The following is a 112,296-nucleotide window of genomic DNA, read 5'->3' on the forward strand; positions in this document are numbered from 1 at the left end:
ACTTTCAAGTTCAGTGCGTTCTTCCTGTGTGAGGGTCACCCTATATAAAATTTTTGGCATATCTTCTCCCATTTGAGGAAAAAGATAAGTCCTTTTTTATGCCTTTTCAAGTTTGACGCAACACTAGAGCTTTTTGCCTTTAGAGCATTTTTTGATTGAAAATGGATATTTTCAATTTGCGCCGGAGAGATCCACCTTGATGAAATCCGCTTCGCTGTTGCGCAGCGAGATCGTGACGCCGGAAAGGCGCAATGCCACCGGATCCTTGAGCGGGGCGCGACCCACAACGGAAACTGCCGTGCCCGGTATCAGGCCCATGTCGCGGATGCGGCGGCCCATTTCTCCCAGGGCTTCCACGGCGGCGATTTTCCCCTGCTGACCGATCTGCATCTGGCGAAGATTGACGATCTGGCTCATGGCGCTTCCTTTTTGCGGCGCGTATGCCGGCTGGAATGTGGAACGCAAGACACTAGAGCGGTTTAGCTCATTTCATGAGCAAAACGCTCTATCGATCCGGCACGACGTCCTGCGGCGCGGAACTTTCCGTGATCCGCAGGGGGCGACATCTGACGGACGTCGTGCCGGAAATATACCTGACGTGCTGCGAACTATGCCCTGCTTTACAAAATGCGTCAAGAGAAAAGAAAGTCAATTTCAAATTGTTGTTTTTTGCGGATGTCAGCGCGTTGCCTCGCACATGCTCTGATGCCGCGCGCAATGCGGCGCGCCGCAGCGTTGCCGGTGTCCGGGGCTGAAAGGCGCGGGCCGCCGATGAATGCCGCGGCCCGCGCCTTTTCTGGCCTGCAAGAGAGTGTCAGGCTTTCGTGGCGGCCGCGCCTGCTTCCTCGCCAGGCAGGGGGGCGGTTTCGTGCCGGCCCTGTAAAAGATTCCGGTGGCCGGCAATGATCGCGTCCAGCACGTCGGGATCGGCCAGAGCCGTGGTGTCGCCGAGATCCTCAGAGACGTCGCTTGCGATTTTGCGCAGCATGCGGCGGATGATTTTGCCCGAAGTGGTTTTGGGCATGGCCTCCACAAACTGAATGTATTCCGGGCTGGCCAGGGCCCCGATGTCGCGGCGCACCGTGTCGCGCAGTTTTTTGCGCAAATCCGCGCTCCAGGGCACTTCGTCGCGGGTCACCACATAGGCGTAAATGGCTTCGCCCTTAAGGCTGTGCGGCATGGGCACCACCGCGGCTTCGCCCACTTCTGGGCAGGCGGCCAGCACGGCCTCGATTTCCGCTGTTGAGAGCCGGTGGCCGGAAACATTGATGGAATCGTCAATGCGCCCCAGAATCCAGAAGTAGCCGTCCTGATCAATTTCCGCGCCGTCGCCGGATTCGTAACAGCCGAAGCGTTTGAAATAGGACTGATATTTTTCCTCGTCATTGAAGACACCGAGCATCATGCCCGGCCAGGGGCGGCGGATCACCAGATGCCCGGCTTTGCAGCCTTCTTCGGCCGCCTCGCCGTCGCGTCCGGCCGCTCCCACGACCGCGGCGTCAATGCCGGGCAGAGGCCTGGCGGCCGAGCCGGGCTTAAGCTTGGTGGCGTAGGGCATGGGGCTGATCATGGCCCCGCCGGTTTCGGTCTGCCACCAGGTGTCCACAATGGGCAGCTCGCTGTCGCCGATGTTCTTGTGGTACCACTGCCAGGCCTCGGGATTGATCGGCTCGCCCACAGAACCCAGAATACGCAGGCTGCGCAGATCATAACGCTCGGCCCAGGCCTCGCCCAGCCGCATCAGGGAACGGATCACCGTGGGCGCGGTATAGAAAATATTGACCAGGAATTTTTCCACAATGCGCCAGTAGCGGTCGGGTTTGGGCCAGGTGGGCACGCCCTCGAACATCACGGTTGTCGCGCCCAGGGACAGCGGCCCGTAAATGCCGTAGGTGTGGCCGGTGATCCAGCCTGTGTCGGCCGTGCACCAGTACACATCGTCGTCGCGCATGTCGAAGCACCATTGGGTCGTGTGGGCCGCATAGGTCAGGTAGCCGCCCGTGGAATGCATGATGCCCGTAGGCTTGCCCGTGCTGCCGCTGGTGTGCAGCAGAAAGAGCGTGTCGTTGGCGTCCATGGGCTCGCAGGGAAAATCCGGGTTGAGCGTGAAATCATCAAGCAGATCATGCCACCAGACATCCCGGTTGGTCTGCATGTTCACATTGTCCAGCCCGGCATGGCTGACCACGACAACGTGGGCCACAGAAGGGCATTTTTCCAGAATGGGATCCAGATTGGCCTTCAGGGGTTTGAATTTTCCCGCGCGCACCGCCGCGTCGGCAGTGATCACCACCCTGGCCTTGGAACCCTGGATGCGGCTGCGCACGCCGCCCTCGGCGTAGCCCGAAAAAATGGTGGTGTGAATGGCCCCGATGCGCGCGCAGGCCAGCATGGCAATGGCCAGCTCCGGGATCATGGGCATGTACAGCGCCACATGATCCCCCTTGCGGATGCGCAGGGAGCTCAGAGCGTGGGCCACGCGGCAGACTTCGGTATACAGCATCTGATATGTGTAGCAACGGACATCCATCTCTTTTTCGCCCTGCCAGATCAGGGCCGCTTTGTTGCGGCGGCCGGAGATCAGATGGCGATCAATGCAATTGAAGGCCGCGTTGAGCTTTGCGCCGGTAAACCATCTGTACTTGTGATGTTCCTCATCGGCATCAAGAACCTTGTCCCAGCGTTTGAACCAATGTATCAACTGCGAAGCGCGCGCCCCCCAAAAGTCATTGGGATCGTCCAGAGCCCGGCGGCACAGCGCGTCGTACTCCTCCTGGCCGCAGATCCAGGCCGAGGATTTGCCGTGCTCCGGCGGCAGATAGCTGCGTTTCTCAGTCAACAATGTGGTGATCCGTTCCTGGGACATGATCTGGCCCTCCCACCTGTGCAAAACGTTAACGAAAGAGAGTCGGCACGGTAGCCATGATACCGGAGTAAAGAGATTCTCAATCGTCGTCAAGCGTTCTGAAGCTGTTTGGGCTTTCAGTCATTGCTGTGCGGAAAAGCGCAATCTGCCGTCGGCATGCTGCCGCATGGGGGCTGCGGGCTTTTTTGCAGGGGATTTGTAAAGAGAAATAAATCACAAGAGCTGCAAAAATTTTTTTTCTCTTTTTTTTGCGCGCAAAGCGCGTGGGCAGGCATCTCAGAGCGTTTTGCAGGCGTGAACGGGCAGCATCAGGCCCTGATCCAGTAAAATCCGCGCCAGAGCCGTGACCGGCAGGCCCACCACTGTGCTCCAGGAGCCTTCCACCCGTTCCACCAAAAAGGCGCCCTGACCTTGAATGGCGTAGGCCCCGGCCTTGTCGTCAGGCTCATGGGTGCGCACATAGGCACGCAGCACTGTACCTGGCCAGGGGTGAAAAAAGACCCGGCTCGTATCGCTGAAGCTCAGGCGGCAACGGCCGCCGCTTGCCGTCCGCATGTGCGGGGCAAGGTCTGCCGCGAGACGGCCCGGCGGCGCGGCTTCGGCTTTGGGTCTTTCCGCGTCCGCCGCGGGGGCTGGCGTTCTGCCCTGCGGCAAGACCAGGCAAACCGCGCTGATCACCTCATGGCTGCGGCCGGAAAGCCGCTCAAGCATGCGCAGCGCGTGGGCCTGATCCCGCGGCTTGCCCAGGATGTCGCCCTCAAGGGCCACCACAGTGTCCGCGGCCAGCACCAGGGCGTCGGCACAGGCCGGTTGGCGGGCCACGGCCAGAGCCTTGGCCTCTGCCGCGCGCACGGCGTACTGCCGCGGTTCCTCGCCGGGTTCGGGATGCGGTTCCGCCTTATCCGGTCGGGCCGGGACAAAGGGCAGACCCCATTCTTCCAGAAACTGCCTGCGGCGCGGTGAGCTTGAGGCGAGAAGCAGGCGGATTCCGGGGGCAAGCGCAAACAAGGCTTTCATATTTCTGTCCATTGGTCCGGCTTCGGCCTTCACCAGGAGCCGGGTCGGGACGTGGAGGCAAAACGCAGGCCGCGGCAAGACGGCTTCCCCCGCCAGGAAAATAACTCACAGCGCGAAAAGGGAAGGGCAGGAAGAAAAAAAGCGCGGCGCGGATCGGTTCAGTCTTGCGGAGCGTGGCGCAACACTTCCCGCCCCTGCATGTCCAGCACCCGGAATACGCCGCCCTCGCAAAGCCCGTAGCTGCGGGGCGAGCCTCCCTTGGGCAGGGAGAGCGAGCCGGGATTCCAGAAGTGCAGGCCGTCCAGGGTTTCCCCACGGGGAACATGGGTGTGCCCGCGCAGGATCACGCTGCCCGGCTGTATGCGGGGCAGGGGCGGCTGTTCCGGCAGGTGATGGCCGTGACTGGCGAAGATCCGCAGGCCGTCCGCGTTGATCCAGGCATGTTCCGCCAGGGGAAAGGGCAGCAGGGCCAGATCCACCTCGGCGTCGCAGTTACCGCGCACGGCAGTAAGCGGAAAAGCCGTGAGCGCGGTCGTTTCTTCCAGCACCGCGCGCGTGTCGTACGCGGAGGGCAGGGGATTGCGCGGGCCGTGGTAGACCAGATCCCCCAGCAGCACCAGCAGGTCGGGCTTGAGAGCCTCGGCGCGGCGACGCAGAAAGCGCAGGCTTTCCAGAGAACCGTGCAGATCCGAAGCGATGAGCAGGCGCATCAGCGTTGCTCTCCGCCGTCTGGCGCGTCTTCCGGGTGCTCGCTGTTCCATTTGGCGCGGGGCACGGCTTCTTCCACCAGCATGATCGGGATTTCCTCCCGCACCGGATAAACCACCTCACAGGCTGTGCAGGCAAAACCCGTGGTCTGGCCATCGCGGCCCAGGGCCGCCAAGGAGCCCAGACAGCGCGGGCAGGCCAGGATCTGCAATAATTCTTCAGTGTTGATGCTCATATTTTTCCCTTGCCGTACATCAGGCAGGAGGCAACATAGCCCGATGCGGGCCCGGATTCAAGGGGCGCTTGTGCCGGGAGGGATTCACCCTTAGAGTATTTTTTGATTGAAAATGAATATGTTCAATCAAAAAATACTCTAGAGATGGAAAAAGCGCATGAAATTGATCGACCTGCATACCCACACCCATGCCTCTGACGGCACGGACAGCCCTTCGGCCCTGGTGAAGAAGGCGCATGCCGCCGCTCTGGCCGCGCTGGCCGTGACGGATCACGACACGCTCTCAGGTCTGGAAGAAGCCGAGGAGACCGGCCGGGCTCTGGGGATCAGGGTGATACGGGGCTGCGAGCTTTCCACGGGCACAGAGCACGGCGAAGTGCATATTCTGGGGCTGTGGCTGCCCCGCGAGGCGCAATCCCTGCAGGATCAGCTCGTGCAACTTCGCCGCAAGCGGGCCGAGCGCAACGCCCGGATTGTGGACAGGCTGCGCGGCCTCGGGCTTGCGATCAGTCTGGAAGACGTGCGCGAGGTCGCCCAGGGCGAAAGCGTGGGGCGGCCGCATATCGCGGAAGTTCTGCTGCGCAAGGGCTATGTGAAGGACTTGCGGCAGGCGTTCGTGGACTATCTCGGCTCGCACGGCAAGGCCTTTGTGCCCAAAGAGGTGCTGGAGCCTGAAACGGCCGTGCGCCTGCTGGCCCGACTGGGGGCCACGGTCTGTCTGGCGCATCCCATGCTGCAAAAATACCCCCGGGGCTGGCTGGAAGACTTTACCGGCCGGCTGGCCGGATATGGGCTCACGGCTGTTGAGGCATGGCACAGCGAGCATTCCGAAGCAGACGTGCGCGCCTGCCTCGCTCTGGCCAAACGCTTCGGCCTGGGCCTCAGCGGCGGGTCGGACTATCATGGCGGCAACAAGCCGGGCATCTGCCTGGGCGTGGGGCGCGGCGGCCTGCGGATACGCCTGGAGGTGCTCGAAGCTCTGGAGGCGCGGCGGCGGGCGCAGGGCCTGCCGTGCTGAGTTCTTGCCACATGGCCCATGCCGGAAGGCTTTTTTCCTTCTTTGCCGAGCGGCTCCTTTCAGCAGGTCCGGGCCGGGATCAGCGCGTCACGAGAGGTCATGCCTTCCGGCCGCAGCATTTTTTGTATTTCTTGCCGCTGCCGCAGGGGCAGGGATCATTGCGGCCCACGCGCGGCGCGGCCTTGGCCGGTCTGCCTTTGGCCGGAGCGCTTTCGGACTCGCCGCCGCCTGAGTAGGAAAGCTGGCGGGCTTCTTCCCTGTGCCGGAATTCCCTGGCCAGAGCTTCCTGTTCGGCCGCGGCGCGGGCCGCTTCCTCTTCCGGGCTGACCTGCTGCACGCGCACGCGGGTCAGAGCGCGGAACACGCTCTCCCGGATCTGGAAGAGCATTGCCTGGAACATCTCAAAGCCTTCGCGCTTGTACTCCAGCTTCGGATCTTTCTGGCCGTAGCCGCGCAGGCCGATGCCGTCGCGCAGGGCGTCCATGTTGCGCAAGTGTTCCTTCCAGCAGCGGTCCAGCTCTTCGAGCAAAAAGTAGCGTTGAATTTCCCTGGCGCTATCCCCGGCCTCACGCTGCAAATCGCTCAGAATACCGCGCACCAGCTTTTCGCACTCTTCGCGCTCAGGCAGGGGCGCGTTTTCGGGAAGCACGCGATCCAGGTTGAAGACCTCGCGCAGCCGGGCCAGAGCGGTCTGGCGCGCGTCTTCCACGGCGTCGGGCGAGGCGTTGGCCAGCGGGCCGTAGGCGTCGTCCAGCACGTCGCTCATGAATTCTTCCAGCACCGGCTCAAGATCCTGCTCCACCATAAGCTCGCGCCGCAAGGCATAAATCACCTCGCGTTGCTGGTTCATGACATTGTCGTAATCCAGCAGGGTTTTGCGGATTTCAAAATGGTGAGCTTCCACGCGCTTTTGCGCGCCTTCCACGGCGCGGGTGACCATGGCGTTTTCTATGGCTTCCCCATCGCGCAGACCGAGCTTTTCCATGAGCCCCTTGATCCGATCCGAGCCGAACAAACGCATCAGATCGTCTTCCAGGGAAAGGTAGAAACGCGAGGAGCCGGGATCGCCCTGGCGGCCGGCGCGGCCGCGCAACTGGTTGTCGATGCGGCGGCTCTCATGGCGCTCGGTGCCCAGGATATGCAGGCCGCCCAGATCCACCACGCCCTCGCCGAGCACAATGTCCGTGCCGCGCCCGGCCATATTGGTGGCAATGGTCACTTTGCCCGGCTGCCCGGCCTGGGCCACGATTTCCGCTTCCTTTTCATGCTGCTTGGCGTTGAGCACATTGTGCGGAATGCCCAGCTTGCTCAGGCGTTGGGAGAGCATCTCCGAGGTTTCGATGGAAATGGTACCCACCAGCACGGGCTGCCGCTCCTTGTGCAGATCCGCGATGGCCTGCACAATGGCGTCGAACTTCTCCTGGCGGCTGCGGTAGATGAGATCCGGGTAATCCTTGCGGATCATGGGCTTGTTCGGCGGGATGGAAATGACTTCCAGGTTGTAGATCTGCTGGAATTCCACGGCTTCGGTATCGGCCGTGCCGGTCATGCCCGAAAGTTTGTCGTACAGGCGGAAGTAGTTCTGAAACGTGATGGAAGCCAGGGTTTGATTTTCCGCGGCGACGGTCACATGTTCCTTGGCCTCCAGAGCCTGATGCAGCCCGTCGGAATAACGGCGCCCGGCCATCAGGCGGCCGGTGAATTCGTCCACGATGACCACCTGGTCGTCCTGCACGATGTAATCCACGTCGCGCTTGAAGACCTGATGGGCCTTGAGGGCCTGCAAAACATGATGCTGGGCCGTGATGTTGGCCGGGTCAAAGAGATTGTCCACGCGCAGCAATTCTTCGCAGCGGGCCACGCCCGCATCCGTGAGCATGGCGGTACGGGCTTTTTCGTCAATGGTGTAATGCTCCGGCGTGAGTTGGCGCACAATGTCGTCCACCATGCGGTACATGCCCACGGACTCCTCGGACGCGCCGGAGATGATCAGCGGCGTGCGTGCTTCGTCGATCAGGATGGAGTCCACTTCGTCCACAATGGCGAAGTTGTGGCCGCGCTGCACGAGCTGCTGCGCGTAAAACTTCATATTGTCGCGCAGATAGTCAAAGCCGAATTCGTTGTTGGTGCCGTAGGTGATGTCCGCATTGTAGGCGGCCTTGCGCTCCTCGTCGTCCATGTCGTGCACGATGACGCCCGTGCTCAGGCCCAGGAAGGAGTAAAGCCTGCCCATCCAGGCCGCGTCGCGCGACGCCAGATAATCGTTGACCGTGACCACATGCACGCCCTTGCCGGCCAGGGCGTTCAGGGCCACAGCCAGGGTGGCCACCAGGGTTTTGCCTTCGCCGGTCTTCATTTCCGCGATTTTACCCTTGTGCAGGACTATGCCGCCGACCAGCTGCACGTCATAATGGCGCATGCCCAGCACCCGGCGCGAAGCCTCCCGCACCAGGGCAAAGACCTCAGGCAGCAGACTGTCCAGGCTTTTGCCTCCCTCCTGCACGTCTTTTTTATACCGGGCGATGCGGGCCGCGAAATCCGCATCAGCCAATTCCTGCATCTCCGGCTCCAGGGCATTGATGCGCTGCACCTGCGGACGAAGGCGGCGCAGATAGCGCTCATTCTTGCTGCCGAAGATTTTTTTAAAAAGAAAAGCGAACATCTGTGCTCCTCTGATGCACACGGGGCGCGTTTGCAGTGCGGCAGAATACTCTTTTGAAATAACGGAACATGCCCGGAACACTAACGCCGTCGCCAAAGAAGAGGCGTCAGGCGGATCGCAGGCAGGGAGAACGACAATTTCATACGGGCGAATCAGGCGCGGCGTTCCAGGCACTATTCCGCCCGGACGGCAGTCTGTCGCAGCCGGGCCGCGGACACGGCGCGAGCTTGAAACCCGCCCTTTATATCTTACTAGAGCATTTTGCTTTTGAAATTATTCAATTTCAAAAGCGGCGCTGCCATCATGTCGCCTGAAAAGCGTGGTTTTCAGGCTCATTCGGCGCGGGCGTCCGCTCCCGCGGCCGCCAGAGCGGTTGCCGTTTTCAACAGCAAACCGCTCTAAAATAAGCCATAATGCCATGCTTTGCAATGCGCGGTCGCGCCGTTCAGGGAAAAAGGAAGCCGGGCGTTGCCGCCCGGCTCTTCAAAAGAGGCGCGTGCTGTCCAGGTTCGCAAATGGTATGGCGGCCAGCACCCCGTAACGTTCCGCGTTACAGAGTACCGGTCGCCGGGCGAAAGTCCGGCGCGCCGCCGCAGGCGGCGCGAGCGAGCCGAAAACCGCGCTTTTCGGCGAAGCGATCTGGTACTAGTCTGCCTTCAAATCCTGAATGAGCGCGGTCAGGCCCTGGGCCTGGGCGGCCAGCTCCGACACGGCCTTGGATGCTTCGGCCATGGCTTCGGCGGTCTGGCGGGACATGTCGTTGACCTGCACGATGGACTGGTTGATCTCCTCGCTGGCCGCGGACTGCTCCTCGCTGGCCGCGGCAATGGCATTGACCTGATCCGCCGTGGCTTCCACGGTGGCCACGATTGCCTGCAGGGCCGCGCCCGACTGTCCGGCCAGTGCCGTGGCCTCGCCAATGCGCTGCACCGCGTTGTCCATCCCGGTCATGCTCTTGGCCGTGCTTTCCTGGATGGCCTTGATGGCGTTGCCCACATCGTTGGTGGAGGCCATGGTTTTTTCAGCCAGCTTGCGCACTTCGTCGGCCACCACGGCAAAGCCGCGCCCGGCTTCGCCCGCGCGGGCGGCCTCAATGGCCGCGTTCAGGGCCAGCAGGTTGGTCTGATCCGCAATATCCGAGATAACGCCCATGATACGGGTGATGTCCTGGGCATGTTCATTGAGCTGGGCCATGTCTTCCTTGAGTTCCAGGGAGAGCTGATGCACCTGCTCGATGCTGTGTACGGCCTGTTCCACCACCTGGGCCCCGGCTTCGGCCTTCTGCTTGGTTTCGGCCGAAGCCTGGGAGGCCGAACCCGCGTTTTTGGCCACTTCCTGCACGGTGGCGTTCATTTCGTTCATGGCCGTGGCCGCTTCGGCAAGGCGGGTGGCGGATTCGGCCGCGCCGCGATCCGACTGCTCAATCTGGGCCGAAAGCTGGGTGGAGGCCGAGGAGACGACACTGCCCACCTGTTCCAGCTTGTCGGCTGCTATGAGCATGGCTTCGGTTTTGGCCTGGGCCTGCCTGCTGGCGGCTTCGGCCTCCAGCATGGCTTCCTGAGCCTTGGCGGACTGCTCCTTGGCGTTTTCCGACTCGCGCCGGGCTGCGTCGATCATTTCCTTGAGATGATCCACCATGCTGCGCAAGGCGTCGCAAAGCGTGCCCAGTTCATCAGTGCGGGTCACGGTGAGTTTGCTGTCCAGATTGCCGTCGGCCACGGCCTTGGCATAATTGACGCTCTGCAGCAGGTCGCGGATAATGGGCCGCATGACCAGAAAGATAATCAGACCCACGAGAGCCGCCCCGGCCAGCATGATGCCCAGAGCTATATTGCGGATAAAGGCCGTGGCCTCCTCAATTTCCGAAATATCCATGCAGGTGACGGTGATCCAGCCGGATTCAGGATCCAGCCGGAAATTGAGCATCCGCTCCACGCCGGCACTGGTGGTATAGCGCAAGGCGCCCTCGGGCGAAGCCAGCACCTGCCGTCCCCAGTCCACCTTTCGGGCGTCGAATTCCTGGATCAGTTTGGCGTTGGGATGGGCCAGCATCAGGCCCTCGTTGTCTATAATATAGGCAAAGCCGGTTTTGCCGATGCGCGCGCCTTCAATGGTGTTCTTCACCACTGTGGCGCAGGGCAGAATAGCGTAGAGGACGCCGGCCGGTTTGCCGGCGAGGTCGAGCAGGGGCGTGGAGATCACCAGGGCCTTGTCGCGGGTGCCCATGCTCACGAGTGGCGAGGAGATAACCGTTTCACCCTGCATGGATGCCTGAAAATAGGCGCGCTTGCCGATATTGACTTTGCCGATGGCTTCCTTGTTGCTGCCCGCGACGACCAGGCCGTCGGGCCCGGCAATGTTGACCACCGGGAAGGTGGCATACAGGCTGGCGAAACCCTCAAGAGCATCCTGAGCCATTTGCGTGGCCGCGGCCACCTCGGCGGGGTCGACCGTGGCGGCCACCTCGGAGGGGTCGATCCCGGCCCGGCCCCCGCTCAGAATGTTGCTCAGAGGGCGCAGCTGGCTCGTGGTCGCCATGGCCCGCACGCTGTCCTTATAGGTGACGGCGGCGTTGCTCACGCCCTTGAACAGAATGTTGTTGCTCACCTCCAGTTCCTGCGTGAAGTTCTCCTCCAGCTGGTCGGCGATCATGCCGGCAACCAGCAGGGTGCTGCACAGGATCAGAACAACAAGGGCCGTAAGGCTGGGAACCAGGAGTTTGTTCCGGATTGAGAGCCTCATGCTTTCCCCTTTATGAAATAGTTGTGTGTTGCGAAAAGATGTCAAACCTCCTCTGTCTGAAAGGATACACTGCTAGAGTGAAATTTCTTTCTCAACCATGTGACAGTAAACTGAATTTTTAAGAAAAATCATCTCAAAGGTGAATCCCTCTTGTCTCTGCACGCAAAGTCCTGCCTCCATCCCAGGCGTTGCGGCCTTCAAAGCGCCGTGCGCAAATTATATAAAATCTATATATTTCATATAAATAGATGCACATGAAAAAATTGTGCGGCCCGTGCAGGCGGCAAAAGCAGCCAAAAAGCCGCATGTCCGGTTGGATGTCTCTCCTGTCGGCAATCCGTTGCGTCGCTTAAGAGCGGAAGCGATTTTCGTATCGTTTCTTTGTTTTGAAGCGTAACTACCGGCAAGCGCAGGGGAATTGCCTGCCCTGACAGCCGCCGTCCCCGGCTCCTGCCGCAGCAGCCGGGAGCCTTTGCCTTAATTTTTACCGGAATTGTCCGATACAGGGAGAAGGAAGACGGCCGCTGCCTTGCTCAGGCCTCGTGGTATTCCTGCTTGATCACGGCTTCGGATTTGATCCGATCCAAAAGCTCGGCAAAGACGGCTTTGACATTTTCGCGGATATCCCCGGCCACCACCAGAAAGAGCAGGTCGTCGCCGGGTTTGAGCAGGCCTTCGCGGGCCTCGGCCAGAATGGCGAAAATGCCCGGGCGCTGCTCCATTTCGCGGCAGATGGCGCGCATTCTGGCCTCGTCATGGCGCACGCGCACCGCGCTCACCGGCGCATGATCCTTGCGGGACCAGGCGCGCACCACCCCGTTGTGCACAAGCGTCATGCCCACATGCTCCGCAAAGCCGGGGCGGGCTTTAAGTTCCTGAAGAGTTTTGGTAATATCCATGAGACCCGCCTTGGTTGCTGCGTTTTTGAACAGGGCCGCAGTGACAGTATACATGTGTTTTGCGCCCTCATAAAGGATTTTGTGCATGGCTCAGCTATCCCAGCTCCTCTCTCGCCTGCCCGAGAGCAAAGATGTGCGCATGAGCACGATGGGCCATGTGCTCTGGGTCTGCTGGCATGCCAGGCTCACGCCGGCCGTCAACCAGACCCTGCTCAACTACGGCGGCATGCTGGTGGGCGAGGAGCATGAGCAGGCGCTCTGGTTCTTTTTTACCGACGACGTGTTCCTGGCGCTGGCCCGGCTGATGGTCTGGGGCAATTTCAATGAGCTCGCCGTGAGCATTGAGCTTTTTCCCGGCCGTCTGCAACTGGGCGGCAAGCGGGAGGCCAGCCTTTTGCTGGACGGCGCGCTGTGCGCCCAGGAAATGCTTGTGCGCGACACCTTCGAGGTCTGGGTGCACCCCAAAAGCCGGGAGGGCAAAAACGCCCTGCCGGGCATTGCCTTTGAGCCTCAGCCCGGCCGCCAGGGCATGTGCTCGGTGGACTGGGCCACCATTGTGGTGGATGTGCGTATGCCGTACTCCTCCACCCAGGCCTGGTTCGCGCTGCTGCATCCCCTGGGCAGCCCTCTGGACAAAGCTTTTCAGAGCGGCTGGAGCTCCATGTTCAAGCGCATTGAGGCCTTGTTGCAGAAGCACAAAATCAAGTCCATCGTGCACGAAACCTTTGTCATCGTGGCCGTGGACAACCTGCTGATGCTGCGCACCTTTCTGCGCGACTATCTGCACAGTTTCGACAAGCAGAACAACGACCCCGGCGATTACTGGCCCTGCGTCTGCGTGGTGGCCGATCGCAACAACCTCAATTTCAACACCGACCTGCCCAAGAAGATTGGCCTGCAATGGGACAATCTGATGCCGGATTTCCCGTACATGAGCTACCGCAACGCCTATTTGCTGGGCGAGGGCTTCACGGTGCGGGATCTGCGCTTCACCGGCGAGCAAACCAGCATGGACAGTTGGTGCAACGTCCTGCTGGATGAAAACAGCATCAGCGGCCGCTCCATTCCCCTGTTGATGGCCGCCCAGCTCAGCGGCGGCACTGCCGGGGGCGCGGGTTGCTTTTACTGCGGCATCCACACCCACACGGCCGCCGAATGCCCCACGCGCACCTATTTCCCCAGCCGTGCCGAGCTTTGGGATGAAATGGCGGGCATGGATCTGGAAAAGATCAACGAGGGTTTTCGCCAGATCGAGATGGTGCTCGACCGCAAGGGCGTGGACGGTTATGAGGAGTTGCTGGAAGGCGAGGACGATGCCGCCGTGCTGCTGCAGGCCGTGCTGGATCTCAACAGTCCGAGCCAGTTGCGCAATGTGCCCAGGCATTGGCTCTACCGTATGCGCGAGCCGGACCCGGATGAGGAAAAGCCCACGCGCGACGACAGCCCGGCCTGGGATCTGCTGGATCGGCTTGCCCAGACCGCGCCGGACGATCTGCCGGATCTGGAAACAAAGCTGAAGCAGGCCATTGCCCGGCATCAGCGCGATCCGCGTCTGCGCATGGTGCGGGCTTTTCTGCTGATCGAAAAAAACGACTTCAGCCATGCCGCGGCCTGTTTCCGCGAAGCGGCAAGCCTGACCCCCGCGCCCACGTTGCAGGCCTGGAACGAATACCTGCTTGCCCGACTGGCCGAGGAACAGGGGCAGTTCGGCCCGGCCATTGAGCAGTATGCCCAGGTCTTGCGGGTCATGCCCCAATGGCGGGACGTGCAGTACAGGGGCATTGTCTGCCGGGTCAAAATGGGCTTTGCCGAGCAGGTTCTGGAGCAGATCGTCAAACTGGTGCGCGAGGAACCCGCCTATTTCAACCGCATTCTCATTGATCCGGCCCTGGAGCGCGGCCGCCTGCTGATCCTTTCCTCCCTGTACGATCTCTGGGAGGAGGCCAAAAAAAACGCCGAAGAGGAACGCGTCAAAATCAATGCCCTGGAGGCCCGCCTGAGCGCCTGGTTTTCCGAGGATCATCCGGTGCAGATGCAGATCGGGCATAAAATCCGCAAACTGGAAGCCCTGAGCAACGTCAACAACTACATTGCCTTTTTGCAGGTGGTGGAAGAGCGTCCGATTCTGGAAAAAGAGCTGGATGAGAGCATTGAGCGCGAAGTCGAAGACCTGCGCAACCGCTACAAGTATTATCTGGACGTGCTGCAGGAAATACGCGATGAGGCTTCCTGGTTTCCCTTCCCTTCGGTGCTGCGCGAGTTCAGCAGCGATTTCAATGAAAGCGCGGGGATCATCAACTGGGCCTTTGCCTGCAACTTCAACGAGGCCGAGATCTTCCAGCGCGCGCAGGCCTCCATGCCCAGGCTGGCCGCCCTGTTGCGCAACCTGAAAAAGCGCCTTCAGTTCCTGCGCATGGTGCGGGACGGCACGCTTTTTGCTATGACTATGGGCAAGACCTTCTTCTGGGTGGAGACAGTGGGCCTCTTGTTCTGCTTTATCGGCATACCCATTGTGGTCTTCTGGGGCGAAAGCCTCTACCTGGGCTGGCTCAAGGAACTGCTCGGCGAGAACCAATGGTCCATCCAGAAGGTTCTGAGCCTGATTGTCACCATGATTGCTCTGGGCCTGGCCGCCCTGCGCACCACCCTGGTCTTTGACCGCAAGCGCGAAAAACTTCTGGAGCAGGCCCGCAGCCAGCGCGAAAAAGCGCAGCAGATGCGCCTGGAGCGCATTCGCAAGCAGCGCATGGCCGAAGCGGAAAACGCCCGCCGCGCCCAGCAGGCCGAGGCCGAGCGCGAGATGCAGCGGCAGTTGAAGGAACGCATGCGCAAGGACTAGAACAGATTCCCTTTGACTTTTTATGAAAGTCAAAGGTAATCTGTTCTAGAGCATTTTGCTTTTGAAATTATTCAATTTCAAAAGCGGCGCTGCCATCATTTCGCGTCCAGAACGCGGTCTGGACGCTCATTCGGCGCGGGCGTCCGCTCCCGCGGCCGCCAGAGCAATTTCAAAGTGAAATTGCTCTAACTAATTTCATTAGCAAAACGCTCTGATTCAGTGGGAAGCGCCGCGAAAAACATCTTGCCTCCAGGGCCCGCATGGCCTGCGGCGTGCTGTTTTTTCACAGCATAGCCGTTGCCTTGTCGGATACATGCCGGATAAGCCCCGGCTTTTGAAAAGGAGTCAGCCGTGCCGAGCCTCAAAGACTTTGCCTTGTACGATATAGACTGGAATCTCACGCCCGAACATGCGGTAACCATGTATCTGGAATGGGGCAACAACGACTGGCATTCGGAATACCCGCCGGTGCGCTCCAAAGACGACGTGGCGCAGTATTTTGTGGTGGACAGTTGGAACGATCCGCCGGTCATCCGGCTGGTGCGCCGCAATTCCGAGCGCGCCGAGGATCTGATTGTCGTGCCCCTGCCCCAGGATCTGCTGGAAGATTTCCGCCGGGCGCACGGCCAGTGGCGCGGCATCAGCGAGCCCACGCCCGGGATCAAGGCCTGGCTCAAGGCCGAGCTGGGGCAGCAGGGCTTGTGATGCCTCTGGCGCTGCTGTGCAGCGCAGAGCGCCGCTTTTGAAATTGAATAATTTCAAAAGCAAAATGCTCCAGGTCAGCGCGCGCCGAATCCCGGCACATGGAAGCGCTGTTCCAGCCAGCGCAAAAGCCAGGAAGCCAGGGTCACCATGATCAGATAATAGGCTCCCACAGTCAGGAAAACCTCGGTAAAGCGAAAGGTGTCCGAAGCCACCACCTTGCCTTCGCCCATCAGTTCCATGCAGGTCACCAGATAGGCCAGGGAACTGTATTTGATCAGATAAATGATTTCGTTGCCGCAACCGGGCAGGGCCCGCCGGGCCGCCTGGGGAATGACGATCCAGACCACTGTTTGCAGAGTGCTGAAGCCAAGGGCCTGGGCCGCGCGGATCTGGCCCTGGCGGATGGAAAGCAGGGCCCCCCGGATATATTCCGACTGGTATGCCGCGGTGCAGAGAATGAAGGAAGTCAGGGCCGCGCCGTAGGGCGCGAAATAAATGCCCAGCTTGGGCAGGGCGTAATAGATCATCATCAGTTGCACGGCCAGGGGCACGCCGCGCAGCAGGGCCGTGTACCAGTCGCCCAGGCGGCGCAGCCAGCGCGGCCCGAAAACGCGCGCGCAGCCGAGCAGCACCCCGCCCACAAAGCCCAGGCTCCCGGCCGGGATGATCAGCGCCAGGGAAACCAGAAGGCCCTTGTTGAGCGCGGGCAGCAGCGCATGGCTGAAAAAGGCCGTATCCAGCATGCCCCCTCCTAGAGCAGATTACCTTTGACTTTTTATGAAAGTCAAAGGTGGCATTCAGGCGAAAAACGCGGTTTTCGCCTGAATGTACGCCGCGTTGCGGCGGCTGCCGCTTTCGCGTCAGCAGAGCATTTTCAAAGAGAAAATGCTCTAAGCTCCCATCTCCAGAAGACGGGCGCAAAAATCGCGGGTGCGGGTGGCAGAGCCCTCGGCCAGCAGAACTTCCGGCGCGCCCTGCTCAATGAGCCTGCCGTGCTCCATGAACAGAATCTCCGTGGCCAGGGCACGCGCAAAATCCATCTGGTGCGTGGCCATGAGCATGGTCATGCCGCCGCTCGCCAGATCGCGGATCACGGCAAGCACCTCGCCCACCAGTTCGGGGTCAAGAGCCGAGGTGGGTTCATCCAGCAAAATCACCTTGGGGTCCATGGCCAGGGCCCTGGCAATGGCCACGCGCTGTTTCTGCCCGCCCGAGAGCTGCGCCGGGTAGAGCGGGGCGCGCCGCGCCAGGCCCACGCGGCCCAGTTCCTCCAGGGCGCGGGCTTTGGCTTCCCTGCGGGACATGCCGCGCACCTTGCGCAAGGCAATGGCCACATTCTCTTCGGCGGTCAGATGATCGAAGAGGTTGAAATCCTGGAAGATCATGCCTACATGGGCGCGAAATTCGCAGAGTTTTTTCCTGTCGCCGCTCTCCAGGAGTTCGCCGTCCAGCCAGATTTGCCCGCTGTCCGGGGGGATCAGGCAGTCGATGCACTGTAAGAGCGTGCTCTTGCCCGCGCCTGATGGGCCGATCAGCACCTTGAGCTCGCCGCGCCGCACGCTGAGCGAGCAATTATCCAGGATGGGCTTGCCGCCCAGGGTCTTGGAAATGCCTTGGACCTGCAATACCACTTTGTCTTCCGCTCTCATGGCTTATCCCGCGCCCATGCCTTCCATGCCCATTCCCGTGGAATAGCCCGGCACATGCAGCTTTTTTTCCAGACGGCGCAGCAAATGGAGCACCGCCAGGGTCAGCACGAAATAGATCAGGCCCGCCGCGGCAAAGAACGCCAGATGCTCGTGCGTGCGCGCGGCCGCAAAATTGGCGCGGGCCATGATGTCCTGGGTGCCCAGCACATAGCAGATGGCCGAGTCCTTGAGCAAAATGGAAAATTCGTTGGCCCAGCCCGGAATCGAAAGACGCAGGGCCTGCGGCAGAATAATGCAGCGGATGGCCGTAACGTCCCGCATGCCCAGGGCGCGCGCCGCCTTAAGCTGGCCCTGGGGCAGACTTTCAATGGCCCCCCGGAAAATCTGGGACTGGTACGCCGTGCTGGTTGCGCCCAGCACAAGACAACAGATCGCAAAGGGGTTCACGCTCAGGCCCAGGCTGATGCACAGGCCGTAACAGAGAAAGAGCAGCACCAGGATGGGCACGCCGCGGAAAAACCAGACGTAGGTCGCGGCCAGCCGCCGCAGCCAGGGGCCGCCATAGACCTGGCCCACGGCCAGGGGCACGCCCAGAACAAGCCCCATAGCCAGTGAGATGCCCACATTCCCGATGGTCACAAAGCTCCCGGCCAGGATGGAGGGCAGAGCAAGAAGAACATCGTTCAGTGCGTGCATAGGCAGATACTTTGCAAGGGCTTATGCCGCGCGGCCGGAAAGCGGGGCAGCGCCCGCCGGGCGCGCGGCACAAGGGACGCGCGGCTGCTCCCACGCCAGGGCCTGGGCCGGCAGTGCCGCCGGGATGTGAAAAAGCGCATACGGCATTTGCCGCTCCCGATCACAAGCGGCCTGTCGCCAGGCCGGTGAACCCGGCCCGGCCGCTACGCGCCTGATGCCGTCAGCTTCCTGGGCCGGGTTCATCAACGCGGCGGAACAAACTTAGAGCAGATTACCTTTGACTTTTTATGAAAGTCAAAGGTGGCATTCAGGCGAAAAACGCGGTTTTCGCCTGAATGTACGCCGCGTTGCGGCGGCTGCCGCTTTCGCGTCAGCAGAGCATTTTCAAAGTGAAAATGCTCTAGCTGCGCCTGTGACGCCGGGCTACTTGTGCAGATACTTCTTTTGCAGCTCCTGCCAGTACGGATCGGCCATGAGCTTGCGATAGCCTTCATCCAGAATGGCGCGCAATTCCTTGTCGCCCTTGCGGATGGCCACGCCGAACTGATCCGGCGCGCCGTGCACGCCGGCCTTTTTCACAGCCGCGCCCTTGGAAATGGCGTCGTCAGCGGGCAGTTCATCCATCAGCGCGGCCTGGATGCGGCCATTGAGCAGATCTTCCACGGCCAGCGGAGCCGACTCGTAGAAGCGCAGCTCGAATCCGTAGCCTTTCTTCGCCTGTTCCTGCTTGATGGCATTGGCCTCCGAGGTGCCGCGTTGCACGCCCAGTTTGATTTTCTGGCTCAGAATGTCCCTGGGCGTCAGTTTGGAGTCGGCCGACACCAGGAAAACGCGCGAAACAGTCCAGTAAGGATTGGAAAAATCCACCATTTTGGCGCGCTCCGGCGTGATGCTCATGCCCGAGCATACCATGTCGATCTGTTTGCCCATCAGGGCCGGGATGATGCCGTCCCAGGCCATGGGTTTGTGGCTGATCTGCACGTTCATGGTTTTGGCGATCCAGTTCAGGGCGTCCACATCGAAGCCTGCGGGCTGGCCGGTTTTTTCGTCAACATAGGCAAAGGGCGGATAGTTGGGATCAATGCCGTTGACATAGCTCTTTTTGGCAAAGGCGGGCACGGCGGCCAGCAAACTGACCAGCAGAGCGCAGACAAAGACTTTTTTCATGTGAATTTCTCCCTCAAAAAAAAGACGGAACTGACAGAACCGGATGCCGGGGCAGGGCGCAGGTCTACAGGTCGCCAAATGCTGAACGGCTTTGGCCGGCTCGCCTGCGGGCCACTATTCCCGGCAAAACAGGGTTATCTCTACCAGAAGCGCCGCGGCGACGCAAGAGCGCGTTGCCCAAGGCATGGCCCTTGCGCTTGGCGGCGTGAAAGCGTATCGTATTTTGCATAGATCTGAGTGTATCGGAAGCCCATCCCGCAGCAACAACAGTCGCTGCAGTTATGCGTGCAGGCAGAGCGCGATCGTGCTCTGTTGCATCTGTAAACTTGTTTACAGATGCATGTTGTCTGCTGTAAGGCAAAAATTTTACAACATGTTGACGCCCTGCGCGTCCAGGTCCAGCATGTCTCAGATGCCCCTGCTCATCAGTCTGCTCCGCCGGGTCGGGCTTTCGCCGCAAAAGACACTGCTTTGTTTTTTTGATTTGGTGGCGCTCCTGGGAACCGCGCTGCTGGTTTTTTTGCTGCGCGCGGCGTACGGCGGCCTTGATCCCGCCCTGTATAAATGGGTGTTGCCCCTGCTCCTGCTGGGGCCGGTGCTGGGGAGCAGCTTCGGCATTTATCAAAGCATCAGCCTCCCGCCGCAAAGAGAGCTGAAAGCTCTGTTTCTGCTCACAAGCCTGACCTACAGTTTGATTCTGGTCGTGCTTTTTCTGGCCCAGGCCGGCGGCGTCTATTCCCGCCTGGTGATTGCGGGCAGTTGGGCCGCCACAGTCCTTACTCTGCCGATTATGCGCGGGCTTTGCCGCCGTCGTTTCGCCAAAAGCCGCTGGTGGGGCAGGCCGCTGATCATCCTGGATCGCAACGATACCGGGCGCGAACTCTGGCGTCATCTCAAACGTCACCCGGAGCACGGGCTCATGCCGGTGGATATTTTCGCTCTGCCCCAGGATCTGCCCGGTCTGCGCCGCCTGCTGGCCACTGCCGCCAAACTGCATCCCGGGGCCATGATCCTGATTCATCATCACATGGGGCCGCAGCCTCTGGATTATATCACGGAAGCCAGTGCATACTTTAGCGACATTCTGGTTGTGCCTGCCTTTGACGACGACTTCAGGGCCCGTTGGCTGACGCCGCGCGATCTCGGCAATGTCGTGGGTCTGCTGGTGCGTCAGAACCTGCACGACAAGCGACGCCTGCGCTTGAAGCGCTGCATTGATCTTGTGATCTGCGCTCTGGCCGCCACAATCCTGCTGCCCGTGGGGCTGGTTCTGGCGCTGTGCATCCGGCTGGACAGTCCGGGCCCCGTTTTTTACAAGCAAAAGCGCATCGGCCAGGGGGGCTCCCACCTCAATATTTATAAATTCAGGACCATGGTGGCTGATGCCGACGCTGCCCTGCGGGCCTGCCTTGCGGCTGACCCGGCCCTGCGCGAGGAATGGGAGCGGGATCATAAATTGAGAAATGACCCGCGGATCACCCGGATGGGAGCCTTTTTGCGCAAGAGCAGCCTGGATGAGCTGCCGCAATTGCTCAATGTGCTTGCAGGCGAGATGAGCCTGGTGGGGCCGCGGCCCATCGTGGCCGCGGAAGTGGCCAAGTACGGGCAGGTCTATGACGAGTATTGCCGCGTCAAGCCCGGCATCACCGGCCTGTGGCAGATTTCGGGCCGCAACGACACGAGCTATGCCGAGCGGGTGGCCTATGACCATTATTACATCAATAACTGGTCGGTCTGGATGGATTTGTGGATTCTGGGCAAGACCGTGCCCGTGGTTATCAGCGGCTACGGCGCATATTGAAGGGGAGGCCGCGCTACGGGGGAGGCCGCCACAGCGGCGTCGCCCGGCATTGCGTTTTGAAAGACAGGCTGGAGGAGAACCCAAGCCGGGACGATGCCCGGCGTCCCCCGGATCGCACACTGTTGGCGCGGGCGGGAATCGGCTCAGCTCTGCAACAACGCCGTTTTTGCCGCCTCCACTTCTGCCGCGAATTCCTGCATAAAGCGGGCTTCATTGAAAGCCTCGGCATGGCGGCGCATCTCTGCCGGATCAAAATCGGCTTCCCGGCGTTCAAACGCTAGGATAGCCTCTTCAAGAGCTTCCACGCTCTGCTCGGCAAAAAAGAGTCCGGTGCTGTTTTCGCGCACCGTTTCCGTGGCGCCGCCGCGGCCGTAGGCAAGCACCGGCACGCCCGAGGCCGCCGCTTCCAGCGGCACAATGCCGAAGTCTTCCTCGCCCGGGAAAAGCAGGGCGCGGCTGCGGGTAAGCAAGGCCGCCACGGCGGCGTCGTCCTGCCGCCCCAGAAAGCGGACGCAGGGCCCGGCGCAGGCTTGCAGCGCTTTGCGCGCCTTGCCTTCGCCTGCCACCAGCAGCGGCCGGTTCAGGCGGGAACAGGCTTTCACCGCCAGATCTACCCTTTTATAGTCTGCCAGACGTCCGAGGCAGAGGTAAAACTCGCCTTTGCCGGAAGCACGCATGGTAAAAGAGTCAATATTTACAGGCGGATAAACGACCTTGGCAGCCCGTCGCCAGTGCTTGCGGATGCGCCGGGCCACTGTGCGGGAATTGGCCACAAAGTGATCCACGCGGGAGGCGCTCAAGAGATCCCAGCGCCGCAAACCCGGAAGCAGAAAGCGCATGCCCAGGCGGGTCAGCGGACCGGCCGAGTTCAGATACTCTGGCCAGTTGTCCCACAGGTAACGCATGGGCGTGTGGCAGTAGCAGACATGCAGGCTGTCCGCGCGGGTGATCACACCCTTGGCCGGGCCGGACTCGCTGGAAATGATCAGATCATAGCCCGTGAGGTCGAGCTGCTCCAGCGCCAGAGGCATGAGGGGCAGATAGCTCTGGTACAGCGTGCGGCTGCCGGGCAGGCGGTTGATGAAGGTTGTGCGGATGCTATGCCGCGCAATGACCGGCGTAAGGGCTTTGCGATCCAGCACATGGGTGAAAATGTCGGCTTGCGGATACATGCGGCAAAGCATTTCCAGCACCCGCTCGCCGCCGCCCATATTCACAAGCCAGTAGTGGACCAGCGCCACCCGCATGCTCACGCTCCGGACTTGGGGGCGATGGCGGCTGTGATCTGCGCTTCCGCGGCCAATTTCCCGTCGACAAAAGCGCGCGCGTCCATTTTGCAGAGCCTGAGCTTCATGCGCGGATTGGAGCATTCCAGATCCAGGCGATCGCCGGGCACAACCTGGCGGCGGAACTTGACGCCGTCCAGGCCGGTGAACAGAAAGAGCTTGTCGTCAAGGCTGTCGAGGTTCGCAGAGGCCAGCAAGCCCCCGGTCTGAGCCAGGGCTTCCAGAATCAGCACGCCGGGCATGATCGGCACGCCGGGAAAATGCCCCTGAAAAAAGGGCTCGTTGACGCTCACATTCTTGTATGCCTTGATGTGTGAGCCCGGCACGCATTCCGTCACCCTGTCCACCAGCAGGAAGGGATAGCGGTGGGGGAGGATCTGTAAAATGCGCTGTATATCCATGCTCAGGCATTGTTCAACGGTCGCGTCCTGCATTGTGCTCCCTTCGTGGCCTGTGTGCCTGCCCATGCAATTCACGGGTAATGCGTTGCAGTCCAGGCCTCTCGCCCCGCAGGGGCGAGAGGCCTGGACTGCAACGCAGGCTGCGCCTACTTCTTTTCGGTTTTTTTGGCTTTATAGAGCTTGTTTACTTCAGCCAATACGTCCTTGGTCAGATCCATGGATTGATCGGCATAGAGCACGCCGCCGGCAGTAACGTCCACCACAAAATTGAAGCCCTTGGCACGGGCCACTTCATAGGTGGCGCTGAAGACGAGGGTAACCATGTCCTGGCGCAGCTTCACTTCGTCCTGTTCCACCTTGCGCAGGAAATTGCGGGTCTTTTGATCCAGTTCCTGCTTGGCGCGGATGAATGCAAGCTTTTTTTCTTCGCTGGCCTTGGGATTTTTCAGGGCTTCAGCTTTTTTCTTCAGAGCTTCGCCCTGCTTTTCAAGGTCCTGGCGTTCCTTGCCGTATTTGGATTCCATCTGCTTTTTGGCGGCCTGGGCAGGCTCGCTCTGGGTGGCCACGGTCTGCATGTCCACCACGCCGATCTTGGCCGCAGGCACAGCATTGTCATCGGCGGCAAAAGCCGCTCCTGCCAGCAGCAGGCACGCCGCAAGGGTCATCACCATTACAGTACGCATGAATAATCTCCTTCCCCGATTGCTGAAATTTATGTTTTTCTTGCGGAAGAAAGGCGACCCGCACGCCGTTACAACTCCATTGTGCACCTGCATTCAGGGGAGGGATCGCAAAACCGCGAACCGTTTGCCTGCAAAAGCCAAGCTTCCGGCCCGCTGGTCCGTTGCAACGCCGAAGCCGCCTGCCGCAGCGTTTTCCGGCTGATCCTGTCACCGAACTGAAATACGGACTTCACATAGCATCAGGGCTTTCGTGCGTCAAGGAATTCTGCGCTGTACGGCGTTTGAGAAGGCGATCTTTATATGCCAGGATACCCTCGGCAAGTCCTTCGGCCAGCGCGTGCCGGTATTTGGGGGCGGCCAGATTCCGGGCTTCTGCCGGATTGGTGCAATAGCCGAGTTCCACGAGCACCGCGGGCATGCCCGCGCCGATCAGCACATGAAAAGGCGCGGACTTGACGCCGTTATTCCTGACCGTGAAGTTGCGCCGCTTCAGGCGGAACATGGAGAGCCGCTGGATGTCCGCGGCCAGTCGGCGGGATTCCTCCACCCGGGCATTGAGCATCACGTCGGCCAGCACTTTCTGCATGCTCCCGAGCCGGCGATCGCTGCGCGCGTTTTCCAGGGCGGCCACGCGCGCGGCCTGCGGATCGCCAGCCAGATCCAGATAATAGGCCTCAAAGCCGTGGACCGAGGCGTCCTTATTGGCGTTGACATGAACGGAAACAAAGAGATCCGCGCCCGCAGCGTTGGCCTTGCGCGTGCGCTCGCTCAAGGAAAGGCTTACGTCCCTGGTGCGGCTGTAGACCACTTCCAGGCCGTTGGCCTCCAGAAGGCGACCCAGCATCATGGCCACGTCCAGGGTGATGGCGCGTTCCAGCACATTGTGATGGCTGGTTCCGGGATCATGGCCGCCGTGCCCCGCGTCGATGAATACCGTGCGCACGGTGAGGCCGAGCTGGTCGGCCAGATTGCCGACCTGCCGCGTGCGGGAAGCGCGCGCCCTGGCTTTGGGGCTTGCGGGCCGCTCCTCGTCAAGCGCAAAGCCGGTTTTGGCTCCGGGCTTTGCGGGCAGGGGCGTTTTGCCCGCGGCCACGCTGAGCACGATGCGGCAGGGGTCGCTTTCCATGCGGGTGTCAAAGCGCCGGACATCGCGAAAGTCAAATTGCAGACTGGCGCCGCCCTGCTTGCGATCCCGCACGCGCACCGCCTGCAGAAGACTGCCGCGCACCGTGACGCCCTTGCGCACATCGCTGACCACGGCTGTATTTTCCAAATCCAGATAGAGCCGGGCCGGACTGCCTTTGCGCGCATTGACCAGACGGGTGGAGTAACGGGCGGGGCCGCTCAGCTCCAGCACGATTTCCACGCTGTTCTTGTTCGGGGAATCCCAGGAGAGTACCTGCAACTCAGGCGACGTTTCGCGCGGCGCGGTCCTGGAGGGCGAATCCGCCCGGCGGGCGGCCGCGGCAGCCGGCTTCTTGCCCGCATCCGCCTCCCTGGCGCTCCATTGCGCCCGCAGCGCGCGGGCTTCGGCAGCCATGTCGCCACGGGGATATTGGGCGCTGATTTCATCCAGCAAGGCCAGGCCCTGGCGCGTGCTGTCCAGTTTGGCGCTCTGAATCCGGGCCGCGCGCAGCAGCGCGTCATCGGCCAGCGCGCTTTGGGGAAATTCGCGGGGCAGCGTCAGGTAGAGGGCAACAGCCTGGCGGTAATCGCCAGCCAGGTGGGAGCAGTCGGCCAGGGCCTCCTGACTTGCGGCCGCGCGAAACAGCGCGCCCGGAGCCACGGCCCAGTTTTTGCGGCTGGCATAAATGCGCAGAAATTCCGCCCGCAATTCCTCCCAGGGCTGCCGCCAGCAGGATTTGACCTTATCCGCCCTGAGCGCGTCCATGCGGCTTTTTGCCGCCTGGTACCGGGGCAGCAAGTGGGCTTCAGGCAGGAGCTCGGAAGACATGCCCGGCGCGGCGGGCGTTTTTGCGACGGCCGCGGGCTGATCCTCCACGACATCCTTGCGGCGCGCCGCGGCCAACTGACGGGCTTCCGGCGCGGTGCGTCCCGCGGCGGAAGCCTGTAGCGTCTTTTCCAGGGCCAGGGCCTGCGGCAGCATGTCGCCCCTGGGGTATTGGCTTTTGAGCCGTTTGAGCAGAGCCAGAGCGTTCTTTTCGTCTTTCAGCCAGGCGGCGCGCAGGGTTGCCGCGCGCAAAAGCGCGTCGTCGGCCAGGCGGCTGTCGGCATGGCGCAGAGCCAGGGACTCGTAGCAGGCAACGGCTTTGCGGGCATCGGCTTTGGCAAAGGATCGCCGGGCCAGTTCTTCCAGGCTTTCAGCCGCGCGAAACAGCGCCGCCGGGCGATTGGGCCAGCCCGGATCCGCGTCGTAAATGGCGCGGAACTCGGCGGCCAGCTTTTCCCAAGGCTCGCGCTGGCCTGCGCGCTTGTCGTCCAGGCGCAGGCTTTCAATGGCCGCCTTGGCCACGGAGTACCGTTTCCCGGTGGGCGGCAGCGAGGTGTAGCCGGAATCATAAAAGCAGACGACCAGCAGGCAGAGCGCCAGCATGAACACCAGCGGCGGCATGAGACGCTTGGTTATCGCCCTGTCGCGAGCCGTGGTGTTCCTGGTTTTTGCGGCCACTGTCCGTCCCCTTGCCGTCTGGAAGCGCATAGAATTGGAGACAGGCGCTGCCTGAATCCTGCACACTTTATCGGTTGCGCTGCGATCCGCTTAAGGGGCGTTCCCCGTGCCGCGTCATATTTCCGATGGCCGGGAGAAAGTATGCAGGTTTTGTGCCGCGTGCCGTAAAAAAGGCCACGGCGCCTTTGGCGGTCTTGGGGAGGACAGTCGATTTTTGGGGGGCGCTGCACTCCTTTGACGTTTTAGAGCGTTTAGCTACTGGAATTAGCTAAACGCTCTGGTTTCATGAGCAAAATGCTCTAAAAGAACTGGCCCATGCTGAATTCCAGCCTGCCCGGCTCCATTTCCTTGTCGTAATCCTGCACCAGCGGCACGCCGTAGGCGATGCGCAGATCCCCCATGGGCGAGCGCCAGCGCAGTTCAAGACCCGCGGAATAGACGATGTAGTCGGAAAGATCCGCGCCCATGGTCTTTTGATCGATGTTGAAACCGGCATCAAAGAAGGGAACCAGGGCCAGGCCCATATCTTTCTGGAAGGTCCAGACATATTCCACGTTCAGCACGCCCATGCGGTCGCCGCCGACCTGTTCGCCGCCGTATTTGTAGTCGCGGGGCGAAATGTCGGAATAGGCGTAGCCGCGGATGGTGTCCATGCCGCCGAGCCAGAAGCGCTCGAAGACCGGCACCGGGTCGTCGGAATTCTGGAACACGCCGCCCACGCGCCCGCGCACATGGAAGGTATTTTCCGGATTGAACGACCAGAAGCCCTGCCAGTCGGCCACGGCCTTGATGAAATTGTCCGTGCCGCCCAGGCCGCCGCCGCCGTATTCGGCCCAGAGGCGGGTGATGGTGCCCTTGGTGGGCCGATCCCTGGCGTCGGTGGTGTCGCGCAGGATGCGCCCGGAAATGGCGCTGGTCCAGTTGATGCCCTTGTAATCGGTGATATAGGGCGAGGACCAGGGCTCCACGTCATAGAGCTCATAGCGTTCCAGGCGGTAGGCCGCGCCCACGGTGGTGTATTCTCCGATGGGATAGGAAGCGCGGATGGTGTCGCCGACGGTGTCCTTGGTAAAGTCGTCCCAGTAATCGTGCGTGTAATAGAGATCGTTGCCCAGGGAAAGATCCGTGTCGTAGACGCGCGGATTGGTAAAGGAGAGAATGCCCGAGGTCCGCCGCCAGGAGAAGAAGCCCTGCAACTGCAGCCAGTAGCCCCGGCCGAAGAGATTGCGCTCCATGATCGAGGCGGTGACGCCCACGTCGTAATAGGTGGAGTAGCCGATGCCGCCCATGAGCGCGCCGGTATTGGTCTCCTTGACCTTGACCTTGAGATCCACCTCGTCGTCCTTGCCCGTGGGGATCAGTTCCGTATCCACGGCCGAGAAGTAGCGCAGGCGGTTCAGGCGTTCGGAGGAGCGGCGCAGTTTGGCGCCTTCGTACATGTCGCCGTCGCCCAGACGCATTTCGCGCAAAATCACGTTGTCGCGGGTTTTGGTGTTGCCCTCCATCGTGAGGCGGCGGATGAAGACCTTTTGTTTCTTATTGATCAGATAGCCCACGTCCACTTGCGGGCTGCCGTCGTCGGCCTTCATCACCTTGGTGTCCACTTCCGCGAAAGCGTAGCCGTAATCGGAGTAAAAGTCGGTGAGGCGCTTGCTGTCTTCCTGCATGACGGTCAGGGAGAAGTATTTGTTGGACTTTTCCCAGTCGTCCATCTGCACCACATTGAGCATGTTCTCTTCGCTGTCGATCACGTCCCCGGCGAATTTCACGTTGCGCACGCTGTAGCGCGGGCCTTCGTGCACGGTAAAGGTGATGTAGATGCCGTCGGATTTGTACTCCACCTCGGGCGCGGAAACCTGCATGTCCACAAAGCCTTCGTTCAGGCCGAAGGCGGCAATGGCGTTGGTGTCGCGCTCCAGGTACTCGTCCTTGAGCACGCCGGTGCCCGTGAACCAGGAGAAAATGTTGCGCGGCTTGAGCGCCATGTATTTTTCCATGTCGTCCTGGTCAAGCTCCTTGAGGCCCGCGACTTTCACCTCTTTGATGTAAAGTTTGTTGCCCTCGTTCACGGTAATGATCAGCACGGCGCCGCGGCCGCCCTGGCGGTCTTCCAGGCGGTAGTCGGCCTTTGCCAGATAATAGCCTTCCTTGCGGTAGAGCTCGGTGATCTTCTGCAAATCGTCGGAGAGCATCTGCTCGTTGAGCACATTGCCGGCTTTGGTGCCCATGGCGGCCAGCACGTCTTCCTGATCGATATCCCTGGAGCCTTCAACCTGAATGCTGTCGATGCGGGGTTTTTCCACCACCGTGAAGACCAGCACATTGCCTTCCAGAGAGGCCTGCACGTCGCTGAAATAGCCCATGTCCCAGATGCGCTTGACTTCTTCGTTGATGGCATTGGCGTCGGGCTTGTCGCCTTTGCGGATGGTCAGACGCATAAGCACGGTATCCGGATCCATGACCTTCATGCCGCGCACCCGCACGTCGGCAATGCCGTCTCCGGCGGCGGCAGGGGCGTGCATGGGCACAAAGCCGGGCCCGCTGTCCGCCTGCTGCGGCGCGGCCTGGGCCACCGGGCCGATGATGCCCGCCGCGCGATTGGCAATGGCCGCCGCGCATTCGGTCAGGGCCAGCAAAGAACTGCGCTCAAAGCCCGCGGGCACGGCCTGGCCCTCGCCCACCGGCACCAGGCGGCTGTCCAGGGTGAAGCCGTCGCCCAACTGGTTGAAGCTGCCGTAAATGACCAGACTGGCCCCTGCCTGGCGGCCCAGACGGCGCGCCGCGGACAGATTAATGGTGTCGCTGCCCCTGAGCAGATCCCGGGCCCGGCTCATGGGCACGGCCTTGAGCCCGTTTTGTTCAAGCTGGCTGACGATAAGCTGCGGCACGTCCCGGGAGGCATCGGGCATTTCCGGCCCGGCGTTGACCTCAAAAGGCAAAACCAGCACCAGAGGCGGCTGCGGCGCCCTGGCGGCCGCAACGGGCTGCGCCTGCGCGGCGCAGAGCAGGGCTGCGAGACAAAGAGCCTTGACCAGCACGCTACACAGATATTTTCTCATACCGAGTCCCCACTCGAGCATTTTTTGATTGAAAATATTCATTTTCAAACCGCTCTAACCGGCGTTTTGGGCCGCCGCGTGAGCCAGCAGCCGACCGGCCTTTAATTCCAATGTGCGATGCATCCGGGCGGCCAGTTCAGGATTGTGCGTCACAACCACCAGGGTCATGCCCAGTTCACGGTTGAGCTCCATCATGAGATCGCTCACCTGCCGGCCTGTGACTTCATCCAGGTTGCCGGTGGGCTCATCGGCCAGAAGGACGCGCGGCCGCAAGAGCACCGCGCGGGCAATGGCCACCCGTTGCCGTTCGCCGCCGGAAAGCGTGGCGATTTTGCTTGTGGCGCGCTGCGCAAGGCCTACCCGCTCCAGCATGGCGCGGGCCTCGGGCATAACCCGGGCTCGGCGCGCGCCGCTGATCAGCGCGGGCATGGCCACATTTTCCAGTGCGGAAAACTCCGGCAGCAGATGATGGAACTGAAAAACAAAACCCAACGTCCGGTTGCGGAAGGCAGCCTGCTGATCCGGGCGCATCAGCGCCAGATCGCGGCCGTCAAAAGATACAGTGCCCGTGCTTGGAGTATCAAGAGCCCCCATAAGATGCAAGAGGGTGGACTTGCCGGAACCGGAAGCCCCTACAATGGCCAGGGACTCTCCCTCTTCCACAATCAGATTGATATGCTTGAAAATTTCAAGATTTTCTCCAGGGCCGGAAAATTTTTTGCCCACGTCGGAAAATTTATAGAGCTCGGGCATGGCTTACTCGTAGCGCAGGGCTTCGGCGGGTTCCAGACGGGCGGCCTGGCGTGCCGGGTAAAGAGTGGCCAGAAAGCAGAGCAGCATGGCGCTCGCGCCCACGATCAGCACGTCGGAAAGCGTGATGATGATCGGCAGATGATCCAGGGTGTAGACATGTTCGGGCAGCTTGATGAACTGATAGCGTTTGAGCAGCCAGCCCAGGGAAAGGCCGAAACCATAGCCGAGCAAGGTGCCGATCACGCCGATGATGGTGCCCTGGAGCATGAAAATGCGCCGTATCATGCCGCGCGTGGCGCCCATGGACATCATGATCGCAATGTCGCGGGTTTTTTCCATGACCAGCATGACCAGGGTGGTGACAATGGAGAAGGAGCCGATCAGCACCACCATGGCCAGCAGGATGAACATGCCCACCTTTTCCAGCTTGAGGGCCGCAAAAAGGTTGGCGTTCATTTCCATCCAGGTGCGCACATAAAAGGGCGAGCCGAGTTCCCGGGCCAGCCGCTCGGCGGTCTGATCAGCCTTGAACACGTCGGCCACCGTGATTTCCACGCCCGAGAGATAACCGGGCGGCAGGCCCAGCACGTCCCGCGCCGCGGCCAGGCTCACAAAGGCCAGGGAGGAATCGTATTCAAACATGCCGGTCTTGAAGATGCCCGCCACCTCAAAGGGCCGGATGCGCGGGGAATAGCCGGAGGCGCTTTTCTGCCCGGAGGGCGAAAGCACATTGACCCTGCTGCCCGGCACAAGGCCCAGGCGGCGGGCCAGCTCGTCGCCGATGATGATGCCCGGCGTGCCGCTTTTTTGCAGATCCGCCGCCGAGCCGGAGCGCATTTGCCGCAGCAGGGAGAGCACCTGGGGCGCGGATTCGGGATCAATGCCCCGCAGCACCACGCCTTTGACGCCGTTGCCTGCGGAAAGCATGACTTCCGTATAGATGAAGGGCGTTGCGCCGGTGACGCCTTGCACGGAGCGGATGCGATCGAGAAGATCGCTGTTCTGCTCAAAGGCCGAGGGCAGGTAGGACATGACGATGCCGTGCGCATTGGCCCCCAGAATTTTGTCGCGCATATCCGTGGTCAGGCCGTTGTACACGCCGAGCACCACCACCAGCGCGCCCACGCCAATGGCCACCCCCAGAATGGACATCAGGGAGATGATATAGATAAAAGTCTGCTTGCGCCGCGAAAAGAGATAGCGCAAGGCCACAAAGAGTTCAAAAGACATTTGCGGCATTCTGGCCCAGCTTGGCCGGATATTCAAGACTTTTTTTAGAGCCGGGCGCATTTGAAAAAACAGCGGTGTATAGCTCCTGCATATGTTACCTGAGAATAGTTATCCTGCCCGCGCTAAAATTCCGGCCGCAGCAAGGGGAAGAGAATAACCTCGCGGATGGAGGCCGAATCCGTGAGCAGCATGACCAGCCGGTCAATGCCCACGCCCTGCCCGGCTGCCGGGGGCATGCCGTATTCCAGGGCGCGCAGGTAATCCTCGTCCATGCTGTGCGCCTCATCGTCGCCGGCTTCCTTTTCGCGCACCTGTTCCTCGAAGCGCAGGCGCTGATCAACCGGATCGTTGAGCTCTGAAAAGGCGTTGGCCATTTCGCGGCCGGTCATGAACAGCTCAAAGCGATCCGTCAGTTCCGGATGCCGGTCGTTGCGGCGCGAGAGCGGCGAAATTTCCGTGGGGTAGTGATAAATGAAGTGCGGCTGGACCAGCTTGGCTTCCACATCCAGGTCAAAGAGCTTGGCGTGGAGCTTTTGCAGGCTTTCGTTGTCAGCCGTTTTTTCGCCGCGTTCGCGGATGTAGGCGCGCACTTTGTTGTAATCATTGTAAAAATCAGGCGAGTGACCGCCAATTTGGGTGAGCGCGTCATAAAAGCTGAGCCGCTTCCAGCGGCCGGGCGTGAGATCTATTTCCTGCCCCTGGTACGGCACCACGGTCGAGCCGCACACAGCGGCGGCCAGGTGCGCGAAAAGCTTTTCCGTGAAGTCCATGAGGTCTTCAAACGTGGCGTAGGCCCAGTAAAACTCACACATGGTGAATTCCGGATTGTGGCGAGTGTCGATGCCCTCGTTGCGGAAGTTGCGGTTCAGCTCAAAAACCTTTTCAAAACCGCCCACCAGCAGGCGCTTGAGATAGAGCTCCGGCGCGATGCGCATATAGAGTTGGAGATCCAAAGCGTTATGGTGGGTGGTGAACGGCCGGGCCGTGGCCCCGCCGGGCAGGGGCTGCATCATGGGGGTTTCCACTTCCATGAAGCCGTGATCTTCCATAAAGCGGCGGAACTCGCGCACAATCAGGCTGCGCTTGACGAAAATCTCCCGCGCGCGCGGCGTGACGATCAGATCCACATAGCGTTGGCGGTAACGGGTCTCCATGTCTTTGAGCCCGTGGTATTTTTCGGGCAGGGGGCGCATGGAGCGGGTGATCAGCTTGAGGCTGCGACAGGCAATGGTCAGCTCGCCGGTCCTGGTGCGGAAAAGATGCCCCGATATGCCCACAATGTCGCCCACATCCAGCTTTTTGACCACCATGTACGCGGCCTCGTCCAGATGTTCCCTGGAGGCATAGCACTGGATGCGGCCGCTCTGATCCATAAGGTGAAAAAAGGCGACTTTGCCGAAGGAGCGCAGGGAAACAATGCGCCCGGCCACGGCAAAAACATCCCCCTGGCTGTCCAGGGCCGCGTCGTCCAGGCCGCCGAATGTTTCGAGCACCCAGGAAATATCGTGTTTTTTACTGAAATCGTTGGGGAAAAGCGGCACGCCCGCGTCCAGCAGGTCACAGGCTTTGCTGACCCGGTTTTTGATCACTTCGTTGAGGCCGTCGCGCGCGGCGAAGCTCTCGAGCATGGGCATGAAATACGCCGCATGCGGCGATTTTGTGCTCAGCTTGACACTGCTTTTTTTGCTTTTTTCCCGCTTTTCCACTGAATTCTCCTGCCGGACGAATAACAGGCCCCGTAAATCCGCACGCCGCGCCGCGGCCTGGGGCCGTTCGGCGTGCGGGTATGCGCAGCAAGGCTTTTCCGGCAGAGCCCCGCTGCCGGAAAGGTGGATCACGGTATGCCATTCATATGGCTCCGTCAAGATTGGCTGCTTTGTTCGTCAGGGCTGACGCATAAGATGCGTCTGCCCTGGGGCCGGGCGTATCCGTGCTTGAACTGCATGGGCCTTTGCGTTTATGCTGCCTTTTTCCATCAACCGCGCGATCCGGCGGGTCGCCGACGTTTTCCGCAAGGACTGCGCCATGCAAAAATACACTGCTTCTTTTCTGGGGCGCGACTGCCCCGGCGTTGTGGCCACTGTGAGCCGACTTCTGGGCGAAACCGGCTGCAATATCGTGGAGGTGACCCAGACCATCCTTTCGGGTGAGTTTGCGGCCATTTTCGTGGTGCAGACCCCGGAGGGCCGCACAGGCGACGCGCTGCGCGAGCAGTTGATCGCCGGGCTGGCCGCCGCGGAAGTGGATCTGTCCGTGCTGGTGCGCCCGGCCATTGAGGGGCAGTGGGGCCAGGGCCTCAACTGCGATCCCTTTGTGATCACTGCGGACGGGCCGGACAAGCCGGGCCTGATCGCGGCCATGAGCCGGGTATTTGCCCGGCACGGGGTGAATATCGAAAGCCTCAAGGCCATATTGGGCGAGGGCGGCGAGGATCACGCTCTGTTCGTGTTTGAAGTCATGGTTCCGGAGAGCGTGGATCTCGGCCGCCTGCGTCGCGAGCTGGCCTGCGAGGGCCAGACGCGACATTTGCGCGTGAGCGTGCAGCACCGTGATATTTTTGAAGCCGTGCATCGGGTGAGTTCCTTTTAGAGCGTTTAGCTAATTTCATTAGCAAAAATGCTCTAATGATCCGCGCTCGCAGCGCCTTTTGTCCCCTGGGCTGCTCCAAAAGCCGGGAACGGCCCAGGTCTGAACAGCACGATCCTTTTCTCCGGCCGGATACGGCTTTTGCCTGCCGGGGAACAAAAGGCAGTGTTGCAGCGGCCGCCCGCCCCGCCTGGGCCACGGCGGCCTGCGCAGACCGCACAGGATACGCCATGCTTTCGGAACGCGAAGTCATCAGCACCCTGAACATGCTCCGCAACGAGCACCTGGACGTGCGCACCGTCACCCTGGGCGTGAGCCTTTTTGACTGCGTGAGCCACGATCTTGAGCTCTTCACCGCCAACGTGCAGGCCAAACTGCGCCGCTATGCCTCCCAGCTTGTGGCCGTCTGCGACGAGGTGGGCGACAAGTACGGCATCCCGGTGGTCAACAAACGGATCAGCGTCAGCCCCATTGCCGTGGTGGGCGCGCCCTTCGGTCCGGAAGGCATGGTGCGCGTCTGCCGGGCTCTTGACGAGGCGGCCAAAGACGCCAGGGTGGATTTTCTGGGCGGATTTTCGGCGCTGGTGGAAAAAGGCTTCGCCAAAGGCGACCGCGCGCTCATTGAAGCCCTGCCCGATGCCCTGGCCCAGACGGATCGGATCTGTTCCTCCATCAATGTGGCTTCCTCGCGCAGCGGCATCAATATGGACGCCGTGGCCCTGATGGGCGAGCAGGTTCGCAATGTGGCCAAGGCCACGGCCGAGCGCGGCGGCATCGGCTGCGCCAAGCTGGTGGTCTTTGCCAACATTCCGCAGGACGTGCCCTTCATGGCCGGGGCGTATTTGGGCGTGGGCGAGCCGGACGTGGTGATCAACGTGGGCGTTTCCGGCCCCGGCGTGGTCAAAAAAGCCATTGATCGCGCCCTGGCCGCGGGGCGCAACGAGCAGGGTGGCCGCCTGACCTTGCTGGACATGGCGGAAGTGATCAAGCGCACGGCCTATAAAGTGACCAGAGTGGGCGAGATGATCGGCACGGAAGTGGCCCGCCGCCTGGGCATTCCTTTCGGGGTGGCCGACCTTTCCCTGGCGCCCACTCCGGCCGTGGGCGACTCGGTGGGCGAGATTTTTCAGAGCCTGGGCCTTTCCAGCATCGGCGCGCCCGGCAGCACGGCCGTGCTGGCCATGCTCAACGATGCGGTCAAAAAAGGCGGGGCTTTTGCTTCCTCCTCGGTGGGCGGTCTGTCCGGGGCCTTCATCCCGGTGTCCGAGGATTCCAGCATTGAAGCCGCGGCCATGTCCGGCCGTCTGAGCATTGAAAAGCTGGAAGCCATGACCAGCGTCTGCTCCGTGGGCCTGGACATGATCGCCATCCCCGGCGATACGCCCGCGTCAACCATTTCGGGCCTCATGGCCGATGAAATGGCCATCGGGGTCATCAACCACAAGACAACCGCGGTGCGCGTGATCCCCGTGCCCGGCAAAGGCGTGGGCGACGAGGTTTCTTTCGGCGGGTTGCTGGGCAAGGCCGCGATCATTCCGGTGCCCCAGGGCGACGCTTCCGGCTTTATCGGCCTCGGCGGCCGGATACCCGCGCCTATCCACAGCTTGAAGAATTAGGGCCAGCCCTCATTAGCAATATGCTCTAAAGAACGGTCTTTTTCAGTGTGCGTCTGAGGCCTGGCTTCGGCGCGCGGGGGCAGATCCGCAATGGCCTGCTATTTTCAGTACGGCGAAAAAGAAATCGCCCATCTCACGGCGCGGGACAAACGTCTGGCAGCCGTCATCAAGGATTTGGGCCCGGTGCGGCGCGAAGTGATGCCGGATCTTTTTGAAGCCCTGATCCACGCCATTGTGGGCCAGCAGATCGCCACCAGGGCCCAGCAGACCATCTGGGCGAGGATGCGCGCCGGGCTCGGCGCAATAACGCCGCAGGCGATCCATGCGGCACGGGAGGCGGATTTGCAGGCTTTCGGCCTCTCCTTCCGCAAAGTGGCGTATATGAAGGCGGCGGCCGCCAGGGCGCTGAGCGGCGAGCTGGATATGGAAGCTTTGCGGGCCCTGCCCGACGACGCGCTTTGCGCTGAGCTCTCCCGGCTGCCCGGCGTGGGCGTCTGGACCGCGGAGATGCTGATGACCTTTTCCCTGCAACGGCCCAATGTCATAAGTTATGGGGATCTGGCCATCCGGCGCGGCCTGCGCATGCTCTACCGCCACCGCGTCATAGATCGCGCGCGCTTTGAGAAGTACCGGCGGCGCTATGCCCCCTATGCCACGGTGGCCAGCCTGTACCTCTGGGCCGTGGCCGGCGGGGCCGTGGCCGGGCTGAGCGATCCGGCGTCAGGCAAATAACCCCGGCCGCCGACGCAAAACGCGCTAACGGGCCGGGGCCAGAAAGTATTCCCAGAACAGGGTGAGCAGCAGGAGAGTCAGGGAGACGCTCAGGAAACGGCGCACGGCTTTGGCGCCTACCCGGATGGCCGTGCGGCTGCCGAGCCAGTTGCCGGTCACCGAGCCCACGCTCATGGCCAGGGCCAGGGGCCAGATCACCTTGCCGTGCCAGATGAAGGCCGCCGCCGCGCCGAGGTTGGAAGCCAGGTTCAGCACTTTGGCGGTGGCCGAGGCCTCAATCAGCCCCACGCGCAGAATCCAGTGAAAGGCCAGAATCAGAAAGCTGCCCGTGCCCGGCCCGAAAAAACCGTCATACGCGCCGATCAGCAGGCAGACCAGGGGCACAAGGCTCCAAAAGAGCGGCCCTTGCAGGGGGCGGGGCGACTGCCCGCGCTGTTTTTTGGGCAGCAGGGTGGCGCACATGCCCACGGGCAAGAGGCCCACCAGAATTTTGCCCAGAATTTCGCTGCTCACATAGAGCGTCAGGATTGAGCCCGCGTAGGCCCCCAGCAGGGCAAAGGGCAGACCGGCCAGAGCCGGCCGCCAGAGCACCAGATGGCTGCGGGCGAAGTTGCCCAGCGCCGCGCCGGTGCCCAGGCTGGAGCTGAGCTTATTGGTGCCCAGGGCCAGATGCGGCGGCACGCCTGCAAGCAGCAGGGCGGGCATGGTGATCAGCCCGCCGCCGCCGGCCACGGCGTCGATAAAGCCGCCTGTGAGGGCCGCTCCGGCACAGAGCAGCAGCGTGCCCAGACTGAGCTCAAAAAGCATGGCGCGCGCCTTACCACTCTTTGAAGATCACCCAGGCTGCCAGCACGATCAGCGCAAAGCCCAGGATATAATTCCAGCGCAGCGGCTCGTGCAGCCAGAGCACGGAAAACAGCATGAAAACGCTGAGGGAAATGACCTCCTGAATGGTTTTCAACTGCGCCACGGAAAAATAGCCGTAGCCCATGCGGTTGGCCGGCACCTGGAGCAGATACTCAAAAAAGGCGATGCCCCAGCTTGTGACGATGACCAGCGGCAGGGCCAGGCCCTTGTAGCGCAGGTGCCCGTACCAGGCAAACGTCATGAAGATATTGGCCAGCGTGAGCATGCCCACGGCAAGCACGGGAACGGGGATATGCATCTCTTTCTCGCTTTGCCCGCGTGCGCGAAAAAAAACGCCTATGCGGGCATAGGCGTGGAATTTTTCTGGAGCCCTTGTCCGGGATTGAACCGGAGACCTCATCCTTACCAAGGATGCACTCTACCGACTGAGCTACAAGGGCGCGCAGGTAACGCAGACGCGCTTTTATCCTATCGGCCCGTGGACGTCAAGCGGCGTTGCCGGTTTTTTTTGCGAGCGGGACCGGAGCCGGAAAAAGACGCGGGGCAGAATCCGGTTTTTTGTCGGCGCGGCGAGCGCAAGCAGGCGTGAGGCTGTTGACCGGCCTGACCGGGCCGGGCATGCTGACGGTCGGGCCTAGAAGAGGATCAACGCACGGCAAACAAACGGGACAAGGCCCGGAACAAAGCGCGGGAAGCGTGCGGGGCAAGATGCCCGGCCTGCTCGCGGCGCGCTTCCAGCGCCAGGCGGCGCAGTTCTTCGGGCGTGGGGATTGCGTCCGCCTTGGCCGTTGCGCGCTCTCCGCCGCGCGCCTCTTCCTGCGCCTGCCCGCGCGTTTCAACGCGCGTCAGGGCTGCCAGCAACTGGTCCAGCTCCGTATCCGGGGCGGTCAGCAGCCGGTCGCGCCATTGCTCGATTTGGTGAAAACGGGCCGTGGCGGCAGCCGGGATTTGCGCGCGGGCTGCCAGGGCAGCGCGCAGGGCTTCGGCGTCCGTCTCGCGCATCAAGCGGCCGATGTACTGCATTTGGCGGCGGCGTCCTTCGCGATCGCCAATGCCCGCATAGAGCGCCAAAGCCTCGCTGAGCTCCGCCGGCAGCTCAAGTTGCCTGCGCGCGGCCGGGGAGAGGCGGGTCAGCTCTTCGCCCAGCTCCTGCAAGGCCAGGCTGCGGCGTTTGTTGGCCGAGCGGCTGGGCGGCCGGTTCTCCTGCCGCTCAGTGCCGTTTTCGTCCCCGGCGCGCCACTGATAGCTTTTTTTACGCGGCATCTCTGGTGTCCGATTGCAAACAGTTCATGTCGTGCTTTTCTTGAAATTTTTGCAGGATCATTCGCGAAAGAACATGGTCTTTCGTTCACACACGGCGACTGCGCCGCCGCAAAACCCTGCGGGTTTTGTAGCGTCAGCTTTTGCACGTTGACGCTAACCCCTTGCTTACAGATAAATGCCCAGAAGCACGCCCACCAGCACCACCGGAGAGATGATCCCGTTGAGCGTGAAAAAGGCCGTGTTCACATAGCGCAGATCCTGCGGCCGCATCAGCCGGTGCTCCAGGAGCAGAAGCAGGGAAATGCCCAGCCACAGCGCGTACCACGGCCAGGAAAGCCCGGCCGCAAAGCCTGTGAGCAGAAGAAAGATGGAGGTCATCGCATGTGAAAAGGCGGCCAGGGCCAGGGAGGTTTCCGGGCCGTACACCGAAGGCGCGGAATACAGGCCGAAGGCCAGGTCAAAGTCCAGATCCTGAAAGGCGTAGTAAATGTCGAAGGCCGCCACCCAGAAGGTTACGGCCAGGAACAGCAGAACGGGCGTCAGGGGCATGCTCGCCGGGTTCACGCTGATCCAGCCCGCCAGGGGCGCCAGGCCCAGCGTGGCCCCAAGCCAGAAATGGCAGAGCGCCGTAAAGCGTTTGAGCAGGCTGTAGGCGGCCGCGAAGACCAGGGCCGGAATGGAAAGCCAGAGGCAAAGGCTGTTCAGACAGGCGCAGGCCGCAGCGAAAATCAGGGCCATGAGCCCGCAGAAGGCCCAGGTCTGCCCCTTGCTGATGGCGCCGGTGACCAGAGGGCGGTTTTGCGTGCGTGGATTGTCGCGGTCAAAGGGCAGATCCGCCAGACGATTGAAGGCCATGGCAAAAGAGCGCGCCGCGATCATGCCGATGGTCAGAAAGATCAGGCTGCGCGCCGACGGCAGCCCGCCCGCGGCCAGAAAGGCCCCTGCCCAGGCGTAGGGCAGGGCGAAAACGGAATGCTCGATCTTGATCATCCGGCAAATATCGGCAAATTGGCCCAAAGGCGTGCTGAACGACATAACCTTCTCCACAACGTAAAGGTTCAGGAGGAAAATCCCGGCGCCCGGGATCTTTTTCGCCTAGCCGCCGCAGTCCGCGGGATCATTGTGCAGCTTGTCCAGAGCGTGCGGCAGCGCGGGCAGCACGGCGGCCAGATTCTCCAGCACGGCCTTGCGGCTGCCCGGCAGATTGATCACCAGGCTTTGGCCGAGCACTCCGGCCACGGCGCGGGAGATGGCTGCCCGCGGCGTCCTGGCCAGGCTCGCGGCCAGCATGGCCTGGCTGAAGCCGGGAAGGGGCAGATCCAGCAGCGCGGCAGTGACTTGCGGCGCAATGTCGCGCGGGGAAAGGCCCGTGCCGCCGGTGGTGCAAATCAGATCGTATTCCTGACCCAGGGCCAGATCCGTCAGCAGGGCGCGTAACGGACCGGGCTCGTCGGGCAGCAGAAAGCCCTGACTGTGGCAAAGCGGCAGGCTTGCGCCCACCAGTTCCGCAATGGCCGGACCGCTCAAATCCTCGCGCAACCCTTGCGAACCCTTGTCTGACAGGGTGATCCAGGCCAGACTGCGGCCCTGTTTGCGCACTTCCAGGCTGATCAGGCTGCCGGGCGTATCCGGCGTTGCGGCAGCACCCGGAAAATCCGCGAGATCCGTCAGGGCCGTGAGCAGGGCGCAGCACAGGGCGTGCGGATCGGCTTGCCCGGCCGAGGTGGGCAGCCACATCCGGCCCGTGACCTTGAGCAGCGCGACGCCGTCCGCAGTGTGCAGGCTCGCGCCCACAGGCAGCGGGGGCAGGGCCTGCGACGGCCGGTCCATACTCCGATGGGCGGGCCAAAGCGGCGGATACGGCGCAGTGCCGGGGATCAGAGGCAGCAATTGCCCGGCGGCGCAGGCATGCAGGCGCAGGCTGAGACGCATGGTGAACTCCGAAGAAGATCCATCGCCGGGCCAGAGCCTGACGCAACGGCGAAACTGCCGCAAGGGAACCAAAGCGAGGGCTGCGCCCCATGTGCGTGAGGCGGCATGGGGGGAGCCTAATGAGATATTGTAGCCGCAAGCGCAATGGGTTACAAGTCCGTAGCGCCTATGCCCCAGGGCTGACGCATCTAAATTTGTCATGATTTGCCAACGCCGAAGCAAACCGGCCTTCCAGGGCTGAATGCGCTTGCGCGCCCTGCGCCCGGCCCCCGAATATTTCAAGGAGTATGAGCATGCCCAGCCGCAGCCAGGATCAGACCCAAAACCTGCGCGTCCTTGGCACAGGCCGCATGGACGCCCCCAAAGACGGCCCCAGCGTGGCCCTGCTGGAAGCTTTTCCCAACTGCTACCCGCAGCGCCCTTATGTGATCAGCATAACCTTTCCTGAGTTCACTTCCCTTTGCCCTGTGACCGGCCAGCCGGACAGCGGGGTGATCAGCGTGGAATACATCCCGGACGAACTCTGCGTGGAATCCAAAAGCTTCAAGTTGTATATGTTTGCTTTTCGCAACCATCAATCTTTTATGGAAACCATTACCAATACAGTCCTGGAGGATTGCACCGCGCTGCTTGCGCCCTGCTGGTGCCGGGTCAAGGGGTTGTTCGCGCCGCGCGGGGGCACGCGCATCCATGTTTTTGCCGAAACGTTCAAGGAGTTGCCCGCGGAACGGAGCGCGCGCGTGCAAGAGGCTGTGCGGGCCTGGAAGACGGAATGTGATCCGCACCGGCCTTAGGGTATTTTGCTAATGAAATGAGCTAAACGCTCTGACATGCCGCCTGCGGCCCTTGTTTGGAAAGGCGCATGGCTCTATCCTGTAAACTGCCTCTGAGCTTCGGCTGACCTGAGGGCCTGCCGGGCGCGGGAAAATCGGCAACAAGGACGTGGCGCACGGACATGCCGGACCATGAGGACAAGCACGGCGCGCTCTCTCCCGGCCGGGAGCGGGTGCTGCGCGCAGCCGCGTTGATCGGGGGCTTTACTCTCTTGTCGCGCCTGCTGGGCCTGGCCCGTGACATGAGCATGGCCTGGCTTCTGGGCGGCGGCGCGGCGGCGGACGCCCTGGTGGCGGCCATGCGCCTGCCGCATGTGTTGCGTCGCCTTTTGGGCGAGGGCTCTTTGTCCATGACCCTCACCGCCGGGCTGGTGCGGCACTCCCGGCACAAGAACTGCTCCGCGGGACGGGATCTTGAGGCCAGCCCCGTGGCGGCCGGGGATCAGGAGCGGCGGCAACGCCAGGCTCTGGCCGGGCTGGCCGCGGCCCTGGCTCCGCGCCTGGCGGGCGCGCTGGCGCTGCTGACAGTGATCGGGCTTGTGGCCGCGCCCTGGCTGATGGCCGTTCTGGCCCCGGGCTTTTCCGTGCCGGAAGCGGCGCGAGCGGTGGATTTGCTGCGTATCTGCCTGCCGTATCTGCTGGCCGCGGGCATGGCCGCTCTGGGCATGGCTTTGCTGCACAGCATGGAGGTTTTCTGGCTGCCCGCGCTTTCACCGGCGCTCTTCAACCTGACCATGCTGCTTTTCGCCGCAGCGGCCGCCCTGGGGATCTGGCCGCCCGCAACGACCCTGGCCCTGGGCATGCTTTGCGGCGGCATGGCGCAATGGCTGGCGCAATGGCTGGCCTTGCAGCGCCTCTTGCCCGGGTCCGCGGGTCCAGGCCCGGATGATCGCGCAGGCGCGCCCGACGCGGAGCCGCAATCTTTGCCCGCCGCCCCGCATCCGGCTACAAAAGCTGCCGCGCCGGATTGCGGGCGCATGGCCTGGCGCTGTCTGGCGCGCCTGCCCGCGGGCCTGCTGGGGGCCGCCGCGCCCCAACTGGCCATGCTGGCGGCCATGAGCCTGGCTTCGGGCCTTGGGCGGGGGCAGGTGGCGGCCCTGTATTACGCCGAGCGTCTGCTGGAACTGCCGCTCGGTCTGGTGGGCGTCTGCCTCGGCATGGCCAGCCTGCCTGCCCTGAGCCGCTCTGCGGAGGAAAAAAATTTCGCGGATTTTGCCGGGCATCTCGGTCTGGCCCTGCGCTATACGTTGCTCTTCAGCCTGCCCGCGGCCGCGGGTCTCTGGGCCGTGGGCCCGGCGCTGGTGGACGCCCTTTTGCGGCACGGGGCTTTTAACGCCCAGGCCGCGCGCGAGACCGGCCTGGCTCTCTGGGCCTATTTGCCGGGCCTGCCCGCCTTCGCGCTCAACCGGAGCTTGCTGTCGGCCTGCAATGCTCTGGGCAGGATACATCGCACGGCCGCCAGCGCGGCCTGGGCCGTGGCGGCCACACTTGCGGCCGGAGCCGCGCTGATCCATAGTCTCCCTGCGGCATGGCTCACGCTTGCTCCTGCCCTGGCAGTGAGCATCGGGCTCTGGCTGCAAAGCGGCCTGCTGTGGCGGGATGTGCGGCAAAGCCTGAGGCGGTCGGGCCAAAATTCGCCGCTTTTGCCCGCGCGCATAGTGACGCAGCAGGCGGCGGCAGCCGCAGCGGCCGGTCTGGCGGCCTGGGCGGTTTTACAGGCAATGGAAGGTCTGGGCGTCTGGCCGGGGCTGGCAACGGCCATTGCGGCCGGTCTGGCGGCCTGGGCGTCTTGCCTTGCCCTGCTGGGCAATGCGGATCTGGCGATTCTGGCAGGCCGCCTGCGCGCCGCCCGCTTCGCCGGAAGATCCGATAGAATCGCCGCTGCCGCGTCGCTCTGCGGGCGTCGGCGGCAGAGGTCCCACAGGCCGTCCGTTTGCGGGAAGGGAGAGCATTCCCATGACTGAGAAGTGCTGCAAGGTTTTTGCGCGTAAGCAGGATATGCCCCGTATCGCGCATTGTACACGCCGTTGGCTGGCGCTGGCCGTATGGGCCGGCGGCATGCTGCTTTTTCTGCTCCTCGGTCTCTGGAGTCTGCACAGCAGCCGCCAGGATGTTGAAAACCGGCTGAGCAGCGAAGCGGGGCGCATGGCCGCGCAACTGGCCGCTCTCCTTTCGCTGCCCGCCTGGGAACTGGACGAGCTCACGGCCCGGACCATTGTCATGGCCGCCCTGGAAGACGACAGCATCTACGCGGTCAAGGTGCAGACTCAACAGGGCATGCTGGAAGGCCAGCGCCGCAATTACCAGTGGGAACCCGTGCCCTGGGACGACGAGATCCCGGAAAACACAGTGCAGGGGATGAATCCGCTCAAAATGGAGGGCAGGAGCGTCGGCTCGGTGGAAGTCTATCTTTCGCCCCGTTTGAGCGAGGAGGAGCTGGCGCTCGCCGCGCGCCGGGAAGTCTGGCGTTTCGGCCTGGCAGCTCTTTTCCTTACCGGGAGCTTGTGGCTGCTGCTCTGGCAGTGGGGCGATCTGGCGCGCGTGCGGCGACTGCTCGCCCGCCGCCTTGAGGGTCGGGATACGGACCCCGCGTGCGGCAACGCCGGGAAGCTGACGCTCGGGCTGGGTACCCCGACCGGAGACGATCCCCCGGCAGCGAGGGCTGCCGAGGCTGCGATCCGCGCTCCCGTGGCGGTCAACCCTTCCCTGGGCAGGAGTTTTCAATGCAAACACCGCGAAGCCTGGCAGGTGACCGCGGGTTTGTTTCGCCAGACCTTCGCGTCCGCGCCGGCAGTGCTCAGCCGTCTGTACGACGAGGGCGAGACGGCGGCCCTTTGCCGTCTGGGGCAGATGCTGGAAAAGGCCGCGCCTTGTCTGGGCGCGGTGCGGCTGACCGAGGCTGCCCGCCACATGCAGGCGGCGCTCAATGATCCGCAGTGCGAAACCACGGCTCTGGCTGTGGAGGAATGTCTGACCGCCCTGGAAGAGGTGCTGGCGGCCCTGGGTTGAGCCGCGGCCTGCGGCCACAAGAACAAGGAGCAGCTATGGGATTTTTTTCAGCCGTTAAAAGGATATTCGGGGGCACGCATTCGGCAGGCGTGAAATCCGAAAAAGCGCCGCGAGCCGAAGACGCGCGGCAGACGCCTGCCGCCGCGGCCGCGCCTGACAGGGCTGTAGCCGCTGCTTCCCCTGCGGCCGCAAACGACGAAGCGTTGACGCTGCGCCTGCGCGAGGCCGAACCCCGGCTTTCGGTCTGGCTCGGGATCATTCTTGAGGGCGTGGATCAGGCTGGCGATCTGCTCTGGCAGCGGCTGGAGTTTTTGCTGCGCGCTCTGGACGCGCCCGCGGGCGAGGCAGCCGCCTTTGTGGCGGATTTTCAGGGCTGGCTCGCGCGCATGGAATACAGGCAGGTGGAGGAGTTCCGCTCGGAATTGCAGTACCGTCTGGCTTTGGCCCTGGATCTGGAAGACGAGGAGGATGAGCGCAACCGTTTGTTCCTGAAGATCAGCGAAGGGCTTTCGCGCACGCGAGAGCAGTTTGCGCGCGGTCTGGACAAATTGTTTGCCGGTCACGGCGAGCTGGACGAGGCCTTTTGGGAGGAGCTTGAAGAACTCTTCATCATGGCCGACCTGGGCTACGAGGCATCTCTGGAACTGGTACAGCGCCTCAGGGAGCGGGCCCGCAGGGAAAAAGTCAGCCAGGCCGCGCAGGCGCGCGAGCTGCTCATGGCCGAGCTGGAAGAGATTTTCCGCGCGCCGCGCCGCATCATGGCCGTAAACCCGCCGGAAGTGGTGCTGCTGATCGGGGTCAACGGCGTGGGCAAGACCACAACCATCGCCAAGCTGGCCCATCGGGCCAGGATGCAGGGCAAAACGGTGATGATTGCCGCTGCGGACACGTTCCGGGCCGCGGCCATTGAGCAGCTTCAGGTCTGGGCGGAACGGGTGGGCGCGCTTTTTCATGCCCGCCCCGCGGGCTCGGATCCGGCCGCCGTGGCCTATGAGGCCGTGGACCGCGCGGTGAAAGAAGGCGTGGACGTGCTCTTTGTGGATACGGCCGGCCGTTTGCAGACCAAGGTCAACCTCATGGAGGAACTGACCAAGATCCGCCAGGTGCTTGGAAAGAAGCATCCCGGCGCGCCGCACCGCAGCATTTTGGTCATTGACGCCACCACGGGGCAAAATGCCCTTTCACAGACCAAACTCTTCAAGGAAGCCGCGGGCGTGGACGAGCTGATCCTGACCAAGCTGGACGGCACGGCCAAGGGCGGGGTGGCCATTGCCGTGGCCATGCAGTATCATCTGCCGATCAGCTTCGTGGGCCTGGGCGAAAAGCTGGAGGATCTGCGCCCCTTCAACGGCGCGGATTACGCCCGCGCCTTGCTGGGGCAGCCGGGCGGCGGGGGTCGCGCCTGACGCGCCTGCGCGTCGTGAAACAGCCTCGCGGTGGACCTCCGACGATGCGTTCAGCCAGGCAGGCGTGACGGGGAGCGGCAGACAGAGCGCGACTCCGCTCAGCCCCTGGCTCGTTTGAGCCCGTCCCGGGCGGCCTGGAAATCGGGGCGCAGCTCCAGAGCCAGCTGAAAATACTGCGCCGCGCGCGCGCGCTCCTTGGATTGCAGGAAGACCGCGCCGAAATTATAGGCAATGGTCGGGCTTGCGCGCGGCACATCCGGGTTGAGCTCAAGGGCCTTGAGCAGATTGGCCTTGGCCTGCAAAAAGTCCGCGCCCTCGGCAAAGGCCATGCCCACATTGTAATACAGATTCTCGTCATCGGGTGCAATTTTGATGGCCCGCTTGTATTCGCTGATCGCGTCTTTCCAGCGGCCCTGCTTGCGCAGGCTGATGCCCAACTGGTTGAAAAGCGCGATGTCGCTTTTGGAAAGAAACTTGCCCTTGACCTGCAGGCTGTTGCGCAGAAATTTTTCGGCCTTGGCCGGATCGTGATCCGCATAGATGGCGGCAATGCGTCCGGACAGCGAGCTGATGCCGGCCATGGCATCCTTGGTCACCTGGGCCACGGCCTTGTCGAACAGCTCTTCGGCTTTTTCCGACTCGCCCATGGACAGATGGATTTCACCGAGGCTCACTTTGCGGTTGACGTTGAGCGGCGAGATGCTGTCCAGTTTTTGCAGGTAGCGCAACTGCATGGCTTTGTCGCCCAGCTCGCCGTACATCTCCGCCAGGCGTTGCAAAGGCGCAAGGTAGAGCTCCGCGGAACTGGCGGCCGTTTCATAGGCGACGCGCGCTTTGTCATACTCCCGCAAAGCGCGCTGCGTGTCGCCGATGACCAGGTAGGCCGCCGAGCTGTCGGGCTTGAACTCAAGGATTTTCTGGCAGGCGGCCAGCGCTTCGGGATAGCGCTTTTGCGCCAGCAGTTCCTTGGCCTTGTCAATGGCCTGGCCAAGCTTGCTTTGGGGCTTGAGCGTAAAAGCCATTTTTTCGATCAGCGTATTGGCTGAAACGGGCTTGGCGATAAAGTTGTCCGCGCCCACCTCGTGCAGGAGCATGAGCCTGTCCCGCTGCACGTCTGTGGTCAGAACAATGATACGCAGCTTAGTGTAGGCCTGCTTGATCTGATTGACCAGAAAACTGAGATCCTGGCCGCCCATTTTTCGTTCCAGAAAAAGGATCGGGGTCGGATGCCTGGGCGTCACCTCCCTGAGAACGCGCAGCAATTGGTGAGGATCCAAAAGAGCGGTGAGCATGTTCGGGGAGGAGAGGCCCAGTTCCTTGGCCAGAGTCAGGCGCAACTGGGTGGAAAAAGCCTGATCGTCGCTCAGAACAATGACATGTCCGTTTTCTTTGGACATATAGTTGATGACCGTATCCTCATACGAATTCTGCTTCGCCTTTTGGGCGTGATCGAGAGGCATGACGACTCCTGCTGTCGCGGACAGAACAATCGCCGGCTGATAGACGTTACGAAAATTTCGGCGGGCAGGCCCGCGGCCGCCAGGGACGCTGCGCCTGCCTCCAGAACGATTGAAACGCGGCGCTGCGGCCAGCACGCGCCACAATGCCCGGCGGCAGGCTGCGCGGATTACCGGACTGCCTGGCAAAATGCGCGCTGGAAGCGTCCGGAGTCTGTTGACGACAAACTGCTGCGCCAGGGAGAAAAAAGTGCGGACAATTTGGCTGAAATAATCAAATTTTTATAGGCGCGGGCGTTGGGCATGTCAAGAAATCCCGCGCCGTGTTCCAGGGCTGACGCAGCGTATGCTTCCGCCCTGCGCCTTGTTCAGACGCGTCCTCATGTGCCGGGCGGGCACGGCAGGGCAGAACAAGACTGTCTGCAAGTCTTGTCCGGCAAGCTGGTGATGGAAAGCAAATTTTTTTGGCAAAAGCTTGACGGCCGCGCTGCTTTTGGCTACAAAAATCCTCGCCCCAATGTATTTCTCTTTAAAAAGGGCATTCCCTGGACGGCAGGGAAGGACAGGTCGAGCCTGTCCTGCTGCGCCCCGAAGCGGTTTGGATGCCTCTGGCTCCATACGCCGCTCACGGGCTTTGACATTCGCAGGCGTTGCCAAATGCCGGAAAATGTCGAGCCGTTCCAGCCCGAAGACGGACCCCACCGCAAGGCCGCAAGGCCGGCGAGTGACCCAGGGCTGTAAGGTAGGGGGGTAAACCCCATTTGGTGACCCTGCGGGACCGCCTCGCCGCCGTATTCTTGCGGCGGCATGGCCTGGGCTGCGCCGGGGAGCGTCACACGGATGATGCGGGAGCGCTCAGGCCTCCACTATCTTCCGAATTTCCCGCCAGCCGGGTGTGATGCGCGCGTTTTCGCGCAGCCCCTTATGCAGTCCTTGATACGTCGTTCCGTCAGGGTGAGGTCGGCCTTCGGGCATGTCTTATGGCCCGCGTATGCTGTGAAGGAACCCGCGCCAATCCGGCCATGTGGCCCCGCGGGATGTTTTTGCAAACGGAGTAGGCACAATGACGACAGTTAGCAGCGATCGCATTCGGATCAAGCTCAAAGCCTACGATTACCGCATCCTGGACAAAGCCGTTGCGGAAATCGTGGATACGGCGCGCAATACCGGTGCCGGCGTGGCGGGGCCCATTCCCCTGCCCACCAACATTCACAAGTACACCGTGCAGCGTTCCGTGCATGTGGACAAAAAGTCTCGTGAGCAGTTTGAAATGCGCATCCACAAGCGGCTCATGGATATCCTGGAACCCACGCAGCAGACCGTCGACGCGCTGGGCAAGCTCTCCTTGCCCGCCGGTGTGGACGTGGAAATCAAGCTCTAGCGAGAGGCAGTCATGGCTGAGAAAATGGGAATTTTGGGTCGCAAGCTTGGTATGACCCGCGTCTTTGCCGGCGACGGCGCCGCAGTGGCCGTCACGGTGATTGAGGCCGGGCCCTGCCCCGTCACCCAGGTGAAAACCGTGCAAACGGACGGCTACAACGCTTTGCAGATCGCGCTGACCGCGGCCAGGGAAAAGCATGTCACCAAGCCTCTGCAGGGGCATTTTGCCAAGGCCGGCAAAGGGCTTTTTCGTCATCTGCATGAAATCCGCCTTAACGGCGAGCCTGAGCAGCAGCTTGGCCAGGAGCTCACGGTGGCCATGTTTGCCGCGGGCGAAGTGGTCAAGGTGACCGGCAAAAGCGTGGGCAAAGGCTACCAGGGGCGCATGCGCCGCTGGAATTTTGCCGGCTCCAAGGATACGCACGGCTGCGAAAAGGTGCACCGCAACAACGGCTCGGTGGGCAACAACACCTTCCCCGGCCACGTCTTCAAGGGACGCAAGATGGCGGGCCATTGGGGCAATGAAACCGTGACGGAAACGGGCCTTCTGATTGTTGACGTGCGTCCCGAGGACAACGTCATTCTGGTCAAAGGTTCCGTGCCCGGCCCCAAGAACGGGCTGGTGCTGATCCGCAAGCAGTAGGGGAAGCGACATGGCTACCGTGAAAGTATATGACCAGAACAAACAGGAAAGCGGCGAGTTGACGCTGGCTCCCGACGTGTTCGAGATCGAGGTGAGGCCGGAAATCCTCAACCTCGTGGTGCGGGCTCAGATGGCGGCCAGGCGCGCCGGCACGCACAACGCCAAAACCCGGGCCTTTGTCTCCGGCGGCGGCGTGAAGCCCTGGAAGCAGAAGGGCACCGGCCGCGCGCGTTCGGGCTCCAACCGTTCGCCCGTCTGGCGCGGCGGCGCGATCATCTTCGGACCCAGCCCCCGTGACTACGCCTTCAAGGTGAACAGCAAAGTGCGTTCCCTGGCCCTCAAGATGGCTCTCTCAAGCCGTCTGGCCGGCGATAGCCTGCTGGTGGTCAAGGCCATTGAGTTGCCTGAAGCCAAGACCAGGCATTTTGCCAGGGTGGCCGGCGCTCTGGGGCTGGACAAGGCGCTGATCGTGGCCCCCGAGGAAAACAGCGTGCTGATCCGTTCGGCCCGCAATATTCCGGGGTTGACACTGACCACGCCCGATCGCCTGAGCGTGCTGGAAATCCTCAAGCACAAGCAGCTTGTGCTTCTGGAAGAGGCTGTGGCGCCGGTGCAGGCGCGTTTCGCCAAGAAGGGGGCTTAAGATGGAAATCACCTCTGTTTTGCTCAAGCCTCTGCTGACGGAAAAAACGACCCTGCTCAAGGACACGGTGCAGCAGGTGGCTTTTTATGTCCACCCCGGGGCCAACAAGCTTGAGATCAAGCAGGCCGTGGAACAGGCTTTTGACGTGAAAGTGGAAGCGGTCAACGTAGTGCGCCGGGCTCCCTCGGATCGGGAGCGCCAGGGCCGCGTCGTCGGCCGCAAGCCCGGCTGGAAAAAAGCGTATGTGACGCTGCGCCAGGGCGATAAAATCGAGTTCTTCGAGGGAGTGTAATCATGGCTGTCCGCAAGCTGAAACCGACCTCCGCCGGGCGTCGCTTCCAGACGGTTTCCGACTTTGAGGAAATCACCCGGACGCGCCCTGAGAAGTCGCTCACCGAAGGCCTGTCCAAAAAGGCCGGGCGCAACAATCTGGGCCGCGTCACCAGCCGCCGTCGCGGCGGCGGCGTGAAGCGTCTGTACCGCATCATTGATTTCAAGCGCGACAAGACCGGCGTTGAAGCCAGGGTGGCGGAAATCGAGTATGATCCCAACCGCACGGCCCGTATCGCGCTTCTGCACTATGCCGACGGCGAAAAACGCTATATCCTCGCGCCTGTGGGCCTGAAACAGGGCGATGTGGTGATGAGCGGCGTCAACGCGCGCAACGGCGCCACGGCCGACATCAAACCCGGCAATGCCCTGGAAATGTCGCGTATTCCCGTAGGCACGGTGATTCACAACGTGGAGCTCTCTCCCGGCAAGGGGGGGCAACTCTGCCGCGCCGCCGGAGCCTACGCGCAACTGGTGGCCAAGGAAGGCAAATACGCGCTCTTGCGCCTGCCATCGGGCGAGGTGCGCAAGGTGCTGGCCGCCTGCACGGCCACCGTGGGGCAGGTGGGCAATATCCACCACGAAAACATCTCGCTGGGCAAGGCCGGGCGCAACCGCTGGCTGGGCCGCCGGCCCCAGGTGCGCGGCGTGGCCATGAACCCCATCGATCACCCCCTGGGCGGCGGCGAGGGCAGAAGTTCCGGCGGCCGTCATCCTGTGTCGCCGTGGGGCATGCCTGCCAAGGGGTACAAGACCCGCGACAGGAAGAAGGCCTCTTCCCGGCTGATTATCAAACGCCGCGGCCAGAAGTAGGAGTAGCTCATGCCGAGATCATTGAAAAAAGGGCCGTTCGTGGACGGTCATTTGATGAAAAAGGTCGATAACGCGGTGGCCAACAACGATCGCCGTGTGCTCAAGACCTGGTCGCGCCGCTCGACCATCCTGCCGGAAATGGTGGGTCTGACCTTTGCGGTGCACAATGGCAAAAAATTCGTGCCGGTGTTCGTCACCGAAAACATGGTTGGCCACAAGATGGGCGAATTTTCGCCCACCCGGACCTTCCACGGGCATGCCGCCGACAAAAAGGCCAAGGCCGGCAAGAAGTAGGGTAGAACTATGGAATCGAAAGCTATTGCGAAGTTCCAGCGCGTCTCGCCGCGCAAGACCCGGCTTGTGGCCAGGAACGTGCAGGGCCTTGGGGTGGAGGATGCCATGAACATTCTGCGCTTCACCCCCAACAAGCCCGCGGGCGTGATTTACGGCGTGCTCAAGAGCGCGCTGGCCAACGCCTCGCAACTGGGCGGCGTGGATGTGGACGCCATGGTGGTGAAGGAAGTTGTGGTCAACGAAGGCCCTTCCTGGAAGCGCTTCATGCCCCGCGCACAGGGGCGGGCCAGCAAGATTCACAAGCGCACCAGCCACGTCACCGTCATACTCGCAGAAGGGCAGGAATAGGCTATGGGTCAGAAAGTACATCCGTTCGGCTTCCGGCTTGGGTACAACAAGAACTGGCAGTCCCGCTGGTTCAGCAAGAAAGACTACCCTGCCTTTGTCTACGAAGACAGCAAAATCCGCGCGTTCGTCAAAAAGCTCCTCTATCATGCGGGGCTGGCCAAAATCGAGATCGAGCGCGCAGGCGGCAAGGTGCGTCTGATCCTTTCCACGGCTCGTCCCGGCATCGTGATCGGGCGCAAGGGCGCGGAAATCGAAAAATTGCGCGGGGATCTGCGTCAGAAGTTCGGGCGCGAGTTCTCCCTGGAAGTGAATGAAATCCGCCGTCCCGAAGTGGACGCCCAGCTTGTGGCCGAGAATATCGCCCAGCAGCTGGAGCGCCGCGTGGCCTTCCGGCGCGCCATGAAGCGCACCGTGTCCATGGCCCGCAAGTTCGGCGGCGAAGGCATCAAGGTGACCTGCGCCGGCCGCCTGGCCGGGGCCGAAATTGCCCGCACCGAATGGTATCGCGACGGCCGCGTGCCCTTGCAGACCCTGCGCGCCGACATTGACTTCGGTTTTGCCGAAGCGCGCACCACCTATGGCATTATCGGCGTCAAGGTGTGGATCTACAAGGGTGAAATCCTTGACAAAGAGGTTGAACAATAATGCTTGCGCCCAAAAAAGTTAAATTCCGCAAGTGGCAGAAAGGCCGCTTGCGCGGGCTGGCTTCGCGCGGGTCCACCATCGCCTTCGGCGATATCGGCCTGAAGGCTGTGCAGCATGGGCATTTGTCCAGCCAGCAGATTGAGGCTGCGCGTATCGCCATGATGCGCCACATCAAGCGCGGCGGCAAAGTCTGGATCCGCGTCTTTCCGGATCGCCCGGTCACGGCCAAGCCTTTGGAAACCCGGCAGGGTTCGGGCAAGGGCGCGCCCGTGGGCTGGTGCGCCCCGGTCAAACCCGGCCGCGTGCTCTATGAAATCAAGGGCGTCAGCCTGGATCTGGCCCGCGAGGCGCTGACCCGCGCTGCGCACAAGCTGCCCGTGAAGACCATTATTGTGGTGAGGGAGGGCCTCTGAGATGGCTGCCAAGAAAAAGAATGAAAAGGCCACCCGGGCCACGACTGCGGAGCTGCGTTCCTTGAGCGTGGATGATTTGCGCGGCAAACTCGCCGAGCAGCGCCGGGATCTGATGAACGCCCGCTTCAAGCATGCCGCGGCGCAGCTTGAAAAGACTTCCGAGCTCAAAGCCATGCGGAAGCAGGTGGCGCGCATTGAGACCGTATTGAACGAAAAGGAACAGAGGGCCTGAAGATGCAAGCTCTGGAAGATCGCAAGGGCAGAATGTTGACCGGCGTTGTCGTGAGCGACAAGAACGACAAAACCATTGTCGTGCGCGTTGAAACCCTGGTCAAGCACCCTCTGCTGAAAAAGTATGTGAGGCGCCGCAAGAAGTTCACGGCACATGATCCCATGAACGAATGCGGTATGGGCGACAAGGTCAAAATCGTGGAGTTCCGCCCCATGTCGCGCAACAAGCGCTGGCATCTGGTCTCCATCATTGAAAAAGCCGTGTAGGGTAGTGCCATGATCCAGGTAGAATCAACGCTTCAGGTGGCCGATAATTCCGGCGCCAAAAAGGTGGCCTGCATCAAGGTGCTGGGCGGTTCGCACCGTCGTTACGCCTCGGTAGGCGACATCATTGTGGTTTCCGTCAAGGAAGCCATGCCCCACAGCAAGGTGAAGAAGGGCGACGTGATGAAGGCCGTGATCGTGCGCACCGCCAAGGAAGTGCGGCGCATGGACGGCAGTTACATCAAGTTCGACGGCAATGCCGCCGTGCTGCTCTCCAACCAGGGCGAGCCCGTGGGCACGCGCATCTTCGGCCCTGTGGCCCGTGAGCTGCGCGCTCAGAACTTCATGAAGATCATTTCCCTTGCCCCGGAAGTGCTGTAGGAGACCGTCATGAAAATGTATCGCATCCGCAAGGACGACAAGGTGATGGTGATCACCGGCAAGGACGCGGGCAAAATCGGCAAGGTGCTCAAGATCCTGCGCAAAAAGGATCGCGTGCTGGTGGAAAAGACCAACATGGCCAAGCGTCATATGCGGCCCAACCCCTATGCCCAGCAACCCGGCGGCATCGTGGAGAAGGAAATGCCCCTCCACATTTCCAATGTCATGGTGGTTTGCTCTGCCTGCGGCAAGGCTACGCGCGTCGGCTACAAGACCATCGAGTCCGAGGGCAAGCAAAAGAAAGTGCGCTTCTGTAAAAAGTGCAACGAAGTCATGGAATAAGGTGATACGATGACACGCCTTGAAAAGATATATAGGGAGAAAGTGGTTCCGGTACTGCAGAAGGAGTTCAGCTATACCTCTCCCATGCAATTGCCCGGAATTGAAAAAATCTCTCTGAACATCGGCCTTGGCGCCGCCAGCCAGAACAACAAGCTGATGGAAGAAGCCGTGGCGGAATTGACTGCCATTGCCGGCCAGAAGGCTGTAGTGACTCGCGCCAAAAAGTCCATTGCGGCCTTTAAGCTGCGTGAGGGCATGCCCATCGGCGCCCGCGTCACGCTGCGCAAGGACCGCATGTGGGATTTTCTGGATAAGCTCATGAATTTTGCACTGCCCCGGGTGCGCGACTTTCGCGGCATCCCGGATCGCGGCTTTGACGGGCGCGGCAACTTCACTCTGGGCATCAAGGAGCATACGATCTTTCCCGAATTGGAAATTGATCGTGTGGAAAATCCCAAGGGCATGAACATCACTATTGTCACCTCGGCGGCCACGGACAAAGAAGGCAAGTTCCTTCTGGATCAGTTGGGCATGCCGTTTCGCAAATAGGGCGTTTTTCATTGCCCGGCGGCCGTTTTCGCGGCCGGCAGACGGCCCGCAGGCGCGGGCATTGACAGCAGAGAGTGAACGCCCACCCGTCAACGGCGCAGAATCCGTGCGGCTGAGTGAAGCGTTTTAAACTTAGTCAGGAGTAATCGTATGTCGCGTACTTCGCTGGAAGTGAAGGCCAAACGCAAGCCCAAATTCAGTTCGCGCGCCTATAACCGCTGCCCGGTGTGCGGGCGGTCCAGGGCATATCTTCGCCATTTCGGCCTCTGCCGTATTTGCTTCCGCAATATGGCCCTGCGCGGCGAATTGCCCGGCGTTCGCAAGTCGAGCTGGTAATTTTTCGGGCGCACTCGCGTCCGATGCGGCGCGGGCCACCGCGCCTGCGGGAAGTGGCGGCATGGGGCCGTCAACCCCGCTCCCCAAACGTTCAGGAGCTTTCGATGTTGACAGATCCTATTGCGGATATGTTGACCCGTATCCGCAACGCACATTTGGCCCTGCACAAGGAAGTGAATGTGCCGCGCTCGAAGATGAAGGAAGCGTTAGCCGCCATCCTCAAGCAGGAAGGTTACGTCGAAGACGTGGCCGTGGCCGACAAAGACATTACCATCACCCTCAAATACCAGAAGGGCAAGCCCGTCATTTCGGGCCTGAAGCGCATCAGTACGCCCGGTCGCCGGGTCTATGTGAATTCGCGCCAGATCCCCAAGGTGCAGAACGGCCTCGGCATTTGCATTCTGTCCACGTCCAGCGGCGTGCTGGACGGCATGTCCGCCCATGAGAAGAAGGTGGGCGGCGAACTTCTGTGTGAAATCTGGTAGGCGGTGCGTTATGTCTCGCATAGGTAAACTGCCCATTCCCGTTCCCAATGGCGTTGAAGTCAGGATCGGAGCGGACGTTGTGGAAGTGAAAGGCCCCAAGGGTTCATTGAGCACGCCTGTCTGCTCCCTGCTCAAATATGAACTGGCCGACGGCCATGTGACTGTGAGCCGTTTGGAAGAAAGCCGCGAGAGCCGTTCGCAGCACGGGCTGCGCCGCACATTGCTGGCCAATTGCATAGAAGGCGTGACCAAGGGCTTTTCCAAGGCCCTGGAAGTCATCGGCGTGGGCTACCGCGTCGCCGTCAAGGGCAATATCATTGAGCTGGCCGTTGGCTATTCCCACCCCGTGCTGGTGGAGTTGCCCGACGGGATCAAGGCCGGCGTTGAAGGCCAGGTGCTGACCATCAGCGGCACGGACAAGGAACTGGTCGGCGAACTGGCTGCCAGGATCCGCCGGATCCGCAAGCCTGAACCCTACAAGGGCAAGGGCATCAAGTATGCGACCGAGACCATCCGCCGCAAGGTGGGCAAGTCCGGCGGCAAGAAGTAGGGGTTGCGTCATGAAATATACCAAAAATGAATCCCGGCAGCGCCGCAAGGTCCGCATCCGCAAAAAGGTCAACGGTTCCGCGGCGCGCCCGCGTCTTGTGGTGTACAGGTCGAACATGCATATTTACGCCCAGATCGTCGATGATCTGGAAGGCGCGACCCTGGTTGCCGCCTCCACCCTTACGCTTTCCAAAACCGAACCCGACATGCGCTGCAACAAGAGCGGCGCGGAACGGGTCGGCAAGGAAATTGCCCGTCTGGCCAAGGAAAAGAATATCGATCAGGTGGTATTTGATCGCAACGGCTATCTTTATCACGGTCGCGTCAAAGCCGTAGCTGACGGCGCGCGCGAAGGCGGCCTGGAGTTCTAATATGCGTCAGGAAAATACAGAGACTCAGCAGAACGAATTGGGCGAAATCGAAAAAATCGTCTCCCTGAACCGTGTGGCCAAAGTGGTCAAAGGCGGACGCCGTTTCAGCTTCAGCGCCCTGGTGGTGGTGGGTGACGGCAAGGGCGGCGTGGGCTTTGGCCTGGGCAAAGCCCAGGAAGTGCCCGAGGCTCTGCGCAAGGCCACCGAGCGCGCGCGCAAGAACCGCGTGCGGATTCCCCTGCTGGAAGGCACCCTGCCCTATGAAGTGCTGGGCCGTTTCGGCGCGGGCCGGGTCATGCTCAAGCCCGCCTCCAAAGGCACGGGCATTATTGCCGGGGGCGCAGTGCGCGCCGTGATGGAAGCAGTGGGCGTGCACGACGTGCTGGCCAAGGCCATCGGCACCAACAATCCGCATAACGTGCTTCGCGCCACCATACAGGGCCTTGTTTCCCTGCGCAGCGCCGATGACGTGTCGGCTTTGCGCGGCAAGAAACTGGAAGCTCCGAGGAAGTAGCCATGACGGAAATCAAGGTCAAACTCGTGCGCTCGCGCATCGGCGCCACGCCCGCGCAGCGCAGACTGCTGGACGCCCTTGGCCTCAAGCGCCGCGAAAGGGTCAAGACGTTCAAGGACACCCCGGCCATCCGGGGGATCATCGCCAAAGTTCCGCATCTGGTGGCCGTTGTCGAGTAGAGCGGCTCACACAGGAAATGCGTCAACCGCTTTGCAATGATTTGCCTGCAAGTCATTGCCGCGAAATGCAGGCAGGCGGGCTTTGCCCGCCGTCAGTGACATTTCAGGCGTGAAATGCCGCAGGCCCTGTGCGCACAGTGACGGTTTTGATTCTCACCGGGAAAGAGTATTCTTACGCCGGAGGGCCGGCCCAGGGCCGCGCGTTCTCCAGAACTGCTTCTTTTTCCGGGTGTAGACAAAAATTGCTCAGAGTGAGCCGGGCCTGACGGCCGCAAGAGGAGTATACCATGCAACTGCACGATCTCTTTCCCTTTCCGGAAGAGCGCAAAACCCGCCGCCGCGTCGGGCGCGGGTCGGGTTCCGGCCTGGGCTGCACGGCGGGCAAAGGCCACAAAGGCCAGAATGCCCGCGCGGGCGGCGGCGTACGCCCCGGTTTCGAGGGCGGCCAGATGCCCCTGCAACGCCGCCTGCCCAAGCACGGTTTCAAGAATGCCCTTTTTAAGGTGACCTATGCTGTCATCAACCTGGATATGCTGACTCAGGCCTTTGACGGCAAGAGCAACATCACGCTGGATGATATCTACGCCCGCGGCCTGGCCCGCATGGGCTCGCCGGTGAAGATACTTTCCCGCGGCGAGGTGAAGTCCGCCCTCACGGTGGAGGCTCACAAGTTCAGCCGCGCCGCTGCGGAAAAGATTCGCCAGGCCGGCGGTCAGGTCAGCGAGCTGGAAGCGGCAGTCGCAGCCCAATAGCCTGGGCCGGGCCGCAGAGCAGTTTTGCTTGCAAAGTGCTCTGCGGCTGCGGGAGCATCTCCAGCCTGCGCGTGAAGCAAGCACAGGCTGTGACGTAACGCCGAAAAGAGCGCCTGCGGGCGCATAAACGCAACGAGTCATTCATGGCATCAGGATCGGCAAATACGATGGCGGGCCAACCCGCTCTGGCCAGGCGCCTGGGCTGGACCCTCCTCATTTTGTGCTGCTACCGGATCGGCGTGCATGTGCCGGTGCCCGGCGTGGACGCCGCGGCGCTTGCCTCTTTTTTCGAGAGCATGTCCGGCACGCTCTTCGGTCTTTTCGACATGTTTTCCGGGGGCGGCCTGAGCAATGTTTCCGTCTTCGCCCTGGGCGTCATGCCATATATCTCCGCCTCGATCATTATGCAGCTTTTGCAGGTGGTCAGCCCGGACATCAAGCGCATGGCCAAGGAAGAAGGGCAGGCAGGCCGCCGCAAAATCACTCAGTACACGCGCTACCTCACAGTGCTGATCACGCTGGTGCAGGGCCTGGGCATTGCGGTTGGCCTGGAGAATATGACCAGCCCGGCAGGCACGCCGGTGGTGCTCAGCCCCGGCTGGCATTTCCGTCTGGTGACCATGATCACCTTTACTGCGGGTTCGGTGCTGGTCATGTGGCTTGGCGAGCAGATCACCGAGCGCGGCATTGGCAACGGCATTTCACTGATTATCTTTTGCGGCATTGCCGTGGGCATCCCGCGGGCGATCATCCAGTCCGTGGCCCTGATTGAAGCGGGAGACATGAGCATCTTCATGGCTGCCGTCATTCTGGTCTTCATGGCCGCGGTGACGGTCTGCATCGTCTTTGTGGAGCGATCCCAACGGCGCATCCCCATCAGCTACGCCAAGCGACAGGTGGGGCGAAAGATGTTCGGGGGCCAGAATTCCCATCTGCCCTTGCGTCTGAACACCGCCGGAGTTATCCCGCCCATTTTCGCATCCTCGCTCCTGCTTTTCCCGGCCACCATCGGCCAGTTTTCCGCCAACGAGTATGTAAAGCGGGCGGCCGAGTTCTTCTCGCCCCAGGGTCTTGCCTATAATGTGCTGTATGTGGGCCTGATCTTCTTTTTCTGTTATTTCTACACGGCCATTATTTTTGACCCCAAGGACATGGCCGAAAACCTGAAGAAGAACGGCGGCTTCATCCCCGGCATCCGGCCCGGTGAAAAGACGCAGAACTACATCGACACCGTGCTCAACCGGCTGACTCTTTCGGGGGCGGTGTATATTTCCATCGTCTGCCTGCTGCCCATGCTTCTGATCAGCAACTTCAATGTGCCGTTTTACTTCGGGGGCACCAGTCTGCTGATTCTGGTGGGCGTGGCCATGGACTTCATGAATCAGGTTGAATCACATATGATTTCAAGCCAATACCAGGGGCTGATACATAAAGCGCGCAAAAGCGGCAAAGCTTGAGCAGAAGGCGTGAAGCATGAAAAAATATCACGGCGCATTCATTAAGAATGAGCGGGAAATAGCCTGCCTGCGCGAAGCCAATCGCATGGTGGCCAATATCCTTGATGCCGTGGGCGATATGGTGGTGCCGGGCCTGCCCACCATGCGCCTTGAAGAACTGGCGCAGGACATGTGCGCCGATTACAGGGTCAAACCGGCGTTTCAGGGCTATTGCGGCTATCCCTATGCCGTCTGCTGCTCGGTGAACGAGCAGGTTGTGCATGGTTTTCCCTCCGCGCGGCTGCTTCAGGAGGGGGATATCGTGAGCATCGACATGGGCGTGGTGTATGAAGGCTTTGTGGGCGACGCGGCCCGCACCTATCCGGTAGGAAGGGTGAGCGAAGAGGCCCGCAGGCTGATGCAGGTCACTGAGGAAAGCCTCTATGTGGGCATTGACAAGGCCCGGGCCGGCAATGACGTCTATGACATCGGCGCGGCCGTGCAAGCCTATGTGGAAGCTGCGGGATTCGGCGTGGTGCGGCGTTTTGTGGGTCACGGCGTGGGCGCAAAGATGCACGAAAAGCCGGAAGTTCCCAACTTCAAACCCGGCATGCGTGGCTTGATTCTCCAAAGCGGCATGGTTATCGCCATCGAGCCTATGGTCACGGCCGGAACCTACGAAGTGGACATTCTGGACGACAAGTGGACAGCCGTGACGCGTGACGGTCAATGGGCAGCGCATTTTGAGCACAGCGTGGCGATCACGCCGGCAGGGCCGCAAATCCTGAGCATTTCGGATCGTGGTCTGAACCGGCATACGATTTATAGTTGACAGAACCGGCAAAGACGGATAAGAATCCCTGTTCCTGCCCCGGATTCAATTTCGGACAGAAGCGTCCGCAGCCTGGGTTTTGACAGGTACGGTTTCAAGCGGCGGCCCTTTGGTCCTTGACGGGCCGGATGCGGTGCCGGAGATTTTGGCATGGAGCTCTTGCGCGGCAAGCGGGCTCTAGAGCAATTTCACTTTGAAATTGCTCTGGCGGCCGCGGGAGCGGACGCCCGCGCCGAATGAGCGTCCAGACCGCGTTCTGGACGCGAAATGATGGCAGCGCCGCTTTTGAAATTGAATAATTTCAAAAGCAAAATGCTCTAATTGGAGTGTGGTATGAAAGTAAGACCTTCCGTCAAGAGAATATGCCCCAAGTGTAAGCTGATCCGGCGCAAGGGAGTGCTTCGAGTTATCTGCGAAAACCCCCGGCACAAGCAGCGCCAGGGCTAGGGCAGGAGACATACTGTGGCGAGAATTGCAGGTGTTGATTTGCCTCGCGGCAAACGGGTGGATGTTGCTCTCACCTATATTTACGGCATCGGCCGCACAACGGCCCTGAAAATCCTGGACACCACCGGCGTCAACTGGGAGCGGAACATCGACGACCTCTCGGCTGACGAAGTGAACGAGATCCGCAAGGAACTTGAGCAGCATTATAAGGTGGAAGGCGATCTGCGTCGCGATGTGTCGAGCAATATCAAGCGCCTTATGGACATCGGCTGCTATCGTGGCCTGCGTCACCGGCGCGGTCTGCCTGTGCACGGTCAGCGTACCCATACCAACGCGCGCACCCGCAAGGGCCCTCGCCGCGGAGCCGTGGGCAAGAAGAAGTAGTATACCTTTTGCGAGATGTCTGGGCGTTTTTCCGCTGCAAGCGGGAACAAGGCGTCCTGTTTCGCGCAGGCGCCTTCCGTGAGCTTGCCGGCAGATTCCCCGGCACGGCTGATCGGAGCGTTCACTTGCTGTTTTGGAGCGATTTCACAGTGAAGTTGCCTTGGCGTCTGCGGGAGCATCTACAGTCTGTCGGCGAAGCAAGCACAGGCTGTGACGCATGAAGTGGACGCCCGCCGCAAAGGCTGCGCGCAATGCAGTTGCGCTGTTGCATGCCGAAGTGAGCGCCTTCAAAGCGTTGAGGTTGTCACATTCAAACGTTACAATGCTCTAGTCTGTTCGAGGGATAATCATGGCCAGACCCAAGAAAGCGGTCAAGAAAAAGGAAAAGAAGAACGTGCCTGTGGGCATTGCCCATATTCAGGCTTCGTTCAATAATACCATCATCACCTTTACGGACACGCGCGGCAATGCCGTTTCCTGGGCCTCGTCGGGCCAGAGCGGCTTCAAGGGCTCGCGCAAGTCCACGCCTTTTGCCGCCCAGGTGGCTGCCGAAACGGCTGCCCGCAAGGCGCAGGACAACGGCATGCGCACCGTGGGCGTCTATGTGAAGGGCCCCGGTTCGGGCCGCGAGGCGGCCATGCGCGCCATTGCCGCCGTGGGCTTCCGGGTGGCCTTCATCCGTGATGTGACGCCTATTCCGCACAACGGCTGCCGGCCGCCCAAGCGCCGCCGCGTTTAGTTCCGCGCTGCCCGGCAGCGTCGTATAAACCGAGAGGATTTTACTCATGGCCAGATATACTGAAGCCAAGTGCCGCATTTGTCGCCGTGAAGGCTGCAAGCTCTTCCTGAAGGGCGATCGCTGCTTTACGGACAAGTGCTCCTACGATCGCCGCCCCTACGCTCCCGGTCAGCACGGCCGCGCGCGCAAGAAGGTCAGCGAATACGCGGTGCAGTTGCGGGAGAAGCAGAAGACCCGCCGCGCTTACGGCATACTCGAACGCCAGTTCCACGGCTACTTTGAAAAGGCGGAAATGCAGAAAGGCGTCACCGGCACCAATCTGCTGGTCATCCTGGAGCGCCGCCTGGACAATGTGGTCTACCGCCTGGGTTTTGCCAATTCGCGCAATCAGGCCCGCCAGCTCGTGCGCCACGGTACCTTTACCCTCAACGGCCGCAAGGTGACCATCCCCTCCTTGCAGGTGCGCGTGGGAGACACTCTGGAAGTTCCTGAAAAAAATCGCAAAATACCTGTTCTGGCCGAAGCCCAGGAAGTGATTGCCCGCCGCGGTTGCCCGGCTTGGCTGGAAGCTGACGGAGCCGCCTTCAAGGGTACGGTCAAAGCCATGCCGCAACGCGACGATATCCAGTTCCCCGTCAATGAGCAGTTGATCGTCGAACTTTACTCGAAATAAGCGGGGGGCGCATGCTTATCAAACAGGGCGAACGCCTTATCAATGCGCGCAACTGGTCGGAGCTGGTCAAGCCCGACCAGATTTTGCGTGACGAAGAAACAGCCAGCGGCACGCACGGCAAGTTTATCTGCGAGCCTTTGGAGCGGGGTTACGGCACCACTATCGGCAATGCCATGCGGCGCGTTCTTCTGGCCTCCCTGCAGGGAGCGGCCTTTGTGGCCGTGAAAATTTCCGGCGTGCAGCATGAATTTACCACCATTCACGGCGTGCTTGAAGATGTTACCGATGTGGTGCTGAATCTGAAGCAGGTGCGCCTGCGCATGGACACGGACGAACCGCAGCGGCTGACCTTGCGCATAGACAGCAAAGGGCCGGTTACAGCCGGCCAGATCCAGACCAACCAGCATGTGGATGTGCTTAATCCGGATCAGCACATTGCCACGCTCACTGAGGACATTGTGCTGGAAATGGAGCTGGAAGCGCGCATGGGCAAGGGCTATGTGCCTGCGGACATGCATGAAGGGCTTTCGGAAGAGATCGGCCTGATCAAGCTGGATTCCAGCTTTTCGCCGGTGCGCAAGGTCGCCTACACTGTGGAGCAGGCCCGTGTGGGCCAGATGACGAACTATGATCGCCTGCTGCTCGAAGTCTGGACCGACGGTTCGCTCACGCCTGAAGACGCCATTGCCTACAGCGCCAAGATTATCAAGGATCAGATTTCCGTCTTTATTAACTTCGATGAGCGCGTTTCCGGCGACATGCGTCTGGGCAGCAGCGACGGCGGTGAAGTGAACGAGCATCTTTTCAAAAGTATTGATGATCTTGAGCTTTCAGTGCGCGCCACCAATTGCCTGCGGAGCGCCAATATCGCTTTGGTGGGCGAATTGGTGCAGCGTTCCGAGGCCGAAATGCTCAAAACCAAGAATTTCGGCCGCAAGTCGCTGGATGAGATTAAGAGCGTGCTTTTGGATATGGGGCTGGACTTCGGCATGAAGGTCGACAGCTTCGACAAGAAATATCAGGAATGGAAAAGGAAGCAGCAAAATGAGGCATAGCAATTCCGGCAGGAAACTCTCGCGCACGCCTGCGCACCGTAAGGCCCTGTTGCACAATCTCGCCAAGGCGCTGCTGATCCACGGCAAAATCCGCACCACGGAAATGAAGGCCAAGGAATTGCGCCGTGTGGTGGAACCGTTGATTACGCTGGCCAAGCGCAACGATTTGCACGCGCGCCGTCAGGCGTATCGCGTGCTCAACGATCACGCTCTGGTCAAACGCCTGTTTGACGAAATCGGTCCCGTATTCGCCGGGGTGCCCGGCGGTTACACCCGTGTGCTCAAGCTGGCCATGCCGCGTAAGGGCGACAACGCGCCTATGGCGATTATTGAACTCTCCCGCGTGGCTGAGCCTGCTGCTGACGACAAGCCCGCCAGGGGCAAGCAGACCGCCGCGCCTCAAGTCGCCCCTGCCGGGGAAACGAAAGGCAAAGCCGCAGACGAATCTGCGCCGGCGGACGCTCTGGAAGCCAAGCCTGCGAGTTCCGGCACGCCGAAAGCTGAAAAAGAGCCCGGACAGGACGAAAGCTCCGCTGCATAACAGTTGCGCTGCAATTGACTGTAGAGATGGGGGGGGCGATGGTCCCCCCTTTTTTGTTTGCAGCATTGCAGTGGCTCTACGCCTGAAAAAACTCTTGCCGTTGAAGTGCCGCGCCTTTTGCCTCTCCCGGCTGCGCCGGGACTGCGGCAGAGAGCCGGGGAAAGTATGTATTTGCAGAATATGGTCGGGGAATGCAAGATACGACATGACGATGCCGGATTGAGAGCAGATGAGAGCGTTTAGCTGCTTTCATTAGCAAAAAACTCCAAGCCCTGCCGCGCAGGGAGAATCTCTGCCGGGCAGAGCATTGGCCTGTCATTGCCGTGAGACACAGGAGCGCCTTATGAAATTACTGGAAAAAGCCCGGGCCGCCGGTTGAGCGGCAAAGTTGGCTCCAGGGGCCCTGGAGCGGATTTTGCGCGGCACTGCATCGGCGACGCCGCCTGAGCTGGAAGCCAGAGTGCTGGCGGGCCGGGCCCGCAATGAGGATGCCGTGGTGCTTTCCGTGCCCCCAGGTCGCGCTTTGGTGCAGACCGTGGACATTCTGGCGCCCATTGTCAATGATGCCTTTGCCTTCGGCCGCATTGCCGCCGCCAATGCCCTTTCCGACGTCTACGCCCTGGGCGGCGAGCCGTGGTGCGCCATGAATGTGGCGTGCTTTCCGCAGGCTCTGGCCGAAGACGATCCCGAACAGGTCCTGGCGGGCATTCTGCGCGGCGGCCAGGAGGCGATCACCGAGGCAGGGGCCGTGCTGGCCGGCGGCCATACCGTGCAGGATGAAGAACTCAAATACGGCCTGGCTGTTACCGGCATTATCGATCCGGCCCATATTGCGGTCAATGACGGTCTTGTGCCGGGCCAAAGCCTTGTGCTGACCAAGCCTCTGGGCACGGGCATTCTGGCCACGGCGGTCAAGGCCGGTTGGGACGGCGCGGCCGAAAGCGAGGCGGAACTTGTCCGCTGGTGCGGCCGTCTGAACAAGGTCGGCGGCGCTGTGATCCGCGAGCTCAAACTGCCGGCGGCCACGGACGTGACCGGCTTCGGCCTGGGAGGCCATGCCCTGGAGATGGCTCTGGCCTCAAAGGTCTGCGTGCGATTGCACACCGCTGCTTTGCCGTTGTTGCCGCGCGTGCTGGACTATGCGCGAAACGGCCTCATCCCCGCGGGCAGTCACTTGAATCGCAAGCATTGGTCCTGCTTCACCAGTGTGGGCAGGGGAGTGCCGGAGGCTTTGGAAAGCGTGGTTTTCGACGTGCAGACCTCCGGCGGGCTTTTGCTGGCTCTGCCGCCGGAACTCGCGACCCAGGCCTGTCACGCACTGGAAAAGGGAGGGGACCTGGCCTGCGTGGTCGGCGAAGTGCTGCCCCGCCGCGCTGACGGCAAGGCTCTGGTATTGGAGTAAAAGCGGCTCCTGAGGCTGAAATTTTGCGACGCAGCCGTGAAGACGCCCGGCACCTTCTCTCCCGTCTCTGATTCTCCCTGCCGCGCTGCACGGCGGCAAATCGAGCGCCGCAACCTTCTTGCCATGATTTGCAGCGCCGTGCCGCAAGCGTGGCAGGGCCGCCAGGCTGCCGCGCCTGAGGGCGGCGCGGGCCTGTGCGCGTTCCCTTCCCTTGCGCTTTCGGCAATGCGCCTTACCTCTGAAATTGCGCCGGGCGTCATTGACCGCGCAGGCCGATGCGGTCTCCCCGCCGGCTGCGGTCCGGGGCGCTCCAAAACCGTCCCGGCTTGCGGGCGGCCCGCAAGTATGCTATGGAAACTCTCTTCGCGAGAGTGGCGGAACTGGCAGACGCACTGGACTTAGAATCCAGCACCTGAGGTATGAGGGTTCAAGTCCCTCCTCTCGCACCAACACCCCACCAGAGAAAGGAGCCCCCCGTGGAATATAGCGCTGAAGAGCTTTCGCCGGTCAAAAAAAAGGTCGTGATCACCACCGAGCCGCAGGAAGTGGAGGCCGCCATCATGGGCGCCGTGGCTCTGTACAAGACTTCCGTGCAACTGGACGGTTTTCGCAAGGGCAAGGTTCCGGCGCAGGTGATTGAACAGCGCTTCCGCGACAAGATTTATGAGGAAGCCCGTCAGGATCTCGTAAACGTGCATATCAATGAGGTGATGCAGGCGCTGGACGTCGCGCCCGTGTCCGGCATCACCATGGGCGGCGATGATACATTCCAGCGCGGCAAGGGGTATACATACAGCATTGAGTTTGAAGTGCTCCCGGTCTTTGATCTGCCCCCCTACGAGGGCATGGAGGTGGAGCAGGAAAAGGTCGAGATCAAAGACGCTGAAGTGGCGGCAGTCATTGAGCGCATCCGGCGCGACCGGGCGCAGTTGGTCCCTGTGGACGGCAAAGGGCCGGGCGTGGACGGCCAGGTGGTCACCCTGGATTTTGCCGCCTATGAAAACGGTCAGCCCCTGGAGGGCATCAAGGCCGAAAATTTCGATCTGGCGCTGGGCGAGCGGCAGGCTCTGGAAGATTTTGAAAAGCTCGTCAAAACCATACCGTATGGCGAAGAAGGCGAGGGCGAAATCCATTTTCCCGAAGACTTCATTGCCAAGGATCTGGCCGGCAAAACCGTGACCATGAAGGTCAAGGTCCATGCCGTCAAGGAGCGCAAACTGCCCGAGCTCAATGACGAGCTGGCCAAGAGCCTGGGCCTGGGCCTGGAAAACGTGGACAAGCTGAAGGAAACCATTACCCGCAGCTATGCTCAGAGCCGCGAAAACCTGAACAGGAGCGCGGCGCAGAAAACCATGCTGGACCGCCTTTTGAAAATGGTGGATTTCGCCCTGCCCGAAAGCATCGTGCAAACCCAGATGAACACCTTGCTGGCCGATCTTGCCGCGCGCCTGGAGCGCCAGGGCAAGGCGCTGGATTCCCTTGGCAAGAGCCCTGAGGAATTGCACAAGGAAATGCTGCCCCAGGCCGAAGAGCTGGCCCGTATTCAGGTCCTGTTGCTGTCCATTGCCAAAAAAGAAGGTCTGGATATCAGCGAACAGGAAATCAATACCCAGATTTATCAGCAAAGCCAGCACAACGGTGAAGATTTCAAAACCCTGCGTGAAAGCTACGAGCGATCGGGCATGATTTTCATCCTGCGGGATCGCCTGCTGGCCGACAAGGCCATGGATACGATTTACGCCAAGGCCAAGGTCACCGAAGTGGAACCCAAGGAAGTTCCGACGGATGCCGGGAAAGCCGAAGACCCTGCCGAAGCCCCGGTTGAAGCCGAAAAAGACGGCAAATAAGCCTGGCATCGGATCCTGGCCGCCCTGTCGTCAGGGCGGTCAGGATCCGGCAGGGCTGTTGGTCATGATCCGGCAAAAGGCGGGAAAGATATTTTTGTGACCGCGGGCCCGCACGGCCGTCTTGCGCGGATCAGGGTCTTGCCTTTGCCGCACGTTTGCCGCCGCGCCCCTGCCCACGGAGGACGCCGCGGCCCGGCCTTCCTGCGGGCGGGCGGCGCGCTCCCGACTTTTTGCGGCCGCTTTGCGGCGCAGTATCTTTGCAAGGTGAAAAGCTCCCTTGCGGGCGTTTCAACCGTCCGCGCCGGGCTTGCGGACTTCGTCAACTGCCCGGATACGGCCTGGACGGCCCTTCCGGTCTTTCCCGGTTCGCCGCGGCGGCCGACATTTGCGAGGCAGATATGTCTTTAGTTCCCATGGTCATTGAAACCACAGGCCGTTCCGAACGGGCCTACGATATTTATTCCAGGCTGCTCAAGGATCGCATCGTGCTTCTGGGCTCCGAGGTCAACGACACGGTGGCCTCGCTGATCTGCGCGCAGTTGCTCTTTCTTGAATCCCAGGACCCGGAAAAGGAAATCAACCTGTACATCAATTCGCCGGGCGGCTCGGTCACCGCGGGCCTGGCCATTTACGACACCATGCGTTTCATCTCCTCGCCGGTTTCCACGGTGTGCATGGGCCGGGCGGCCAGCATGGGCGCTTTTCTGCTGGCCGCAGGCGAGCCTGGCATGCGTTTTGCATTGCCAAATAGTCAGATTATGATCCATCAGCCATCGGGCGGTTTTCAGGGGCAGGCCACGGATATTGAAATCCACGCCCGCGAGGTGCTGCGCCTCAAGGAGCGGCTTAACCGCATGCTGGCGGAAAACACCAAACGGCCGTATGAGGACGTGGTCAAGGCCACAGAGCGAGACAACTTCTTGACTCCTGAGGAAGCCAGGGAACTCGGCATCATCGACCGGGTGCTGGTTTCCCGCCGGGACGCGGCAGCCGCCGGCACGCGCGACGAGCTCATGGAGAGCGACCGCCGCCCCGCGGCGCAGGAAAAGAGCGAATAAGTTATGGGCGATACCCAAAATCCCGTGGTCAATGAGCCGTTGCGCTGCTCCTTCTGCGGCCGCAGCGAGCTTGAGGTGCGCAATCTCATTGTCCAGGACACTGCGAGCATTTGTGACAGTTGCGTCAAGGCCTGCAACGAGATAATTGCCCGCGATCAGCTGAAAAGCCCTGAAAGCGAGGAACGCCTGCTTTCGCCGCAGGAGATCAAGGAACGCCTGGACGAGTACGTCATCGGGCAGCACGAGGCCAAGAAGATTCTCTCCGTGGCCGTGCACAACCACTATAAGCGCGTCTTTTACGCATCCTCCCTGGGCGACGGGGTGGAACTGGAAAAGAGCAATATCCTCCTGGTGGGCCCTTCGGGCAGCGGCAAGACCCTGCTGGCCAAGACCCTGGCCAGGGTTTTGCGCGTGCCCTTTGCCATTGCCGACGCCACCACCCTTACTGAGGCCGGTTATGTGGGCGAGGATGTGGAAAACATCCTGGTGCAGCTTCTGCAGAATGCGGACTATGATCTGGAGGCCGCCAGCAAGGGCATCATCTATATTGATGAAATCGACAAGATCTCGCGCAAGGGCGACGGCCCTTCCATTACCCGGGACGTGTCCGGCGAGGGCGTGCAGCAGGCGCTGCTGAAGATCATTGAGGGCACCGAGGCCAGCATCCCGCCCAAGGGCGGGCGCAAGCATCCGCAGCAGGAATTTATCCGCATGAACACGGGCAATATTCTGTTCATTGTGGGCGGCGCGTTTGTGGGCCTGGATAAAATTGTGGAATCGCGCATGAGCGGCAGTTCCATGGGCTTCGGGGCCAAGGTGCGCGCCAGCAGGGATGTGCCGCTCGCCGAGCTGCTGGAAAAGATCCATCCGCAGGACCTGGTCAGGTTCGGCCTGATCCCGGAATTTGTGGGCCGCATCCCGATCATCACCCATGTGGACGAGCTGGACGAGCCGGATCTGGTGCGGATCCTCACGGAACCCAAAAACGCCCTGGTGCGCCAGTATCAGAAGCTTTTTGAGCTGGACAACGTGACTCTGCGCTTCACGCCCAACGCGCTCAAAGCCATTGCCGCCAGCGCCATTGAGCGCAAGACCGGCGCGCGCGGCCTGCGCAACGTCATGGAAAAGATCATGCTCGACATCATGTTCAGGCTGCCCTCCATGCCCAATGTGAAGGAATGTCTGATCAACCGCGCAGTGATCGAAAAAGGCAAGGAGCCGGTGCTGCTCTATGGGGACGGCGGCGAGGCCGTGAGCGGCGAGCCGTTCCTGGACGTCAGGGACAAGGCTTCATAGAGCGTTTTGCTAGATCATTTTGCTTTTGAAATTGAATAAGTTCAAAAGCAAAATGCTCTAGAGAAAAGACGCTTTGCAGCACTGGCGCGCTCAGGGCTGTGCGTAGAGGTCGTGCCGCCTTCGGCCCGGATTGGATTCGAGCCGCGCAAAGGCCGGATTTGCAGGCGGCCCTTTTCGGTATCCCTCTTTTTCCGGCAGCGAACGAAATCCAGATGGAGAAACAGCCCCTCAGGGGCAGATGACGCTGAGACGGGTTTTCGCGGGGCACAGCCGGTCGCTGCACCCCGCCGACGCCTTTCGGGGAGAAAATATGTCTGACGCAGTGCGCGGGGAAGCCTTTCAGGAACTGCCGGTCATGCCCTTGCGGGAAGTGGTCATGTTCCCCCGTTCGATCATGCCGCTTTTTGTGGGGCGTGAAGCTTCCATCAAAGCCATAGAGGCGGCGCAGGCCTCCCACAGCAAACAGATATTTCTGGTGGCCCAGCGCGAGCCGGATCTGGAAAAACCGGATGCCGCGGATCTCTGCGCCGTGGGCGTGGTCAGCAAGGTACTGCAGATGCTGCGCCTGCCCGACGGCACCATCAAGGTTCTTTTTGAGGGCTTGCATCGCGCCTGCTGGAGCGATCTGCGCGTGGCGGAGCACAGCGCCGTTGTTCGCGTGTATGCCCTGCAAGAAAGCGAAAGCCGGCCGGATGAAAGAGAAGCCCTGACGCGCGCCACGCACGAGGCCCTGGAAGAATACGGCAAAAGCAACAAAAAAATTCCCCAGGAGGCCATACTCTCCATCCTGGCCCTGCATGATCCCGGTCCCCTGGCTGACGCCATTGTGCCGCATTTGAAAGTGGACTACCGCAAAAAGCAGGATGTCCTGGAACGCGCGGATGTCACCGAGCGCCTGGAGCTGGCCTACGAGCTTTTGCAGGGCGAAGTGGCCCTGGCTTCCGTGGAAAAAAGGATCAAGAACCGCGTCAAGGTCCAGATGGAGCGCAATCAGCGCGAGTACTACCTCAACGAGCAGATCAAGGCCATCAACAAGGAAATGGGGCGTGAGGACGATCCCCAGGCGGAAGTGCAGGAGCTTGAGCAGAAACTCAAGGGCCGCGACATGCCCGAGGAGGCCCGCCAGAAAGCCTTGTCCGAGGTCAAGAAGCTGCGCTGCATGCCGCCCTCGGCCGCAGAATACACGGTAGTGCGCAATTATGTGGATTGGATTCTGGATCTGCCCTGGAACGATCTCAAGCAGATTGATATCGACATTGAAAAGGCCCGCGCCATTCTGGACGGCGATCACTACGGTCTGGAAAAGCCCAAGGAGCGGATTCTGGAATATCTGGCCGTGCAGAAGCTTTCGCACGGCCTGAAAGGGCCGATCCTCTGTTTCGTGGGGCCGCCCGGCGTGGGCAAAACCTCCCTGGCCAAGTCCGTGGCCAAGGCCACGGGCCGGGATTTTGTGCGCCTGTCCCTGGGCGGCGTGCGCGACGAAGCCGAGATCCGCGGCCATCGCCGCACCTATGTGGGCGCGCTGCCGGGCAAGATTATCCAGTCCCTGAAACGGGTCAAGTTCAACAATCCCTTGTTCTGCCTGGACGAAGTGGACAAGATGACTTCAGACTACCGCGGCGATCCGGCCTCGGCGCTCCTGGAGGTGCTGGATCCGGAGCAGAACCACGCTTTCATGGATCATTATCTGGATCTGGAATATGATCTTTCCAGGGTCTTTTTCATCACCACGGCCAATTCCCTGCATACCATTCCGGTCCCCTTGCTGGATCGCATGGAGATCATTGAGCTCAACAGCTATCTGGAAACGGAAAAACGGCATATTGCCCGGCATTTCCTCCTGCCCCGCCAGATAGCGGAGCACGGCTTGCGGGAAGGCAATATGCGCGTGTCGGAAAACGCGCTGCTGGAGATCATCCGCTCCTATACGCACGAGGCCGGGGTGCGCAATCTGGAGCGGGAAATTGCGGCCCTTTGCCGCAAAACAGCCATCCGTCTTGTGGAAGAGAATGATCCGGAAAAGTGCGTCTCCATTTCGCGGCAGAGCCTTGCAAGTTTTTTGGGCGTCAAGAAATACCGCCACGAGGAACGCGAGGACGAACCGCAGGTGGGCGTCTGCGCGGGCCTGGCCTACAATCAGCGCGGCGGCGAGATTCTGCTGGTGGAAACCAGCCTGATGAGCGGATCGGGCCATGTGGTGATTACGGGCCAACTGGGCGAGGTGATGACCGAATCGGCCAAGGCCGCGCTTTCCTATGTGCGCTCGCGCGCGGAAGTGCTGGGCCTGGACCCGCGTTTTTACCGCAAGGTGGACATCCATGTGCATGTGCCCGCCGGGGCCACGCCCAAGGACGGCCCGTCGGCGGGCATCACGCTGGCCACGTCGATCACCTCGGCCCTTTTGGGCATTCCGGTGCGCAACGATGTGGCCATGACCGGCGAAATATCATTGCGCGGCCGGGTGCTGCCCATCGGCGGGCTGCGCGAGAAGTTGCTGGCAGCGCGCCGCAGCGGCATTAAAAAAGTGATTATGCCCAAGGACAACGAAAAAGATCTCAAGGAAGTGCCCGACGAGGTGCTCAAGGATCTGAAAATCGTTTTTGTGGAACATGTGGACGATGTTCTGCCGCATGCCCTGGACGCCTCGCCGGAGGCAATCTTCTCCGGCCGGAGCGAAGCCCGGCCCATCTGCCGCTCCCTGCGATCGGGCCACGATAACGGCGAGAAGAGCCAGCCCGCGCAGTAAAGCGAACGGGATCCGCACTGCCAGGCGCGCGTTTCGCCTGAATGCCGACTTTAGAGCGGTTGCCGTTTTCAACAGCAAACCGCTCTAAAAGCAGGCATATTTTCATTGCGCCACGCCCGCAGCAGTGCGGCGGCGGCCGTCAGGCGCGGCTTGCGGCCATTTGCGCGTCGATCCAGGCGTTGGCTTCTTCCAGAGTGAGCGTGCCTTCGTACAGGGCGCGGCCGCTCACAGCGCCGATCAGATTGGTGGTGCGCGTCAGGGGATAGAGCTTTTGCACGTCAGCCAGGGTGGCCACGCCCCCGGCGGCAATGACCGGCATCCGGGCGAGCCGGGCCAGATGTTCCAGGGCGGGCAGGTTGACGCCGCACTGCATGCCGTCGCGCTCAATGTCCGTATAAATGATGAAGGCCGCGCCCTGTTCCTGCAACCGGGGCAGCACGTCGTCCACGGTCAGGCCCGTGTCCGTGGCCCAGCCCCGGCTTTTGAGGCGTCCGGCATCGGCATCCAGCGAGACGCCGATGCGCCCGGGAAAAGCGCGGCAGAGCCCGGTGAACAGCTCTGGTTGCTCCAGGGCCAGAGTGCCGATGATCAGGCGCGTGACGCCCGCTTCCAGATAGGCTTCAGCCGTGGCCATGTCCCGGATGCCGCCGCCCAGCTGCACGGGGATGGCGAGCTCTCGGCAAATGCGCTGCACAATGGCGCGACTGCGGGCCGCGCCGTCAAACGCGCCGTCCAGATCCACCACATGCAGCCAGCGCGCGCCGCGCGCCTCCCAGGCTTTGGCGGCCGCAACCGGATCCGCGGCAAAAACCGTGCTTTCATGCGCGCGTCCCTGTTTGAGACGCACGGCCTTGCCGTCCTGTATGTCCACTGCGGGAAAAAGAATCATAAACCGAGATCCTTGACAGCCTTGCGCATGCCGTCCACGGTCAGATCTTCGGCCGTGACCCAGGCGCCGCCGCGCTTGAAGAAAGAGCCCACAGTGAGCAGGTTTTCGGTCAGGCCCACCTGCTTTTCCTCATAAATGGAGCGGTTCATCAGCGTGCCTTCGTCCACCTTGAGCAAAAAGAACTCCGCGCGCACATGCGCGGATTGCGTAACCCCGGCCCTGGAGCCCTCGCGCTCGTGCCAGTCCAGCACTTGCGGGATCAGCAAAAGCTGCGCGCCCTGTTTCTTGCCGTAGTCAATCCAGCGGGGCAGGGCCTGCGGCTGCTCGGAACTGTGAAAGGTGGTCAGATCCGGAGGCAGATTCTGGGGGGCGATGAAGGTGTACTGGCGCCTGGTGTCGGTCATCAGCACATGGCGCAACTGCATGTCCAGGGCCAGGAGCATGTCGTGCGGGATGCGGCCCTGATCTTCGGGGATGCGCCCCACAATAAGCTGGCTGGCGTTGATCGGCTGGGTGAAGGGCGCCACGGATATGGCGTACTTGGCCGAAATGGGCCGCGGCACGTCCGCCGTGCTGCGCGGGCGGCGCGAGCAGGCCCCGGCGGCCAGCGCCAGGCAGAGAAGACACAAAACGAGCATATACAGGCGAGATCGCATCAGTCCAGACCTCCTTTGGTGCTTCTGATGGTTGTGCCCTGGATCCGCATGGCCTGATTCAAGGCAAGACCCAGGCCCTTTGCCGCTGATTCCAGCAGATGATGGCCGTTTTTGCCGTACAGAAAGGCCACATGCAGATTGCAGCGCGCGCCGCTTGCCAGAGCTTTGTAGAATTCGCGCCAAAGGTCTTTTTCCTCTCCGGCCAGGATCGGCGGCAAAAGTGTGTCGCCGCGCCACTCCAGCCAGGGGCGGCCGGAAAGATCCACGGTCACTTCCGCCAGAGCTTCATCCATGGGCACGCGGCCGTAGCCCACTCTGGCGATGCCCGTTCTGTCGCCCAAAGCCTCCAGCAGCGCCGCGCCCAGGGTCAGGCCCACGTCTTCGGCGCTGTGATGGGCGTCCACATCCATATCCCCCTGGCAGGAAATCTGCAAATCCATGCCCGCCCAAAAGGCGGTAAGAGTCAACATGTGATCCAGCAGACCGAAACCGGTGCTGATCCGGGTTTGGCCGCGGCCGTCCAGGTTCACTTCCAGCCGGATGCGGGTCTCCGCGCTTTGCCGCTCTCTGGCGGCAGTGCGAGACGCCATTGCGCTCATGCTTCCTCCGCGCCTGTGGCGTCGTTTTTCTTTTTCTCAGGATCGGGCGTCCGTTTCTTGCGGCCGAACAGGGCGGCCACGCCGATGCTGAGTTCATAGAGCAGAATCATGGGGCAGGCCATGAGCAGTTGCGAAACCACATCCGGGGGCGTGAGAATGGCCGCCACCACAAAAATGGCCAGGACTGCGTAACGCTGGGCCTTGCGCATCATGGCCGCGGTGACCAGGCCCATGCGCGACAGAAAAAAGGCGAACAGCGGCATTTCAAAGATCAGGCCGAAGGCCAGGATCAGCTTGAGCACAAAATCCAGATAATCGCTGATCTTGGGGATGACCACAATGGTGCTGGTGGAAAAGCTCACGAAAAAACTGAAGGCATAGGGAAAAACCACAAAATAGCAGAACGCCCCGCCGCAGATGAAAAAGAAGGCCGAAACCACGGCAATGGGGATGATCAGCCGTTTTTCGTTCTCATAAAGACCCGGAGCGATGAATGACCAGATCTGATAAAAAATCACCGGACTGGACACGAACACGCCCGCGATGAAAGCGATATACATGCGGGTGAAAAAGCCTTCGGGCAGGGTGGTGTACTGCGCGTGGGAACCGGGAGGCAAGACGGCAATCAGAGGATTGACCAGGGCGTTGAAAATGGGGTCCACCACAGCCCAGCACGCCAGAAAGCCAAGCCCCACGGCAATGCAGCAGCGCACCAGGCGCATACGCAGCTCGCCCAGATGTTCCATAAGGCTCATGGGTTCGGGCTCTTGCTCCTGCGGCACGGCGGGCGTTTGCCCCTCGTCCGGGGCCGGCGGCCCGGCTGGCGGCGCGGGCACAGGCGCGGAACTCTCCGACGCGGCGGAAGAGCCGGGCGGCGACGGCGGCTCTGGGGGACCGCCTGCCGCTTCTTCCGGCAAAGCGTCCCGGTGTGCGTCCGTGAAGGGCGAGGCGTTGTCGTCCGGCTCCGCTGCGGGAGCAACAGATCCGTCAGGCGCGGCCCCCGGAATCACTGAAGGCGCGGCAGAGTTTTCCGGCTGCCATTTCGGCCCGGAAAGCATCTGCGCCGTGAATTCCGCCGGCGCGTTTTCAGCAGCGGCGGGCTGGCTTTTGTCCTTGGTTGCGCCGCTTTCGGCGGGCGGATCCAAAAGGCTGTCTTTCTCCGGCCCGCTCATGCTTTGTCGCCCTTGTGGGAGGTTGCAGGATCCTGTGCTTCGCGCCCGGATCCGCCCTCGGCTTCGGCTCTGGCCCGCTCCACGGCTTGGGCCAGGGGACTGCCCTCAGGCGGCGCAACAGCGCCCGGCCGTGGCTCGTCCAAGTCTGCCTGGCTTTGTTCGGAGGCAACGGATGGCGAAGTGGGGGCCTCGCGCATGGTTTCGGAGTCCGGAGTGGCGGCGGATACCGGCGCGGCAGTGTCGGCAGCGCCCACAGCGTCTGAAGGGCCGGGTGTGGCAGCGTCGGAAGAGGCATCCGCGGTCGGGGCCTTGGCCGCTTCGGCTTCGGCCGCGGCTTTTTGGGCTTTTTCGGCCTCTTTTTTACGTTTTTCCTGCTCTTCCTGTTCCACTTCGGCATTCAGGGTGCGCTGAAAGTCCGTGGAGACCCTGCGGAATTCGCCCATAGCTTTGCCCAGGGTGCGGGAAATGCTCGCCAGGCTCTTGGGGCCGAGCACAATCAGGGCCACCACCAGGATGACCAGGAGCTCCGTGCTGCCTATTCCGAACATTTCGCCTCCTTCTTATTCCCATTCTATGGTGCTGGGCGGTTTGGAGGACACATCATAGACCACGCGATTCACGCCCTTGACCTCGTTGATGATCCGGCCGGACATGCGCTCAATGAGCTCCGCGGGCAGGCGCGCCCAGTCCGCGGTCATGGCGTCCACGCTGTCCACCACGCGCAGGGCGATCACATGCTCATAGGTGCGGCCGTCGCCCATCACGCCCACGGTCTTGAGCGGCAGAAGCACGGCGAAACCCTGCCAGACCTTGCGGTACCAGCCGGATTCGCGCAGCTCCTCCTGGACGATTTTATCGGCCAGGCGCAGGATCCGCAAGCGCTCTTCGGTCACTTCGCCGAGCACGCGGATAGCCAGGCCGGGACCCGGAAACGGATGCCGCCAGACAATGGAATCCGGCAGGCCGAGCTCCACCGCCACCTTGCGCACTTCATCCTTGAACAGCTCGCGCAGGGGCTCAATGAGCTTGAGTTTCATGCTTTCCGGCAGGCCGCCCACATTGTGATGGCTCTTGATCACCGCGCTCGGTCCCTTGTGCGACACGGACTCGATAACGTCGGGGTACAGCGTGCCCTGGGCCAGAAAGTCCACCTGAGGCAGCTTTTTGGCTTCCTCGTCAAAAATCTCGATAAAGGTATGGCCGATGATCTTGCGTTTTTTTTCGGGGTCCTCAACGCCCCTGAGCCGCGAGAGAAAGCGATCCTGGGCCTGCACAAAGGTGAGATTGAGATCGAAATGCTCGCGCAGATAACTGACGACCTCCCGGCCTTCCCCCAGGCGCAAAAGGCCGTTATCCACAAAGATGCAGTGCAGCCGCCTGCCGATGGCCCGGTGCAGCAGCACTGCCACCACCGTGGAATCAATGCCGCCGGACAAGGCGCAGACCACATGGCTGTCCCCCGCCTGTTCGGCCGCTTCCCTGATGACCCGTTCCACAAAAGAGGACATGGTCCAGTCAGGCCGGATGCCGGCAATTTTGAACAGAAAATTTTGCAGAATACGCTCGCCGTCCACGCTGTGGTGCACTTCGGGGTGAAATTGCACGGCGTAGATCCGGCGTTGCTCGTCGGCCATGGCCGCCACGTCCAGGCTGGGCGTGCGGCCGGTGATCGCAAAGCCCGGCGGCGGGGCAAGGACTTTATCGCCGTGGCTCATCCAGACCCGGCTCGGACTGTCGGCTGCCAGGCCGTCCCAGAGCGCGCAGGGCGCGCACAGCGTCAGGTCGGCAGGGCCGTATTCCCGCGTCTGGGATTGGGCCAGTCGCCCCCCCAGGTTCAGGGCCAGCAACTGCATGCCGTAGCAGATGCCTAGCACCGGCACGCCAAGCTCAAGAAAGCCCGGATCCAGGGTGGGGGCGTCAGCCTCGCCCACGCTGGCAGGCCCGCCGGAAAGGATCAGGGCCGAGGGCCGCATGGCCGCCACCTGCTCTGCTGTGGCCGCGCAGGAGTGGATTTCGGAATAGACCCCGGCCTCGCGCACGCGGCGGGCAATGAGTTGGGTGACCTGGGAGCCGTAGTCGATGATGATGACCTTGCTGTGCGCCACAAAAACTCCTTCTGCGAAAATCCGTGGATTCAAGCGATCCCGGCGCGTCATACCCGGCGCGGGCGGGGCTGCCTAGAGCGTTTTGCTCATGAAATTAGCTAAACGCTCTAGTTGTCGATGCGGTAATTGGGCGCTTCCTTGGTGATGATGACGTCATGCACATGGCTTTCGCGCAGGCCTGCCGCGGAAATTTCGCAGAAGGTGGTGTTCTCGAAAAGATCCTTCAGGTTTTTGGCGCCCACATAGCCCATGCCCGATCTCAGGCCGCCCATGAGCTGATAGACGGCCTCCATGACCGGGCCGCGATAGGGCACGCGGCCCACAATGCCCTCGGGCACCAGCTTTTTGCTGCGCTCCTGGAAGTACCGATCCGAACTGCCTTCTTTCATGGCGTCGATGGAGCCCATGCCGCGGTAGATTTTATAGGTGCGGCCCTGGTAGAGAATGGTCTCGCCGGGGCTTTCCTCGGTGCCCGCGAAAAGCGAGCCGATCATCACCGAATGCGCGCCCACCACCAGGGCTTTCACAATATCGCCGGAAAATTTGATGCCCCCGTCGGCCACGCAGCAGCGGTCCATCTCGCGCGCGGCGCGCCCGCCGTCCATGACCGCCGTGACCTGGGGCACGCCCACGCCCGCCACAATGCGCGTCGTGCAGATGGAGCCGGGCCCGATGCCCACTTTCACGCTGTCGGCTCCGGCCTCCAGAATGGCGCGCGCGCCCTCATAGGTGGCCACATTGCCGGCGATCAGCTGGCAGCGGGGAAAGGCCGATTTGACCTGGCGGATGGCCGTGAGCACATTGCTTGAGTGCCCGTGGGCCGAATCCAGCACCAGCACGTCCGCCCCGGCATCCAGCAACTGCTCGGCCCTGGCTTCGGAATCCCTGCCGATGCCGATGGCCGCGCCCACGCGCAGACGGCCTTTCTCATCCTTGCAGGCATTGGGGTATTTCTGGACCTTGTCGATGTCTTTCATGGTGATCAGGCCGCGCAAGCGCTTGTTCTCGTCCACCACCAGAAGCTTTTCGATGCGGTGTTCATGCAAATGCCGCTTGGCGTCTTCCAGAGAGGTGCCCATGGGCACGGTGATCAGGTTTTTGCTGGTCATCACGTCCGCCACGCGCACGGCCTGGGCGTCTTCCACAAAACGCACGTCGCGGTTGGTCAGGATGCCCACCAGGCATTCGCCGTCCACCACCGGCAGGCCCGAAACGCGGAAGTCCGACATCAGATCCAGAGCCTCCTGCACGGAATTGCGGGGCGAAACAGTGATCGGATCCAGGATCATGCCGCTTTCGCTCTTCTTTACTTTTTCCACTTCCAGGCGCTGCTTTTCAACCGGCATATTTTTATGGATGATGCCGATGCCGCCCATGCGGGCCATGGAAATGGCCATGGCCGATTCGGTCACTGTATCCATGGCGGCTGAAAGCAGGGGGGTTTGCAGGGGGATGGAGGGGGTAAGCCAAGTGCTGATGTCAACGGCGTCCGGGGTTATTTCGGAGTAGCCGGGAATCAGCAGAATGTCGTCGAATGTCAGCGCTTTGCCGCGATTGGTGAACATGACTTCCTCGTAATTGGCTATAATAATTGTATAAATTGTAGCCAGTTATCTTAGCCGCTTGTGGCTTTGCTGTCAATGCAAGGTCCGGCCTTAACAGGTCTGCCGCATCGTATGCGGCAGACCTGGCGGCGATGCGACAGCATCGCCCGAAGCCGCAGGCTTCGTGGGAGCGAAGTGCGGCTCCGCCGCCGAAGCGGCTCTTCCCAGCGTTTATGGTAACATAGCAAAATTATTGCACGTACTATTTAGATGCGTCTGCCCTGTCGGCCTTAAGGCTGCCGCATCGTATGCGTCAGCCCTGGCGGGCCTGCGCCCGTCACTTGACGCGCACCGGCAAAGAGCCTATGAATGACAACTTCGCTTGCTCACAGGAAGCGGGCCCTGGCAATGCGGCCCCTCCCGCCGGCGTATGCCATGCAATCTTCCTGCTTTTCCGCCGCAGTACGGCGAGGGCTTTGAGGTCTACATGTTCGAGAGCCTTTCAGACAGACTTTCCGGCGTGTTCCGCTCCTTCGGCGGCCACGGCCGGCTCACCGAAGAAAACGTGCAGGCGGGCCTGCGCGAGGTGCGGCTGGCGCTCCTGGAAGCGGACGTCAATTTCAAAGTCGTCAAGGACTTTGTGGAAAGCGTGCGCGTCAAGTGTCTGGGGCAGGAGGTGCTCAAGGGCGTGAGCCCGGCCCAGCAGGTAGTCAAGATCGTTCACGACGAGCTGGTTTCCCTGCTTGGGGGCGAGACTGCCGGGCTGAACCTCCGGGGCCGTGAACCGGCAGTGATTATGCTTGTGGGCCTCCAGGGTTCGGGCAAGACCACTTCAGCCGGTAAAATCGCCAATCTGCTGCGCAAGCAGAAAATGCGCCCCTACCTGGTCCCGGCGGACGTCTATCGCCCGGCGGCCATTGAGCAGCTCACCGTGCTGGCCGGGCAGCTCGGCATGCCGGTTTTTCCCTCCACAACGCAGATGAAGCCCGTGGACATCGCTACGGCCGCGCTGGAGCGGGCCAGGGCGGAACAGGCCACGGTGCTGCTGCTGGATACGGCGGGCCGCCTGCATGTGGACGAGCCTTTGATGGCGGAGCTCCAGGCTCTTAAGGCGGCCGTGCAGCCGCAGGAAATTTTGTTCGTGGCCGACGCCATGACCGGCCAGGACGCGGTGACCGTGGCCGAAACCTTCAATGAGCGCCTGGGCCTCACCGGCGTGGTGCTGACCAAGATGGACGGCGACGCGCGCGGCGGCGCGGCCCTTTCCATCCGTTCCGTGACCGGCGCGCCCGTGAAGTTTGTGGGCGTGGGCGAAAAACTCTCGGAAATGGAGGTTTTTCATCCGGATCGCATTGCCGGGCGTATTCTGGGCATGGGCGACGTGCTCACCCTGGTGGAAAAGGCCCAGTCCTCCATCAACGCCGAGGAGGCCGAAGAACTGGCCCGCAAGATGCAGAAGGCCAGTTTTGATCTTGAAGACTTTCGCACGCAGATGCGGCGGATCAAGAAACTGGGCTCCCTGGACAGCATTTTGAAGATGATTCCGGGCCTGGGCGGCCTGCGCGAAAAGCTGGCCGAAGCGAGCGGCGCGGTGCCGGAAAAGGAATTGGCGCGCACCGAGGCGATCATCAATTCCATGACCATGCGGGAGCGCCGCAACCCCGACCTGCTCAACGGCAGCCGCCGGGCCCGCATTGCCAAGGGCGCGGGCGTGAGCGTGGCCCAGGTCAACCAGATGGTGCGGCAGTTCGAGCAGATGCGGCAGATGATGAAAGGCCTGATGGGCGGCAAGGCCGGCAAGTCCGGTTTGCCGAAAATGCCCCGCAGCCTGCCCGGCATGGGTGGCTTTCCCGGTATGGGAGGGCTTGCGGGCATGGGCGGCATGCCGGGCCTGCCCGGCATGGATGGCCTCGGATCCGGCCTGCCCGGCGGGCGCGCATCCGGCGCAAAGTCCGCGGCCGCCAAAAAGCGGAAAAAGAAAGAGCGCCAGAAGCGCAGGAAAAAGTAGACAATTTTTTCGGGGCGTTGCGGCAACCTTGTTGCAGAGGCCGCGTCAGTCAGGAAGGCCGGGCCGCTTTGCCCGGCCTGCATAAAAACGTTTATACTCTTGCCCTTTTGCGGGCGCAACGTTACTATCACATCAAAGGGAGTTTGACTCATGGCTGTGAAGTTGAAATTGACCCGTCTCGGCAGTAAAAAACACCCCTTTTACCGGGTGGTGGCGGCCAATGACGAAACCCGCCGCGACGGGCGTCCTCTGCAATTTTTGGGATACTACAATCCTATGACCAATCCGGTAGAAGTGAAACTGGACGCGGAAAAGATCAAGGAATGGCTCGGACGCGGGGCTGAACCCACAGCGACCGTGCGTTCTCTGATCAAGAAACACATGGCCTAGGGCTGGGGCCCGCGCGGCGGCGCGACACGGTTTCTGTCCCGGCATGTCGTTTCTCTGCTCCGGTTCTGCCCGGCATCAGCCCTTGGGAGGTTGGCAATGAAGGCTCTGATCGAATATATTGCAAAGTCCCTGGTGGATCATCCCGAAGAGGTGCTGGTCAGTGAAGTGGAAGGCGAGCAGACCACTGTGCTTGAGCTCAAGGTTTCCAAGGAAGATCTCGGCAAGGTCATCGGCAAGCAGGGGCGCACGGCGCGGGCCATGCGCACCATCCTGAGCGCGGCTTCCACCAGATCCAGGAAGCGCACGGTGCTGGAAATTCTGGAGTAGCGCCCGGATTTGTTCCGGCAGAGCGTATGGCGGGCGCGTTGATTCATATGGGCACGCTGGCGCGGCCCCACGGCATTAAAGGGGAGATCTGCATCGACTGGCATGCGGACTCCCCCTTGCTTTTGGATCTTCCCTTCTGGCTTCAGGCCGGGGACGAACCGCCCCGGCGCGCGCGGGCCCTTTCCTGCCGTCTGCACAAGGGGCGTCCCCTGCTCTTGCTGGAAGGGGTGGCGGATCGCAACACGGCCGAAGCTCTGCGCGGGCACAAAATCCTGGTGGATCGCGCCGACCTGCCGCAACCCGGCGAAGATGAGGCCTATCTGGAAGATTTGCTGGGCTGCGACGTGTTGCTGCCGGACGGCCGCCGCCTGGGGCGTCTGGATCATCTTGAATACCCCGCCGGTCAGGAGATTTGGGCCATTGCCGCGGATGGGAATGTGGAGGTGCTCTTCCCGGCCCGGCCGGAGTTCATAGCGGCCTTTGACCTCAAGGCCCGCACCGTGACCATCGACCCGCCCGAGGGTTTGCTGGAAATATATCTTTCCTGAAAAATGTTTCGCCGGGCAGGCGCGCCTGGCTCAGATCTCCCGTACAGAGTACTGAAACGAGCAACGCAAAGACGGCTCCACATGCCTGAACTGCCAGAAGTTGAAACCGTAGCCCGCACCCTGCGGCCATTGGTGAAGGATTGCAGCATTACGGCCGCGGAGCTCTTGCGGGCAGGCAGCCTGCACCCCTTGAGCCTGCCCCTGCAAAGCCTTGTGGGCCGCAGGATTGCGGATGTGGGGCGCAGGGGCAAGCTTTTGCTCCTGAGCTTTGCGGACGAAAGCAGGGCGCTCGCCTGCCGCGATGCCGGCGCAAAAACCGCCGAACCGGCTGCGGAGTCTTCTTCTTTGCAACCCCCGGCATCTGCGCGGCATCCTGACGGGCCTTTGCTCCTGGCCATTCATCTGCGGATGACCGGGCGGCTGATGGCCTATCCGCCGGGCACGCCTGCCGGTGCGCATACCCGCTGCATTTTTGACCTGCTGGCAGCCGACGGCAGCGCCCGTCGTCTTTTTTTTGACGACACGCGCGCTTTCGGACTGGTACTTGCGGCCACGCCGGACATTTTAGCGGCCTGGGATTTCTGGCGCGAGCTGGGGCCGGAGCCCCTGGAACTGGACGAGCACGGCTTCAGGGCCTGCCTTGAAGGCCGGGGCGCGGCGCTCAAGGCGGCCTTGCTGGATCAAAAGGTCATTGCGGGTATCGGCAATATCTATGCCGACGAGTCCCTGTTCGACGCGGGCCTGGACCCGCGCCGCAGGGCCTGTGGGCTGAGCGCGGCCGAGCGCCGCCGTCTGCTGGCCTCTCTGCAGAAAGTGCTGCGCGACTCCATTGCCCAATGCGGCAGCTCCATCCGCGATTACCGGGATGCCAACGGGGATGTGGGAGCCTTTCAGAACTGCTTTGCAGTCTACAGCCGGGGCGGCCAGCCCTGCAAACGTTGCGGCCGCCCTTTGCAGAAGCTCCGCGTGGCGGGCCGGGCCACGGTGTATTGCCCGCATTGCCAGAAATAGAGCATTTTGCCTTTGAAAATGCGTGAGAGCGTTTTGCTGATGAAGGTAGCTAAACGCTCTCACGCCGCATTGTTGCTGTCGCTCTCTGTACGCCCTCGGCGGCCGCGCGCAAGCGAGGTTGCTTGCGGAGTTTCAGGGCCGGGCGGTGGAGAAGCGCAAGCGGCCGCCCCGCGGCCAGATCGCGGTGATCTGGCCTGACTGGCCGGTATGCAGCAGGGGAATGCCGTGTTTGGCCAGCCATGCGGTCAGGCGTGGCCCAGGGTAGCCGTAGCGATTCTGAAAGCCGCAGGACGCCAGCACCAGTCTGGGTTGCACTGCCTTGTAAAAAGCGGCCAGAAAGCTGCGATCCGAGCCGTGATGCGGCGCTACCAGCACCTCGGCCCGCAGATCCCGGCCCGAAGCCAGAAGACGGCGCAGGGCCGGGCGCCCGACATCGCCTGTGAACAGCGCCAGCCCGTGCCCCTGCCGCGTCAGACGCAGCACCAGGGAGGCGTCGTTGCCTGACCAGCCGGGCAGGGCGTCGGAGTTGGGCGCGCGCCTGGCCTCTTCTTCAGCCGTTTTTGCGGCTTTTGGGCCCTTCCCGTTTTCCTTTCCCGGCAATGGCCCTTCAGGCTCGCGCCGCGCCATGGCGGCAAGCCGCGGCGGGTGCAGGACTTCCAGCCGCAGTTCCAGGGCAGGATCTCCCAATGTCAGCACGTCGCCTTCGGCCAGCACGCGGCTGCCCAAAGCCTGCCGCAACTCTGCCCATTCCGCGCCGCGCGCTCCCGCGCCTTCCCGCCCATTGTCGAACAGGGCCTGCACGCTGCAATGCCGGAGCAGGTAGAGAAGACCGCCCATATGGTCCAAATCCGGATGGCTGTTGCACACGGCCGTAAGACGGGGCGCGTCGTTGTAAGTCAGCGCGGGAACCGCCAGGGCGCGGCCCGGATCAAAGCGGGGGGAGGTGCTGCCGCCGCCGTCCAGCAAAAGCCGCAGATGGCCCGGCAGGCGCACGGCCACGGCCTGACTCTGACCCACGTCCAGCACACTGACGCGCGTCTCGCCGGAAAAGCGTTCCGCTGTGCGCAGCAGCGGACCCAGGCAGAGCAGGGCCATGCCCGTCAGCAGCAGACGCCGGGCCGCGGGAAGCGGGTTGGGACGCCCGGCCTTGAAGGCCAGAGCCGCGAGCAGCGCCGCAAAGGCGGGCAGGGCTGTCCAGTGCGGGCGCAGCAGAGCGGGATTTTGCAATACGCCATGCACGTCCAGCCAGCTCAGGCCGTCGGTGAGCCATTGGCAGGGCAAGGCCGCCAGATCCAGCACAACGCGGGCCGCGGATTCCAGGCCTGTTGCGGCCAGCGTCAGGCCCAGCGCCGCGCCGGGCAGCACCAGCAGATCCGCTACGGGCAGCCAGAGCACGTTCAGCGGAAACCAGAATCCCGCGTTGCCGAACAGCAGCAGATTCAGGGGCAGCAGGGCCGATTGGATCAGCAGTGAAATGAGCAGGATGCGCAGCAGCCAGCGGCCGCCGCGCCGCCAGGCTCCCTGAACCTGAAGCTGTGTTGCTGCAGCATCGGCATCGGGCAGCACGCGGCGCAGCCAGGGCAGGCAAAGGCCGATCACAGCCACGCAGAGGGCGGAAAGTTGCAGGCCCGTGTCCAGGACGCTCAGGGGTGAAGCAAGGGTAATGCAGAGCAGGGCGGCGCAAAGCACATCGGGCGTGGTGCAGGGGCGGCCGCGCACCAGCCAGAACGCCACTACAAAGAGCATGCAGACCGCCCGCAGCAGGGAAGCCGGAGCGTTGCCCAGCCAGAGATAGGCCACGGCGGGCGGCAGGGCCGCGACCACAACCCAGATTGCGCGCGGCCGCGCAAGGTAAAGCCCGGGATGCAGCCGGGCCGCGGCCAGCACGCAGAGCAGGCCCAGAAGCCCGGCCACGGCAAGATGCTGCCCGGAGAGCGCCAGGCTGTGCACCAGGGTGGCGGCCGCGAAATTGTCCAGCGTGCTTTGGCTCAGATATTGGCGATCCCCAAAGAGCAGGGCCAGAAGAATGGCCTTGCCCTGGGGCAATTCCGGCTGCTCCGCGCAAGGCGCGGGCCGGACTTTTTCCGCATGCGCGGCCTCGCCTGGGGCAGCAGCATCCGGCGTTGCGGCAGCTGCCATGCCGCTTGGCCCGGACACGAGCGCGGCCAGAAAGGCGCGGCGCAGATCTTCCCGCCAGCGGGCGCTCAGGCTGCCCTGACCGAAAAAAGCCGGTGCGCCGCGTTCCGCCCGGCTCCAGATTTGCCACTGCACCCCGCGCGCCAGCCACCAGTGGCCCCAATCCGCGAGGCCGGCATTGGCAAAGCCCCTGACCGGGCGGGGACGTCGGCTGAGGCACGCGATCTGGCCTGCCAGGGGTCGCAGCAGCGGCTTCTCCCAGGTCCAGGCCGTGAGGCCGGGCAGCCCGGCAGAGGAATCCGACGCTACGGCCCCTGCGCCGCTCGTAAGCTCAGGCGGCTGGGGCGCCACTCCGGTCAGGATCACCCGCAGGCGGTTGTCCGGCAGGCCCTGGACGTCGCGCACCGTGCCGCAGATCCGCGCGGGCGCTTTCTCCTGGCCGCCGCTCTGCCGGATCGGCGGCTGCGCTTCCCTGGGCATCTGCCAGTGGGCCGCGCCCAACCCGGCCAGAACAAGGGCCGCGGCCAGCGCCAGACGCGCCGCATGCCAGAGGCGCTTCTCCGCGAGCGTCAGCAGCAGGGCGCAGCACAAGGCGGGCCAGAGCCATTCCACAGCCGCAATGCCCGCGATCCAGAACCCAAGGTAGACTTGCCAGAGCAGCGGCGCTTGCAGGGGTGGATAGCGCATTGCCTGCTTTCCCGGTTCAGGAAAGGAGAGGGCAGGCAAGAAGGCCGCGGGATTGTTGCCGGCCCAGGCGCGGCGCGCAAGCGCCTGTATGGCCGGATCTGGCCGCGCAGGCTGCGGCAATGGGCGGGCAAAAGCACATGGCGCTCAAGCCAGCTCGCGGGCCAGATCCCGCTCTGCGGCGCGCTGTTTGAGGCTTTCGCGGTGGTCGTGCAGTTTTTTGCCGCGTCCCAGGGCGATTTCAAGCTTGATCCTGCCGTGTTTCAGGTACACGCGCACAGGCACCACGGTCAGGCCCTTTTGGGCGACCAGACCCGCCATCTTGGCGATTTCACGGGCGTGCAGCAGGAGTTTCCGCGGCCTGTCCGGAGCCTGCGGGGCATAGCCGGCATTGGCGTAGGGCGCAATATGCAGAGAGAGCAACCAGGCCTCGCCGCGCCGGAATTCCACATAGCTGTCGATAAAATTCACCTTGCCGGCCCGGATGCTTTTCACTTCCGGGCCGGTCAGCGCGATCCCGGCCTCCAGAAGTTCGGAAAGCTCATAGAGGTGGCGGGCCTTTTTATTGACGGCAATGGTGGAGGGCGGTGTTTTTCGGCTCATGGCTGGCTGTGGGTAAGAAGGCTTGTGGTATGAAAGGCCAGTTCCGGGCCCAGGGATTGATGCAGTTTTTCGCGCACCATGCGCTTGGAGGCCGCCACATCCGTGCTCAACAGCACGCTGTGCGCCAAATCCATGCAGGTTGCGGCATTGAGGCGGCGGATCATGTGTTTCATGCCCGGCACAAAGCGCGGCGCGGCGGATACCGCGTCCACGCCCATGCCCAGCAGCAGGGCCAGGCCATAGGGATCCGAAGCCAGCTCGCCGCAGACCGAGACGCCGATGCCCTCGCGGTGGGCCGCGTCAATGACGCGCTTGAGCGAGCGCACCACCGCCGGATGCAGGGGCTCATGCAAGTATCCCACATGGCGGTTGTTGCGGTCAATGGCCATCAGGTAGTGGATCAGATCATTGGTGCCGATGCTGAAAAAATCACATTCGCGCGCCAGAGCGTCGCAAACCAGCACCGCGGCCGGGGTTTCCACCATCACGCCCAGAGGCAGGCTCGGAGCGTGGGGCAGCGCCTGGGCGCACAATTCCTGGTGCAGTTCCTGAAGGATGCGGCGCACGCTCTGCACTTCCGAGAGGCCGGAAATCATGGGCAGCATCAGGGCCACATTGCCGTTGGCCCCGGCCCGCAGCAAAGCCCGCAACTGAGTGCGGAAAATGCCCTGATGGCGCAGACAGAAGCGTATGCCCCGCAGGCCGAGAGCCGGATTGGGCTCCTTGAGCGCCGCCTGGGCGCGCAGCATCTTGTCCGCGCCCGCGTCCAGCGTGCGGAAAACAACGCGCTGGGGCGCGATTTTTTCGGCCACCGCGCCATACTCGCGCATCAGTTCCGCTTCTGTGGGCAGATTGCCTTTGAGATAGGAAAATTCCGTGCGGTACAGGCCCACGCCGTCGGCGCCGCTCTCCGGCAGATCCGCCAGTTCTTCCGGGCTTTCCAGATTGGCCTGCACAGCCACCCGCACCCCGTCGCACATTTCGGCGGGCCAGTGGGCCGTGAGGCGGGTCTGGCTTTCCCAGGCGGTATATTTGTCGCGCCGGGACGTGTAGCCGGCAAGATCCTTTTGATCCGGAGCCAGGAGCACGCAGCCGCCCAGGCCGTCCACAATAACTTGATCCTCATCGCGCACGGCGTTCAAAAGGCCGGTCACGCCCACCAGGGCAGGGATGTGCAGACTGCGCGACAGGATGGCCGTATGCGAGGTAGGGCCGCCCTCGGCAGTGAGAATGGCCAATACTCCCTGGAGGTTGAGTTCCATCACATCAGCCGGGGAAAGATCTTCGGCGGCCAGCACGCCGGGCGCGCCGGAGTTGCGGCGATGCCGGGTTCCGGCCAGGCGCTCGCGCAGGCGCAGACCCACGGCGCGGATATCCTGGGCGCGGTCGCGCAGATAGGGGTCATCCATACCGCGAAAAAAGTTGCAGAGGTCTTCCACGGTGCGATCCAGCGCCCAGGGAGCGCAGATCAGCTCTTTCCGGATACGGGCGCAGGCGCTGTCCAACAATTTGGGATCGCGCACAAGTTCCATTTGCGCGGCAATGACCTCCCGGTATTCGGCCAGATCTTCGGGCACATTGCGCATGGTTTTCTGCAAATCCGCGCGCACGCCCGCGGCCGCGTCGCACAGGGCCTGCGCTTCGGCCGCGGCTTCGCGCGGGCCAATGTGGCGCTCATCCGCCAGGCGCACGCCGTGCATCAGGCGGATGACGCCAATGGCGATGCCGGGCGAAACCGGGATGCCGAACAAGACTGCGCGGGCCATATTATTCCTGCAAGGTGGTTAAAAAGCGGGCCAGACCGCACAGGGCCTCGCGGGCGTCTTCGCCGTCGGCCAGCAGGGTCAGCTCCGCGTCGGCCGGGGGAGCGAGGGAAAGAATATCCAACATACTTTTGGCGTCCGCCGCGCCCGTTTCGCTGATCAGCTGAATGGTCGATGAATAGCGCTGGGCCTCCTGGGCCAGCCGGGCGGCAGGCCGGGCATGCAGACCGCCGCGCAGGCAGAGCGATACCCGCAGGGCCAGCCCGCGCGGCGTTATTTCGATGGCGTCTTCCATGCCTTTACCTTATGAAACATCCTGCCCGCGTACTTTGTCCAAGCCTGCGCGCCGCGCGGCAACGCCAGGGCTGAAAAACCTCTTTCTACAATCAATGCGCCGTTGCCGTCTTTCCCGAAGCCGGGGCCGTGCCCGGGAGCTTCAGCCTGCCCGGCATTGCGACGGAAACATGACGGCCCAGGCCTTTATCCCGTCCCGGCAAGAACCACAGCATCTTACATCCCGATCAGCCCTTCGTCCATGAGAATGAGCATGCCCAGCGTGAGCGCCCAAAGCAGAATACGCGGCAGATGCATTCTGCCCACCAGCCACGCCGTGACCAGCAGCGCCGATGTTGCCAGGCCATAGGCCAGCCAGGGAAAAGGCATTGCCGAGGTGGGCGTCAATTGCCACAGGATCAGCGCCACCAGCGCGGCATTGATCATTTTGAGCGTGTCCCCCCAATTGATCAGATCCAGGCGTTTGAGCTTCAGCAGCACAGACATGCCGTGGCGCAGGCCTGCAAAAAATGTGATTGCCCGGAAAAGCCATACAAGCAAGAGCAGCGCGGCGGTCAGGACTGCCGTGAGCACAATATGCCCGGAAAGCAGCAGGCTGATGCTGCTCAAGGCCCAGAGCGGGCGCAGCGTGCCGCTGAAAAAGGAGTCGCCAAGGGCGGAAAGCGTGGTGGCCAGTGTGTCGCGTACCGAATGCACAGCGCTTTCCGGCAGGGAACCTCTGGCGATCTGCGCTTCCAGGGAGAGCAAAATGCCCGCATAGAGCGGAATCATGAAAGCATGGGTATTGCTGTGGCCGCCGTAGCGGGCAAAGGCGCGCTCTCTGGCCCCGCGGTCCGGGTAAAGAAAGCGGAGAGCCGGGGCCAGCACAAAGGTCAGCCCCGGTTGTTGCATGCTTCGGGCGGTGTTCGCCGCATTAATGCAGCAGGTCCGCGCCAGACAGTTGAGGGCCACGGGTCTGGGGAGCATAGCGCCTCGTAACGCTGAAGCCGGGCAGACAGTGGCGCGGCCGCGCTGAAAATGCGTCAGGCTGCGAACGCCGCTTGTGCCGGGGTCTCTCATGCGTCGTGTTGGTATCAAAAAGTCGCAACCGTACAGGAACACCAAACCTGTTGTGAAGATCGCCGGGCAAAAAACGCTGCTTACTGCTCTGCGCTGTCGCCCGCGTCCCGGAGCAGCGCGTAAATTTCCTTGCCGCTCCAGCCGCGCGCCGCGCTCTGGACCCGGCGCGCCACTTCGCGCGGTTTGCCGCCGCGGGCCAGCTCCAGGCGCGCCAGTTGCGCCACCTCCTCGCGGGGAGTGCGCTCGACCTGTTCCGGCGGGCCGATGATCACGGTAATCTCGCCCAACAGGGGCATGGGCAGTTCCGGGGAGATGCCGCCCTTGCTGTCCAGACGTCCGAGTATAAATTCCTCATGGGTTTTGGTCAATTCGCGGCAAACGGCAAGATCGCGGGCGCCCAGGATCTGTGCGGCCAGGATCAGGCTTTCCCTGAGGCGATCTTTGCGTTCAAAAAAGATCAGCGAGCCCGGCGCATGGGCAAAAGCGGCAAGCAGGTTCTCGCGTCCGGCGGTATCGCGGGGCAGAAAGCCCAGAAAGGTATAGGGCAGCGGGGCAATGCCGGCAGCGGAGAGAGCCGCGACGGGCGCGGAAGGCCCCGGCACGGGAGAAACAGAAAGGCCTTCCTTGCGGCAGGCCCGCACCAGGCGGTAGCCCGGATCGGCCAGCAGGGGGGTGCCCGCATCGGAGATCAGCGCCAGAGTGCGCCCTTCCCGTAAAAGGCGCAGAACTTCCTCGTGACGCTCGGCCTCATTGTGATCGTAAAAACTCAAAAAACGGCGGCCATGAATGCCGCAACGCGCGCAAAGAGCGGCGGCCCGGCGGGTGTCTTCGGCCAGGATCAGATCCGCGGCCTGCAGGATTTCACGAGCCCTGGGCGAGAGATCATCAGGGTTGCCAAGGGGCGTGGCCACTATCCAGAGCCGGGGAGAAGTCAAAGGCATGGCAATGATGCTCCAGACGTAAAATGTCGCCGTCGCGCAGCACGCAGACCACGTCAAAACGGCAGGGGCTTTGCCAGGCCCGGTGGGCCGCGAGCCAGGCCTGGGCCGCGCGTCCGAGCAGGCGCTGTTTCGCCGTGGTCACGGCTTCGGCCGGGCTGCCCTGCCCGTGGGCTTTGCGGGATTTGACCTCCACAAAAACCACGGTTTCGCCGTCAAGGCAGACGAGATCAAGCTCCAGGCGGCCCTGCCGCCAATTGCGATCCAGCAGGCGGTAGCCTGCGCGCTTGAGAAATGCGGCGGCCGCGTCCTCGCCTGCTCTGCCGAAACGAAGATGCTCCGGGCGCGCGATGGGCAGCGCGACCGCGCGTTGCCGGGCCTGAGCTTTGAAAAAAGGAAATTTCAGCACAAGCGGCCCTGACTGGGCGCGGTTCCTGCCTGATCCGGCAGCACGCCCCGGAAGGTCCGGCGGTGCTGCGGACATGGACCCAGACGCCGCAGAGCCGCGTAATGAGCCGCAGTGCCGTAGCCCTTGTGGGTCTCCAGGCCATAGCCGGGCCAGCGCCGCGCCAGATGCCGCATGAGCCGGTCGCGGAAGGTCTTGGCCAGGATGGAGGCGGCGGAAATGGCATCCACGCTTTTGTCGCCGCCCACAATGGCCTGCTGGGCAGGGCTGGGGGCCGCGTGCCCTTTGCGCCAGAACCGGAGCAGCACAGCCTCCGGCACGGTCTTGTTGCCGTCCACAAGCAGGCGGGAGGGAGAGCGGCGCAAGGTTTGCACGGCCCTGCTCATGGCTTCAAATGTGGCTTGAAGAATATTGATGCGCTCAATGCGTCTGGGCCAGACCACGCCCAGGCCCCAGGCCAGGGCGCAGGCCCGGATGCGCGGGGCCAGCGCCTCGCGCGCCGCGGCGCTCAGAAGCTTGGAGTCGGCAAGGCCGGAAAGCTCATGGCCGGAAGGCAGAATGACGGCCGCAGCCACCACCGGCCCGGCCAGGCAGCCGCGCCCGGCTTCGTCGATACCGGCCGCAAGACCGGAAGGCCGGTCAGGGATGACGACCGGCGGACCGAACAGCGTAGCCTGTGCCTGTTGGCCTTTCACAGCGATATGTTGCGTGTTGCGGAAGGTGCACATTCCGCCGTCGACAGGACCGACGAGCGACGCGCCGCGGCGGAAGGCAAATCCCACCGGGGCGCGCCGCCAAGGGCTGTCTCTGTATAGGCTCTTTTGCTTTGCAGCTTTGTCAAGCCGGGCTTTTTGCGAAAGGAACGCGCCATGACTCTGCTGCCATCCTCCATAAGGCGGCTCTGCCGCCAGCGGTCGAGGCCGGAGCGCATTCTTTTCGTAAGCGGCGTGCTTCTCTTGCTGCAAGAGCAAAACTTTTCCATGCGGAGAAAGCGCCTGGAGTGCATGCAGTCAGCGGCAAAAAGCCCCGCTTCCACTCAGAAGCGGCCGCGCGGCTTGATGCGCGCCGCCTTGCCCTTGAGAGCCCGCAGATAATAGAGGCGGCTGCGGCGCACGCGACCCTGGGTGACCAGTTCCACATGATCGATGAAGGGCGAATTCAGAGGGAAAATGCGCTCCACGCCCACGCCGTCGGAAACCTTGCGCACCGTAAAGGTGGCGTTGGTGGTGCCGCGTTTGATGCGGATCACATTGCCCTGGAAGACCTGGATGCGTTCTTTTTCGCCTTCCACAATGCGCAGATGCACTTTGACCGTGTCCCCGGAGCGGAACGCGGGCATATCCATGCGCATGTTTTCCTGTTCAATTTTTCTGATGATGTCCATCGTGAACTCCTTGCAAACCCGAGGGGCGGATTGTTGCGTCGTTGCGAAGCGGCGTGGCCGCAATGATGCAATCAGTAATAGTCGCCTAAAATTCTGTCAGCCAGGATGGCTGCCGCGCTGCGCACCGAAAGGTGGTTGTAGCTCAAAAAGCGCAGCGGCCTGAGCATGCCGTCGCAACGCGCAAGCACTTCCGGGGCCAGTCCGTGCGCCGTGCCCAGGCAAAGCAGGACCGGACCTTCGCGGCACCAGTCCCGCACCCGGCAAGGCGTCAGGGGGGCGGGCGCGTTTTTTTGCGCGGGCCAGACTGCGGAGCTGGCCACCAGCCTGGGCCGCGCACCGCAATATGCGGTCAGGTCTTCAACGGCTTCGTCCAGCGAAACGGCCGGGCGCACCAGTTCCAGAGCCTGGGCGCGATCCGGGTTGCCGTGGCCGCCCGGGCCCTGGGCACTTTGCGTCCAATGCCGCAAAATTTTTTCCAGCACCCGCAATTGATCCTTCAACGGCGTGACCGCATAGAAAGGCCCCATGCCATAGCTGCGGGAAATCCGGGCTATATCGTGAATATCCAGATTTGTCAAAGAAGAAGCGCCGGAATTTTTTTCTCCGAGCAGAACCGGATAGTGCAGCAGGCAGAAGGAAAGGCTGCGGCCCGGCCGTTGGCGCGGCATGGCGGCCAGGGCCAGAGCGTCTTCGCGATCCAGGGGAGCCTGATCCAGCAGATCCGGGCGCGCGGCCAGCGTGGCCGCCAGGGAGGCCTGACGCCGCCAGCGCGCAATGCGGGCATGATCCCCGCTCAGTAGAACTTCGGGCACGGGCAGGCCTTCCAGTTCTTCAGGCCGGGTGTAGTGCGGGTATTCGAGCAGGCCGCGCGAAAAACTCTCCTCCTCGCCGGATGCCTCCTTGCCCATAAAGCCGGGAGCAAGCCGGGCCACAGCTTCGATGACCGCCAGGGCCGCTGTTTCGCCGCCGTTGAGCACTGCCTCGCCCACGCTGACCGGCTCCAACGGAAAAAGCCGGTTCAGGCGCGCGTCCAGCCCTTCGTAGCGGCCGCAGATCAGGGTCAGAGCCTCCTCGCCGGCCAGCTCGCGGGCCAGGGTCTGGGTCAGAGGGCGGCCGCCCGGAGCCATGAGCAGCATGCGGCCGGGCCGCGCAATGGAGCGCAAGGCACGGGCCAGAGGCTCCGCCTGCATAACCATGCCCGGACCGCCGCCATAGGGGCGATCGTCCACATGGCGGTGTTTGTCGCGGCTGAAGTCCCGGGGATCGTGAAAGCTGAACGTCACAAGCCCGTTTTCTCGCGCGCGGCCCATGAGCGCCGTGGAAAGCGGCGAAGCAAAAAATTCGGGAAAAAGCGAAACAAGATGAAAACGGGGCATGTCGGGCAGCTTGCCGCAAATGGCCGCGTCTGGCAAGCGTGGGGCGCATACAGGGCCGACGCCGCATTTGCCGTTGCGGCAGTGGCCCAAAAACGCGCGTCAGACGCGGGTCTGCCAGAAAAAACGGAACGTGGGAGAAGAGACGGCAGCGGAGGTTGCCAGGCAAAGCCAGTGGCCGGGGCACGGCAGGAGGAACCAGCGCAGGCAATGGCCGTCCAGCGCCGCGTGGCCTGCGCGTCCGCCGCAACGGCCCCCGAAGATCCGCGCGGCATCCCGCGCAAGGCCTGTGCCCAGGGCTTTGAGCAGCGCCTCCTTGATGGTCCAGCGCCGCAGGGCTTCGCGGCATTGCCCCGTTGCGGAGAGAGCGGGCGGGATTTCGCCGCTCGCAAAGGCCCGGCCGCAGGGCGGCGGGCTGTCCAGGGCCTCGGCGTCCAGCCCCAGGGCAGGATGCGCAGGGTGCGGCGGCCCTCCGGACGGGCCGCCGTTGGCCGCCGGGCCGGGCCGCAGGGCGCAGAAGGCCGCCCTGCCGCTGTGGCTGAAGCTCACGGCCCAGCCCGGCAACACGGGGCGGCCCGCACTGTCTGCCTGAAGGCGTACACCCTCGGAACGGAAAGATCTTGTTTGTGCCGCCGCCAGGCTCAGGCCGCGCAGCAGCAGGCCGCGGGCCAGCACACGGGATGCGCGCGCGGCCAGAGCCGCGCCGCTCAGTGCGAAGCGCCGGATATGATCTGTCTGTTCTTCCCCCAGCCAGGGGGCCAGCGCTGTTTCGCGGGCATGGCAGAACGCGCGCAGCTCCGCTTCAGGCAGAGCGGGCACGGCTGCGCCCAGGATGAATATTTCCGCGTTGCGCGGGAACGTAGTGCGCATAGGCCCGTGAATCCGCCGGAGCGAGCGTTTCAAAAGAAATATGCTCTATTTGAAGGACGGCAGCCAGGACGCGAGCCAGCCCGGCGGCGTTCCAAAGTGCAGCCAGAGGAAAAACGCGCCGGAAAGCAGAAGCACGACTGCCAGCAGAAGGGCCGGGAGCCGCCAGCTGCGCTTCTTGCGACGCAACTGGGCCGGAAGGCTGTACGGATCGTCCAGAGAGCGCAGCGCGCCCGGAGGCAGACTGCTCTCGGCGGTCAGCGTCGCGCCCATGGCGATATTGATGGGCGCGCCGTTGTTCACGGCCCAGCCCGATGCGTCCAGCAGGGGGCCTAGGCTGCGGCGGCGCAATTTGAACCAGGCCAGGATCACCGACGGCCCGGAAATGCCGAGAAACAGGGCCACCAATGCCATGGGCCACCACCAGCCCAGGGAAAGCAGGGAATTGGCGATATAGGCAAAGGCCGCGCTGAGCACGCTGATGCCCACGCTGAAGGCCGCAAAGATGCCCGCGCCCTTGGCGAAATCAAAGTTGAGCTTGGGCGGCGTTCCGGCCGATGCGGCCGCGGCGTCTTTTTTGATGTCCGCGCCCAGGGCGTTCACGGCCTTGCTTGAGGCCTTGCTGATCGCGTCTTCCTTGGAGGCCACGAATTTTTGCAGCTGATCGGCCACCATAGCGCCGAAACGCAGGTACGGGGCCCACATGGCCTGGCGCAGGCTGATGGGGTTGTGCACCAGACGGGTCAGGGTCGTATCCCAGTCCTGCTCGGCATTGTCCACAAACACGCCGTGGCGGCCTTCCAGCAGGGCGTCGGTGTTCCCGGCCGTCAGAGCCGCGGCGATGGTCATGCTTTGTTGTTCGCCGGTGGCGAGCGTGCGCGTGCATTGGCAATAGAGCAGGCAGAGATGGCTTTGCGACGCCAGACGGACATGCGCGGCCAGATCGTTGACCGGCACGCATAAATAGCAGGCCCGGCTGTCCAGATACAGGGTTCCGGCCAGAAAGATGGCCCGTTTGTCCGGATCGTAGAAATCCGCGAAGGAAACGAAGTTCATGAGCAGGGTATACAAGTGGACGTGGAACAGGGTCAGCTTTTCGAGATCGCGCACCGCCGCCATGCGCGGGGCGGCCAGATCCCGCTGCACACAGGCCGCGAACGCCTTTTGTGTCGCCTCGCTCAGCAATGTTTCCATTTCTTCGCTGGAAATCTTGTCCAGAGCGTCTTCGGGCGAGGGCGGCAGAAAGGCGCGTTGCAGCGCGTCGTCCTCCGGGGCCAGAACCAGGGGCGGCAGGCCGGGAAAGTCCGTCTGTTTGGCGTTGTCCGGGGGGCGCTCATAGCTGGGCTTTTGGTCCAGCAGGGCGGCATAGGGCGCAAAACGATCCAGGATCTCCCGCCAGACAGTCTCGCTCAGGCTGCCGCCCGCCTGATCCCCGGCGGCCGGGGCGTCGCCCTTTGGCGCGCTTTTTTCCTCAGGATGCAGCCGGAGCAGGGGCGCGAACAACTGACTGAAATTTTTCAGGTCTTCGGCCCAGGCCGGATTGATCCCGCTGGTGAGACTCAGAGGTTGATCCGGGGCGATGCGGGCCAGGGGCAGCCGGGCCAGAACATCCAGAGACAAAAGGATCTGCCCGCCGTTGTCCGGGGGGGTGAGCATGGCGTCCTCATTGAGCGCGGACAGGGCCTGCGGGGCATAGGCTGCCATGCGGCAACGGTAGAAATAGTCGTCGATTTTGGGCCGCAGACGTTGCAGCAGGGTCCAGGCCGCGTCTGTCTGGCTGCCCAGGGGCAGATCCGCCTGGCGCACGCTTTGCCGCCAGTCCCGCGCCGCGCGCAGCCGATCGAGAAAAGCGTCCGCCAGAGCCTGGTTCAGCCCCGGACGCCCGGAGTCGTCGCGCATGGCGCCGATGACGGAAAAGCCGGCCAGAATGAAACGCTTTGTCGCGTCGTCCTTGGCGTCCACGGAATCCGCAGGCACCACCCCGTCGCCGTTGAGGGCATACTCCGCGGCCGCGGCCACGGCCTTTTGCGCCTCATCGGGAGTGACTTGCGCGGCGTCCGCGTTTTGGTTTTTTTTCAGCACCAGGCGGGCCGCGGACAGCAGCTCCGAGCCCTGGGCATTGTCGTCCTGAATGTTGTCTAGGGGCAGGCCCGTGGTGCCTTCCGTGAGCCGGGCCGGATGCTTGAGCCGCTCGCAGAGCCAGGCCACTGCCTCCAGGATGTCGGCGGAGCGGATGCGGCCGTCCTGATCCGTGTCGAGCAGCTCCAGGGTGCGGGCATCGAATTCCAGGCCCTGCGTGGGGCAGCTCAAGGTCATCCAGAGTTTGGGATCAAGCTTATCCAGATGGCGCCATTCTTCATCTGTGTGCAAAAGTACCTGATCCAGGCCGCCCATACGCCGGAAGCTAAAGGGGGTGGCCTTGTCTTCCGCCGGTGCGGAATCGGGATTGGCAGGCATTATCGTAACTCCGTCTTGGAGAAATTTTTTTAAGAGTATTAACTAAATAAAGAGTGTCACACCGCACAGGCGTAACACTCCTTACTTAGAGCATTTTGCTTTTGAAATTATTCAATTTCAAAAGCGGCGCTGCCATCATTTCCCCGCAAGCGGGACAAGCGCCTGAAAAGCGTGGTTTTCAGGCTCATTGCTTCAGCCGTTGCGACGAAGGAAGCTACGGATGAAGACAGCAACTGGTTACTGCGACAGTCAGCCAACGCAACCGCTGTCGCTATCCATAAGCAAGCAAAGCTTGCTAACGGCTACCGCCGGCGCGGGCGTCCGCTCCCGCGGCCGCCAGAGCGGTTGCCGTTTTCAACAGCAAACCGCTCTAGTAACTTCTTCTAACTATATCTTTACATCTTTACATTTGCAATGCTCTCACGTCGCTTATTCTCCGGCTTTGCTCTTCTGATATTCGGCAATTACTTTTTCGGCCACCGGTTGCGGCGCTTCCTCATATTGCGCGAATTCCATGGTGAAAAAGCCCTGGCCGCCGGTCATGGAACGCAGATCCGGCGCGTAGCGCAGCACTTCGCTCATGGGCACATGCGCCTTGATTTCCGTGATGCCGCCCTGGGAATCCGAACCCAGCACCTTGCCCCGGCGCGAGGAAAGATCGCCGATGACGTCACCCATGCTCTCATCCGGTATGGACACGGTCAGCAGCACAATGGGTTCCAGGAGCACGGGCTTGAGACTTTCCATGGCCTTTTTGAAAGCCAGAGAGCCGGCCACCTTGAAAGCCATTTCCGAGGAGTCCACCGTGTGATAGCTGCCATCATAGACTCTGACCCGGAAATCCACCACCTGGCAGCCCGCCAGAAAGCCGCGCGCCGCCGCTTCCTGAACGCCCTTGTCAATGGCAGGGATATATTGCCGCGGGATCACGCCGCCCACGATGGCGTCCTCAAAAACATAGCCTGAACCGCGCGGCAGCCCTTCCATTTCGATCCAGCAGTCTCCGAACTGTCCGCGCCCGCCGGATTGCTTTTTGTGGCGGCCCTGAACCTGGCACTTGCCGCGCACGGTCTCGCGGTAGGGCACTTTGGGGGTTTTGAGCACAATGTCGATCTTGAAACGGCGCCTGGCCTTTTCCACCGAGAGTTCAATATGCAACTGTCCCATGCCGGAGAGCAGGATGTCGCCGTTTTCTTCGTCGCGGGCCAGCTTGAGTGTGATATCCTCATCCAGCAGGCGCTGGATGGCGGAGTAAACCTTGTCTTCCTCGCCCTTTTCCCTGGGGGCCAGGGCATAGGTGATCAGTTGCGGCGGCAGATCGGGCATGGGCAGGACAAAGGGGGCTTTTTCGTCGCAGAGCGTGTCGCCGGTGCGGGTATTTTTGAGCTTGGCCACTGCCACCAGGGCGCCGGGGCCGGCCGGTTCCTTGCAGGGGGTCTGATTTTTCCCCACCAGATACAGCAGGCTGCCCAGGCGTTCATTGTCCTCGCTGCGCATGTTCCTGAGCGTGACGTCGCCGTTGACCGTGCCGGAGAGCACCCGCAGGATGGAAAGTTGCCCGGCAAAAGGATCGGACAGGGTCTTGAATACAAAGCAGGCCACCGGCCCGTCGGGGTCAGGCGCGCGCTCTCCGCCCGACGCGCCCGCAAAGGGCGGCCGGTCCAGCGGGGAGGGCAGCAGAGCTTCCACCGCGTCCAGAACTGCCTTGCCGCCCTTGTTTTCCAGCGCGGCGCAGGTCAGCACCGGCGTCAGCTCGCCGCGGAGCACGCCCGCGCGCAGGCCGGACTGAAGCTCCTGTAGAGAAAGGCTGCCCTCCTCCAGGTATTTTTCCATGAGGGTTTCATCGCTTTCCGCGATATTTTCCACGGTCACGTCGTGGAGCAGGCTCACGTCGTCAGCCAGTTCCGCCGGAATTTCCGCCTCGCTGGTCGCGCCGTCAGCCTCGAAGATCCTGGCCTTGCCCGCCAGCACGTCCACCACGCCCACAAAGGCGTCGCCCTTGCGGATCGGCAGTTGCAGCGCCACGGGCTTTACGCCCAAGGCGGCCAGACCGTCGAAAGCCATATGAAAATCGGCCCGGTCGCGATCCAGCTTGTTGATCACAATGATCGACGGCAGCTTTTCCGCGCGCGTCAGGTTCCAGAATTTTTTGGTCAGCGGCCGCACGCCGTCCACGGCGTCCAGCACGAAAATCACGCTGTCCACGCCTTTGAGCAGACATTCCATGTCGCCGGTAAAGTTGCCGTCGCCCGGAATATCCAAGAGAAAATGACGATTTTTGTTCCAGAGATAGGTAGCGCAGGCAGGTTGCACCGAGCCGCGCCGGCGCACTTCTTCGGGCTCGTAGTCAAGGCTGGTGGTGCCTTCTTCGATGGCGCCCATGCGCGTGATCGCCCCGGCGTTGAAGAGCAGCATTTCAGCCAGCGAGGTTTTCCCGCAGCCGCCGGTGCCGACAAGGGCGAAGGTACGTTGCATTTCCAGAGGGGTGGGCATGGTTTTCTCCCTTCGGGCATGCTGCCGCTCCGGTCTTCTGGCGCGGGCCTGCGTGAACGTCGCTTTTTATTCCGGCTATGAACCGGGAAAGTCCATTTTTTGCATAAAAAGCGTTGTATCCTTGCCTGCGTCAAAAATCCTCGAAGCGTCAACACACCCGGTAAGCGATATGGCGGGCGCAGAAACAAGCGCAAGCCGGGTGAACGGAACCAGGGAAGAAGCGCGGAGAGGCCGCGGCCGCCGGTTTGAAGAGCCGGTCGGATCACGCGCGCATTACTTGTTGATCAGGATACAGGCTTGGCGGCAAAAAGGGAAGAGGTCAGATCGCGCGCCGCAGGGCAGACGCATCCGGCGATTATAGGTAAAAATATAAGATAGTTGACTCAGGCGCTGCCGGGAGCCGCCTGGGCGGCGGCAGAGCCGTCTGCGCGCGGGTTGCGGATTCTCGGCAAAGTGCTTGACAATCTGTGGCGCAGCCCTGAAATTCTACCTTGGACACGACTGCCTGGAGGCATTGGTTATGATTCTGGAATGGGCGGCCGCGGGCGCGGCGATTCTGGCGGGCTTTTTTTTCTGTTTTCGCTTGATGAAACGCGGGCTCACCACGCTGGACGAGGACCGCGCCGACTATTACGCGCGCATTCGCGCCGCCGAGGAGCAACTCCGCGAGGACAACAAAAATATTTCCTTGAGCGAACATCTCTATATAGCCCGCGCGGGCCTTGAGGATTTGCTGCGCCTGGCGGGCAACCCGCCCGGCTTTTCGCTCTCCGGTCAAGGTCAGGCGTTCTTGCTGCATACGCCCCACGGGCCGTGGCGCATTGCGCTGAGCATGCGCGAGCGTACCCTGCGCAGCACGCACAAAACTGTGCACGGCCGCAGCTGCTGGCAGTTGAGCGGTTTCGGCCTGGACGAGCATTTCGACGATCTGGCTTCCCTGATGTGCAGCCTTAACGCCCACCTGCGGGGCGACGCGGGCGTCCCCCCGGAGCCGCCGCAGTTTGCCCGTCGCATTTCGCAGTAGGGCGTGCTGGCACTAGAGCAGATTACCTTTGACTTTTTATGAAAGTCAAAGGTGGCATTCAGGCGAAAAACGCGGTTTTCGCCTGAATGTACGCCGCGTTGCGGCGGCTGCCGCTTTCGCGTCAGCAGAGCATTTTCAAAGTGAAAATGCTCTAGCCTGCCGCCTTGCTGCAGAGCTCTTTGAACCAGTCCGGCACGGGCATGGGCTTCCCTTCGGAATTGACCAGCGCGTGCTGGGTCATGCCCGTGGCTAAAAGGCGCGTCTTGTCCTCGTTCCATATCTCATATACAAAACGCAGTGAGGCCCGGCTCCATTGGCTGATGCCCGCGCGCACCTGCACGAGCTCGTCGTAATGCGCGGGCGCGCGGTAACGGCACTGGGCCTCGCGCACGGGCAGGATAATGCCCTTTTTTTCCACCTCCGCGTAGCTCATGCCGCAATGGCGGATATAGGCGCTGCGCGCCCGTTCAAACAAATGCAGATATTCGGCATAATATAAGACCCCCATAGTGTCCGTTTCACCGTAGGACACGCGATGAGGCATCCAGACATCAAGGGTGGGAAAGTCGTCATGCACGGGCAAGCTCCTTTTTTCGACACGCGCCACAGCGCGCAAGCATTGCATGAAAACCGCAAGGGCGGGTTGCGCCCGCTCCTGGCCCTGCTTTTGCTGGCCAGCATCGGGCTTTTTGCCTGCGCCAAAAAAGTCCCGACGCCGGAACCTCTGCTGCCGCCGGGCCCGGCCGTGGGCATGGAAAGCCCTGAATTTTTCGTCAGCCGCCTCCTTCCCCGCAACCAGGATTTGACCACCTGGAAGGACATGGCCCCTACCGTGCGCAAGTCTTTGCGCTATGTCAACAGCAAGCCGCAAAAGGCCGTGGCCGTGAAACGGCCGGGCCTGACCCTGACCTGGGGGGATATGGCCCGCACGCTCACCCGCCTGCAAGAGCTTTTGCCCCGGCTGGACGCTGAGCCGCAGCTTTTTCTGACCAATTTTCGCTGGGTGGAGGTGCCCGGCGGGATCAATTATTCGGGCTACTATGAGCCCATGATCCGCGCGAGCCGCACTCGCAAGCCGGGCTATACGCAGGCCGTTTACGGCCTGCCGCCGGATCTGAAACGGGTGCGCGCCCGGCGCGGCCGCTATTATGACCGGCGGACCATCGAGGAAAAGCAGGTGCTGGCCAATCGCGGCCTGGAACTGGCCTGGGCCGCGGACCCGGTGGATGTCTTCTTTCTTGAAATCCAGGGTTCGGGCCGTTTGATTTTTGACGACGGCACCCAGGCCTATGTCAACTACGCCGGGCAGAACGGCCATAAATACAAAAGTTCGGGCCGGATCATGCGCGAAAAGGGCCTGCTGCGGCGCGGCGACATCTTTGAGCAGCGGGAATGGTTCAAAAATAATCCGGAGCGGGTGCGCGAGATACTCAACGAAAATCCGAGTTATGTGTTTTTCAGGTTCGGCGGGCGCGGTCCCACTGGCGCCATGGGGCACAAAGTGGACGGCTGGCTCTCCCTGGCCGTGGATCGCAAGTACATTCCCCTGGGCGCGGTGCTGGCCTACGGAGTCAATGTGCCGGACGAAAAGCACGGCAGCCTGCCGCTGCGCGGCATCGGTTTTGCGCAGGACGTGGGCGGGGCCATCAAGGGCAAACGCGTTGACATTTTCTGCGGCGGGGACGAGCGGGCCAATTATGTGGCCAGCCATTTGGACGCCAGGGGCCCGGCCTGGGTGCTGGTGGCCAGATAGTCCGGCTTCAGGAATCCGGCTGCTGCAAGGACGCGCCCTTGCAGGGGCATGCCGACGCCAGTTGCTGCCCGGCAGCGCGGGCTGGGTTTGGTCCAAATGTGACATGCGCGCGGTGTCCGGTGCATCCCCACGCGCCTGGGGATGCACCGGATGCCTGAATTGACATCCTCCCCCGACTTTAGTATTCCCCACGCGCGTGGGATGAATCGGCACAAAAGAAGCAGCGCCGGAGAGATCCGGGCTGGTCCCTGCCAGGCGGGGATGAGCGAAGCGTGCCGGCAGTGCTCAGGCGGTGGCCCGTCAAGGCTTTGTGAAACCTGAAGTGGATGGGGATCTGATGAGCACCAAGGAACCGCCGGAAAGCACGCCCAAGTCATCTCCGCAATGCCGCCAAGAGAAAGATGAGGCGCGGCGGGCCAGAATTCTGGATGCGGCTCTGGAGGAATTCAGCAACAAGGGCTTTGCGGCTGCCCGCGTTGAGGATATCGCCCAGCGCGCCAGGGTTTCCAAGGGGGCTATTTATCTTTATTTTTCCGATAAAAAAGCCCTGTTCCAGGGCGTGCTGGAAGCCGCCTTCGTGCCTTTTCTCCGCCGCAATGAGCATATCCTGCGGGATACGTCCCTGGATCTGCGCCAGAAGCTGCTGCGGATGTATGCGCCCCTGACCGGGGCCGACGCCTGCTCTCCCTTGCGGCGCAGCGTCTGCCTGGCTTTCAGTGAGGGCTTGCATGATCCCGATCTGATGGAAGGATTTTACCAGGCCTTCCTTGCGCCGTACAGGGCCCGCCTGCAGGAGGAATTGTTGCCTGCCGCGCAAGCGCCCAACGTGCGCGACGCCCTGGCCCGCTTTCCTGAACTTTTGGTGGGGCCGCTGCTCTTCGGCGTCATCCATAAGGAACTTGTCCGCAGCCAACCGCCCCTGGACCTTGAAGGCCTGTTCGTCGCCTATCTGCAAATCCTTTTTCCGCAGCCGCCGTCCGACTAAAGCACTTTCACTTTGCACTTGCTCTGGTGTTTAGTCCCACAGTGAAGAGGTGGGGCTCAACACTGTATCTTTGCGCTTCGATTTCCCATCCGGACCTGCTGAAGTCATGGGGAGATTTTAGCGTTTTCAGCGGGTTGCGTCCATGCTTGCCAGAAGACTGCATCAGGCATATGAAAAAAACCTCTTCTCCCCGAATCCCGCGAGGCAAGGCATGAAGGAGGCGCGGCGCGCGTTCCGGGTATATAGCAGAAAAATTACGTTTTCGGCCGGGCGCGCCGTGGGAGCGGCTTTTACCAGTCAAGGACAGCAGGAATGCATGAGCACAGCCAGTATTTGAAGCGCATCCTCTTGAGCCGCGTGTACGACGTGGCCGTGGAAACCCCTTTGGACGAAGCCGTGAGCCTTTCGCGGCGTCTGGGCAACAAAGTGTTGCTCAAGCGCGAGGACTTGCAGCCGGTTTTTTCCTTCAAGCTGCGCGGCGCGTACAACAAAATGGCGCGTCTGACGCCCGATGAGTTGCGCCGTGGGGTCATCGCGGCCTCAGCGGGCAACCATGCCCAGGGGGTCGCGCTCTCAGCCAGGCGTCTGGGCTGCGAGGCCACCATCGTCATGCCGGTGACGACCCCGGCCATCAAAATTGCCGCCGTGCGGCGGCTGGGCGGGCAGGTGGTGCTTTTTGGCGAATCTTTCAGCGACGCCTGGCTGCACACGCAGGATTTGATCCGGCAGAGCGGCTGCATTTTTATTCCGCCTTTTGAGGATCCGGACGTGATTGCCGGGCAGGGCACCATCGGCATGGAGATTCTGCGTCAGCATCCCGGCGAGATCCACGCGGTCTTTGTGCCCATCGGCGGCGGCGGCCTGGCCGCGGGCGTGGCCGCCTACATCAAGCATCTGCGGCCGGAGATCCAGGTCATTGGCGTGGAGCCGGTGGATTCCGACGCCATGCGCCGTTCGATTGTGGCCGGCTATCCGGTGGAATTGAGCGACGTGGGCCTGTTCGCCGACGGCGTGGCCGTGAAGGTGGTGGGCGAGGAAACGTTCGCGCTGTGCCGCGATCTGCTGGATGATATCATCACCGTGGACACGGACGCCATCTGCGGGGCCATCAAGGATATTTTCGAGGATACCCGCGTGGTGGCCGAACCCGCCGGGGCGCTCTCCCTGGCCGGGTTGCGCGCCTATGTGGCCGCCGGAGGGGCCACGGGAATCCGCGACGCCACCCTGGTGGCCATCGTCAGCGGCGCGAACATGAATTTCGACCGCCTGAGCCATGTGGTGGACCGCTCGGAAATCGGCGCGGAGCGCGAGGCTTTGCTGGCTGTGACCATACCGGAAAAAGTGGGCAGCTTCCGCCAGCTCTGCACGGCCATCGGCAAGCGCAACATCACCGAGCTCTGCACCCGTTTTTCGGACCCGGAAGTGGCCAGGGTGCTGGTGGGCATCAAGATCAACGGGCGCGAGGATGTGGCCGAGGTGCTGGCCGAGTTGCAGTCGCACGGGCTTGGGGCCTGCGATCTCACGGATAACGAGCTGGCCAAGACGCATCTGCGCCATCTTGTCGGCGGCAATGCCCCGCAGCTCCGCAACGAGCGGCTGATCCGCTTTACCTTTCCGGAACGGCCGGGCGCGCTTCTGGATTTCATGGATGCCATGCGCGTGGATCTCAGCATCACGCTTTTTCAATACCGGTACCACGGCGCGGACTTTGGCAGGGTGTTGGTGGGCTTCGAGGTCCCGGACGGCCAGCGCGAGGCTTTTGAAGACTTTCTGGCGCGCGTGGAGCGCATGGGCTACCCGCATGTGGAGGAGTCGGATAATCCGGCCTACAAGCTTTTCCTGGGCTGGCACGATGCGCAGTAGAGCGTTGAGAGCATTTTCAAAGGGAAAATGCTCCCAGTACTGTTCACATTAGACATATAAATAAAAGGTCATCTATGATAAGCAAAAAATCAGCTTCTGCCAACAATACCTGTATCCGCCTTCGCGTCGAATTACTTACTGGTGCGGGGTATGAATTTGAAGATAACTATATTGTTCGCGTCATTGATATGCGGTCAAAACATACCCTTGATAAGTTACACGAGGCACTCTTCAAAGCCTTTGATCGCTATGACAACCATATGTATGAATTCTCCTTTGGAGCGGATCAACCTTACGATGAGAACGCCGTGCGCTATGGCGTAGCGATGGATGACAATGATTTGCCATCCCCCGATAAAAACAAGCTTCGTAACGCGTCCAAGACCTCTTTGGCATCCTTAGAGCTTAAGCCTGGCGACGTATTTTACTACCTCTTCGATTTTGGAGATGACTGGTGGCATCGAATCACTGTTGAAAATGTAGATATGCCCGCGAAAACTGGTCGCCGTTACCCGTTGCTCATAGAAAAGCACGGAGAAAGCCCTGACCAGTATGAAGATTTCGATGAGGAAAAATAGCCGGTCACGGTATCACCGTTCACAGTTAGAGCGTTTTGCTGATTTCATTGGCAAAACGCTCTGGATGCGTCAGCCCTGAGGGCAAAGACGTTCCAGGCCGCGTTTACCTGCCGAGCAGCTCCCTGGCATCAGGCTGCAATCCTTTGAGGCTGGCAATGATTTTGTCGGCGCCCAGATTGTGCGGATCCTGCGCAATGATGATCAGAATCCGTTCGGGCGTGGCCGTTACATAATTGTTGGCCCGTGCCTTGAAGGATTGGCTGCGGGGTTCCCCGGCAAAGCGCCAGAAATTGCCTTGCTTGCGGGGTTCGGAAGCATCGCTCTGCAAGTCCGCCATCTTTTTGGCAAAATTTTCCGCGCTGTCTTTGGGGAGATTGGGCAGCAGAAAAATGCTTACCTGGGCCAGGAATTTTTCACCGGCTTCGTCGCGCTTGCCCAGCACCAGCATGTATTCGTCGTCCCGCCCGACGCTGAAGGCCGTTTGCTCCTCGCCGGTCCAGCCCTGGGGCAGATCCACGCTGAATTTGCTGAAGGCGCGATTTTCAGCCGGAACCTCGGCCGCACAGCAAAGCAAAAAGAGAGAAAAAAACAAGAGAAGACGCACCATAAACGACCTCGTGGAGTTGCGCAGCGACCGCACTGCGGTCGAGCCGGGAGAGAAGTTACCCACGTTGCGCTTGAATGTGGGCGCAAGCCTTTTTGCATCAGGCTTTCGGCAGTCAGTAAAGCGCGCCCATGACGCATTCATTCGCTAGAGTATATTGAATTGCATAACAAATACAGCATAACAACAGCAGGCTCAGAGAGCAAGTGCATCCTGTTTCTTTTATCCGGCGAAAGGCTCGCAGGTATGAATATTTTTGCCAGAGGCATTGCATGATCCGGAAAAAATGAAGCACTGCCCGGAGCTGAGCAGATTGAAACGGACCGCTGAACCTGGAGCATATTGCTTTTGAAACGCTCGCTACTTTCATGAGCAAAACGCTCTACAAAGACGCTCCGGCGCGCTATTCCGCTTGCCGCTTCCGGAGCGTGCCTTGGTTCTTGATTGGCTGATGTTCCCAACGTGAAAGAGCCGTGAGAATCTGGCGATCCAGCCGTTTCTTATAGCCGGGCAAAGGGCGTTGCCTGCGCTCGCGAGCCAGCGAATGATGCACGGCCAGCAGGTTTTCCCTGGCACAGCGCAGAATAGTGCCGTGCGTGTCGCCCGCGGCCAAGGGCTTGAGGCTCAGGCGGCAAACCCAGGCAAGGCAGGAGTTGCGCGTGCTCAGGGCTGTAAAATCCTCAAAGAGGATCTCCTGCCGGAATGCTTCCCAGTTGATGAAAAAGCGCTGCAGGAAGCGTTGCTGGCGGCCCGGATCCGACGGACTCCAGCGGGCCAGGCAATAGGCCCTGATTGTTTTGACATAGGGCGGTTCGGCGGGGTCGGCGTGCTGCAGCAGCCAGGCCCGCAAGGGGCCGGGGCTGGTCAGGCGCGCTCCGTAAAGCATGGCGGTGGCGCGGACGTCCGGGTCCGGGTCGGCAAAGAGGGCTTTCAGGGCCTGGGCCATCCGGCGGGCGCAGAAAGGCAGCGGCAGCCCAGGTTCCGCGCGCCCAGGGGCTTGCGCGGCCCGCCATTTGGCCCTGGCCTGCGGGGCATAGTCGGGCGCGTTGACGCGGGCCAGTCGCTGAAGGACTGTGAGCGCAAGACTGTCGTCGTAACGGCAGAGCGCACGCTCCCAGTTGAGCAGGCGGGTCAGCTCCCGGGGCGTGCCGGGAAAGGCGCGCACAAATTCCCTGTTCAGATCCGGAAATGCCGTTTCGCCGTTCCAGGCGATGATCGCGGCCAGCTTGAGCAGGCGCGCCTCGGTCGGGTCGTTGGGGCGCAGACTGCGCAGCGCGGCCTCCGCCTTGGGCGCATAGGCCATATCGCGAGCCAGCAGCAGCGCGCCCACGCTGACGACGGGATCAGGGGAACGGCTCAATTCCAGCAGATCTTCACAACCCCAGGCGTTGGCCGCCGCATAGATTTTTTCCGCAACGCGGATTTGCCGGGTGGGCTCCAGCGCGCGCAGGCAGCGGCGCGCCTTGTGCCGCACAGGACGGTCCTGCGCCTGGGACAGGCCCAAAAGCCAATCCAGGAGCGCGCTTTCGCCCTCCGCGCCAGGCGCGCTCCGCTCACGGCGCAGCACAGCGGCAAAAGCCTCGGCATCGGTGGGAAAGGCAGCGATAAAGGCCAGTTGTGCGGCGGCGTTGTCCGGTTCGGCGCGGGCCGGGCCGTATGCCGCGGCAAGGCGGCCCCAGATCGCCGCCTCCCGCAGGCCGGGAATGTTTTCCGCCTGCGGGCCGGGCACAATGCCGCGCGCGCTTGCAGGCGGCCAGAGCAGGCAGCAGGTTGTCCAGCAGAAAAGGATCAGGGGCAGTGGAAGCGAAGCATGCATACCGTCAACCGGGGAACACAAAATTTCGGATAAAAGGATAACTCGCCCGCGCCAGCAGGAGGAACAGGCCCAGGAATATGAGAGTGTTGCAGCGCAGGGGCCGGGGCAGGGCGAAGAGCGTGCTCCAGCAGGCTACTGCCGCGGTGAGCAGCGCCAGGGGAGGGATCTGCGGCCCAAGCCAGCCCGGCAGGCCGTTCCCGCGCAATGCAAAGCCGATGACCAGACCCCAGCGGTCCAGGCAAAAAGGAATATAGCCGATCATGGCCCAAAGCGCGCACCAGCGCGCCGCCCGTTGCGCGTCCTGCGCGTTCGGGCCGTCCGGCATGGAGGGCCGCGCAACGGCCAGGAAAAACAGCGCCAGGGCCCCGGCAGGCGCAAAGGCCATGAAATAATTGTGCAGCGCATTGGAAAAGACGGCGAAAAAAACCGCCTGCGCGGTCAGGCCCGCGGGCAGACCGGCAAAGGGCCAGTTCTGCGTCACATAACTTGCAAAAAAGCAGCCTGCTGCCAGCAGGCTGAGTTGCAACCTGTCCCTGACAGCGGCCGTGGTGTAGCGATCCTCCTCCGCGTTTCGCCGTAGTGGCGGCAGGGGCGCGCGGGCGCAGGCGCGCTTGAGCAGCCAGGCGCAGAAAAGGCCTGCCAGCCAGACAAGGGCGGTCAGCGTGATGGGCAGCATGGCGGGAGCCAGAGGCGAAACGGGCATGGGGGCAGTGTTCACGCCGCGTAGCGTGTACAGAAGCGTCAGATAGCTGCCGCCCATTGCCGGCAGCCCCAGCCAGGCCAGAGCGTAGCCCAGGCGGGCCAGCCGCGCGGCGCCGGATGCGCAGAGCCGGGCCTGCCCGCGCCGCCCGATCAGCAGCGTCAGGGCCGTAATCAGCGGCAGCGTGGACGCGGCGCAGGTTCCGACGCCCAGCAGGGCATGACACCAGCGCCAGAGGTCAAGCCAAAGCGGAAGATCTTGCATGCCGCTTTGTATCCTGTGACAGAGCCGACTGCAAGGTGTGCGGGCCGGGAAGCCGGGGCTGCCGCATCTTATGCGTCGGCCCTGCCGTCTTTCGCTTGCGGCCTTGCCCATTCACAGGCTTTTGCATATAGTCAGTAGCCGGTTTTTTGCCCAAAGGACAAGCGCATGTCGTTATATACCGTAGTGTTGCTGGCTATAGCCCTGTCAATGGACGCCTTTGCCGTGGCCGTGGCCTCGGGCTGCTCCCTGCGCTCGCCGCAGCCGCGGCAGTACCTTCGGCTTTCGGTCGCCTTCGGTTTTTTTCAGTTTTCCATGCCGGTTCTGGGCTGGTATCTGGGGCAATCCGTGCGCGGCTACATGGAGGCCTGGGATCACTGGATCGCTTTCGGCCTGCTGGCCTGGGTCGGCGGCGCCATGCTGCGCTCGGCAGTTGCCGCGCTGAAAAAGCGGGAAACATCCTGCCCCGCGGTGGATCCCACCGCAGGCCGCAATCTTTGGCTCTTGAGTCTGGCCACGAGCATTGACGCTCTGGCCGTGGGGCTCTCCTTTGCCATCTTGCAGCAGGCCATTTGGGGGCCGGCGGCGCTGATCGGCATAATTTGCGCCGCAATCACGGGCTGCGGCGTATTTCTGGGGAAAACCCTGGCCCGGCTTTGCGCCTTGAACGGCTGGGCCGAGCTGCTCGGCGGCCTGACCCTGCTGGGCATTGCCGGCAATATTTTACGGGAGCACCATGTTTTCGGCTAGAGCGGTTTGCTGTTGAAAACGGCAACCGCTCTGGCGGCCGCGGGCATTCCGATCCGTGCCTGCCGGCCCCAGGCGCGCGGCGGCATGCTTCAGCAGGCTGCCGCGGGCAATATCTTCTCGACGGATCACTTTTTTGACTGAGGGCACTGTAACCTTCAAGGAGAAATTATGTCTACCATCAGCGCCACATATGCGGGCAATCTGCGCGTGGAGTCCGTGCACAATCAAAGCGGCTCCAAACTCGTCACCGACGCCCCGACTGACAATCACGGCAAGGGCGAGGCCTTTTCGCCCACGGATCTTTGCGCCGCGGCCCTGGGCGCCTGCGCCATGACCATCATCGGGCTCTATGCCGAAAAGCACAACGTGGACGTCACGGGCGCGCAAATGGAGATCACCAAGACCATGAGCGCGGATCCGCGCCGGATCGGCAAGCTGGAAGTGATTTTCAACATGCCGGACAGGCCCTATACCGAACAGCAGAAGGCAAGCATCGAACGCGCGGCGCATACCTGCCCTGTGCATTTGAGCCTGCATCCGGACATGGAGCAGGTCTTTATCTTCAATTGGAAACAATAAATAACGTCCGCAGGGCAATCTTTTGACGCCGTTGACGGCGTGCCTGTCGCCTGTTTTTTCCGGGCGCGGGCGCGCCAGCCTTGGGGGCAGGCCAGAACCGGACAGCCCTGGAGCAATTTCAACGCGGAACTGCTCCAGGGCGTAGTGAAAGGTATCAGAAAAAGCCTTGTTTTTCCTCAGGCCTGTTTTTGGTCCTGCGCGGCATTTTCCCCGACGATGGCGCCTTTTTGCAGCAGGGTCTCAAAATCATCCCGGGGCATGGGCCTGGCGTAATGAAAGCCTTGCGCGCTGGTACATCCGAGCTGCATAAGTGTGGCGGCCTGCGCTTTGTTTTCCACGCCTTCGCAAATGACCGCCATGCCCAGTTGGGTGGCGAGCTGGATGACATTGCCGAGCACGATCCGCTCGCGTTCGCCGAGCATGTCGTTTTGCACGAAACTGCGATCCAGCTTGAGCACGTCCGCCATAAGCCGCTGCAACTGGCCCAGCGAGGAATAGCCGGAACCGAAGTCGTCAATGGCAATCATAAAACCGCGATTCTTGAGCTGCACGAGCTGCTTGCAGACAGCATCGGGATTATGAATGAGCGAACTCTCGGTGATTTCCACTTCCAGGCAGGCGTGCGGCACGTTGTAACGGTCGGCAATGGCCTCAAGCCGGTCGGGAAAGTCCGGCTTGGTAAAGTGCAGGCTGGAAAAGTTGCAGGAAATGGGCAGTCTGGGCAGACTGCGTTCCTGCCAGGCGTGCAGCGCCTTGCAGGCCTGCTCGAAGATATGCAGATCAATTTTCGTCACTGAGCCGTTGCTCTCGAAAAACGGCATGAAGCTGCCCGGCATGAGCAGGCCGCGCGTGGGATGTCGCCAGCGCACCAGAGCTTCGCTGCCGATGATCTTTCCCGAAGGCATGTCCACTTTGGGCTGGAACCAGGCTTCCAGTTCCCCGCGCTCCAGAGCCATATCCAATTGTCCGTTGAGTTCGCGCTGGAGCAGGGCGTTTTGCCGCATATCCTCGTCATACAGCACAAGAGCGTTCTTGCCGCGTTGCAGCTTGGCGTTTCTTCGCGCGTAATTGGCCAGATCAAGCATCAGATGGCTGCTGTGCTTTTCCAGGGGATTCACCAGATAGACGCCGAAAACCGTATTGATTCTGTACGGCATGCCCTGAGAGCGCCGCCAGTTGTCCAGCTCCTTGTCAATGCTTTCGATGCGCGCCGCCAGATTGTCCCAATCCGTATAGCGCAGCAAAAGAATGAAATGATCCGCCGAGACGCGCGCGCAGAGCTCGCCTTCGCCCACCGCCTCGCTCATGATATGGCCATAGGCGCGCAGAAGTTGATCGCCCATGGTAAAGCCGAAGCTGTCGTTGATGATTTTGAACTGGCTGATGTCGCCGTAGAGCAGAGCGTAGCCCTTGTTATGGGCTTTGGCCAGAAGCGTTTCGGACTCCATGCAGAACTTGTCCATATTGTCGAGCCCGGTCAGACTGTCCCGGTACAAAAGGGCTTGAATCCGCCGGTTGCTTCTGGACTTGATGTACAGATTGTAGAGCAGCAGCAGAATGATCGATCCGAACACGGCCACAAGGCCGCCGAAGATCTTGACGGGATGCTCGGCCACAAATTCTCTCAGGCTGAGACTGCGGGGCCTGATGGTATTTTTCAGCACCAGATCGTCCATGACTTCGGTGGAAATATACTGAACGCTTTTATCCAGAATGGTGAACAGGCGGGGGTCGGCATGGCGCGAGACGCCGATGCGCAACGGGCTGGTGTATTTGCCCAAGGGCGTCGTATCAAGGTTGGCGTAACGCGGATTGGTACGCAGATAGTTGACGACATGGGCATTGCCGTAGGTCGCGTCGGCCTTGCCCTGCAACACGGCCTCCATGCAGGCGGCCGTGGAATCGTAATACAGGATACGCTTGTCGGCATTTTCCTCGGCAACTTTTTTGGACAGCCAGCCCGGTCGCAGGGCAATGGTGTCGATTTCGTCCTTCTGCCGCGTGCGGACCACC

General features: G+C 61.9%; 108 protein-coding genes and 2 tRNA genes (1 of these 110 only partly in view). 58 read left to right on the plus strand and 52 right to left on the minus strand.

All coding sequences use genetic code 11. The features are described from left to right. Positions 1–171 precede the first annotated feature (171 nt). From G7Y51_RS02510 to G7Y51_RS02530, 5 genes are all read right to left on the minus strand, one after another. Entirely contained in the window at positions 172–417 is a 246-nt protein-coding gene (locus tag G7Y51_RS02510) for a FeoA family protein (RefSeq protein ID WP_165071152.1), read from the minus strand. A 397-nt stretch (positions 418–814) separates the two neighbouring features. After that, positions 815–2,866 (minus strand): acetate--CoA ligase, encoded by a 2,052-nt coding sequence (acs, locus tag G7Y51_RS02515; protein ID WP_165174843.1) that lies wholly within the window; start codon positions 2,864–2,866, stop codon positions 815–817. Between the two features lie 276 nt (positions 2,867–3,142). Continuing rightward, positions 3,143–3,883 carry a Maf family protein gene (locus G7Y51_RS02520; protein WP_165174844.1) on the minus strand — a complete coding sequence of 247 codons (741 nt, stop codon included), beginning with the start codon at positions 3,881–3,883 and terminating at the stop codon, positions 3,143–3,145. A gap of 158 nt (positions 3,884–4,041) precedes the next feature. Beyond that, positions 4,042–4,593 (minus strand): phosphodiesterase, encoded by a 552-nt coding sequence (yfcE, locus tag G7Y51_RS02525; RefSeq protein WP_165174845.1) that lies wholly within the window; start codon positions 4,591–4,593, stop codon positions 4,042–4,044. Continuing rightward, positions 4,593–4,826 (minus strand): Trm112 family protein, encoded by a 234-nt coding sequence (locus G7Y51_RS02530; protein WP_165174846.1) that lies wholly within the window; start codon positions 4,824–4,826, stop codon positions 4,593–4,595. The genes yfcE and G7Y51_RS02530 overlap by 1 nt, the downstream gene beginning before the upstream one ends. A gap of 157 nt (positions 4,827–4,983) precedes the next feature. On the opposite strand from G7Y51_RS02530, the gene G7Y51_RS02535 reads away from it, so the two are divergent. Continuing rightward, entirely contained in the window at positions 4,984–5,844 is an 861-nt protein-coding gene (locus G7Y51_RS02535) for a PHP domain-containing protein (protein WP_165174847.1), read from the plus strand. Positions 5,845–5,941: 97 nt separating this feature from the next. On the opposite strand, the gene secA is transcribed toward G7Y51_RS02535, so the two are convergent. From secA to G7Y51_RS02555, 3 genes are all read right to left on the minus strand, one after another. Next, the gene (gene secA / locus G7Y51_RS02540) at positions 5,942–8,506 is read right to left on the minus strand and encodes a preprotein translocase subunit SecA (protein WP_165174848.1); all 2,565 of its coding nucleotides are present in this window, start codon (positions 8,504–8,506) and stop codon (positions 5,942–5,944) included. A 645-nt stretch (positions 8,507–9,151) separates the two neighbouring features. Beyond that, entirely contained in the window at positions 9,152–11,248 is a 2,097-nt protein-coding gene (locus G7Y51_RS02550) for a methyl-accepting chemotaxis protein (protein WP_165174850.1), read from the minus strand. A 533-nt stretch (positions 11,249–11,781) separates the two neighbouring features. After that, positions 11,782–12,147 (minus strand): molybdenum cofactor biosynthesis protein MoaE, encoded by a 366-nt coding sequence (locus tag G7Y51_RS02555; RefSeq protein ID WP_165174923.1) that lies wholly within the window; start codon positions 12,145–12,147, stop codon positions 11,782–11,784. A gap of 85 nt (positions 12,148–12,232) precedes the next feature. Here G7Y51_RS02555 and G7Y51_RS02560 point away from each other — a divergent pair, with 85 nt between their 5' ends. Together G7Y51_RS02560 and G7Y51_RS02565 are read left to right on the plus strand one after the other, a co-directional pair. After that, positions 12,233–14,986, plus strand: a complete 2,754-nt coding sequence (locus G7Y51_RS02560; RefSeq protein WP_165174851.1) for a hypothetical protein — start codon at positions 12,233–12,235, stop codon at positions 14,984–14,986. A 351-nt stretch (positions 14,987–15,337) separates the two neighbouring features. Further along, on the plus strand, positions 15,338–15,691 hold the full coding sequence (locus G7Y51_RS02565; RefSeq protein WP_165174852.1) for a DVU0772 family protein: 354 nt from the start codon (positions 15,338–15,340) through the stop codon (positions 15,689–15,691). Positions 15,692–15,765: 74 nt separating this feature from the next. Here the strand turns inward: G7Y51_RS02565 and G7Y51_RS02570 are convergent, their stop codons facing one another. From G7Y51_RS02570 to G7Y51_RS02585, 4 genes are all read right to left on the minus strand, one after another. Then, a complete protein-coding gene (locus G7Y51_RS02570) occupies positions 15,766–16,434 on the minus strand; it encodes an amino acid ABC transporter permease (protein ID WP_165174853.1) in 669 nt (222 codons plus the stop codon). A 147-nt stretch (positions 16,435–16,581) separates the two neighbouring features. Continuing rightward, entirely contained in the window at positions 16,582–17,340 is a 759-nt protein-coding gene (locus G7Y51_RS02575) for an amino acid ABC transporter ATP-binding protein (RefSeq protein ID WP_165174854.1), read from the minus strand. Positions 17,341–17,343: 3 nt separating this feature from the next. Continuing rightward, positions 17,344–18,036: an amino acid ABC transporter permease gene (locus G7Y51_RS02580; RefSeq protein WP_165068170.1), complete on the minus strand. Its 693-nt coding sequence runs from the start codon at positions 18,034–18,036 to the stop codon at positions 17,344–17,346. 423 nt (positions 18,037–18,459) lie between these two features. Then, positions 18,460–19,203: an ABC transporter substrate-binding protein gene (locus tag G7Y51_RS02585; RefSeq protein ID WP_165174855.1), complete on the minus strand. Its 744-nt coding sequence runs from the start codon at positions 19,201–19,203 to the stop codon at positions 18,460–18,462. 403 nt (positions 19,204–19,606) lie between these two features. On the opposite strand from G7Y51_RS02585, the gene wbaP reads away from it, so the two are divergent. Next, on the plus strand, positions 19,607–21,004 hold the full coding sequence (gene wbaP / locus G7Y51_RS02590) for an undecaprenyl-phosphate galactose phosphotransferase WbaP (RefSeq protein ID WP_165174856.1): 1,398 nt from the start codon (positions 19,607–19,609) through the stop codon (positions 21,002–21,004). A 143-nt stretch (positions 21,005–21,147) separates the two neighbouring features. Here the strand turns inward: wbaP and G7Y51_RS02595 are convergent, their stop codons facing one another. The 8 genes from G7Y51_RS02595 to lysS form a co-directional block, all read right to left on the minus strand. After that, positions 21,148–22,251, minus strand: coding sequence for a glycosyltransferase (locus tag G7Y51_RS02595; protein ID WP_165174857.1), 1,104 nt, complete (start codon positions 22,249–22,251; stop codon positions 21,148–21,150). A 2-nt stretch (positions 22,252–22,253) separates the two neighbouring features. Beyond that, positions 22,254–22,724 carry a 3-hydroxyacyl-ACP dehydratase FabZ gene (gene fabZ, locus G7Y51_RS02600; RefSeq protein ID WP_165174924.1) on the minus strand — a complete coding sequence of 157 codons (471 nt, stop codon included), beginning with the start codon at positions 22,722–22,724 and terminating at the stop codon, positions 22,254–22,256. 113 nt (positions 22,725–22,837) lie between these two features. After that, positions 22,838–23,374, minus strand: a complete 537-nt coding sequence (locus G7Y51_RS02605) for an OmpH family outer membrane protein (protein WP_165174858.1) — start codon at positions 23,372–23,374, stop codon at positions 22,838–22,840. A 229-nt stretch (positions 23,375–23,603) separates the two neighbouring features. After that, positions 23,604–26,003 (minus strand): N-acetylmuramoyl-L-alanine amidase, encoded by a 2,400-nt coding sequence (locus tag G7Y51_RS02610; RefSeq protein WP_241160102.1) that lies wholly within the window; start codon positions 26,001–26,003, stop codon positions 23,604–23,606. Between the two features lie 299 nt (positions 26,004–26,302). After that, entirely contained in the window at positions 26,303–29,062 is a 2,760-nt protein-coding gene (bamA, locus tag G7Y51_RS02615; RefSeq protein ID WP_165174860.1) for an outer membrane protein assembly factor BamA, read from the minus strand. 54 nt (positions 29,063–29,116) lie between these two features. Next, complete coding sequence (locus tag G7Y51_RS02620; protein WP_165174861.1) at positions 29,117–29,815, minus strand: ABC transporter ATP-binding protein; 699 nt, start codon at positions 29,813–29,815, stop codon at positions 29,117–29,119. 3 nt (positions 29,816–29,818) lie between these two features. After that, positions 29,819–31,045, minus strand: coding sequence for a lipoprotein-releasing ABC transporter permease subunit (locus G7Y51_RS02625; protein ID WP_165174862.1), 1,227 nt, complete (start codon positions 31,043–31,045; stop codon positions 29,819–29,821). A 122-nt stretch (positions 31,046–31,167) separates the two neighbouring features. Continuing rightward, positions 31,168–32,673 carry a lysine--tRNA ligase gene (lysS, locus tag G7Y51_RS02630; RefSeq protein WP_165174925.1) on the minus strand — a complete coding sequence of 502 codons (1,506 nt, stop codon included), beginning with the start codon at positions 32,671–32,673 and terminating at the stop codon, positions 31,168–31,170. A 397-nt stretch (positions 32,674–33,070) separates the two neighbouring features. Between lysS and G7Y51_RS02635 the strand changes: the two genes are divergently transcribed. From G7Y51_RS02635 to G7Y51_RS02645, 3 genes are all read left to right on the plus strand, one after another. Next, positions 33,071–33,634, plus strand: coding sequence for an ACT domain-containing protein (locus tag G7Y51_RS02635; RefSeq protein ID WP_165068209.1), 564 nt, complete (start codon positions 33,071–33,073; stop codon positions 33,632–33,634). A 227-nt stretch (positions 33,635–33,861) separates the two neighbouring features. Beyond that, positions 33,862–35,247, plus strand: a complete 1,386-nt coding sequence (locus G7Y51_RS02640) for a PFL family protein (RefSeq protein WP_165174863.1) — start codon at positions 33,862–33,864, stop codon at positions 35,245–35,247. 90 nt (positions 35,248–35,337) lie between these two features. Next, positions 35,338–35,979 carry a DNA-3-methyladenine glycosylase 2 family protein gene (locus G7Y51_RS02645; protein WP_165174864.1) on the plus strand — a complete coding sequence of 214 codons (642 nt, stop codon included), beginning with the start codon at positions 35,338–35,340 and terminating at the stop codon, positions 35,977–35,979. A 24-nt stretch (positions 35,980–36,003) separates the two neighbouring features. On the opposite strand, the gene G7Y51_RS02650 is transcribed toward G7Y51_RS02645, so the two are convergent. The 6 genes from G7Y51_RS02650 to G7Y51_RS02675 all read right to left on the minus strand — a co-directional run bounded on the left by G7Y51_RS02650 (position 36,004) and on the right by G7Y51_RS02675 (position 40,041). After that, complete coding sequence (locus G7Y51_RS02650; RefSeq protein ID WP_165174865.1) at positions 36,004–36,786, minus strand: TSUP family transporter; 783 nt, start codon at positions 36,784–36,786, stop codon at positions 36,004–36,006. A 10-nt stretch (positions 36,787–36,796) separates the two neighbouring features. Continuing rightward, a complete protein-coding gene (locus G7Y51_RS02655; protein ID WP_165068223.1) occupies positions 36,797–37,144 on the minus strand; it encodes a DMT family protein in 348 nt (115 codons plus the stop codon). Positions 37,145–37,210: 66 nt separating this feature from the next. Further along, positions 37,211–37,286 (minus strand) — tRNA-Thr (locus G7Y51_RS02660). A gap of 205 nt (positions 37,287–37,491) precedes the next feature. Then, positions 37,492–38,109 carry a ribosome biogenesis factor YjgA gene (gene yjgA / locus G7Y51_RS02665; RefSeq protein WP_165174866.1) on the minus strand — a complete coding sequence of 206 codons (618 nt, stop codon included), beginning with the start codon at positions 38,107–38,109 and terminating at the stop codon, positions 37,492–37,494. 165 nt (positions 38,110–38,274) lie between these two features. Then, positions 38,275–39,144: a 4-hydroxybenzoate octaprenyltransferase gene (locus tag G7Y51_RS02670; protein ID WP_165174867.1), complete on the minus strand. Its 870-nt coding sequence runs from the start codon at positions 39,142–39,144 to the stop codon at positions 38,275–38,277. Between the two features lie 60 nt (positions 39,145–39,204). Continuing rightward, positions 39,205–40,041, minus strand: a complete 837-nt coding sequence (locus tag G7Y51_RS02675) for a MogA/MoaB family molybdenum cofactor biosynthesis protein (protein WP_165174868.1) — start codon at positions 40,039–40,041, stop codon at positions 39,205–39,207. A 293-nt stretch (positions 40,042–40,334) separates the two neighbouring features. Between G7Y51_RS02675 and queF the strand changes: the two genes are divergently transcribed. From queF to ftsY, 4 genes are all read left to right on the plus strand, one after another. Further along, positions 40,335–40,835: a preQ(1) synthase gene (queF, locus tag G7Y51_RS02680; RefSeq protein ID WP_165174869.1), complete on the plus strand. Its 501-nt coding sequence runs from the start codon at positions 40,335–40,337 to the stop codon at positions 40,833–40,835. A gap of 161 nt (positions 40,836–40,996) precedes the next feature. After that, positions 40,997–42,838, plus strand: a complete 1,842-nt coding sequence (locus G7Y51_RS02685) for a lipid II flippase MurJ (protein WP_165174870.1) — start codon at positions 40,997–40,999, stop codon at positions 42,836–42,838. Beyond that, positions 42,831–43,883: a hypothetical protein gene (locus G7Y51_RS02690; protein ID WP_241160103.1), complete on the plus strand. Its 1,053-nt coding sequence runs from the start codon at positions 42,831–42,833 to the stop codon at positions 43,881–43,883. Before G7Y51_RS02685 ends, G7Y51_RS02690 begins: the two co-directional genes overlap by 8 nt. A 35-nt stretch (positions 43,884–43,918) precedes the next feature. Continuing rightward, positions 43,919–45,289: a signal recognition particle-docking protein FtsY gene (gene ftsY / locus G7Y51_RS02695; protein WP_165174871.1), complete on the plus strand. Its 1,371-nt coding sequence runs from the start codon at positions 43,919–43,921 to the stop codon at positions 45,287–45,289. 98 nt (positions 45,290–45,387) lie between these two features. Here ftsY and G7Y51_RS02700 read toward each other — a convergent pair whose 3' ends face one another. Next, entirely contained in the window at positions 45,388–46,749 is a 1,362-nt protein-coding gene (locus G7Y51_RS02700; RefSeq protein ID WP_165174872.1) for a response regulator, read from the minus strand. Positions 46,750–47,809: 1,060 nt separating this feature from the next. Here G7Y51_RS02700 and rpsJ point away from each other — a divergent pair. The 35 genes from rpsJ to lon all read left to right on the plus strand — a co-directional run bounded on the left by rpsJ (position 47,810) and on the right by lon (position 71,664). Continuing rightward, entirely contained in the window at positions 47,810–48,127 is a 318-nt protein-coding gene (gene rpsJ, locus G7Y51_RS02710) for a 30S ribosomal protein S10 (protein WP_022658146.1), read from the plus strand. 12 nt (positions 48,128–48,139) lie between these two features. Next, positions 48,140–48,769 (plus strand): 50S ribosomal protein L3, encoded by a 630-nt coding sequence (rplC, locus tag G7Y51_RS02715; RefSeq protein ID WP_165174874.1) that lies wholly within the window; start codon positions 48,140–48,142, stop codon positions 48,767–48,769. A gap of 10 nt (positions 48,770–48,779) precedes the next feature. Beyond that, positions 48,780–49,412, plus strand: coding sequence for a 50S ribosomal protein L4 (gene rplD, locus G7Y51_RS02720; RefSeq protein WP_165174875.1), 633 nt, complete (start codon positions 48,780–48,782; stop codon positions 49,410–49,412). Between the two features lies 1 nt (position 49,413). After that, on the plus strand, positions 49,414–49,704 hold the full coding sequence (rplW, locus tag G7Y51_RS02725; protein ID WP_165068270.1) for a 50S ribosomal protein L23: 291 nt from the start codon (positions 49,414–49,416) through the stop codon (positions 49,702–49,704). Between the two features lie 2 nt (positions 49,705–49,706). Further along, complete coding sequence (rplB, locus tag G7Y51_RS02730) at positions 49,707–50,555, plus strand: 50S ribosomal protein L2 (protein WP_165174876.1); 849 nt, start codon at positions 49,707–49,709, stop codon at positions 50,553–50,555. A 9-nt stretch (positions 50,556–50,564) separates the two neighbouring features. Continuing rightward, positions 50,565–50,849, plus strand: coding sequence for a 30S ribosomal protein S19 (gene rpsS, locus G7Y51_RS02735; RefSeq protein WP_165068282.1), 285 nt, complete (start codon positions 50,565–50,567; stop codon positions 50,847–50,849). Between the two features lie 9 nt (positions 50,850–50,858). After that, entirely contained in the window at positions 50,859–51,197 is a 339-nt protein-coding gene (gene rplV / locus G7Y51_RS02740) for a 50S ribosomal protein L22 (RefSeq protein ID WP_165174877.1), read from the plus strand. A 3-nt stretch (positions 51,198–51,200) separates the two neighbouring features. Further along, a complete protein-coding gene (rpsC, locus tag G7Y51_RS02745) occupies positions 51,201–51,842 on the plus strand; it encodes a 30S ribosomal protein S3 (RefSeq protein ID WP_165068305.1) in 642 nt (213 codons plus the stop codon). Then, entirely contained in the window at positions 51,842–52,255 is a 414-nt protein-coding gene (rplP, locus tag G7Y51_RS02750; RefSeq protein ID WP_165068309.1) for a 50S ribosomal protein L16, read from the plus strand. Before rpsC ends, rplP begins: the two co-directional genes overlap by 1 nt. A 1-nt stretch (position 52,256) precedes the next feature. Further along, entirely contained in the window at positions 52,257–52,487 is a 231-nt protein-coding gene (gene rpmC / locus G7Y51_RS02755) for a 50S ribosomal protein L29 (RefSeq protein WP_165174878.1), read from the plus strand. Positions 52,488–52,489: 2 nt separating this feature from the next. Next, a complete protein-coding gene (rpsQ, locus tag G7Y51_RS02760) occupies positions 52,490–52,753 on the plus strand; it encodes a 30S ribosomal protein S17 (RefSeq protein WP_165068317.1) in 264 nt (87 codons plus the stop codon). Between the two features lie 9 nt (positions 52,754–52,762). Further along, positions 52,763–53,131 carry a 50S ribosomal protein L14 gene (gene rplN / locus G7Y51_RS02765; protein ID WP_022658157.1) on the plus strand — a complete coding sequence of 123 codons (369 nt, stop codon included), beginning with the start codon at positions 52,763–52,765 and terminating at the stop codon, positions 53,129–53,131. Between the two features lie 9 nt (positions 53,132–53,140). Continuing rightward, complete coding sequence (rplX, locus tag G7Y51_RS02770) at positions 53,141–53,473, plus strand: 50S ribosomal protein L24 (RefSeq protein ID WP_165068320.1); 333 nt, start codon at positions 53,141–53,143, stop codon at positions 53,471–53,473. Positions 53,474–53,482: 9 nt separating this feature from the next. Beyond that, positions 53,483–54,022 (plus strand): 50S ribosomal protein L5, encoded by a 540-nt coding sequence (gene rplE, locus G7Y51_RS02775; protein WP_165174879.1) that lies wholly within the window; start codon positions 53,483–53,485, stop codon positions 54,020–54,022. Positions 54,023–54,172: 150 nt separating this feature from the next. Next, a complete protein-coding gene (locus tag G7Y51_RS02780; RefSeq protein ID WP_165068326.1) occupies positions 54,173–54,358 on the plus strand; it encodes a type Z 30S ribosomal protein S14 in 186 nt (61 codons plus the stop codon). A gap of 104 nt (positions 54,359–54,462) precedes the next feature. After that, a complete protein-coding gene (gene rpsH, locus G7Y51_RS02785) occupies positions 54,463–54,843 on the plus strand; it encodes a 30S ribosomal protein S8 (RefSeq protein WP_165068329.1) in 381 nt (126 codons plus the stop codon). Positions 54,844–54,853: 10 nt separating this feature from the next. Next, a complete protein-coding gene (gene rplF, locus G7Y51_RS02790; RefSeq protein ID WP_165174880.1) occupies positions 54,854–55,393 on the plus strand; it encodes a 50S ribosomal protein L6 in 540 nt (179 codons plus the stop codon). 10 nt (positions 55,394–55,403) lie between these two features. Further along, positions 55,404–55,763 carry a 50S ribosomal protein L18 gene (gene rplR / locus G7Y51_RS02795; RefSeq protein ID WP_165068337.1) on the plus strand — a complete coding sequence of 120 codons (360 nt, stop codon included), beginning with the start codon at positions 55,404–55,406 and terminating at the stop codon, positions 55,761–55,763. 1 nt (position 55,764) lies between these two features. Continuing rightward, positions 55,765–56,277, plus strand: a complete 513-nt coding sequence (rpsE, locus tag G7Y51_RS02800; protein ID WP_165068341.1) for a 30S ribosomal protein S5 — start codon at positions 55,765–55,767, stop codon at positions 56,275–56,277. A gap of 2 nt (positions 56,278–56,279) precedes the next feature. Further along, a complete protein-coding gene (gene rpmD / locus G7Y51_RS02805; RefSeq protein WP_165068345.1) occupies positions 56,280–56,456 on the plus strand; it encodes a 50S ribosomal protein L30 in 177 nt (58 codons plus the stop codon). 287 nt (positions 56,457–56,743) lie between these two features. Then, entirely contained in the window at positions 56,744–57,208 is a 465-nt protein-coding gene (rplO, locus tag G7Y51_RS02810) for a 50S ribosomal protein L15 (RefSeq protein WP_165174881.1), read from the plus strand. Positions 57,209–57,351: 143 nt separating this feature from the next. Next, positions 57,352–58,665, plus strand: coding sequence for a preprotein translocase subunit SecY (gene secY / locus G7Y51_RS02815; protein WP_165174882.1), 1,314 nt, complete (start codon positions 57,352–57,354; stop codon positions 58,663–58,665). 16 nt (positions 58,666–58,681) lie between these two features. Next, the gene (gene map / locus G7Y51_RS02820; protein ID WP_165174883.1) at positions 58,682–59,476 is read left to right on the plus strand and encodes a type I methionyl aminopeptidase; all 795 of its coding nucleotides are present in this window, start codon (positions 58,682–58,684) and stop codon (positions 59,474–59,476) included. A 333-nt stretch (positions 59,477–59,809) separates the two neighbouring features. Then, the gene (rpmJ, locus tag G7Y51_RS02825) at positions 59,810–59,923 is read left to right on the plus strand and encodes a 50S ribosomal protein L36 (RefSeq protein ID WP_165068383.1); all 114 of its coding nucleotides are present in this window, start codon (positions 59,810–59,812) and stop codon (positions 59,921–59,923) included. Positions 59,924–59,938: 15 nt separating this feature from the next. After that, positions 59,939–60,307, plus strand: a complete 369-nt coding sequence (gene rpsM / locus G7Y51_RS02830) for a 30S ribosomal protein S13 (protein WP_165068405.1) — start codon at positions 59,939–59,941, stop codon at positions 60,305–60,307. A gap of 349 nt (positions 60,308–60,656) precedes the next feature. Then, entirely contained in the window at positions 60,657–61,046 is a 390-nt protein-coding gene (rpsK, locus tag G7Y51_RS02835; protein WP_008685806.1) for a 30S ribosomal protein S11, read from the plus strand. Positions 61,047–61,092: 46 nt separating this feature from the next. Continuing rightward, positions 61,093–61,719, plus strand: coding sequence for a 30S ribosomal protein S4 (rpsD, locus tag G7Y51_RS02840; RefSeq protein WP_165174884.1), 627 nt, complete (start codon positions 61,093–61,095; stop codon positions 61,717–61,719). A gap of 11 nt (positions 61,720–61,730) precedes the next feature. Continuing rightward, complete coding sequence (locus tag G7Y51_RS02845) at positions 61,731–62,774, plus strand: DNA-directed RNA polymerase subunit alpha (protein WP_165174885.1); 1,044 nt, start codon at positions 61,731–61,733, stop codon at positions 62,772–62,774. Then, the gene (gene rplQ / locus G7Y51_RS02850) at positions 62,764–63,315 is read left to right on the plus strand and encodes a 50S ribosomal protein L17 (RefSeq protein WP_165174886.1); all 552 of its coding nucleotides are present in this window, start codon (positions 62,764–62,766) and stop codon (positions 63,313–63,315) included. Before G7Y51_RS02845 ends, rplQ begins: the two co-directional genes overlap by 11 nt. 343 nt (positions 63,316–63,658) lie before the next feature. Next, the gene (selD, locus tag G7Y51_RS02855) at positions 63,659–64,717 is read left to right on the plus strand and encodes a selenide, water dikinase SelD (RefSeq protein ID WP_165174887.1); all 1,059 of its coding nucleotides are present in this window, start codon (positions 63,659–63,661) and stop codon (positions 64,715–64,717) included. A 365-nt stretch (positions 64,718–65,082) separates the two neighbouring features. Continuing rightward, positions 65,083–65,166: transfer RNA gene (locus G7Y51_RS02860), tRNA-Leu, on the plus strand. A 27-nt stretch (positions 65,167–65,193) separates the two neighbouring features. Further along, positions 65,194–66,564: a trigger factor gene (gene tig, locus G7Y51_RS02865; protein ID WP_165174888.1), complete on the plus strand. Its 1,371-nt coding sequence runs from the start codon at positions 65,194–65,196 to the stop codon at positions 66,562–66,564. A 398-nt stretch (positions 66,565–66,962) separates the two neighbouring features. Continuing rightward, a complete protein-coding gene (locus G7Y51_RS02870) occupies positions 66,963–67,622 on the plus strand; it encodes an ATP-dependent Clp protease proteolytic subunit (RefSeq protein WP_241159623.1) in 660 nt (219 codons plus the stop codon). Positions 67,623–67,625: 3 nt separating this feature from the next. Beyond that, positions 67,626–68,918: an ATP-dependent Clp protease ATP-binding subunit ClpX gene (clpX, locus tag G7Y51_RS02875; protein WP_165174889.1), complete on the plus strand. Its 1,293-nt coding sequence runs from the start codon at positions 67,626–67,628 to the stop codon at positions 68,916–68,918. 310 nt (positions 68,919–69,228) lie between these two features. Then, positions 69,229–71,664, plus strand: a complete 2,436-nt coding sequence (gene lon, locus G7Y51_RS02880; RefSeq protein WP_165174890.1) for an endopeptidase La — start codon at positions 69,229–69,231, stop codon at positions 71,662–71,664. Between the two features lie 139 nt (positions 71,665–71,803). Here the strand turns inward: lon and hisA are convergent, their stop codons facing one another. The 7 genes from hisA to guaB all read right to left on the minus strand — a co-directional run bounded on the left by hisA (position 71,804) and on the right by guaB (position 78,650). Continuing rightward, positions 71,804–72,553 (minus strand): 1-(5-phosphoribosyl)-5-[(5-phosphoribosylamino)methylideneamino]imidazole-4-carboxamide isomerase, encoded by a 750-nt coding sequence (gene hisA / locus G7Y51_RS02885; RefSeq protein ID WP_165174891.1) that lies wholly within the window; start codon positions 72,551–72,553, stop codon positions 71,804–71,806. Next, entirely contained in the window at positions 72,550–73,209 is a 660-nt protein-coding gene (locus G7Y51_RS02890) for a hypothetical protein (protein WP_165174892.1), read from the minus strand. Before G7Y51_RS02890 ends, hisA begins: the two co-directional genes overlap by 4 nt. Next, positions 73,209–73,799: an imidazoleglycerol-phosphate dehydratase gene (locus tag G7Y51_RS02895; RefSeq protein ID WP_206214233.1), complete on the minus strand. Its 591-nt coding sequence runs from the start codon at positions 73,797–73,799 to the stop codon at positions 73,209–73,211. Before G7Y51_RS02895 ends, G7Y51_RS02890 begins: the two co-directional genes overlap by 1 nt. A 5-nt stretch (positions 73,800–73,804) precedes the next feature. Then, positions 73,805–74,980 carry a twin-arginine translocase subunit TatC gene (tatC, locus tag G7Y51_RS13680; protein ID WP_241160104.1) on the minus strand — a complete coding sequence of 392 codons (1,176 nt, stop codon included), beginning with the start codon at positions 74,978–74,980 and terminating at the stop codon, positions 73,805–73,807. Then, positions 74,977–75,528, minus strand: coding sequence for a Sec-independent protein translocase protein TatB (gene tatB / locus G7Y51_RS02905; RefSeq protein ID WP_165174894.1), 552 nt, complete (start codon positions 75,526–75,528; stop codon positions 74,977–74,979). Before tatB ends, tatC begins: the two co-directional genes overlap by 4 nt. Positions 75,529–75,540: 12 nt before the next feature. Beyond that, a complete protein-coding gene (gene guaA, locus G7Y51_RS02910; protein ID WP_241160105.1) occupies positions 75,541–77,085 on the minus strand; it encodes a glutamine-hydrolyzing GMP synthase in 1,545 nt (514 codons plus the stop codon). Positions 77,086–77,192: 107 nt separating this feature from the next. Continuing rightward, entirely contained in the window at positions 77,193–78,650 is a 1,458-nt protein-coding gene (gene guaB, locus G7Y51_RS02915) for an IMP dehydrogenase (protein WP_165174896.1), read from the minus strand. Between the two features lie 466 nt (positions 78,651–79,116). Here guaB and ffh point away from each other — a divergent pair, with 466 nt between their 5' ends. From ffh to mutM, 5 genes are all read left to right on the plus strand, one after another. After that, entirely contained in the window at positions 79,117–80,637 is a 1,521-nt protein-coding gene (gene ffh, locus G7Y51_RS02920) for a signal recognition particle protein (RefSeq protein WP_165174928.1), read from the plus strand. Between the two features lie 150 nt (positions 80,638–80,787). Continuing rightward, positions 80,788–81,027 (plus strand): 30S ribosomal protein S16, encoded by a 240-nt coding sequence (rpsP, locus tag G7Y51_RS02925; protein ID WP_165069293.1) that lies wholly within the window; start codon positions 80,788–80,790, stop codon positions 81,025–81,027. A gap of 96 nt (positions 81,028–81,123) precedes the next feature. Then, the gene (locus G7Y51_RS02930; protein WP_165069297.1) at positions 81,124–81,354 is read left to right on the plus strand and encodes a KH domain-containing protein; all 231 of its coding nucleotides are present in this window, start codon (positions 81,124–81,126) and stop codon (positions 81,352–81,354) included. A 26-nt stretch (positions 81,355–81,380) separates the two neighbouring features. Further along, complete coding sequence (gene rimM, locus G7Y51_RS02935) at positions 81,381–81,902, plus strand: ribosome maturation factor RimM (RefSeq protein ID WP_241160106.1); 522 nt, start codon at positions 81,381–81,383, stop codon at positions 81,900–81,902. An 81-nt stretch (positions 81,903–81,983) separates the two neighbouring features. Beyond that, positions 81,984–82,913 carry a bifunctional DNA-formamidopyrimidine glycosylase/DNA-(apurinic or apyrimidinic site) lyase gene (mutM, locus tag G7Y51_RS02940; RefSeq protein WP_165174897.1) on the plus strand — a complete coding sequence of 310 codons (930 nt, stop codon included), beginning with the start codon at positions 81,984–81,986 and terminating at the stop codon, positions 82,911–82,913. A gap of 132 nt (positions 82,914–83,045) precedes the next feature. On the opposite strand, the gene G7Y51_RS02945 is transcribed toward mutM, so the two are convergent. The 13 genes from G7Y51_RS02945 to G7Y51_RS03005 all read right to left on the minus strand — a co-directional run bounded on the left by G7Y51_RS02945 (position 83,046) and on the right by G7Y51_RS03005 (position 99,370). Continuing rightward, positions 83,046–85,736, minus strand: coding sequence for a ComEC/Rec2 family competence protein (locus tag G7Y51_RS02945; RefSeq protein ID WP_165174898.1), 2,691 nt, complete (start codon positions 85,734–85,736; stop codon positions 83,046–83,048). 144 nt (positions 85,737–85,880) lie between these two features. Beyond that, positions 85,881–86,336 (minus strand): SsrA-binding protein SmpB, encoded by a 456-nt coding sequence (smpB, locus tag G7Y51_RS02950; protein WP_165174899.1) that lies wholly within the window; start codon positions 86,334–86,336, stop codon positions 85,881–85,883. Further along, positions 86,333–88,102 (minus strand): phosphoenolpyruvate--protein phosphotransferase, encoded by a 1,770-nt coding sequence (gene ptsP, locus G7Y51_RS02955; RefSeq protein ID WP_165174900.1) that lies wholly within the window; start codon positions 88,100–88,102, stop codon positions 86,333–86,335. The genes smpB and ptsP overlap by 4 nt, the downstream gene beginning before the upstream one ends. A gap of 1 nt (position 88,103) precedes the next feature. Continuing rightward, positions 88,104–88,394 carry an HPr family phosphocarrier protein gene (locus G7Y51_RS02960; RefSeq protein ID WP_165174901.1) on the minus strand — a complete coding sequence of 97 codons (291 nt, stop codon included), beginning with the start codon at positions 88,392–88,394 and terminating at the stop codon, positions 88,104–88,106. 215 nt (positions 88,395–88,609) lie between these two features. Then, the gene (locus tag G7Y51_RS02965; protein ID WP_165174902.1) at positions 88,610–89,359 is read right to left on the minus strand and encodes a PTS system mannose/fructose/sorbose family transporter subunit IID; all 750 of its coding nucleotides are present in this window, start codon (positions 89,357–89,359) and stop codon (positions 88,610–88,612) included. Positions 89,360–89,532: 173 nt separating this feature from the next. After that, positions 89,533–90,393 (minus strand): 16S rRNA (cytidine(1402)-2'-O)-methyltransferase, encoded by an 861-nt coding sequence (gene rsmI, locus G7Y51_RS02970; protein WP_165174903.1) that lies wholly within the window; start codon positions 90,391–90,393, stop codon positions 89,533–89,535. After that, entirely contained in the window at positions 90,338–90,799 is a 462-nt protein-coding gene (locus tag G7Y51_RS02975) for a YraN family protein (protein ID WP_241160107.1), read from the minus strand. Before G7Y51_RS02975 ends, rsmI begins: the two co-directional genes overlap by 56 nt. After that, the gene (locus G7Y51_RS02980) at positions 90,793–91,491 is read right to left on the minus strand and encodes a ribonuclease HII (protein WP_241160111.1); all 699 of its coding nucleotides are present in this window, start codon (positions 91,489–91,491) and stop codon (positions 90,793–90,795) included. The genes G7Y51_RS02975 and G7Y51_RS02980 overlap by 7 nt, the downstream gene beginning before the upstream one ends. A 341-nt stretch (positions 91,492–91,832) precedes the next feature. Then, a complete protein-coding gene (gene rplS, locus G7Y51_RS02985; protein ID WP_165069331.1) occupies positions 91,833–92,180 on the minus strand; it encodes a 50S ribosomal protein L19 in 348 nt (115 codons plus the stop codon). Between the two features lie 71 nt (positions 92,181–92,251). Then, positions 92,252–93,556: a tRNA (guanosine(37)-N1)-methyltransferase TrmD gene (gene trmD / locus G7Y51_RS02990; protein ID WP_165174906.1), complete on the minus strand. Its 1,305-nt coding sequence runs from the start codon at positions 93,554–93,556 to the stop codon at positions 92,252–92,254. Between the two features lie 99 nt (positions 93,557–93,655). After that, positions 93,656–94,423, minus strand: coding sequence for a 4'-phosphopantetheinyl transferase superfamily protein (locus G7Y51_RS13530; RefSeq protein WP_206214234.1), 768 nt, complete (start codon positions 94,421–94,423; stop codon positions 93,656–93,658). A gap of 45 nt (positions 94,424–94,468) precedes the next feature. Continuing rightward, positions 94,469–96,877 (minus strand): ABC transporter permease, encoded by a 2,409-nt coding sequence (locus G7Y51_RS03000; RefSeq protein WP_241160108.1) that lies wholly within the window; start codon positions 96,875–96,877, stop codon positions 94,469–94,471. Positions 96,878–97,306: 429 nt separating this feature from the next. Next, positions 97,307–99,370: an elongation factor G gene (locus G7Y51_RS03005; RefSeq protein WP_165174907.1), complete on the minus strand. Its 2,064-nt coding sequence runs from the start codon at positions 99,368–99,370 to the stop codon at positions 97,307–97,309. Positions 99,371–99,890: 520 nt separating this feature from the next. Here G7Y51_RS03005 and G7Y51_RS03010 point away from each other — a divergent pair. Beyond that, positions 99,891–100,394 (plus strand): translation initiation factor IF-2, encoded by a 504-nt coding sequence (locus G7Y51_RS03010; protein ID WP_165174908.1) that lies wholly within the window; start codon positions 99,891–99,893, stop codon positions 100,392–100,394. A 151-nt stretch (positions 100,395–100,545) separates the two neighbouring features. Here G7Y51_RS03010 and G7Y51_RS03015 read toward each other — a convergent pair whose 3' ends face one another. Beyond that, a complete protein-coding gene (locus G7Y51_RS03015; RefSeq protein ID WP_241160112.1) occupies positions 100,546–100,938 on the minus strand; it encodes a thioesterase family protein in 393 nt (130 codons plus the stop codon). A gap of 27 nt (positions 100,939–100,965) precedes the next feature. Between G7Y51_RS03015 and G7Y51_RS03020 the strand changes: the two genes are divergently transcribed. The 4 genes from G7Y51_RS03020 (at position 100,966) to G7Y51_RS03035 (ending at position 105,573) form a co-directional block, all read left to right on the plus strand. Beyond that, complete coding sequence (locus tag G7Y51_RS03020) at positions 100,966–102,147, plus strand: MltA domain-containing protein (RefSeq protein ID WP_241160109.1); 1,182 nt, start codon at positions 100,966–100,968, stop codon at positions 102,145–102,147. A 337-nt stretch (positions 102,148–102,484) separates the two neighbouring features. After that, entirely contained in the window at positions 102,485–103,132 is a 648-nt protein-coding gene (locus G7Y51_RS03025) for a TetR/AcrR family transcriptional regulator (protein ID WP_165174931.1), read from the plus strand. Between the two features lie 312 nt (positions 103,133–103,444). Beyond that, positions 103,445–104,995: a threonine ammonia-lyase, biosynthetic gene (gene ilvA / locus G7Y51_RS03030; RefSeq protein ID WP_165174911.1), complete on the plus strand. Its 1,551-nt coding sequence runs from the start codon at positions 103,445–103,447 to the stop codon at positions 104,993–104,995. 74 nt (positions 104,996–105,069) lie between these two features. Continuing rightward, positions 105,070–105,573: a plasmid pRiA4b ORF-3 family protein gene (locus G7Y51_RS03035; RefSeq protein WP_165174912.1), complete on the plus strand. Its 504-nt coding sequence runs from the start codon at positions 105,070–105,072 to the stop codon at positions 105,571–105,573. Between the two features lie 103 nt (positions 105,574–105,676). Here G7Y51_RS03035 and G7Y51_RS03040 read toward each other — a convergent pair whose 3' ends face one another. The 3 genes from G7Y51_RS03040 to G7Y51_RS03050 all read right to left on the minus strand — a co-directional run bounded on the left by G7Y51_RS03040 (position 105,677) and on the right by G7Y51_RS03050 (position 108,957). Beyond that, complete coding sequence (locus G7Y51_RS03040; RefSeq protein ID WP_165174913.1) at positions 105,677–106,180, minus strand: protoporphyrinogen oxidase; 504 nt, start codon at positions 106,178–106,180, stop codon at positions 105,677–105,679. 400 nt (positions 106,181–106,580) lie between these two features. Beyond that, the gene (locus G7Y51_RS03045; protein WP_165174914.1) at positions 106,581–107,993 is read right to left on the minus strand and encodes a hypothetical protein; all 1,413 of its coding nucleotides are present in this window, start codon (positions 107,991–107,993) and stop codon (positions 106,581–106,583) included. A 4-nt stretch (positions 107,994–107,997) separates the two neighbouring features. Further along, positions 107,998–108,957: a spidroin-2 gene (locus tag G7Y51_RS03050; protein WP_165174915.1), complete on the minus strand. Its 960-nt coding sequence runs from the start codon at positions 108,955–108,957 to the stop codon at positions 107,998–108,000. 165 nt (positions 108,958–109,122) lie between these two features. Between G7Y51_RS03050 and G7Y51_RS03055 the strand changes: the two genes are divergently transcribed. Together G7Y51_RS03055 and G7Y51_RS03060 are read left to right on the plus strand one after the other, a co-directional pair. Beyond that, positions 109,123–109,704, plus strand: a complete 582-nt coding sequence (locus G7Y51_RS03055; RefSeq protein WP_165174916.1) for a manganese efflux pump MntP family protein — start codon at positions 109,123–109,125, stop codon at positions 109,702–109,704. A 168-nt stretch (positions 109,705–109,872) separates the two neighbouring features. Further along, positions 109,873–110,283 (plus strand): OsmC family protein, encoded by a 411-nt coding sequence (locus G7Y51_RS03060; RefSeq protein WP_165174917.1) that lies wholly within the window; start codon positions 109,873–109,875, stop codon positions 110,281–110,283. Between the two features lie 176 nt (positions 110,284–110,459). Here the strand turns inward: G7Y51_RS03060 and G7Y51_RS03065 are convergent, their stop codons facing one another. Then, positions 110,460–112,296: the 3' portion of an EAL domain-containing protein gene (locus G7Y51_RS03065; protein WP_165174918.1), read on the minus strand. 1,088 nt of this gene lie beyond the right edge of the window; 1,837 of the gene's 2,925 nt are visible here — the last part of the coding sequence; its start codon lies off the right edge, out of view — the gene reads right to left on this strand; it ends in the stop codon at positions 110,460–110,462.

Origin of the sequence: Desulfovibrio sp. ZJ369 (genome assembly GCF_011039085.1) — a bacterium.
In the GTDB taxonomy this organism is placed as follows: domain Bacteria; phylum Desulfobacterota; class Desulfovibrionia; order Desulfovibrionales; family Desulfovibrionaceae; genus Desulfovibrio.

Excerpts from the sequence above, each read along its gene's own strand:
- ptsP (WP_165174900.1), bottom strand. The coding sequence starts at position 88,102 with ATGGCCCGCGCAGTCTTGTTCGGCATCCCGGTTTCGCCCGGCATCGCC.
- rpmC (WP_165174878.1), top strand. The coding sequence starts at position 52,257 with ATGGCTGCCAAGAAAAAGAATGAAAAGGCCACCCGGGCCACGACTGCG.
- G7Y51_RS02690 (WP_241160103.1), top strand. The coding sequence starts at position 42,831 with ATGACTGAGAAGTGCTGCAAGGTTTTTGCGCGTAAGCAGGATATGCCC.
- hisA (WP_165174891.1), bottom strand. The coding sequence starts at position 72,553 with ATGATTCTTTTTCCCGCAGTGGACATACAGGACGGCAAGGCCGTGCGT.
- G7Y51_RS02530 (WP_165174846.1), bottom strand. The coding sequence starts at position 4,826 with ATGAGCATCAACACTGAAGAATTATTGCAGATCCTGGCCTGCCCGCGC.
- G7Y51_RS03005 (WP_165174907.1), bottom strand. The coding sequence starts at position 99,370 with ATGCCCACCCCTCTGGAAATGCAACGTACCTTCGCCCTTGTCGGCACC.
- trmD (WP_165174906.1), bottom strand. The coding sequence starts at position 93,556 with ATGCCCCGTTTTCATCTTGTTTCGCTTTTTCCCGAATTTTTTGCTTCG.
- G7Y51_RS02520 (WP_165174844.1), bottom strand. The coding sequence starts at position 3,883 with ATGAAAGCCTTGTTTGCGCTTGCCCCCGGAATCCGCCTGCTTCTCGCC.
- queF (WP_165174869.1), top strand. The coding sequence starts at position 40,335 with ATGCCCAGCCGCAGCCAGGATCAGACCCAAAACCTGCGCGTCCTTGGC.
- yjgA (WP_165174866.1), bottom strand. The coding sequence starts at position 38,109 with ATGCCGCGTAAAAAAAGCTATCAGTGGCGCGCCGGGGACGAAAACGGC.
- G7Y51_RS02930 (WP_165069297.1), top strand. The coding sequence starts at position 81,124 with ATGAAGGCTCTGATCGAATATATTGCAAAGTCCCTGGTGGATCATCCC.
- rpsH (WP_165068329.1), top strand. The coding sequence starts at position 54,463 with ATGTTGACAGATCCTATTGCGGATATGTTGACCCGTATCCGCAACGCA.
- wbaP (WP_165174856.1), top strand. The coding sequence starts at position 19,607 with ATGTCTCAGATGCCCCTGCTCATCAGTCTGCTCCGCCGGGTCGGGCTT.
- bamA (WP_165174860.1), bottom strand. The coding sequence starts at position 29,062 with ATGAGAAAATATCTGTGTAGCGTGCTGGTCAAGGCTCTTTGTCTCGCA.
- G7Y51_RS02570 (WP_165174853.1), bottom strand. The coding sequence starts at position 16,434 with ATGCTGGATACGGCCTTTTTCAGCCATGCGCTGCTGCCCGCGCTCAAC.
- mutM (WP_165174897.1), top strand. The coding sequence starts at position 81,984 with ATGCCTGAACTGCCAGAAGTTGAAACCGTAGCCCGCACCCTGCGGCCA.
- G7Y51_RS03060 (WP_165174917.1), top strand. The coding sequence starts at position 109,873 with ATGTCTACCATCAGCGCCACATATGCGGGCAATCTGCGCGTGGAGTCC.
- rplD (WP_165174875.1), top strand. The coding sequence starts at position 48,780 with ATGGCTACCGTGAAAGTATATGACCAGAACAAACAGGAAAGCGGCGAG.
- rpsJ (WP_022658146.1), top strand. The coding sequence starts at position 47,810 with ATGACGACAGTTAGCAGCGATCGCATTCGGATCAAGCTCAAAGCCTAC.
- G7Y51_RS02605 (WP_165174858.1), bottom strand. The coding sequence starts at position 23,374 with ATGCGTACTGTAATGGTGATGACCCTTGCGGCGTGCCTGCTGCTGGCA.
- G7Y51_RS02575 (WP_165174854.1), bottom strand. The coding sequence starts at position 17,340 with ATGAGAGCGGAAGACAAAGTGGTATTGCAGGTCCAAGGCATTTCCAAG.
- G7Y51_RS02595 (WP_165174857.1), bottom strand. The coding sequence starts at position 22,251 with ATGCGGGTGGCGCTGGTCCACTACTGGCTTGTGAATATGGGCGGCGGC.
- G7Y51_RS02635 (WP_165068209.1), top strand. The coding sequence starts at position 33,071 with ATGCAAAAATACACTGCTTCTTTTCTGGGGCGCGACTGCCCCGGCGTT.
- G7Y51_RS02890 (WP_165174892.1), bottom strand. The coding sequence starts at position 73,209 with ATGCGATCTCGCCTGTATATGCTCGTTTTGTGTCTTCTCTGCCTGGCG.
- secA (WP_165174848.1), bottom strand. The coding sequence starts at position 8,506 with ATGTTCGCTTTTCTTTTTAAAAAAATCTTCGGCAGCAAGAATGAGCGC.
- G7Y51_RS02960 (WP_165174901.1), bottom strand. The coding sequence starts at position 88,394 with ATGGAAGACGCCATCGAAATAACGCCGCGCGGGCTGGCCCTGCGGGTA.
- rplS (WP_165069331.1), bottom strand. The coding sequence starts at position 92,180 with ATGGACATCATCAGAAAAATTGAACAGGAAAACATGCGCATGGATATG.
- guaB (WP_165174896.1), bottom strand. The coding sequence starts at position 78,650 with ATGTTCACCAATCGCGGCAAAGCGCTGACATTCGACGACATTCTGCTG.
- G7Y51_RS02560 (WP_165174851.1), top strand. The coding sequence starts at position 12,233 with ATGGCTCAGCTATCCCAGCTCCTCTCTCGCCTGCCCGAGAGCAAAGAT.
- G7Y51_RS02685 (WP_165174870.1), top strand. The coding sequence starts at position 40,997 with ATGCCGGACCATGAGGACAAGCACGGCGCGCTCTCTCCCGGCCGGGAG.
- smpB (WP_165174899.1), bottom strand. The coding sequence starts at position 86,336 with ATGAGCCGAAAAACACCGCCCTCCACCATTGCCGTCAATAAAAAGGCC.
- G7Y51_RS02965 (WP_165174902.1), bottom strand. The coding sequence starts at position 89,359 with ATGCTCCCCAGACCCGTGGCCCTCAACTGTCTGGCGCGGACCTGCTGC.
- rplQ (WP_165174886.1), top strand. The coding sequence starts at position 62,764 with ATGAGGCATAGCAATTCCGGCAGGAAACTCTCGCGCACGCCTGCGCAC.
- rplF (WP_165174880.1), top strand. The coding sequence starts at position 54,854 with ATGTCTCGCATAGGTAAACTGCCCATTCCCGTTCCCAATGGCGTTGAA.
- G7Y51_RS02645 (WP_165174864.1), top strand. The coding sequence starts at position 35,338 with ATGGCCTGCTATTTTCAGTACGGCGAAAAAGAAATCGCCCATCTCACG.
- rpsS (WP_165068282.1), top strand. The coding sequence starts at position 50,565 with ATGCCGAGATCATTGAAAAAAGGGCCGTTCGTGGACGGTCATTTGATG.
- G7Y51_RS02670 (WP_165174867.1), bottom strand. The coding sequence starts at position 39,144 with ATGTCGTTCAGCACGCCTTTGGGCCAATTTGCCGATATTTGCCGGATG.
- clpX (WP_165174889.1), top strand. The coding sequence starts at position 67,626 with ATGGGCGATACCCAAAATCCCGTGGTCAATGAGCCGTTGCGCTGCTCC.
- G7Y51_RS03035 (WP_165174912.1), top strand. The coding sequence starts at position 105,070 with ATGATAAGCAAAAAATCAGCTTCTGCCAACAATACCTGTATCCGCCTT.
- G7Y51_RS02895 (WP_206214233.1), bottom strand. The coding sequence starts at position 73,799 with ATGGCGTCTCGCACTGCCGCCAGAGAGCGGCAAAGCGCGGAGACCCGC.
- rpmJ (WP_165068383.1), top strand. The coding sequence starts at position 59,810 with ATGAAAGTAAGACCTTCCGTCAAGAGAATATGCCCCAAGTGTAAGCTG.
- G7Y51_RS03015 (WP_241160112.1), bottom strand. The coding sequence starts at position 100,938 with ATGCCTCATCGCGTGTCCTACGGTGAAACGGACACTATGGGGGTCTTA.
- G7Y51_RS03010 (WP_165174908.1), top strand. The coding sequence starts at position 99,891 with ATGATTCTGGAATGGGCGGCCGCGGGCGCGGCGATTCTGGCGGGCTTT.
- rplE (WP_165174879.1), top strand. The coding sequence starts at position 53,483 with ATGACACGCCTTGAAAAGATATATAGGGAGAAAGTGGTTCCGGTACTG.
- G7Y51_RS02555 (WP_165174923.1), bottom strand. The coding sequence starts at position 12,147 with ATGGATATTACCAAAACTCTTCAGGAACTTAAAGCCCGCCCCGGCTTT.
- ffh (WP_165174928.1), top strand. The coding sequence starts at position 79,117 with ATGTTCGAGAGCCTTTCAGACAGACTTTCCGGCGTGTTCCGCTCCTTC.
- rpsC (WP_165068305.1), top strand. The coding sequence starts at position 51,201 with ATGGGTCAGAAAGTACATCCGTTCGGCTTCCGGCTTGGGTACAACAAG.
- G7Y51_RS02945 (WP_165174898.1), bottom strand. The coding sequence starts at position 85,736 with ATGCGCTATCCACCCCTGCAAGCGCCGCTGCTCTGGCAAGTCTACCTT.
- G7Y51_RS02640 (WP_165174863.1), top strand. The coding sequence starts at position 33,862 with ATGCTTTCGGAACGCGAAGTCATCAGCACCCTGAACATGCTCCGCAAC.
- G7Y51_RS02700 (WP_165174872.1), bottom strand. The coding sequence starts at position 46,749 with ATGCCTCTCGATCACGCCCAAAAGGCGAAGCAGAATTCGTATGAGGAT.
- rimM (WP_241160106.1), top strand. The coding sequence starts at position 81,381 with ATGGCGGGCGCGTTGATTCATATGGGCACGCTGGCGCGGCCCCACGGC.
- rplC (WP_165174874.1), top strand. The coding sequence starts at position 48,140 with ATGGCTGAGAAAATGGGAATTTTGGGTCGCAAGCTTGGTATGACCCGC.
- rsmI (WP_165174903.1), bottom strand. The coding sequence starts at position 90,393 with ATGCCTTTGACTTCTCCCCGGCTCTGGATAGTGGCCACGCCCCTTGGC.
- rplR (WP_165068337.1), top strand. The coding sequence starts at position 55,404 with ATGAAATATACCAAAAATGAATCCCGGCAGCGCCGCAAGGTCCGCATC.
- rplO (WP_165174881.1), top strand. The coding sequence starts at position 56,744 with ATGCAACTGCACGATCTCTTTCCCTTTCCGGAAGAGCGCAAAACCCGC.
- acs (WP_165174843.1), bottom strand. The coding sequence starts at position 2,866 with ATGTCCCAGGAACGGATCACCACATTGTTGACTGAGAAACGCAGCTAT.
- G7Y51_RS03040 (WP_165174913.1), bottom strand. The coding sequence starts at position 106,180 with ATGGTGCGTCTTCTCTTGTTTTTTTCTCTCTTTTTGCTTTGCTGTGCG.
- G7Y51_RS02580 (WP_165068170.1), bottom strand. The coding sequence starts at position 18,036 with ATGCACGCACTGAACGATGTTCTTCTTGCTCTGCCCTCCATCCTGGCC.
- rplN (WP_022658157.1), top strand. The coding sequence starts at position 52,763 with ATGATCCAGGTAGAATCAACGCTTCAGGTGGCCGATAATTCCGGCGCC.
- G7Y51_RS02675 (WP_165174868.1), bottom strand. The coding sequence starts at position 40,041 with ATGCGTCTCAGCCTGCGCCTGCATGCCTGCGCCGCCGGGCAATTGCTG.
- rplX (WP_165068320.1), top strand. The coding sequence starts at position 53,141 with ATGAAAATGTATCGCATCCGCAAGGACGACAAGGTGATGGTGATCACC.
- G7Y51_RS02655 (WP_165068223.1), bottom strand. The coding sequence starts at position 37,144 with ATGCATATCCCCGTTCCCGTGCTTGCCGTGGGCATGCTCACGCTGGCC.
- G7Y51_RS02620 (WP_165174861.1), bottom strand. The coding sequence starts at position 29,815 with ATGCCCGAGCTCTATAAATTTTCCGACGTGGGCAAAAAATTTTCCGGC.
- rplB (WP_165174876.1), top strand. The coding sequence starts at position 49,707 with ATGGCTGTCCGCAAGCTGAAACCGACCTCCGCCGGGCGTCGCTTCCAG.
- tatC (WP_241160104.1), bottom strand. The coding sequence starts at position 74,980 with ATGAGCGGGCCGGAGAAAGACAGCCTTTTGGATCCGCCCGCCGAAAGC.
- G7Y51_RS03020 (WP_241160109.1), top strand. The coding sequence starts at position 100,966 with ATGCACGGGCAAGCTCCTTTTTTCGACACGCGCCACAGCGCGCAAGCA.
- G7Y51_RS03050 (WP_165174915.1), bottom strand. The coding sequence starts at position 108,957 with ATGCAAGATCTTCCGCTTTGGCTTGACCTCTGGCGCTGGTGTCATGCC.
- G7Y51_RS03025 (WP_165174931.1), top strand. The coding sequence starts at position 102,485 with ATGAGCACCAAGGAACCGCCGGAAAGCACGCCCAAGTCATCTCCGCAA.
- map (WP_165174883.1), top strand. The coding sequence starts at position 58,682 with ATGAAAAAATATCACGGCGCATTCATTAAGAATGAGCGGGAAATAGCC.
- rpsP (WP_165069293.1), top strand. The coding sequence starts at position 80,788 with ATGGCTGTGAAGTTGAAATTGACCCGTCTCGGCAGTAAAAAACACCCC.
- fabZ (WP_165174924.1), bottom strand. The coding sequence starts at position 22,724 with ATGCAGGACGCGACCGTTGAACAATGCCTGAGCATGGATATACAGCGC.
- yfcE (WP_165174845.1), bottom strand. The coding sequence starts at position 4,593 with ATGCGCCTGCTCATCGCTTCGGATCTGCACGGTTCTCTGGAAAGCCTG.
- G7Y51_RS02535 (WP_165174847.1), top strand. The coding sequence starts at position 4,984 with ATGAAATTGATCGACCTGCATACCCACACCCATGCCTCTGACGGCACG.
- rplV (WP_165174877.1), top strand. The coding sequence starts at position 50,859 with ATGGAATCGAAAGCTATTGCGAAGTTCCAGCGCGTCTCGCCGCGCAAG.
- rpsD (WP_165174884.1), top strand. The coding sequence starts at position 61,093 with ATGGCCAGATATACTGAAGCCAAGTGCCGCATTTGTCGCCGTGAAGGC.
- rpsQ (WP_165068317.1), top strand. The coding sequence starts at position 52,490 with ATGCAAGCTCTGGAAGATCGCAAGGGCAGAATGTTGACCGGCGTTGTC.
- rplW (WP_165068270.1), top strand. The coding sequence starts at position 49,414 with ATGGAAATCACCTCTGTTTTGCTCAAGCCTCTGCTGACGGAAAAAACG.
- rplP (WP_165068309.1), top strand. The coding sequence starts at position 51,842 with ATGCTTGCGCCCAAAAAAGTTAAATTCCGCAAGTGGCAGAAAGGCCGC.
- G7Y51_RS02510 (WP_165071152.1), bottom strand. The coding sequence starts at position 417 with ATGAGCCAGATCGTCAATCTTCGCCAGATGCAGATCGGTCAGCAGGGG.
- secY (WP_165174882.1), top strand. The coding sequence starts at position 57,352 with ATGGCATCAGGATCGGCAAATACGATGGCGGGCCAACCCGCTCTGGCC.
- G7Y51_RS02870 (WP_241159623.1), top strand. The coding sequence starts at position 66,963 with ATGTCTTTAGTTCCCATGGTCATTGAAACCACAGGCCGTTCCGAACGG.
- G7Y51_RS02625 (WP_165174862.1), bottom strand. The coding sequence starts at position 31,045 with ATGTCTTTTGAACTCTTTGTGGCCTTGCGCTATCTCTTTTCGCGGCGC.
- G7Y51_RS03055 (WP_165174916.1), top strand. The coding sequence starts at position 109,123 with ATGTCGTTATATACCGTAGTGTTGCTGGCTATAGCCCTGTCAATGGAC.
- G7Y51_RS02585 (WP_165174855.1), bottom strand. The coding sequence starts at position 19,203 with ATGAAAAAAGTCTTTGTCTGCGCTCTGCTGGTCAGTTTGCTGGCCGCC.
- lysS (WP_165174925.1), bottom strand. The coding sequence starts at position 32,673 with ATGCTCGAGAGCTTCGCCGCGCGCGACGGCCTCAACGAAGTGATCAAA.
- G7Y51_RS02780 (WP_165068326.1), top strand. The coding sequence starts at position 54,173 with ATGTCGCGTACTTCGCTGGAAGTGAAGGCCAAACGCAAGCCCAAATTC.
- lon (WP_165174890.1), top strand. The coding sequence starts at position 69,229 with ATGTCTGACGCAGTGCGCGGGGAAGCCTTTCAGGAACTGCCGGTCATG.
- G7Y51_RS02650 (WP_165174865.1), bottom strand. The coding sequence starts at position 36,786 with ATGCTTTTTGAGCTCAGTCTGGGCACGCTGCTGCTCTGTGCCGGAGCG.
- ftsY (WP_165174871.1), top strand. The coding sequence starts at position 43,919 with ATGGGATTTTTTTCAGCCGTTAAAAGGATATTCGGGGGCACGCATTCG.
- G7Y51_RS03000 (WP_241160108.1), bottom strand. The coding sequence starts at position 96,877 with ATGCCTGCCAATCCCGATTCCGCACCGGCGGAAGACAAGGCCACCCCC.
- rpsK (WP_008685806.1), top strand. The coding sequence starts at position 60,657 with ATGGCCAGACCCAAGAAAGCGGTCAAGAAAAAGGAAAAGAAGAACGTG.
- rpmD (WP_165068345.1), top strand. The coding sequence starts at position 56,280 with ATGACGGAAATCAAGGTCAAACTCGTGCGCTCGCGCATCGGCGCCACG.
- rpsE (WP_165068341.1), top strand. The coding sequence starts at position 55,765 with ATGCGTCAGGAAAATACAGAGACTCAGCAGAACGAATTGGGCGAAATC.
- G7Y51_RS02550 (WP_165174850.1), bottom strand. The coding sequence starts at position 11,248 with ATGAGGCTCTCAATCCGGAACAAACTCCTGGTTCCCAGCCTTACGGCC.
- G7Y51_RS13530 (WP_206214234.1), bottom strand. The coding sequence starts at position 94,423 with ATGCGCACTACGTTCCCGCGCAACGCGGAAATATTCATCCTGGGCGCA.
- ilvA (WP_165174911.1), top strand. The coding sequence starts at position 103,445 with ATGCATGAGCACAGCCAGTATTTGAAGCGCATCCTCTTGAGCCGCGTG.
- G7Y51_RS02845 (WP_165174885.1), top strand. The coding sequence starts at position 61,731 with ATGCTTATCAAACAGGGCGAACGCCTTATCAATGCGCGCAACTGGTCG.
- tatB (WP_165174894.1), bottom strand. The coding sequence starts at position 75,528 with ATGTTCGGAATAGGCAGCACGGAGCTCCTGGTCATCCTGGTGGTGGCC.
- G7Y51_RS03045 (WP_165174914.1), bottom strand. The coding sequence starts at position 107,993 with ATGCATGCTTCGCTTCCACTGCCCCTGATCCTTTTCTGCTGGACAACC.